Origin of the sequence: Viridibacillus sp. FSL R5-0888 (genome assembly GCF_038009105.1) — a bacterium.
Lineage (GTDB): Bacteria > Bacillota > Bacilli > Bacillales_A > Planococcaceae > Viridibacillus > Viridibacillus arenosi.
This window is the reverse complement of sequence record NZ_JBBPAU010000001.1, coordinates 1,787,818-1,903,160: the sequence shown is the minus strand read 5'-3', so window position 1 is coordinate 1,903,160 and position 115,343 is coordinate 1,787,818. Positions and strand designations below refer to the sequence as shown.

Annotated in this window: 115 protein-coding genes, 8 pseudogenes and 2 other annotated features (2 of these 125 only partly in view); of the genes and pseudogenes, 28 read left to right on the top strand and 95 right to left on the bottom strand. The window is 33.8% G+C overall.

Features of this window, described 5'->3' with window-relative positions:
* Both MKY02_RS09455 and MKY02_RS09450 read right to left on the bottom strand, forming a co-directional pair.
* A protein-coding gene (locus MKY02_RS09455; RefSeq protein WP_340711044.1) for a Ger(x)C family spore germination protein crosses the window boundary here: on the bottom strand, positions 1–826 show its 5' portion. The gene continues 362 nt to the left of window position 1, outside the view; the window shows 826 of its 1,188 coding nt (coding positions 1–826); the start codon lies at positions 824–826; the stop codon falls past the left edge of the window.
* A 3-nt stretch (positions 827–829) separates the two neighbouring features.
* A complete protein-coding gene (locus MKY02_RS09450; RefSeq protein WP_038182574.1) occupies positions 830–2,449 on the bottom strand; it encodes a spore germination protein in 1,620 nt (539 codons plus the stop codon).
* A gap of 566 nt (positions 2,450–3,015) precedes the next feature.
* Between MKY02_RS09450 and MKY02_RS09445 the strand changes: the two genes are divergently transcribed.
* From MKY02_RS09445 to MKY02_RS09435, 3 genes are read left to right on the top strand one after another with little or no spacing between them, the layout of a single operon-like run.
* Positions 3,016–3,381 (top strand): DUF2089 domain-containing protein, encoded by a 366-nt coding sequence (locus tag MKY02_RS09445; RefSeq protein ID WP_038182577.1) that lies wholly within the window; start codon positions 3,016–3,018, stop codon positions 3,379–3,381.
* A 13-nt stretch (positions 3,382–3,394) separates the two neighbouring features.
* A complete protein-coding gene (locus MKY02_RS09440; RefSeq protein WP_340711042.1) occupies positions 3,395–3,784 on the top strand; it encodes an SHOCT-like domain-containing protein in 390 nt (129 codons plus the stop codon).
* A gap of 10 nt (positions 3,785–3,794) precedes the next feature.
* Positions 3,795–4,076 (top strand): hypothetical protein, encoded by a 282-nt coding sequence (locus MKY02_RS09435; protein WP_340711041.1) that lies wholly within the window; start codon positions 3,795–3,797, stop codon positions 4,074–4,076.
* A gap of 516 nt (positions 4,077–4,592) precedes the next feature.
* On the opposite strand, the gene MKY02_RS09430 is transcribed toward MKY02_RS09435, so the two are convergent.
* From MKY02_RS09430 to MKY02_RS09410, 5 genes are all read right to left on the bottom strand, one after another.
* Positions 4,593–5,006: a YrvL family regulatory protein gene (locus tag MKY02_RS09430; RefSeq protein WP_235175699.1), complete on the bottom strand. Its 414-nt coding sequence runs from the start codon at positions 5,004–5,006 to the stop codon at positions 4,593–4,595.
* A gap of 368 nt (positions 5,007–5,374) precedes the next feature.
* The gene (locus tag MKY02_RS09425; RefSeq protein ID WP_076065356.1) at positions 5,375–6,067 is read right to left on the bottom strand and encodes an LrgB family protein; all 693 of its coding nucleotides are present in this window, start codon (positions 6,065–6,067) and stop codon (positions 5,375–5,377) included.
* Positions 6,043–6,447: a CidA/LrgA family protein gene (locus tag MKY02_RS09420; RefSeq protein ID WP_425318991.1), complete on the bottom strand. Its 405-nt coding sequence runs from the start codon at positions 6,445–6,447 to the stop codon at positions 6,043–6,045. Before MKY02_RS09420 ends, MKY02_RS09425 begins: the two co-directional genes overlap by 25 nt.
* A 99-nt stretch (positions 6,448–6,546) precedes the next feature.
* Positions 6,547–7,425 (bottom strand): LysR family transcriptional regulator, encoded by an 879-nt coding sequence (locus tag MKY02_RS09415; RefSeq protein ID WP_038182596.1) that lies wholly within the window; start codon positions 7,423–7,425, stop codon positions 6,547–6,549.
* 817 nt (positions 7,426–8,242) lie between these two features.
* Entirely contained in the window at positions 8,243–8,911 is a 669-nt protein-coding gene (locus MKY02_RS09410) for a DUF4097 family beta strand repeat-containing protein (protein ID WP_038182600.1), read from the bottom strand.
* A 183-nt stretch (positions 8,912–9,094) separates the two neighbouring features.
* Here MKY02_RS09410 and MKY02_RS09405 point away from each other — a divergent pair, with 183 nt between their 5' ends.
* The 3 genes from MKY02_RS09405 to MKY02_RS09395 all read left to right on the top strand — a co-directional run bounded on the left by MKY02_RS09405 (position 9,095) and on the right by MKY02_RS09395 (position 10,732).
* Positions 9,095–9,238: a hypothetical protein gene (locus tag MKY02_RS09405; protein ID WP_038182603.1), complete on the top strand. Its 144-nt coding sequence runs from the start codon at positions 9,095–9,097 to the stop codon at positions 9,236–9,238.
* Positions 9,239–9,303: 65 nt separating this feature from the next.
* Positions 9,304–10,062: a MerR family transcriptional regulator gene (locus MKY02_RS09400; RefSeq protein WP_038182607.1), complete on the top strand. Its 759-nt coding sequence runs from the start codon at positions 9,304–9,306 to the stop codon at positions 10,060–10,062.
* A gap of 10 nt (positions 10,063–10,072) precedes the next feature.
* Positions 10,073–10,732 (top strand): GAP family protein, encoded by a 660-nt coding sequence (locus tag MKY02_RS09395; protein WP_038182611.1) that lies wholly within the window; start codon positions 10,073–10,075, stop codon positions 10,730–10,732.
* Between the two features lie 624 nt (positions 10,733–11,356).
* Here the strand turns inward: MKY02_RS09395 and MKY02_RS09390 are convergent.
* The 6 genes from MKY02_RS09390 to MKY02_RS09365 all read right to left on the bottom strand — a co-directional run bounded on the left by MKY02_RS09390 (position 11,357) and on the right by MKY02_RS09365 (position 16,087).
* Complete coding sequence (locus tag MKY02_RS09390) at positions 11,357–11,980, bottom strand: DUF3267 domain-containing protein (RefSeq protein ID WP_340711036.1); 624 nt, start codon at positions 11,978–11,980, stop codon at positions 11,357–11,359.
* A gap of 166 nt (positions 11,981–12,146) precedes the next feature.
* Complete coding sequence (locus tag MKY02_RS09385; RefSeq protein WP_038182620.1) at positions 12,147–13,367, bottom strand: hypothetical protein; 1,221 nt, start codon at positions 13,365–13,367, stop codon at positions 12,147–12,149.
* A gap of 165 nt (positions 13,368–13,532) precedes the next feature.
* Complete coding sequence (locus MKY02_RS09380; protein WP_038182623.1) at positions 13,533–13,754, bottom strand: hypothetical protein; 222 nt, start codon at positions 13,752–13,754, stop codon at positions 13,533–13,535.
* Positions 13,755–13,919: 165 nt separating this feature from the next.
* Positions 13,920–14,546 carry a GyrI-like domain-containing protein gene (locus MKY02_RS09375; RefSeq protein ID WP_340711033.1) on the bottom strand — a complete coding sequence of 209 codons (627 nt, stop codon included), beginning with the start codon at positions 14,544–14,546 and terminating at the stop codon, positions 13,920–13,922.
* A 50-nt stretch (positions 14,547–14,596) separates the two neighbouring features.
* Positions 14,597–15,019 (bottom strand): GNAT family N-acetyltransferase, encoded by a 423-nt coding sequence (locus MKY02_RS09370; protein WP_038182627.1) that lies wholly within the window; start codon positions 15,017–15,019, stop codon positions 14,597–14,599.
* Positions 15,020–15,046: 27 nt separating this feature from the next.
* Positions 15,047–16,087, bottom strand: a complete 1,041-nt coding sequence (locus MKY02_RS09365) for a serine hydrolase domain-containing protein (protein WP_076035023.1) — start codon at positions 16,085–16,087, stop codon at positions 15,047–15,049.
* Positions 16,088–16,548: 461 nt separating this feature from the next.
* On the opposite strand from MKY02_RS09365, the gene MKY02_RS09360 reads away from it, so the two are divergent.
* Positions 16,549–17,739 carry an MFS transporter gene (locus MKY02_RS09360; RefSeq protein WP_340711031.1) on the top strand — a complete coding sequence of 397 codons (1,191 nt, stop codon included), beginning with the start codon at positions 16,549–16,551 and terminating at the stop codon, positions 17,737–17,739.
* 494 nt (positions 17,740–18,233) lie between these two features.
* Here MKY02_RS09360 and MKY02_RS09355 read toward each other — a convergent pair whose 3' ends face one another.
* Together MKY02_RS09355 and MKY02_RS09350 are read right to left on the bottom strand one after the other, a co-directional pair.
* The gene (locus tag MKY02_RS09355; RefSeq protein ID WP_340711029.1) at positions 18,234–18,863 is read right to left on the bottom strand and encodes a class I SAM-dependent methyltransferase; all 630 of its coding nucleotides are present in this window, start codon (positions 18,861–18,863) and stop codon (positions 18,234–18,236) included.
* Between the two features lie 556 nt (positions 18,864–19,419).
* A complete protein-coding gene (locus tag MKY02_RS09350) occupies positions 19,420–20,088 on the bottom strand; it encodes a hypothetical protein (RefSeq protein ID WP_076035021.1) in 669 nt (222 codons plus the stop codon).
* Between the two features lie 434 nt (positions 20,089–20,522).
* Here MKY02_RS09350 and MKY02_RS09345 point away from each other — a divergent pair, with 434 nt between their 5' ends.
* The gene (locus tag MKY02_RS09345) at positions 20,523–21,437 is read left to right on the top strand and encodes an EamA family transporter (RefSeq protein ID WP_038182639.1); all 915 of its coding nucleotides are present in this window, start codon (positions 20,523–20,525) and stop codon (positions 21,435–21,437) included.
* 349 nt (positions 21,438–21,786) lie between these two features.
* Here the strand turns inward: MKY02_RS09345 and MKY02_RS09340 are convergent, their stop codons facing one another.
* Both MKY02_RS09340 and MKY02_RS09335 read right to left on the bottom strand, forming a co-directional pair.
* Positions 21,787–22,281 (bottom strand): hypothetical protein, encoded by a 495-nt coding sequence (locus tag MKY02_RS09340; RefSeq protein ID WP_038182642.1) that lies wholly within the window; start codon positions 22,279–22,281, stop codon positions 21,787–21,789.
* Positions 22,282–22,894: 613 nt separating this feature from the next.
* Complete coding sequence (locus MKY02_RS09335) at positions 22,895–23,140, bottom strand: hypothetical protein (RefSeq protein WP_038182645.1); 246 nt, start codon at positions 23,138–23,140, stop codon at positions 22,895–22,897.
* A 339-nt stretch (positions 23,141–23,479) separates the two neighbouring features.
* On the opposite strand from MKY02_RS09335, the gene MKY02_RS09330 reads away from it, so the two are divergent.
* The gene (locus tag MKY02_RS09330) at positions 23,480–23,881 is read left to right on the top strand and encodes a hypothetical protein (RefSeq protein WP_076035020.1); all 402 of its coding nucleotides are present in this window, start codon (positions 23,480–23,482) and stop codon (positions 23,879–23,881) included.
* Positions 23,882–24,264: 383 nt separating this feature from the next.
* On the opposite strand, the gene MKY02_RS09325 is transcribed toward MKY02_RS09330, so the two are convergent.
* The 21 genes from MKY02_RS09325 to MKY02_RS09225 all read right to left on the bottom strand — a co-directional run bounded on the left by MKY02_RS09325 (position 24,265) and on the right by MKY02_RS09225 (position 44,974).
* Positions 24,265–25,410, bottom strand: coding sequence for a Ger(x)C family spore germination protein (locus tag MKY02_RS09325; protein WP_038182648.1), 1,146 nt, complete (start codon positions 25,408–25,410; stop codon positions 24,265–24,267).
* A complete protein-coding gene (locus MKY02_RS09320; protein WP_038182651.1) occupies positions 25,403–25,639 on the bottom strand; it encodes a hypothetical protein in 237 nt (78 codons plus the stop codon). Before MKY02_RS09320 ends, MKY02_RS09325 begins: the two co-directional genes overlap by 8 nt.
* A gap of 301 nt (positions 25,640–25,940) precedes the next feature.
* The gene (locus tag MKY02_RS09315) at positions 25,941–27,293 is read right to left on the bottom strand and encodes a PepSY-associated TM helix domain-containing protein (protein WP_038182654.1); all 1,353 of its coding nucleotides are present in this window, start codon (positions 27,291–27,293) and stop codon (positions 25,941–25,943) included.
* A 657-nt stretch (positions 27,294–27,950) separates the two neighbouring features.
* Positions 27,951–28,211: a hypothetical protein gene (locus tag MKY02_RS09310; RefSeq protein WP_340711027.1), complete on the bottom strand. Its 261-nt coding sequence runs from the start codon at positions 28,209–28,211 to the stop codon at positions 27,951–27,953.
* A 95-nt stretch (positions 28,212–28,306) separates the two neighbouring features.
* Positions 28,307–28,477 (bottom strand): hypothetical protein, encoded by a 171-nt coding sequence (locus tag MKY02_RS09305; RefSeq protein WP_168171831.1) that lies wholly within the window; start codon positions 28,475–28,477, stop codon positions 28,307–28,309.
* A gap of 52 nt (positions 28,478–28,529) precedes the next feature.
* Positions 28,530–29,051 (bottom strand): hypothetical protein, encoded by a 522-nt coding sequence (locus tag MKY02_RS09300; protein ID WP_340711026.1) that lies wholly within the window; start codon positions 29,049–29,051, stop codon positions 28,530–28,532.
* Between the two features lie 51 nt (positions 29,052–29,102).
* Complete coding sequence (locus tag MKY02_RS09295) at positions 29,103–29,243, bottom strand: hypothetical protein (protein WP_340711025.1); 141 nt, start codon at positions 29,241–29,243, stop codon at positions 29,103–29,105.
* Between the two features lie 496 nt (positions 29,244–29,739).
* Positions 29,740–31,308: a hydantoinase/oxoprolinase family protein gene (locus MKY02_RS09290; protein ID WP_340711024.1), complete on the bottom strand. Its 1,569-nt coding sequence runs from the start codon at positions 31,306–31,308 to the stop codon at positions 29,740–29,742.
* The gene (locus tag MKY02_RS09285) at positions 31,308–32,396 is read right to left on the bottom strand and encodes a DUF917 domain-containing protein (RefSeq protein ID WP_038182665.1); all 1,089 of its coding nucleotides are present in this window, start codon (positions 32,394–32,396) and stop codon (positions 31,308–31,310) included. Before MKY02_RS09285 ends, MKY02_RS09290 begins: the two co-directional genes overlap by 1 nt.
* A gap of 3 nt (positions 32,397–32,399) precedes the next feature.
* Positions 32,400–33,731 carry a cytosine permease gene (locus MKY02_RS09280; RefSeq protein WP_038182668.1) on the bottom strand — a complete coding sequence of 444 codons (1,332 nt, stop codon included), beginning with the start codon at positions 33,729–33,731 and terminating at the stop codon, positions 32,400–32,402.
* A gap of 28 nt (positions 33,732–33,759) precedes the next feature.
* Positions 33,760–34,341, bottom strand: coding sequence for a TetR/AcrR family transcriptional regulator (locus MKY02_RS09275; protein ID WP_038182670.1), 582 nt, complete (start codon positions 34,339–34,341; stop codon positions 33,760–33,762).
* Between the two features lie 293 nt (positions 34,342–34,634).
* On the bottom strand, positions 34,635–35,996 hold the full coding sequence (locus MKY02_RS09270) for a sodium-dependent transporter (protein ID WP_038183198.1): 1,362 nt from the start codon (positions 35,994–35,996) through the stop codon (positions 34,635–34,637).
* A gap of 86 nt (positions 35,997–36,082) precedes the next feature.
* Positions 36,083–36,314: a binding site (T-box leader), on the bottom strand.
* A gap of 297 nt (positions 36,315–36,611) precedes the next feature.
* Positions 36,612–37,298 carry an MBL fold metallo-hydrolase gene (locus MKY02_RS09265; RefSeq protein WP_038182673.1) on the bottom strand — a complete coding sequence of 229 codons (687 nt, stop codon included), beginning with the start codon at positions 37,296–37,298 and terminating at the stop codon, positions 36,612–36,614.
* A gap of 239 nt (positions 37,299–37,537) precedes the next feature.
* Entirely contained in the window at positions 37,538–38,407 is an 870-nt protein-coding gene (locus MKY02_RS09260) for a YitT family protein (protein WP_038183201.1), read from the bottom strand.
* Between the two features lie 189 nt (positions 38,408–38,596).
* On the bottom strand, positions 38,597–39,058 hold the full coding sequence (locus MKY02_RS09255) for a DinB family protein (protein ID WP_038182675.1): 462 nt from the start codon (positions 39,056–39,058) through the stop codon (positions 38,597–38,599).
* Between the two features lie 199 nt (positions 39,059–39,257).
* Positions 39,258–40,121, bottom strand: a complete 864-nt coding sequence (locus MKY02_RS09250; protein WP_038182678.1) for an AraC family transcriptional regulator — start codon at positions 40,119–40,121, stop codon at positions 39,258–39,260.
* A 113-nt stretch (positions 40,122–40,234) separates the two neighbouring features.
* The gene (locus tag MKY02_RS09245; protein ID WP_038183204.1) at positions 40,235–41,092 is read right to left on the bottom strand and encodes a hypothetical protein; all 858 of its coding nucleotides are present in this window, start codon (positions 41,090–41,092) and stop codon (positions 40,235–40,237) included.
* Between the two features lie 48 nt (positions 41,093–41,140).
* Positions 41,141–41,734 carry a hypothetical protein gene (locus MKY02_RS09240; protein ID WP_038182682.1) on the bottom strand — a complete coding sequence of 198 codons (594 nt, stop codon included), beginning with the start codon at positions 41,732–41,734 and terminating at the stop codon, positions 41,141–41,143.
* Between the two features lie 60 nt (positions 41,735–41,794).
* Positions 41,795–42,268 (bottom strand): NUDIX hydrolase, encoded by a 474-nt coding sequence (locus MKY02_RS09235; protein WP_076035015.1) that lies wholly within the window; start codon positions 42,266–42,268, stop codon positions 41,795–41,797.
* Between the two features lie 439 nt (positions 42,269–42,707).
* A complete protein-coding gene (locus MKY02_RS09230) occupies positions 42,708–43,925 on the bottom strand; it encodes an MFS transporter (RefSeq protein ID WP_340711023.1) in 1,218 nt (405 codons plus the stop codon).
* Positions 43,926–44,089: 164 nt separating this feature from the next.
* The gene (locus MKY02_RS09225) at positions 44,090–44,974 is read right to left on the bottom strand and encodes a phosphotransferase family protein (protein ID WP_076065348.1); all 885 of its coding nucleotides are present in this window, start codon (positions 44,972–44,974) and stop codon (positions 44,090–44,092) included.
* 651 nt (positions 44,975–45,625) lie between these two features.
* Here MKY02_RS09225 and MKY02_RS09220 point away from each other — a divergent pair.
* Complete coding sequence (locus MKY02_RS09220; RefSeq protein WP_038182689.1) at positions 45,626–45,904, top strand: hypothetical protein; 279 nt, start codon at positions 45,626–45,628, stop codon at positions 45,902–45,904.
* A gap of 78 nt (positions 45,905–45,982) precedes the next feature.
* On the opposite strand, the gene MKY02_RS09215 is transcribed toward MKY02_RS09220, so the two are convergent.
* Positions 45,983–46,495 (bottom strand): GrpB family protein, encoded by a 513-nt coding sequence (locus MKY02_RS09215; protein WP_038182690.1) that lies wholly within the window; start codon positions 46,493–46,495, stop codon positions 45,983–45,985.
* Between the two features lie 236 nt (positions 46,496–46,731).
* Between MKY02_RS09215 and MKY02_RS09210 the strand changes: the two genes are divergently transcribed.
* Positions 46,732–47,235 (top strand): hypothetical protein, encoded by a 504-nt coding sequence (locus tag MKY02_RS09210; protein ID WP_076035013.1) that lies wholly within the window; start codon positions 46,732–46,734, stop codon positions 47,233–47,235.
* Positions 47,236–47,302: 67 nt separating this feature from the next.
* Here MKY02_RS09210 and MKY02_RS09205 read toward each other — a convergent pair.
* A pseudogene (locus MKY02_RS09205) lies at positions 47,303–47,953 on the bottom strand (HAD family hydrolase).
* A gap of 30 nt (positions 47,954–47,983) precedes the next feature.
* Positions 47,984–49,666: an arginine--tRNA ligase gene (gene argS / locus MKY02_RS09200; protein WP_076035011.1), complete on the bottom strand. Its 1,683-nt coding sequence runs from the start codon at positions 49,664–49,666 to the stop codon at positions 47,984–47,986.
* Positions 49,667–49,773: 107 nt separating this feature from the next.
* Positions 49,774–49,990, bottom strand: a binding site (T-box leader).
* A gap of 1,034 nt (positions 49,991–51,024) precedes the next feature.
* Here argS and MKY02_RS09195 point away from each other — a divergent pair.
* Positions 51,025–52,302 (top strand): MFS transporter, encoded by a 1,278-nt coding sequence (locus tag MKY02_RS09195; protein WP_038182698.1) that lies wholly within the window; start codon positions 51,025–51,027, stop codon positions 52,300–52,302.
* A 286-nt stretch (positions 52,303–52,588) separates the two neighbouring features.
* Here MKY02_RS09195 and MKY02_RS09190 read toward each other — a convergent pair whose 3' ends face one another.
* The 6 genes from MKY02_RS09190 to MKY02_RS09165 all read right to left on the bottom strand — a co-directional run bounded on the left by MKY02_RS09190 (position 52,589) and on the right by MKY02_RS09165 (position 58,672).
* Positions 52,589–53,158: a GNAT family N-acetyltransferase gene (locus MKY02_RS09190; protein WP_340711022.1), complete on the bottom strand. Its 570-nt coding sequence runs from the start codon at positions 53,156–53,158 to the stop codon at positions 52,589–52,591.
* Positions 53,159–53,167: 9 nt separating this feature from the next.
* Positions 53,168–53,686: a GrpB family protein gene (locus MKY02_RS09185; RefSeq protein WP_038182703.1), complete on the bottom strand. Its 519-nt coding sequence runs from the start codon at positions 53,684–53,686 to the stop codon at positions 53,168–53,170.
* Positions 53,687–54,747: 1,061 nt separating this feature from the next.
* Complete coding sequence (locus tag MKY02_RS09180) at positions 54,748–54,936, bottom strand: DNA-directed RNA polymerase subunit alpha C-terminal domain-containing protein (protein WP_038182708.1); 189 nt, start codon at positions 54,934–54,936, stop codon at positions 54,748–54,750.
* A 198-nt stretch (positions 54,937–55,134) separates the two neighbouring features.
* Complete coding sequence (locus MKY02_RS09175) at positions 55,135–55,710, bottom strand: histidine phosphatase family protein (protein ID WP_038182714.1); 576 nt, start codon at positions 55,708–55,710, stop codon at positions 55,135–55,137.
* A gap of 181 nt (positions 55,711–55,891) precedes the next feature.
* On the bottom strand, positions 55,892–56,494 hold the full coding sequence (locus MKY02_RS09170) for a class I SAM-dependent methyltransferase (RefSeq protein WP_051448653.1): 603 nt from the start codon (positions 56,492–56,494) through the stop codon (positions 55,892–55,894).
* A gap of 237 nt (positions 56,495–56,731) precedes the next feature.
* Complete coding sequence (locus MKY02_RS09165) at positions 56,732–58,672, bottom strand: translation factor GTPase family protein (RefSeq protein WP_340708940.1); 1,941 nt, start codon at positions 58,670–58,672, stop codon at positions 56,732–56,734.
* 270 nt (positions 58,673–58,942) lie between these two features.
* Between MKY02_RS09165 and MKY02_RS09160 the strand changes: the two genes are divergently transcribed.
* A complete protein-coding gene (locus tag MKY02_RS09160) occupies positions 58,943–59,683 on the top strand; it encodes a GTP pyrophosphokinase (protein WP_038182718.1) in 741 nt (246 codons plus the stop codon).
* 377 nt (positions 59,684–60,060) lie between these two features.
* Here the strand turns inward: MKY02_RS09160 and MKY02_RS09155 are convergent, their stop codons facing one another.
* On the bottom strand, positions 60,061–60,912 hold the full coding sequence (locus MKY02_RS09155; RefSeq protein WP_340711021.1) for a leucine-rich repeat domain-containing protein: 852 nt from the start codon (positions 60,910–60,912) through the stop codon (positions 60,061–60,063).
* A 190-nt stretch (positions 60,913–61,102) separates the two neighbouring features.
* Between MKY02_RS09155 and MKY02_RS09150 the strand changes: the two are divergent.
* Positions 61,103–61,309: pseudogene (locus MKY02_RS09150) on the top strand (amidohydrolase family protein); the annotation flags it as partial.
* 118 nt (positions 61,310–61,427) lie between these two features.
* Here MKY02_RS09150 and MKY02_RS09145 read toward each other — a convergent pair.
* Together MKY02_RS09145 and MKY02_RS09140 are read right to left on the bottom strand one after the other, a co-directional pair.
* Positions 61,428–62,279, bottom strand: a complete 852-nt coding sequence (locus MKY02_RS09145) for a M15 family metallopeptidase (RefSeq protein ID WP_083671678.1) — start codon at positions 62,277–62,279, stop codon at positions 61,428–61,430.
* Between the two features lie 62 nt (positions 62,280–62,341).
* A complete protein-coding gene (locus MKY02_RS09140) occupies positions 62,342–62,764 on the bottom strand; it encodes a hypothetical protein (RefSeq protein WP_340711020.1) in 423 nt (140 codons plus the stop codon).
* A gap of 310 nt (positions 62,765–63,074) precedes the next feature.
* Between MKY02_RS09140 and MKY02_RS09135 the strand changes: the two genes are divergently transcribed.
* Entirely contained in the window at positions 63,075–63,452 is a 378-nt protein-coding gene (locus MKY02_RS09135; RefSeq protein WP_076035001.1) for a hypothetical protein, read from the top strand.
* Positions 63,453–63,506: 54 nt separating this feature from the next.
* Here the strand turns inward: MKY02_RS09135 and MKY02_RS09130 are convergent, their stop codons facing one another.
* Positions 63,507–64,289: a hypothetical protein gene (locus MKY02_RS09130; protein ID WP_076035000.1), complete on the bottom strand. Its 783-nt coding sequence runs from the start codon at positions 64,287–64,289 to the stop codon at positions 63,507–63,509.
* A 64-nt stretch (positions 64,290–64,353) separates the two neighbouring features.
* On the opposite strand from MKY02_RS09130, the gene MKY02_RS09125 reads away from it, so the two are divergent.
* Positions 64,354–64,563 (top strand): hypothetical protein, encoded by a 210-nt coding sequence (locus MKY02_RS09125; protein ID WP_340711019.1) that lies wholly within the window; start codon positions 64,354–64,356, stop codon positions 64,561–64,563.
* Positions 64,564–64,702: 139 nt separating this feature from the next.
* Here MKY02_RS09125 and MKY02_RS09120 read toward each other — a convergent pair whose 3' ends face one another.
* From MKY02_RS09120 to MKY02_RS09075, 10 genes are all read right to left on the bottom strand, one after another.
* Positions 64,703–66,175: an aldehyde dehydrogenase family protein gene (locus tag MKY02_RS09120; protein WP_340711018.1), complete on the bottom strand. Its 1,473-nt coding sequence runs from the start codon at positions 66,173–66,175 to the stop codon at positions 64,703–64,705.
* Between the two features lie 47 nt (positions 66,176–66,222).
* A complete protein-coding gene (locus MKY02_RS09115; RefSeq protein WP_340711017.1) occupies positions 66,223–67,344 on the bottom strand; it encodes an acyl-CoA dehydrogenase family protein in 1,122 nt (373 codons plus the stop codon).
* A gap of 24 nt (positions 67,345–67,368) precedes the next feature.
* Positions 67,369–68,565, bottom strand: coding sequence for an acyl-CoA dehydrogenase family protein (locus MKY02_RS09110; protein ID WP_340711016.1), 1,197 nt, complete (start codon positions 68,563–68,565; stop codon positions 67,369–67,371).
* Positions 68,566–68,598: 33 nt separating this feature from the next.
* Complete coding sequence (locus tag MKY02_RS09105; protein WP_340711015.1) at positions 68,599–69,033, bottom strand: Zn-ribbon domain-containing OB-fold protein; 435 nt, start codon at positions 69,031–69,033, stop codon at positions 68,599–68,601.
* 11 nt (positions 69,034–69,044) lie between these two features.
* Positions 69,045–70,208: a thiolase C-terminal domain-containing protein gene (locus tag MKY02_RS09100; protein ID WP_076034994.1), complete on the bottom strand. Its 1,164-nt coding sequence runs from the start codon at positions 70,206–70,208 to the stop codon at positions 69,045–69,047.
* Between the two features lie 41 nt (positions 70,209–70,249).
* The gene (locus tag MKY02_RS09095; RefSeq protein ID WP_076034993.1) at positions 70,250–70,663 is read right to left on the bottom strand and encodes a MaoC/PaaZ C-terminal domain-containing protein; all 414 of its coding nucleotides are present in this window, start codon (positions 70,661–70,663) and stop codon (positions 70,250–70,252) included.
* 68 nt (positions 70,664–70,731) lie between these two features.
* A complete protein-coding gene (locus MKY02_RS09090) occupies positions 70,732–71,190 on the bottom strand; it encodes a MaoC family dehydratase N-terminal domain-containing protein (RefSeq protein ID WP_340711014.1) in 459 nt (152 codons plus the stop codon).
* Positions 71,191–71,197: 7 nt separating this feature from the next.
* Positions 71,198–73,372 (bottom strand): acetate--CoA ligase family protein, encoded by a 2,175-nt coding sequence (locus MKY02_RS09085; protein WP_340711013.1) that lies wholly within the window; start codon positions 73,370–73,372, stop codon positions 71,198–71,200.
* A 366-nt stretch (positions 73,373–73,738) separates the two neighbouring features.
* On the bottom strand, positions 73,739–75,811 hold the full coding sequence (locus MKY02_RS09080) for a helix-turn-helix domain-containing protein (protein ID WP_340711012.1): 2,073 nt from the start codon (positions 75,809–75,811) through the stop codon (positions 73,739–73,741).
* Between the two features lie 228 nt (positions 75,812–76,039).
* Positions 76,040–76,183 carry a hypothetical protein gene (locus MKY02_RS09075; RefSeq protein ID WP_340711011.1) on the bottom strand — a complete coding sequence of 48 codons (144 nt, stop codon included), beginning with the start codon at positions 76,181–76,183 and terminating at the stop codon, positions 76,040–76,042.
* 183 nt (positions 76,184–76,366) lie between these two features.
* Here MKY02_RS09075 and MKY02_RS09070 point away from each other — a divergent pair, with 183 nt between their 5' ends.
* The gene (locus MKY02_RS09070) at positions 76,367–76,672 is read left to right on the top strand and encodes a hypothetical protein (RefSeq protein ID WP_038182728.1); all 306 of its coding nucleotides are present in this window, start codon (positions 76,367–76,369) and stop codon (positions 76,670–76,672) included.
* 124 nt (positions 76,673–76,796) lie between these two features.
* Here the strand turns inward: MKY02_RS09070 and MKY02_RS09065 are convergent, their stop codons facing one another.
* The 5 genes from MKY02_RS09065 to MKY02_RS09045 all read right to left on the bottom strand — a co-directional run bounded on the left by MKY02_RS09065 (position 76,797) and on the right by MKY02_RS09045 (position 81,226).
* Positions 76,797–78,035, bottom strand: coding sequence for a hypothetical protein (locus MKY02_RS09065; protein ID WP_340711010.1), 1,239 nt, complete (start codon positions 78,033–78,035; stop codon positions 76,797–76,799).
* Between the two features lie 164 nt (positions 78,036–78,199).
* Positions 78,200–78,838 carry a hypothetical protein gene (locus tag MKY02_RS09060; RefSeq protein ID WP_340711008.1) on the bottom strand — a complete coding sequence of 213 codons (639 nt, stop codon included), beginning with the start codon at positions 78,836–78,838 and terminating at the stop codon, positions 78,200–78,202.
* A gap of 151 nt (positions 78,839–78,989) precedes the next feature.
* On the bottom strand, positions 78,990–79,169 hold the full coding sequence (locus MKY02_RS09055) for a hypothetical protein (RefSeq protein ID WP_143691078.1): 180 nt from the start codon (positions 79,167–79,169) through the stop codon (positions 78,990–78,992).
* A 107-nt stretch (positions 79,170–79,276) separates the two neighbouring features.
* Positions 79,277–79,525, bottom strand: coding sequence for a hypothetical protein (locus MKY02_RS09050; RefSeq protein WP_038182732.1), 249 nt, complete (start codon positions 79,523–79,525; stop codon positions 79,277–79,279).
* Between the two features lie 126 nt (positions 79,526–79,651).
* Positions 79,652–81,226 carry a long-chain-fatty-acid--CoA ligase gene (locus tag MKY02_RS09045; RefSeq protein ID WP_038182734.1) on the bottom strand — a complete coding sequence of 525 codons (1,575 nt, stop codon included), beginning with the start codon at positions 81,224–81,226 and terminating at the stop codon, positions 79,652–79,654.
* Positions 81,227–81,504: 278 nt separating this feature from the next.
* Between MKY02_RS09045 and MKY02_RS09040 the strand changes: the two are divergent.
* Positions 81,505–81,803 (top strand): annotated as a pseudogene (locus tag MKY02_RS09040) (GNAT family N-acetyltransferase); the annotation flags it as partial.
* 112 nt (positions 81,804–81,915) lie between these two features.
* Here the strand turns inward: MKY02_RS09040 and MKY02_RS09035 are convergent.
* The 5 genes from MKY02_RS09035 to MKY02_RS09015 all read right to left on the bottom strand — a co-directional run bounded on the left by MKY02_RS09035 (position 81,916) and on the right by MKY02_RS09015 (position 84,819).
* The gene (locus tag MKY02_RS09035) at positions 81,916–82,455 is read right to left on the bottom strand and encodes an AAA family ATPase (protein WP_340711005.1); all 540 of its coding nucleotides are present in this window, start codon (positions 82,453–82,455) and stop codon (positions 81,916–81,918) included.
* Positions 82,456–82,595: 140 nt separating this feature from the next.
* Entirely contained in the window at positions 82,596–83,069 is a 474-nt protein-coding gene (locus MKY02_RS09030; RefSeq protein WP_340711003.1) for a DUF1189 family protein, read from the bottom strand.
* Between the two features lie 39 nt (positions 83,070–83,108).
* Positions 83,109–83,345: an indolepyruvate ferredoxin oxidoreductase subunit alpha gene (locus tag MKY02_RS09025; protein ID WP_038182741.1), complete on the bottom strand. Its 237-nt coding sequence runs from the start codon at positions 83,343–83,345 to the stop codon at positions 83,109–83,111.
* Between the two features lie 17 nt (positions 83,346–83,362).
* The gene (locus tag MKY02_RS09020; RefSeq protein WP_038183220.1) at positions 83,363–83,869 is read right to left on the bottom strand and encodes a YwhD family protein; all 507 of its coding nucleotides are present in this window, start codon (positions 83,867–83,869) and stop codon (positions 83,363–83,365) included.
* A 476-nt stretch (positions 83,870–84,345) separates the two neighbouring features.
* The gene (locus tag MKY02_RS09015; RefSeq protein WP_340711002.1) at positions 84,346–84,819 is read right to left on the bottom strand and encodes a MarR family winged helix-turn-helix transcriptional regulator; all 474 of its coding nucleotides are present in this window, start codon (positions 84,817–84,819) and stop codon (positions 84,346–84,348) included.
* Between the two features lie 154 nt (positions 84,820–84,973).
* Between MKY02_RS09015 and MKY02_RS09010 the strand changes: the two are divergent.
* The 5 genes and pseudogenes from MKY02_RS09010 to MKY02_RS22000 all read left to right on the top strand — a co-directional run.
* Positions 84,974–85,099 (top strand): annotated as a pseudogene (locus tag MKY02_RS09010) (DUF3238 domain-containing protein); the annotation flags it as partial.
* 163 nt (positions 85,100–85,262) lie between these two features.
* Entirely contained in the window at positions 85,263–85,847 is a 585-nt protein-coding gene (locus tag MKY02_RS09005; RefSeq protein WP_038183223.1) for a DUF3238 domain-containing protein, read from the top strand.
* A gap of 53 nt (positions 85,848–85,900) precedes the next feature.
* On the top strand, positions 85,901–86,527 hold the full coding sequence (locus MKY02_RS09000) for an FMN-dependent NADH-azoreductase (RefSeq protein ID WP_038182744.1): 627 nt from the start codon (positions 85,901–85,903) through the stop codon (positions 86,525–86,527).
* 246 nt (positions 86,528–86,773) lie between these two features.
* Positions 86,774–86,962: a hypothetical protein gene (locus MKY02_RS08995; RefSeq protein WP_143691532.1), complete on the top strand. Its 189-nt coding sequence runs from the start codon at positions 86,774–86,776 to the stop codon at positions 86,960–86,962.
* Between the two features lie 440 nt (positions 86,963–87,402).
* A pseudogene (locus tag MKY02_RS22000) lies at positions 87,403–87,474 on the top strand (YjcZ family sporulation protein); the annotation flags it as partial.
* Between the two features lie 216 nt (positions 87,475–87,690).
* On the opposite strand, the gene MKY02_RS08985 reads toward MKY02_RS22000, so the two are convergent.
* The 13 genes and pseudogenes from MKY02_RS08985 to MKY02_RS08925 all read right to left on the bottom strand — a co-directional run bounded on the left by MKY02_RS08985 (position 87,691) and on the right by MKY02_RS08925 (position 97,691).
* Positions 87,691–88,215 (bottom strand): GNAT family N-acetyltransferase, encoded by a 525-nt coding sequence (locus MKY02_RS08985; RefSeq protein WP_038183226.1) that lies wholly within the window; start codon positions 88,213–88,215, stop codon positions 87,691–87,693.
* A 380-nt stretch (positions 88,216–88,595) separates the two neighbouring features.
* Entirely contained in the window at positions 88,596–89,099 is a 504-nt protein-coding gene (locus MKY02_RS08980) for a GNAT family N-acetyltransferase (protein WP_340710999.1), read from the bottom strand.
* Between the two features lie 168 nt (positions 89,100–89,267).
* Positions 89,268–89,462: a DUF4177 domain-containing protein gene (locus MKY02_RS08975; protein WP_340710998.1), complete on the bottom strand. Its 195-nt coding sequence runs from the start codon at positions 89,460–89,462 to the stop codon at positions 89,268–89,270.
* Positions 89,463–89,721: 259 nt separating this feature from the next.
* A complete protein-coding gene (locus MKY02_RS08970; protein ID WP_340710997.1) occupies positions 89,722–90,096 on the bottom strand; it encodes a DUF4362 domain-containing protein in 375 nt (124 codons plus the stop codon).
* A 229-nt stretch (positions 90,097–90,325) separates the two neighbouring features.
* Positions 90,326–90,796, bottom strand: a complete 471-nt coding sequence (locus MKY02_RS08965; RefSeq protein WP_340710996.1) for a DUF2691 family protein — start codon at positions 90,794–90,796, stop codon at positions 90,326–90,328.
* Positions 90,797–91,426: 630 nt separating this feature from the next.
* The gene (locus tag MKY02_RS08960; protein WP_340710994.1) at positions 91,427–91,579 is read right to left on the bottom strand and encodes a hypothetical protein; all 153 of its coding nucleotides are present in this window, start codon (positions 91,577–91,579) and stop codon (positions 91,427–91,429) included.
* Positions 91,580–92,121: 542 nt separating this feature from the next.
* Positions 92,122–92,652: an SH3 domain-containing protein gene (locus MKY02_RS08955; protein ID WP_076034983.1), complete on the bottom strand. Its 531-nt coding sequence runs from the start codon at positions 92,650–92,652 to the stop codon at positions 92,122–92,124.
* An 82-nt stretch (positions 92,653–92,734) separates the two neighbouring features.
* A complete protein-coding gene (locus tag MKY02_RS08950; RefSeq protein ID WP_076065332.1) occupies positions 92,735–92,941 on the bottom strand; it encodes a hypothetical protein in 207 nt (68 codons plus the stop codon).
* A gap of 716 nt (positions 92,942–93,657) precedes the next feature.
* Positions 93,658–94,113 (bottom strand): GNAT family N-acetyltransferase, encoded by a 456-nt coding sequence (locus MKY02_RS08945; RefSeq protein WP_038182754.1) that lies wholly within the window; start codon positions 94,111–94,113, stop codon positions 93,658–93,660.
* Between the two features lie 791 nt (positions 94,114–94,904).
* Positions 94,905–95,612, bottom strand: coding sequence for an SF0329 family protein (locus tag MKY02_RS08940; RefSeq protein ID WP_340710993.1), 708 nt, complete (start codon positions 95,610–95,612; stop codon positions 94,905–94,907).
* Between the two features lie 312 nt (positions 95,613–95,924).
* Positions 95,925–96,041, bottom strand: a pseudogene (locus MKY02_RS08935) (HD domain-containing protein); the annotation flags it as partial.
* A gap of 147 nt (positions 96,042–96,188) precedes the next feature.
* Positions 96,189–96,578 carry a VOC family protein gene (locus tag MKY02_RS08930; protein WP_038182759.1) on the bottom strand — a complete coding sequence of 130 codons (390 nt, stop codon included), beginning with the start codon at positions 96,576–96,578 and terminating at the stop codon, positions 96,189–96,191.
* Positions 96,579–96,923: 345 nt separating this feature from the next.
* A complete protein-coding gene (locus MKY02_RS08925) occupies positions 96,924–97,691 on the bottom strand; it encodes a DUF2935 domain-containing protein (RefSeq protein WP_268746462.1) in 768 nt (255 codons plus the stop codon).
* A gap of 524 nt (positions 97,692–98,215) precedes the next feature.
* Here MKY02_RS08925 and helD point away from each other — a divergent pair.
* Complete coding sequence (helD, locus tag MKY02_RS08920; RefSeq protein ID WP_076035260.1) at positions 98,216–100,552, top strand: RNA polymerase recycling motor HelD; 2,337 nt, start codon at positions 98,216–98,218, stop codon at positions 100,550–100,552.
* A gap of 411 nt (positions 100,553–100,963) precedes the next feature.
* On the opposite strand, the gene MKY02_RS08915 is transcribed toward helD, so the two are convergent.
* Positions 100,964–101,239: a DUF4190 domain-containing protein gene (locus tag MKY02_RS08915; protein ID WP_038182766.1), complete on the bottom strand. Its 276-nt coding sequence runs from the start codon at positions 101,237–101,239 to the stop codon at positions 100,964–100,966.
* Positions 101,240–101,394: 155 nt separating this feature from the next.
* Positions 101,395–101,703: pseudogene (locus MKY02_RS08910) on the bottom strand (NUDIX domain-containing protein); the annotation flags it as partial.
* 599 nt (positions 101,704–102,302) lie between these two features.
* On the opposite strand from MKY02_RS08910, the gene MKY02_RS08905 reads away from it, so the two are divergent.
* Positions 102,303–103,151: a DegV family protein gene (locus MKY02_RS08905; protein ID WP_076035259.1), complete on the top strand. Its 849-nt coding sequence runs from the start codon at positions 102,303–102,305 to the stop codon at positions 103,149–103,151.
* A gap of 92 nt (positions 103,152–103,243) precedes the next feature.
* Here the strand turns inward: MKY02_RS08905 and MKY02_RS08900 are convergent, their stop codons facing one another.
* The 4 genes from MKY02_RS08900 to MKY02_RS08885 all read right to left on the bottom strand — a co-directional run bounded on the left by MKY02_RS08900 (position 103,244) and on the right by MKY02_RS08885 (position 107,703).
* A complete protein-coding gene (locus MKY02_RS08900) occupies positions 103,244–103,441 on the bottom strand; it encodes a hypothetical protein (RefSeq protein WP_038182771.1) in 198 nt (65 codons plus the stop codon).
* Positions 103,442–103,701: 260 nt separating this feature from the next.
* Positions 103,702–105,180: a sodium:solute symporter family protein gene (locus MKY02_RS08895; protein WP_235175712.1), complete on the bottom strand. Its 1,479-nt coding sequence runs from the start codon at positions 105,178–105,180 to the stop codon at positions 103,702–103,704.
* Positions 105,181–105,207: 27 nt separating this feature from the next.
* Entirely contained in the window at positions 105,208–105,963 is a 756-nt protein-coding gene (locus tag MKY02_RS08890; protein ID WP_235175704.1) for an SDR family NAD(P)-dependent oxidoreductase, read from the bottom strand.
* On the bottom strand, positions 105,964–107,703 hold the full coding sequence (locus tag MKY02_RS08885) for a methyl-accepting chemotaxis protein (protein WP_340710992.1): 1,740 nt from the start codon (positions 107,701–107,703) through the stop codon (positions 105,964–105,966). It abuts the gene before it with no gap.
* Positions 107,704–108,218: 515 nt separating this feature from the next.
* On the opposite strand from MKY02_RS08885, the gene MKY02_RS08880 reads away from it, so the two are divergent.
* Together MKY02_RS08880 and MKY02_RS08875 are read left to right on the top strand one after the other, a co-directional pair.
* Positions 108,219–108,695 carry a DUF2975 domain-containing protein gene (locus tag MKY02_RS08880; RefSeq protein WP_038182778.1) on the top strand — a complete coding sequence of 159 codons (477 nt, stop codon included), beginning with the start codon at positions 108,219–108,221 and terminating at the stop codon, positions 108,693–108,695.
* A 9-nt stretch (positions 108,696–108,704) separates the two neighbouring features.
* Complete coding sequence (locus tag MKY02_RS08875; protein ID WP_038182779.1) at positions 108,705–108,914, top strand: helix-turn-helix domain-containing protein; 210 nt, start codon at positions 108,705–108,707, stop codon at positions 108,912–108,914.
* Positions 108,915–109,059: 145 nt separating this feature from the next.
* On the opposite strand, the gene MKY02_RS08870 is transcribed toward MKY02_RS08875, so the two are convergent.
* The 5 genes and pseudogenes from MKY02_RS08870 to MKY02_RS08850 form a co-directional block, all read right to left on the bottom strand.
* Positions 109,060–109,878 (bottom strand): protein phosphatase 2C domain-containing protein, encoded by an 819-nt coding sequence (locus MKY02_RS08870; RefSeq protein WP_076065327.1) that lies wholly within the window; start codon positions 109,876–109,878, stop codon positions 109,060–109,062.
* A pseudogene (locus MKY02_RS08865) lies at positions 109,871–110,322 on the bottom strand (HIT family protein). Before MKY02_RS08865 ends, MKY02_RS08870 begins: the two are co-directional and overlap by 8 nt.
* 198 nt (positions 110,323–110,520) lie before the next feature.
* A complete protein-coding gene (locus tag MKY02_RS08860; RefSeq protein ID WP_412104681.1) occupies positions 110,521–111,516 on the bottom strand; it encodes a M23 family metallopeptidase in 996 nt (331 codons plus the stop codon).
* Positions 111,517–111,707: 191 nt separating this feature from the next.
* On the bottom strand, positions 111,708–112,409 hold the full coding sequence (locus tag MKY02_RS08855; protein WP_076035265.1) for a gamma-glutamyl-gamma-aminobutyrate hydrolase family protein: 702 nt from the start codon (positions 112,407–112,409) through the stop codon (positions 111,708–111,710).
* A 199-nt stretch (positions 112,410–112,608) separates the two neighbouring features.
* Entirely contained in the window at positions 112,609–114,309 is a 1,701-nt protein-coding gene (locus tag MKY02_RS08850) for an ABC transporter ATP-binding protein (RefSeq protein WP_281492119.1), read from the bottom strand.
* A 531-nt stretch (positions 114,310–114,840) separates the two neighbouring features.
* On the opposite strand from MKY02_RS08850, the gene MKY02_RS08845 reads away from it, so the two are divergent.
* Positions 114,841–115,343 carry the 5' portion of a 2,3-butanediol dehydrogenase gene (locus MKY02_RS08845; RefSeq protein WP_038182783.1) on the top strand. It continues 547 nt past the right edge of the window, so 503 of the gene's 1,050 nt are visible here — the first part of the coding sequence; it begins with the start codon at positions 114,841–114,843; its stop codon lies off the right edge, out of view.

The following is a 115,343-nucleotide window of genomic DNA, read 5'->3' as shown; positions in this document are numbered from 1 at the left end:
TGCCTTTTATTTTAGAATCGAATTGAATAATCTCTAAAGTGGCTTTCCCCTTTTCAGGACAAGATATAGCAGTTACAGTTTTTTGCACTTCGTTGACGATGCCATTATACCCTCTGCTTTGCCGTTCAGTTAACCAGCCTACCAGTTTATCTTTTTTAAACACCGCTAATTCATCATATTTAATTTGCGCAGAAGGAGTAATCGATTCCACATTCTGTTTGCTTGATCCCATTTTTTCCCCGGTTACTAGAATCCCTGTTAATACGGCTTCCTTTCCATCAATTGTAAGATTGGCTATCAACTCATCTAATAAAAAGCCGTTCGTTGCAGCCCAGAAAGCTTCTGACGTTTTAAGCGTGTTAAACATATGATTGGCGGGTATATTTTCAATCGTTGTTGTGACATTCAGTACTTCCCCTGCGGTCATATCCTTAGCAATAACAACAAAGAAATCAGATCGAAGTTCCCAATCTCTTGACAGAAAATCTAAGGATTCGGCTATACCTTCTTCAGCTAAATCCTCACCAAGCACAAGCGTTCGAAGATGTCCAGGATATATTTTCCGAGGCGAGTTCTTTGTGATTTTTCGAAGGGCTTCATATACCGTTTCTCCGTTTGCCTGAAACAGGGTGACTGGTGAACGCCCAGTACTTGTTTTCGCCGATATTTCCGAAGGAACAACCACTTGAGCAGTTACTTGGTATTCATCTTCTACTTTATCGATTCCTATTGCCAACGTAATGCCAAGCTCATTTAATTCCCTCCGGTCCCAACACCCCGTAAGAAAGAGACTGAGAATCAGAAGAACAAACATGCACTTTTTCATCTTTTAAACCCCTTCATGCTCCTTGTTTTTTGATGTTTCTGGTTTTGCAGCGGCTGAATCTTGTTGCCTAACGATATTTTGTTGATTGATTAGACGGGGTCGAGTAAACATTTTCCATATAGGAAAGCGAATAAACGTATCCTTTTGATCAGAAAGATTAAATGGAGCAAGTGGAGACATATATGGCACTCCAAAAGAACGCAAACTGCATAAATGCAGAAGTAGAGCAATTAAACCAATCGTTATTCCTAATAAACCAAAAGAAGCAGCTATTGCCATAAACCCAAAGCGTAGTATCCTGGCAGAGATAGCTAAGTCGTAAGTTGGAGAAACGAAACTAGCAATGGCTGTTATTGAAACCACGATTACCATCGCTGCAGAGATCATGCCTGCTTCAACCGCTGCTGTTCCAATTACAAATGCCCCTACAATAGACATGGCTGAACCGATGCTTCGTGGCATTCTTAATCCTGCTTCACGCAAGATTTCAAAGGTGATTTCCATTATAATTGCTTCAACAAATGCCGGAAATGGGACACCTTCTCGTTGGGCTGCCAGACTAATAAGGAGTGCCGGCGGTAGCATTACATGATTAAAAGTTGTGACCGCAATAAATAATGCAGGTGCAAGCAATGCAATCGTGAATGCAAAAAAGCGAAGGAGACGAATAAGACTCGCAATATCCGCACGCTGATAGTAGTCTTCCGAAGATTGAAAAAATTGAACGAATAATGCTGGAACAATTAGGACAAATGGTGTTCCATCTACAAAAATGGCTATGCGTCCTTCTAATAATGCTGCAGCTACTACATCCGAACGTTCCGTATTAAATATAGTTGGAAAAGGTGAGTATGGTGTATCCTGAATCAATTCCTCAATATTTCCACTTTCAAGAATTCCATCAATATCTATTTTATCTAAACGCAAACGGACTTCTTTCACTATTTTGTCGTTTGCAATTCCGTTAATATACATCATGGCAACATTCGTTTTCGTCCGTTTTCCAATAACTTTTGATTCCATCCAAAGATTTGGGTCTTTAAGTCTTCTACGAACTAAAGCTGTATTTACACGCAAATTTTCGGAGAATCCCTCTCGCGGTCCTCTTACTACCACCTGGGCTGTTGCTTCCGTTACTCCACGCTCAACCCAATACCTATTGGAAATGATTAAACCTTGGGCATATCCATCGATTAAAATAATCGTATCCCCCGATAAAAGTCCAGTAAAAAGCACTTCAAAATTAGTTAGTTCTTTAATTTCTCCTACTGTCATGGCAAAATCTTTTAATACGGTAATAAGATTTTGTTCAGGAGATAGCTTTTCCTGTAATTCGGTCTCTTTAAAATCGAGCATGAGCGTTTCCAAAATGAAATTTTGTAATGCGGTTGTATCAGTTAATCCATCTGTATAGATAATACCGGCTTTAATAGTTCCTTCTTCTCCAATTCGAATTTCTCGAATGATAATATCCGAGCTTTTTCCTATGGAATCTTTTATTATTTGTATATTTTCTTGAAGATTTGCTTTTAATTCGTTTGTTGAACTTGTCGTCATCATTTGGCTAGCTGAAATAGAATTGGAATGTATTTTAGAATTACTTTTCTTTTTGAAAAAGCCCATACACTACCTCATTTACTGTTTGTTTTTTTGCGTATTTATATTTAATTTTGTTTATTACTTTGCCAATTAGGAAAATATTGTTGATCCGTTAACTTTTCTATTAAACCTGTTGATGAGATATAGATTCTCATTTTCTTTAGCATAAGGAAACTCCTTTTAGCGAAAAAGTCTGAAAACACATATAATCAGTTCAGATTTTTTAAATCATACTACATTTAATAAATAGCAGGATTTTTTCGGCATATCTTCTAATTTATGGACAAAAATGAACGAAAAAATACACTTCCAAAATATACCTATTAAAAAGTTACTGCAATGATTAATAAAATTTACCTCTAAGTCTAAGTAATCGTGCTCATTATGTAACTGGGTATTTTCATCAAGAGAAATGTCTACAATCCATCATGGTAAATACTGAAATGAACAACGAAAACGAATAATTAATAATATTAAACATAAAATTAACATCATTATCTTTTTTCAACAAAAAAATTAATTTTATTATTTATATTTTTGATTTCTCGTTATATAATATAATCGAATCAACTAAAAGGAAGGGTTTCATTATGGCTTATAAAGTAATCACAAATTGTCCTGTCTGCAGTAAAACATTGAAAATTACAAAGTTGCAGTGCACTCATTGTCACACTACGATTGAAAATGAGTTTGAATTATCTAAGCTGGCATCCTTATCAAAGGATCAGCTTCATTTTGTGGAAGTATTTTTAACATGCAGAGGAAATATCAAAGAAGTTGAAAAGGATCTGGGGATTTCATATCCAACAGTTCGAGGTAAGCTAACGGACATCATTTCATCCCTTGGATATGTGCAGAAGAAGAAAAATGAAGTAGACGAGAAAAAGGTTGTCACCATGTTGGAAAATGGCGAAATCACACCAGAAGAAGCCATTAAGCTCTTAAAAGAGGAATAGGGAGGAATTTATCATGAAAGAGGAAATTACAAGAGTGTTAACAATGGTTCAAGAAGGGAAGATTGATGCAGATAAGGGATCAGAACTGATTCAAGTATTAAAAGAGAAAGAAGAAACAGGTAATAAGCTTCTTGAAAAACCGACTAAGTATTTAGATAAAACATTAAAAATTCGTGTTGTATCAGCCGAAAATGATAACGTCACTGTCAATTTGCCTATAAAACTTGTCAAGGTAGTATTAATGGCTGGACACAGCGTCGCAGCGAGTATTCCTCAATCGGAAAAATACGTTAAAGATATTGACATAAGCCTAATTATTGAAGCAATCGAAAACGAATTAGATGGCCAAATTGTTGATATTAAATCGGCAAACGGGGATACCGTTTCTGTCATCATTGATTAGTGATTTGCTTATGATGTATGTAAAAGTGAAAGCAAAAGACGTTCGGTTTACCATCCCAATTCCATATACTATTTTAAACATTGTTATTTCAATTTTGTCTTCAAAATTTTTTCAGCAAAATGCAAACAAATGGACAAAAGAACACTTCGAAAGAAAAAAACTGGAATTTACCTTTCCACTAATAGACAAAAAAACGCTAAAGCCTATCGTCAAGGAACTGAAAAATTATAAAGGGATCGTGCTAGTAGATGTCAAAGCTAAGGACGGTACTGAGGTTAAGGTTAGACTATAATTTATTATTGAATACACTGACCACTGACTGGTATTTTGAAAAAAAGCCTAGTTTCTTGCTTACAATACCGAGAAAATTAGGCTTTGACTACTTTATTATAGCCACTATTGCAGAAAAAAGAGAGTTCATCTTCAATAAAGGCGTCCCCTACAGTTTGATAAAAGAGTAGCTGAGAAGTTTGTCTTTGTCCTAACATCAATCTACCCCGCTGACTTTATGTACCACATCCCATCTACGTACTCTCTCTTGCTTGATAGTAAAGTAACTTCCCATACTTCTACATCTTTATTGACTTGCTCTGAATATTGATAGCATATTGTAGGCAACTCAATGTTCTTCAAGTAAAGCACAGGTTAGTTCAAGAACAATTACTCATCTCTTTCGTAAATGTGATAAAAATAAGGCCCTACCCCGTTAGTTGAATAAAAAAAAGAGCTGTTAAGACAGCTCAAAAATCTTCTACTAAAGCACCCGTTACTTTAAGTGTAATTTTTCACAAGCCTTGCGTTAGATAGCTTATTTCTTAGAATTATATCTATTTCCTATTCCCTTAAATTCTTCACTGTCAATCATCGGAGGTTCATCATCTTTCTCTTTTAATATCAAACCGAAAAGTCCAGAAATCAATGCAAATATGAGTGAACCCTGCCAAGTAATCGCAATATTCGCCATGAAGGTATCGAGTAATTGAATTAACTCAAAAGTAAGACCCGTATTCAAAATAAATGACAACCATCCCTTACTTGATTGAATTATACCGACAGATTTCAAAGCTTTTGGTATCGCATTTGTAATGAGTGAGAGAGGTATTTCAAGGAATACATACATAATAAAGAAAAATATTAAAGCACCAATTGAATCATAATGAAATCCAAGTAATCTTAAAAATATGTATTCAAAAAAAGTAATACCAAGCAGAATTATTAGCACAATAGACGTACAAATTACTATTGTTTTAATTTTATTTATTATAAACGTACCTCCTTACTATTCTGTCCGTTAGCTTAAGTCCATTCTTTCACGATTTTCATTTATCTTACTAAACATTATTAAATAATCTGACCCGATTATGGAATAATCTTATATCTTTTTACCATAAGAAACCCCTTTAGACAATTTACATCTAAAGGGGTAAAGCTTCGCAACTTTTTTATAAACCTCGCGACTTTATTTTCAATCCACAATTACTGTTGGTTTAGAATTAAGTTTGATTATAAATCACTCTAAATCCTTGATTTCAATGCATATAATATCAATTGTTTTGAATTATATTCATGTTAGAGGTTGAACCAATATTCCTACACGTTCAAAGTATGGATAAAAGGTGTTAGGATTAGTGCCCAGATGACTGTAAAGATGGCAGTCAGAATGTAGGATACACTGGAGGTTGTTCCCTCTTTTTCCCCGATTTTAAACGCTTTTGCAGTCCCAAGTGCCTGTGCACCCAAACCATACATCATGCCGATAGACAATGGATGCTTAATGGAAAAGTGCTTCATTATAGTTGGTCCTATGAAGACACCAACAAAGCATGTCAACATACTAAAAAGAACAGTTATGGCAGGAGTCCCTCCAATGGATTCAGACAAACTGACAGCAATTGGAATGGTGACAATGCGAGGAATAATACTAAGCATATAATCCTTTCCCATTGCAAGCAGGTAAGTACATAAAATTCCAGAAACAACAGCAATCAAGGAACCGGCTGCAAGACTACATACAATCACGCGCCAATTTTTCACCAGAAACGACCAGTTTCGATACAATGGAATGGCTAATGCAACGGTTACAACGTCTAACAATTTATTTAGTGGAAAAGTGCCATTTGCATATTCTTTGTATGGTATATCCATTATCAAAAGGAGAACAATGAGCATAACAGGTGTTAGAATGATTGGTGAAAATAACAATCCTGGTTTTTTCCGATTAATCTTTTTCGCCAAAAAATAAAATAGGACAGTGATAATTATATAGAAGATTTTGGTAACCATTTCCTTGCTTCACCGTCTTTTCTTTCTAAAATCCTATCGGAGATGACTCCTGTTGCTATCATCATAAGTGCTGTACCACTAACAACAATGAATAAAATAATTAGTCCTTTGATGCCAAATATCCATGAATATTCCATAAATCCAACGACTGCCGGTATGAAAAATAACATCATCTCGGAAATAATAAGCGTAGCCCCAGCTTGCACCCAATTTAATTTAATCAAGCCTAAATGAAGACCGAAGAATAATAAAATCATCCCGATAATACTTCCTGGAATAGGTACATGAAGAAGAGAGACAATATAGTCACCGATCCAGGTAAATGCAATAATAACCCCAATTTGCAATAAAATTGTTAAGCCCTTTTTCAAGAGCAACACCTCCGCAATAGAACAATATGTAATATAGATCATTCTACTTTGAGATTCCCGATTCGTAAAATATATAAAAGACATCAAAACTATTCCATGAAGTTATAGTTAGGTTTTTCCTTCTTGAAGATAAGTAATGAACTCCCGAACTGCATAGGAAAGATACTTATTCTTTTTATAAATCATTGCCAATTCCCAATCAATCTGAGGTGAAGTAATAGAAACAATAGAAACCTGATCCTTAAATCGGTTTGCTACCGACTTAGGAACAACAGATATCCCAAATTGTGCCGCTACCATCTCTCCAACGATATCCCATAAGGAACTTTTGTAGACTAAATTAGGTTCAAATCCCGATCGCAAACAGGCCTTCATTACTACATCATGCAGAACATATTCTTCGGTAAAGAGAATAAAGGCTTCTTCCTTTAATTCGGATAAAAGTACTGATTTTCTTTCCGACAGCCAATGATCCCTGTCAACAATGACAACTAGTACTTCTTTGAATAAGGGGATGGATTCAAACACTTCAGAGTCAACTGGTGATACGGTAATACCAACATCCACTTCCCCTTGTACTACTTTTCGTTCTAATTGTTTCCCGCTAAATTCGACCATTTGCATTTCAATTTGCGGATAACCCTTTTTAAAATCAGCCAGCACGTTCGGAAATAACATTACACCCAAAGTCGGCATTAATCCCATTTTAATGGTTCCCTTTTTTACATGAACGACTTCGTTTACAGAAGAATGGATATCTTCCATCATCTGCAAAATTTTCAATGCTTGATCATAAACAACCTTGCCCGCATCTGTCAGCTCCACTTTTCTCTCCGAACGATCTAGCAACGTCACTTGAAGCTCCACTTCCAGGCTTTTTATCATCTTACTAATGGAAGGCTGAGATACATGTAGGCTCTCAGATGCCTTCGTAAAATTCTTTTGTTTGGCTACTTCTACAAAATATTTAAGATGTTGAATATCCATTTTAAAACTCCCCCGGTACTATAATTATAATTCCTTCCCGTCATACTAAATGGTTCCATATTTTCATTTTGAACAACCTTCTAATTCATTATATTTTATTGTGTTCGATTCTACATAATTGAGAAGATGATTTTTGGACATCCTTTAACATATTCATGCATTCTTAAAAGTGGTAAATCTCGATATTCAATGAAAATTGTATATATCATTGTTTTTAAAGACCTTCATATTTTTATTGGTGGTCTTTTTATTCTTATTACATAAATGTTCAATTTACTTATAAAGGGTTATTCCACAAAATTACCCATTAACGGAACAACAAAAGGTTGTTCATAAAGGCCACTTTTATTTGTTCATCAAAAGTTAGAGGCTCAATAGTTGGAGGAAGTTCTTTAGATTTGATATCCAAAATCGGTATATGGTTATTACTCGTTTTCTTTTGGCTAACTTGAATAGAACTAACATATTTCCCCTCACAATCTCACAATGCTTAGTTGTTAAAGTTAAAAGAAATTCATGAACATCTTCTTGTTGAACAGTATCCAAAGATTCTATATGATTACAGTTATTTTGAAATCATCGGACTAACCTTATTAATACTTCCATGTCCGTCTTTCTTGCAAAATACCCCTCCTAAACCCTTTATTGAATACGAAATTATGAAGTTCATTATCTTCTTCCACTAAACTCCCCCGTTAGTTGAATAAAAAAAAGCTGTCTAAACAGCTCAAAGATCTTCTAAAGCATTACAAGTCAGTCCAAGTAGAGTTTACGCTTTCTTCTTGGAGTGGTATTAGCTTTGAAGTAGTACCTATATTTATTTCAATGATATATTTCCTGAAGAGGTTTCCAGCTGCACTTCATAATCTCCGGTCCCAGATGTTCCTTTTGTTTCTTTTTTGCTTTGTTGATTATCATTTAATACAATACCGACTGAACGTCTTCCGCTGTTAGATTTGAGAAGTAGCGTTGCATCAGGTTCATCCTCATTCAATGAAATGTCCACATTCCCACTTGTCGTAGTAACGTGAACCTCACTATGAAAGTGAAGGAAGTCAAGTTTTACACTTCCGCTTTTTCCATTAACTTGTAAATTATGAGTTTGAAGATCCTTACCAACGATGCTACCGGAGGAGCCATTAACAATGATTTCACCTTTGAATTCAGTAGGAATCCGAACTTCCAAATGGGGCATCCGATTGATTTTAAACAGACGGGTTATATCATTTTTTAATCGAATCGTTATTTTTTGCTCCCCCTCTTCCATTTCAATCCCTGGACCATTGTCGTACAAATGTAAGTACGATTCCAATTCATCAATATCCGCTGATACTACATCTATATCGATGCTTCCATTCTCTATATAAATGCTATCTATATCTTTAAGTGAGGCCATTTGAATGTCTTCACTTTCCCCACCCCCTGCACAGGAACTTAAAAATATTATAGTAAGAATAAGCAACATAACCTTACAGTATTTCTTCATTTTTACCATTCCTCTCTTTGGATACCATTATAGAAGGTGACCCCTCGTCAGTTTCAAGGTATATATAAATTAATTAATAAAGTTCTAATAAATACTTGAAGCTTACCTTGCGTCATTTTGTATACTGTTTAGTAACTACTTTTTTTGCAATATCTAGTTAGATTAGAAAAATAGGGGGATTAGATGAAACAAGACGATATTATTATTTATGGTTGTGTCATTATAGGCGCTGGTGTTGGACTGACTCTGGATAATGCATTTCCTGGTGTGCTGATTGGCTTGGGAACAGGGTACTTACTTAAAACTCTTTTTCGTAAAGAAGAATAAAAGTTGAATGAATAAAACAGTTGTTAACGATTAGGTCTTAACGTACAGGAAGGTAGGTTTATCAGTTGATACACATTAACAAAGTGGGAGAGCTGACAGGTGTTACAGTAAGAACACTGCGTCACTACGATAAAATCGGATTATTAAAACCAACGTCCAAAACAGAAGGTGGTCATCGTTTATATACGAATAAAGAAATACAAAAACTACAGCAGATTCAATTTTTAAAAAAAATTGGATTTCGCTTGAATGAGATTAAGAATATGCTCGCTTCCAGTGAGTGGGATTGGTCGGATAGTCTAAAGAGTCAATTATCATTTGTATTAAAAGAACAGGAAAACTTAAAGAAAATAGAACAGTCCTTACGGGAGTTGATACATGGAATTGCTATTGAAGGTGAAGAAAACTGGATTGCAATTCAGAAGATCATGCAATTATCCAGTAAAGATAAAGAAATACAGCAGGATTATAGAGAATCTGTATTTAAAGAAAGAGAAATAAAGCTATGGAAAAAGGTTCCCAATATGACAAGTGACAGTTCTGATTCACTAGAATGGATCGCTCTGATAGGTCAGTTAAAGCGTTATATCAAGGACGGTCCAAAAGCAACCAAAGTTCAAAATATCATTAGAAGAATGGATGAAAAGCGTTTAGAGGAATTTGATGGTGAGAATGAATTTTTAGATAAGCTGTGGGAAATAAGGATGTCGCAAGAGCAGTCAGAGAAACTGGGATTATATCCGATTGATCAGGATGTGCTTGAGTTGATGAACCAGGCATATGTATTTTTTATGGCTGAAAAGAATAATCCTCAACCGGAATAAGGGGGAAAGAATGGTGAGTACAGAAATACTTCTCCTGATAGGAGGTTTGGCGTTACTGGATACGTTAAGCCCTGCTACATTAGGGGTAACGGTGTATATACTTTTAACAGATAAAGAGAAACTTACCAAACGTTTATTGGTTTATTTATTGACGGTTGCCGGATTTTATTTTGCTGTTGGAGTTTCACTTATGTTAGGATTAGTTTTTTTGTTTGAGATTATTTCTGGCGTATTTCAAAATCGAATCGTAAGCTGGATAGTCTTTATTATTGGCACAATTTTGCTCATCGCAAGTTTTTATGTTCCAACAAAGAAAAATTCAGACCTGCCTTCTCCAAAATCAAAAAGCATTCTCTCAATTGTGGCTCTGGGATTCACTACTTCATTAATTGAAGTAGGTACTGCATTTCCTTATTTTGCAGCAATCGGAATAATGACTACTTCTAATCTATCATGGATGGAATGGTCTTCTATTTTAGCTGGATACAATGTTATCATGGTGATGCCTTCCCTCTTGCTGTTTCTCTTTTATCTCCTGTTTGGTCGGAGGATGCAAAAACCTCTTAAGAAACTTCGGGTGAAAATAGCTAATAATACAGGATCAGCTCTTTCTTGGATAATGTGTATTGTTGGAATTATCCTAATTTTTAATAGTCTGGATTACTTGTAGGGTGTTTGACCAAAGTATTAAATAAGGCAGAAAATGATTATCATATACATCTTTCTCTTTTAATATCAAACCGAAAAGTCCAGAAATCAATGCAATATGAGTGAACTCTGCCAAGTAATCATAATATTCTCCATGAAGGTATCGAATAATTGAATTAACGCAAAAGTAAGGCCCCTATTCAAAATAAATGATAACCATCCCTTACTTGATGGTTATGGAATAATCTTTTCTCATTTTTACCATTAGAAACCCCTTTAGACAATTTACATCCAAAGGGGTAAAGCTCTACTTTATTTTCAATCCACAATTACTATTGGTTTAGAATAAAGTTTGATTATAAATCACTCTAAATCCTTGATTTTACTGCATATAAAAAGCAATCATTTTGAATAATGATTGCTCAAAACGATTGCTTTCTTTATTTTTAAGAACTGTTTTTATAAAAAAGATTGATTATTTTAAATATGCTTAGTCCACTAAAGCACCCATTAGTTTAAGTACATCTATTCACAAACTTAAATGGTTTACTAAGAAAATTCAGTTCATTTATTACAAGAGTGCTGCCCCATTTATATATATTAAATTAAAGCATCGTGCTTAAATAATATGATTTTCGTTCTCTATTTACTTTTCGTTCATATATACACTTTTCCAATAAGTGTTTGGTCCATTACTTTTTAAAGTTGCGTTTTTCGGTACCTGTTTAATTATAAGAAATAGATTAAGTAAATCAACTGATGATGCCAATGAGTTTAGTATTATCAAGAATTTTAATGTCGTTGTTAATAGTCCAAATCCATTTAATATTAGTGGCATAATTATTGAAATAATCAAGAAAGGAGCAATTGTAATGAAGATATATCTTGATTTTGAAATTTCTTCTTCCGTTATCACAAAACCCCCTAACAGAGTAAATCCGACATATGTTTTTTCTGATTTAATAAATTTTGGAATGAAAATTAAATGAAATAATTCGTGAAGTATTAAAAGTAAAAATAGCCAAAATATAATACTTAAATTAATCGTTATTGATATTGCATCAGGTGTTAGTCCAAAATCTCTCAAAGAAATACTGGAAACTATATTTATTATAACTATAGAGATGATTGCAGCGACAATCATTAAAGGGACAGATAGCAAAATAGCACTTGTTAAATTCTTAGGTTCTTTCATTGGAATCCATCTATCTTTAATTAATTCTAAATGTAAATTTGGGTTACTTTTTGGCAATTTATTTAGTATTTTCATTTACCCACTCCATTTATTTTTTATTTAGAAGTTCAGAAAGAAAATGACGATTACCTCTATTTATGCAATCACCCCGTTTGATTATTCAACGAACCTACTGCGTTAGTTCAATAAAGAAAAAAAGAGCTGCCTATACGTCCTTGTTACTTAAAGAAGTAAATTAAGATTAATATTTATTAACAAATAAGTGGTAATTATTTTCCCTTTTTAAATATCTCCCTTTTATTTCCCCGACACCTTCTACTACAAGCGAATCAATATTTTCGATGGGTTTATCCTTTAAAATTAAATGTAATTTTTTTATGTCTTGAAGCCTACCTTTAAAATCAGTAATAACATGTTGTTGTATCAGATAGTCTTCATTGTTAATTCTTACCTTAATAAAGTTTTTATGTAAAAGCTTTTCTTCTAGGAAAATAATATTCATTGGGTCAAAAGATTTTGCAGTTATTTCTCCCTCTATACTTAGAAGGATTCCTTTTTGTTCATTAAACTTTTTAAATTCTTTCTTCCTATTTTCTAATGCAAAAATTATTACTTCCTCAGTTTCTGAGCTTATTTCGATTTCTCTGTAATCAATTAGATTACTTTTTATAAAGTTAGCTGAGAGTCGTTTGAAAAAATCATATAATGTTTCCTCTGTTCCAAAAAAATCTTCTTTCCAACCTGGCGATAACTCATCTAGTAATAAACACATAAACAAACCTGAACTATAACAGCTTCTTCTTATATTAGAAGTAGACTCATATTTATTTATTAAGGATTGTCCGTAGTTTTGTAAAACTGAACCATATTCTAGTGAGCTTTTCTCTTCGTAAGCTTTTAATTCCACATACCACGCAGGTCCCTCAACGGATTCAATTAAGTTTTCATATATTAGATAGTCATTAATTATTGCTGCTCTTTTTTCTTTTAGCTCAATGAAAGTATTAAGATATTCTTTCTTCTTAAGCGTATTTTTTTCTAACAACGCATTATATAGATTCATTCTTTCTAGATTTCTTAATTGCACATTTTCATTTGATAAAGGATATGTGACTCCTAGTAATTCATCAGGAAATCTATTTTCCCCCTTAATATATTGATAACCGTGAAATAATTCGTGTACGAGAATAGAAAACAAACTTTCATAGTCCCCATACAATTGAAGATCTACAATTGCTGTTGGATATTCTTCATAGAGGATTAGTGTACAACCATTAAACTGTTCATCTCGTTTTAAAATTTGATATGTATTTTGTTTATTTCCTTTAAATTTAGGATGATTGTATAAATAAACATTACAATTATCATATAAGGCATAAGCAACCATTTCAAAACCTGGCCAATAATTTTCCAAATTTTCTTCTACTAATTCTTGTATTATTCGATTTAAATAGTTCGTCATAGGTATTATTTCCCTCCCTTTAATGCAGTTACCATGATATAAATTCTATAAGAGAAGTTATTTATCCTTCTTTGAAAGGTGCCTTATTGAACTAACTTGTTGCTATAATAAAAAAGCGACTGTTCACGTTGAAACAAACGCTTTAGATTTCCCTTTTAATTGTCTTCATTTTTTCTTACTTATGAACCAAATTAATATCGTTAGAACAAATAGTATGACTGGAGTCAAACCAACATATTTCCAAGCATTATTTGCCCCTAAAAAATAATATGCTATCGGTATGAATGTAATCGTACTAATTAGTAAGAATACCCAGTATTTTTTAATAATACCTACCAATAAAGCTACAATTGAGATAGATAACGAAAGTTGCCATAATAACAACATTTCCCTACCTCCATTTAACTTATTCGTTCTTCTTATCCCGCCTCTTTAGTTGAATTTTCAACAAAGAAGAACGTTAATCCGTCTTGGATCATCGCTCCCGTTTGTTTAATTACAATCCTTCATATATTTCAATAATAAATGTTTATTATGAGTTAAGAGATTATGCTATTCTATTGACTTAACCTTGTATCTCAAAACTGTTTTTAACTTTGCAGGTTCAACTTTTCTAAAATCTGAAAGATATATTTCCCTATGTTGTAATGAAGTTCTTTCAAGATTATTATTTTTTATAAATTCATTCATTAATTCAAAACTTTTAGGCTCGTCATCATATGGACCAATATGAAGCATCTGAACAGATAAACCATCTTGAAATATATCGAACGTTACATCATTTAGGAATGGATGTGGTTTCTTTTTTTCTACGTTTTCAAATGCTCTCTCTACTATTTCAGTTGTTACAAAATCTGGTTGTTTTATCATAATAGTATATAATAATTCATCTTTATTTAATGTATCCAATTCCCTTCCCTTTTCTGTTAAATCCCAAATGCCTTCTAATGGATATACAGTATATTCATAATAACCATCTGGAGTGTATCCTTGCTTCGGCATCATTCTGACCGCATAAGCCAAAGAATAAAGTACACCTATCTTTTCAGCGAATTCGTGCTCATTTGGATTTCCTTTTCCCTTTATCAAAAAAAATTTCTGTTCTGGAATTGTTACAAGTTCAGGTTTTTGTTTTGGGATATATAAATTCTTCTCTTGTTTTCTCCATTCGTATTTCAATAGTTTTTGTTCCCCTCTATATATTATTTTCATTATGTTTGAGTACTACTTCAACGTCCTTCGTTACTAAAAACCCAGATTTTGAACACATCACTTTGTTCTTGTAATTTCCAACCTGATTTATAATAATACTCATTAAAATTGGAATCAGTCGGACATAGTGCAACAATTGGTAAATCATTAATCGTATTTAACATCTTTTTTAACAACCCTTGACCACGATAAACCTCGCTTATCGCAAATTGATACAAAGAAATTTTATTTTGTGTTTTTTTACGGTAAAACCGAAATGCTCCTACTACTTGACCTTCTACTGTTGCCACTATCATTTGCTTTCTTCTTATAGCTGCTTTAATTCCAAGAGGACAAAAAAACTCATCAGAAAAAACTGCACTGTTTTTACGATCTAAATTTACGTTAAAGAAATGCACAACTTCAAAGATATGAGTTGGATTCGCTAAAGCTATTTGCATCTTTCTCCCCCTGTAAATACCGTTTTTTTATAGCATAAGTGATTTATATATATTTCCTATAATTCCTTCCATTTGATGAACACCTAATTCTGCATTCGTCATGATAACCGCACCTTTTTCTAGGTTTGAAAATGCTACCATCATACATTGAAAGCCTACGCCCCAACCGAGTGATGTAATTTTTATTTCTCTTTCAGAGTCTTCAAGAAATACACCTAATCCAGTCCAACTCTTACCTTTTTGAGGTGATATCATTTCTTTTGCTAATCTTTCTGAAATGCTAATTTTACTTTCTCCTTTTAGCGCATTCAGTAGCTCAAGAACTAATCGAGCTAAATCTAAAGAAGTTGTCCATAATCCAGAAGCTGCTGGATAAGGATATATAGGATACTTACCATCTACCAATTCACCGTTTTTATTATGACCGCAAGAAAATTCTTTTTTATCCATCTCTAACATTGTTGTTGTATCTAGATGGCTATTTTTCATTCTTATTGGCTTAAATATTAACTCATTCACTACTTGATAAAATGGCTTCTCAGTAACATCTTCAATTAGTTGCTGAACAATACAAAAACCTGCATCTGAATAGTGAAATTCACTCTCTGGTTCACAATGTACTATAATAGGAGCTTTACAATAAGGCGTTTTCCCCTCTAATAATTCAACCATCGAAGGAATACCTATTTTTGAATTTAGTTCAGAAAAACTACCTTCTGGGTCCTTTATCCCAGATTGATGACTAAGTAAATTTCTCAATGTAACGCTTTTATTTTTAGTGAATTCATTTTCTGGTAATTTCCACGATACAAGTCTAGTATTTATGTCCTCATCTAAGTCAAAAAGTCCTTCCTCTATTAGCTTTATTGCAATCATTCCTGTTAAGAACTTGCTAATGGAACACGAACTAAAAATAGAATTTTCATTTACTTTTCTATCGCTTTCTACCTCTAGTAAACCGTAATTTTCGGTTCCGCTAATTTGACCGTTCTCAAGCAATGCAATACTAATACCTGGGACATTATAATATTTCATTTGTTCTTCGATGTTATAATTTTTTAATTTCATATTGATCCCCCCTACAATAGTTTTATCAATAAAATTGTAACACGAATGTACGTTCTGTTGTATGTATTTGGAAAAAATATTTAATTAACATACTGCTTAAGTGCAATAATAAAAATGTGCTTCCTAAGTAACTCAATGATTTTCCACAATAGCCCCCGTTGAGTTGATTCCTTCATAATCTCTCCTACGCAACAAGTGGACGCGTTCAAGTATATTCTTTATCTTTTTTTATAATGTATGAAATCTTTACCTAATACATAATGCTATCAATAGATTATCAAGAGAAATGTGCTTTCTTAAATAGTTTTCTGCTAACTCTCGTTGCGTTGTTGATTCCGGTAATTCATTAACCTCTATTTAATAAGTAAGTGTTTTTCTCGCAAAAATATTTTATGGTATGATGTTTAGGTCATTTATCTACAATGTGACAAATTTACATTCATCTAAGAGAAGAGGTACTTATGCACTCTACAAAATTATCCAAGCGACATTGGTTGCTCATCTTAACACTTTCTTTATTAACATTTGTTCTAGGGACAAGCGAATTTGTAATTGTCGGAATCTTAACCGATATTTCCTCGAGCCTTCTTATAACAAATGCAAAAGCAGGCACACTCGTATCTGCGTTTGCAATTACGTTTGCCATCGCCACACCACTAGTGATGTCAGCAACAAGTCATTTTCCAAAGCGTAAATGGATGTTGTTTTTGATAGGATCTTTCATCGTCCTGAATGCTTTGTGTGTATTCTCGACGAGCTACTTCACTCTCCTTGTACTTCGAATTATGACAGCGATTGTAACAGGAGTATTAATCTCTCTAGCCATGATTGTTGCAAGTGAAACCATGCCGGTTAAAAAACGAGGACTTGCTATATCATTCGTTTTCGGCGGTTTCACACTTGCAAATGTCGTTGGAGTGCCAATTGGTATTGTCATCGCCGAATCGTACGGTTGGAATGCCACTTTCATGTTAACTACTTTCCTAGGAGGATTGGCTTTTCTAGCATCCTTTTTTGTCCTGCCTAATAGACTCAGCCAAATACGCAGTTCTATACGGGATCAGTTTTCTTTAATGACAAATCCAAGAATTTTGATGGCTTTCTTCATTCCTGCTCTCGGATTTGGCGCAACTTATGCCGTCTTTACGTACCTTGTTCCTATCTTGAAGGGAATGGAAGTACCAAATCATTCAATTAGTTTAGTCTTATTTGGGTACGGATTTATCTCGATTTTCAGCAATATCCTTGCCGGTAAAATTGCTAGCCACAATGCCATTGGTCGCCTTCGGTTTGTTTTTCTTGTGCAGGCAGTTGTTCTGACAAGTTTATTTTGGACTACAAATCATTTTATTTTAGGACTGGTAAACATTGGATTGATGTCGTTAATGGCCATCCTCTTAACAACATCTACTCAGCTTTATTTAATAGACCTCGCAGGAATTTATCAGCCAAAAGCAACAGGACTCGCTGCTTCACTTATGCCAGTGGCAAGCAACGTAGGAATTGCCTTTGGTTCCGCATTAGGCGGAATTGTATACCATCAAGGGAATTTAATGAATGTTACTTGGGTCGGTGGGATAGTTGCAGTCTGTGCAAGTCTCTTAACTTTCCTTAGTCACCTTTTAGATCAAAAACAAAAGAAAACAGCTTAAAATGAAAGCAACAAACGCTTGACATGCTTCCTATGGTATCTCCAAAAGAACCAAAATCTTCCCATGCCATAATTAATGATATTACAGTAATTCTTTTATATAAAACTGAAAAAAAGAAGTATCAAAGACGTTTAGTTGTTCTTTGATACTTCTTTAACAAATACCCATTACTATGATTCGATTTCGCTTTTATATTAACAGTAACTATTCTATACAATTTTAACTAATATTCTTTATTACTTTGCAAAATTAGATTAAAAAACACCTTATTTAACTAACCTGCCCCTTTTGTTGAATATAAAAAGAGCTGTATGAACAGCTCAATGATCTTCTACTAAACTAGTATATTTAGTTAAAATCCCCCTCTATTCCTTCAATATCATTTTGTATTTCATATAATCTCTCTACCAATTGCAAGTCTCGGCGAATAGATGAGTATACTGACATCCTATCCGCTAACAAATTACTACTTTTGTTTTTTTGTCTGAATATATTTATAGTTCTTTCTTACATTTTACAATTATAAATTTTACTGGAGGTTTAATTTTCATGTTTTTATTTGGTTCATCAATTTCTGAAAACTCTACTAGTCCATATTTTTCAAATTCTTGTTTTATGGAATCAGAATCATAAAAAAACATTTTTACGCCTTCCATTATCTCGAAATAGTCTTTATCCAATTGCTTGCCCTTTCCAAACATTGGGGCTTTTTTTGAAACAGTTGTAAAAATCATATATCCATTTGGCTTTAACTGATTATAGCAATCTTTAATAAACTTATCTCTCTCACGATTATTCAATAAGTGAAGAAGTGCATGGCAAAATATACCGTCATAACGTTTTTTATCAAAAGGCATGTCAATTACTGAACCATGAAAAATACTAATATCAAGTCCGTTTTTCCTCGCCAAATCAATTGCAGTTTTTGAAATCTCAATACCTGTTACATTAATTCCATTGTCAATAAAAACCTTTGCATTTCTTCCATATCCAATACCTGGTACCAGTATGTCCTTAACATTCCTTTCAAGGAAAAAGTCCTTTGTCACGATTGCAGAGTCTGTAGGTTCAAATCCCCACATCGTTTGTTTTTCTATAAAACTTGATTCCCAAAATCCCGTCATATCTCTATCTCCTTTATGTTTTATTTTAATTGGGATGCAATTTTGCTTGACGCTCATGTTAATTTCAAGTAATGTCTATATGCCTAAACTCCAATAAATGAGGATTCCCCCAATCCAGTTCTTTTATATTAAAATAGGGCAACTAATACATAGTCTTTTTAATTCAAACAAGTATATTACAGATTCTTTATATCTGCAATTAATATAAATCGATCTCTTAAGTAAAAAAAATATAGCTAGCTATTTTGAAGCTCTTGATAGCTGAATACTACGCTTAATCTGAGACTGTAAATTCTTCATCCTCAATGGGAATTATCAACTTTCAACTGTCCGAGGTCCTTTGTTATGGCTTGTCTATCTTGTAAGTAGCTGTAAATAAAAATTTGCAAATCGTTAGGTTTTTGATGTTTTATTGTTAACTATATAGTTCGGTTAAAATTGACAGAGTTAGATGTTGATTTTTAAGTGATAGACTGCCTCCCTTCTTGTTGTTTTGATGAAAATAAAAAATACCCTCCAAGAATATCTTTGGAGAGCATCCTAATCTGAGTAAACTCTAAAATCGATAAGGAAATTGCATGATAATAGCTTTTGAAATCATATCTGACATTTCCAATGCTTCTGCTACGATTTTATCAAAAACTTCAATATTTAATTTATAGTTTTTCTGAATCATAGTAACTGCTTCATTTTTAGTTAAGGCTAAATGTGAATAAAACATTTTTCGTAATTCTTCTTTATTTATATATGGATTTATACTACTTAAAAAAGATGTGATCTCATCTGCATTACGATACCATTCTTTCTCTTTAGCATCTACTGTTTTTGTATCACCTTTTACAGCAGCAGTAACTAATTGTGCGGCTATTACTAAATGTTCTTTCATTAGCTCAGTATAATGATCTGCGATTTTGTCACCATAATAAGGACGGAGGCAATTCCCTAAATCGGTAGCATTTTGTAAAAGTCGATCTTGTACAAATGGTAAATCTGGCAAACCAAAAACAATGCTTATAATAGTCATCCTGGTCCAGTTGACATGCTCCATCCAAAGTAACCGATTCATACTTATATAATCAGCTGCTGCTTTACTGATGCAACGAGAGGCATTATAGTTTGAATTTTGGTTCAAAAAATGTCTAAGGGATGCGGTATATTGTGAGTATGGAGGGTTATAATTCGCTATTCCAGGATACGAGTAGAACCCATTTGAATAAGGGTACACTGTACATTCACTCCTTTAATTTATGGAACCCTAAATTAGGTTCTTTCATTAGGATACTCAGAAACAACAAAAAATGTGAAATGACTGTACAACGTAACCATTCATCATTATCTAGTGATTCAAGACAGATGATATTAAATCAAACTTTTATTAACACTCTCCTAAAAGCCTATCAAATCGGATAAAATTAAAAAAATTCAACTCTTATTATCTAGGAAAATGTAACATAAACTAGTGCCAAATAACTTCACCCTATTTTATCATGCCAAAATAGTTGTTGACACCTAGCAAACTTTTATATACAATTTTCATAATTTGATACGCAAACTCACACGAATTCGTGAGTGGCGGAATTTTGTAGAGTTTTAACTCTGTTTCATTCGCCCGTCGTCTATAAATAGACGACGGGATTTTTTATTTTTTGGAGGGATTTTTTGAATAAATTGAAGTTTTCTTTAGTGGTTTTATTAGGTGCCTGTAGCTATGGAGTCCTATCTTCCATTCTTAAAATTGGATTTTTAAATGGATTTTCTTTTCCTGAACTTTTAGGTGGACAATATGTATTTGGCTGGTTTGGACTATTATTACTTGTTATTACCTTTTCTCGTTACAAAGTATCCTCAAAAAATATATTATCGTTGTTAGCAGTTGGGACAACAATGAGTTTAACAAGTATTTTTTACGGGCTTTCTGTAAAAGAACTACCTGCATCCATTGCTATTGTGTTGTTATTTCAATTCACATGGATGGGCGTTCTAATTGAAGCAATTGCTAATAAAACTTTTCCAAGTCGTGAAAAGGTATTGTCCATTCTCATCTTATTTGTAGGAACGGTGTTTGCTGGGGGGGTATTTGATGGTTTAGGACAACAATTATCTATAAAAGGAATCATCTTTGGTTTACTAGCAGCTATAACTTTTTCCTTATATATATTTGCAAGTGGACGTGTTTCTACAGAAGTTCCAATCTATTCAAAAAGCTTTCTTATGACAACGAGTGCAACACTCTTTGTGTGCTTAGTATTTCCTCCGACATACTTGATTGATGGTACACTGCAGGCTGGATTATGGAAATATGCATTAATCCTTGGTTTCTTTGGTGTTGTTATACCAGTCATTTGTTTTTCCATTGGTGTACCAAAAGTAGGGACAGGCCTTGGAACAATTTTAGGAGCTGTCGAACTACCAACAGCAGTTATTGCTTCTATTACACTTGTTCATGAAGTCGTATCGCCTTTACAATGGATTGGAATCATTTGTATTTTATCCGGAATTTTCATACCTCAAATGTTACAAGTACAAAAAGAGAAGAAACAAATCCGTTTTCGTGAAGAAACTACAGAACTTTAGGTAGGTATCTATAAAGTTATACAAACTAAAATCAACTTTTGATTTTTTCAAAAAAGAATCCATTTTGATCAAACCTTTTCAAAATGGATTCTTTTTATTTGATGTAAAATATATTAAACAATAGTTATCATGATTTCAGTTTCTCTACAGAAACAATCAAACATAAAGCCTCATATGTATTCCCCGAAAATTCTCTGGGCACTGTACCAGTTCAATCAAATCATCCGTATTGTTGGTAAGACCAACCATTTTCAGATAGCCCTTCTAATCCATTAACGAACTAATTCAAAATAATAAACTCAAAGAATAGATTATAGGACAAATGCATTTTATGTATTTTACTCTTCCTTTATAAAACTTCAAATTCCATTTTCCTCATACGTTCTTTTCTAAATATCGCTTTGGCATCTTTATAATTAACAGGTACAATAGGACGCATTATCGCACTTAACTTAATATTCGATTCTATAACATCAACACCCGTATATTCTAACAATCTATAAAAGTATCTATTTTGGTTTATAGTTACAGGTAATATATTCCCTAACTTAAAATCGTATATACGCGGATCATTAAACTCACACTGAATACTTACTTCTATTTCATCTCTAGCCCTAGTTTTTTTAAACTCTGTATCGTGTGGTATAAATTGATTTTTACTTAGATCTTGAACTATATAAACTATCTCTATCATTTTTTCTTGCGTAATCTCAAAACACTCAATACCTATAATCAAATAGTATTTCTCGTCGATTTCACTTACTTCACCAATTTTCTTTGTACTCTCAAAAGGATAAAAACTAACTTTCATTTTTCTGATTACACCTAAATCTATATCAAGCAATATTCCCACCTCACTAATGATTATTTATTTATGATAAGCTTGTTTTTTTATTTTAATAACATATGTAAATATTATTTAGTCATCAGATTTTGTATTATAAAGAAATGTTTCGCAATCAAATTTATCACCCTCTCTTCAATTACCTATACCCGTTATCTTCTTTCTCGAATCATCTGAGAGCGTTTTAAATTTATAAAATTACTCGGACTTAATTTTAAAACGTATTTTAATTATCAATATACACTCGAAAAAAGTATCTATTCTGATAATTTTATCTAATAAAAGTAAATTAGTATATACAAATATTGTAAAGACATAAAAAATCTTTAACAACTCCAATATAAAGAGAGGAATTGATCTTCTTTCAACAATTCTTCATTTGGGTAAAGTACTTATTCGTATTTATTCCCTTTTAACAGATCTTCGTAGAATCCAACCTTACAAATCAAAACGTCCATGTTTTTTTCAAAGCTTTCATCTCCAATTCCACTAGACATCTATGACTTTCATGGAAATCCATCCTTTCAGATATAATTATTCCAACAATATTAGTAAAGGAAAAGCTGAGATAAATGTATATAAAATACTAGTATCTCAGCCTCCATTCTCTTATTTAAAATTCATTTTTTCTACCCTCTGCTTCTGCTTCAGCTTTGTCTTGCATTTCCTTTTTCTTGACATATAGTTCTTGTTTACGACGTTGGTTTTTTTCTTGTAGATTTACTAATTCTTCTTCACCAGCAAATTCCATACTGATTTCAGCTTCACGAATATTTTTTTCCGTATTTTCAATCATGCTCTGTACTCTTGCCGCACTGTTTGATTTGTCATTAGACTTTGGGACATTTTGATCTGCCATTAATTGACCTCCTCATTCATTTAATTATTACTGTATTAGTTTGTTTTTCTTTGTACACTTTATACTGTAATAAAAAAAGAAAGCCCGCCTTTGATAGACCTATAAAAACTCCAGACGTGCAAAATTCTATATTAATGGAAAAAAGCCGCTATCGAAACTTCCATAGATAGCGGTTTTTTCATACCATTTCTTTTTACGAAACTGTTCCCAGCAGGCCTTCTTCTCTTTAATTTCATTGGAATATTTTACATTTTGAATCCGATGAAATTTTACAACTTACACCTAACATCGTTCTAATTCATAAGATAAGATACACACTTTTAGTTAGGAGGAATCCAATTGTATTACAGTCCTTACCCATATGTTCTCTATGCAAATCAGTATCCACAGTGGGTCATGGCAAATCATTCTTCATCTACTCAAATCCCTAGACAATTAGCAATGCCAACAAACACCAGCCCATTTCCCCCTGTAAATACACATAAGTTTAAGACTTCAGCAAAAGAGATACAAAACATTATGCAACAAGCTCATCTGCTTGTAGATAAGATATCAGTTTCAGAGAAATTTGCACATGATCTAATAAACGCTGCACAACTTTCAAATAAAACTGAAGTCGACAGATTAATCTCTTCAACAGGAATTACCATTACATTCGATACTAAATATACACCAGACAGTATTCGAATTAATTTGACTGAGAATGGTTGTTGCGGGCTAACGGTCATTTTAAATTGGTGATTTAAGAATTTACAAACCTAAGACCTCTTTTATTATTGTCTTAGAATATCAGCATTTCGTATATTCGCTACTTGAAAGAACGCATGAAATTGAATCTGTATACGGTCATAAAGCAGGAATAGCAAACATATTTAGATAGACTGTATCGTTTGTTTCAGTCCATGCAACTGTTGCAATTCGTTCACTTTCAACCTCTAGCTGAAGTAGTCCCCTAAATAACATGTTTCCTTCAATTTGCTGAACATAATCAAGATAAAATCGGTTATTCTTGATTCATTCTATGAACAACCAATGTGGCTCTTGCCACATTAAAAGTTATGGACAAACCCATTTTAAGTATACGAGCTTTATTACAAAGATGACATCAAATTTCAATTTTTCTGTTATTTATCGATTGTTTCTTTAAATGATTTTCTCTGTGCTTTTATTTTATTAATTTCAACTTTGATATTGATCGAATCTTCATTTAACTCAACTTTCCCGTTCTTCTGTAACTTTTTCCATTCCTTTATATTTTTACGATATAAGTACTCTGATAATCGATAGATGTCTACATCATTTTCTAATCCCTCTTCATAAGTATCTTTAACTTCTTTTTTAACTCCCTTTATTACCGCCTTTTTAATTTCATCGATTGATACTTTGTCCTTAAACTCACTAATATTAAAATTCAATTTTATACGAACATTAAACTTCACTTTATCTTTAATAATTGGTTTCACTGTTACTTTTACTTTGTCTACTACAACTGTGAAGTGTAGTTCTTCGTTTGAACCTACGTTGGCCGTAACTTCCCCCCTCTTAGTATCATTTGTCATCCATTGTAATCCTCGTGACTTTTCAGCTGGTATAAAACCTTTAAACTCTTTAGGAGAGAGTATTCCAACTCCCAATAAATCAGCTTCGTTTTTGGTTTCTTTTTCTGTTTCCCAGTCTTTGATAGTAACGAAGGGTATACCTATTTCATGATTTGGTTCATTTAGTCCGATTATCAATGTTCGAAAATTAATAGGTTTAATAAAGGATTCTTGTTCATATGAGTTTTCAGGATTTCCTAATTTTGATAAAATTATCGATTTGTTAATATTTGGAGTAGTTAAAAGTATATCGTTCACTGGATCCTTAGTACCGTAAACCCATATTTGATATCTCGTTTCTCTATATCGAATAAAAGCGTCAATAATTTGATTAGATCTTCCGTTTTTTAATACTTCTTCAGATAATATAACATATGAAAAAAAACCCCAAAAAACCTGTTCATCCATTGAATGATATAAATTAAAAACCGCTTCATTAATGGTTTTACCTGAAGCATGCCCTACTTCAGCCTGTGGAACATTAGTGACTGGTTGTTCATTTTTCGCAGTATTAGTGAAATCAACTATTTGGGCATATACCTCATACTTCCCGTCCTTATAATCCAAGCCCATACCATGAATATATAACATTCTCTCTGGTGCGTTTACATCCCAACAACCTGTGAGGAGAGTCGTAAGCATAATAACTAATATTAATATTCCTTTATTCATTTGCGGCTTCTTTTGGACGTAATTTTTCTTGAGGGACTAACATAGCTGAACGTCTATAATAGAATTTTACTCTACTCGATATATCATCAATGAAGCTATTCATTGGTCTTTTTAAATTGAGTGTAAACCAAAGAAAATAAGCATCTTCAGACTTCGAAAATGACTGTCTCAAGTCATTAAAATCTATTGAATCTTTGGCATGCTCCATCCCACTCACTACTTTCTGCATTATTATTTTCCTGCAATAAAGAATTGTTCATTATTTGTTAGTTATCACCAACAACAAGGAATATTATAAGTAGGAAATTATAATGTTTCATTTGCTGATTTTTTTTACTACTAATTGTATCCTGGTAGATCAATTAAAAATCTTCGTAAAATAGAAAAAACCTTCAAGTTATTAACTTTGAAGGTTTTCTATATCTATATTAATAATTCTTTCGGTTACTATGTTATCCATAAATCGAAAATAGTTAGTAAATGTACATCAATTTTTTTCACTTCAATGTTCAGGAATTGATATTCGTATTTTATATCTTCTGTTTTACTAACATGAACGTTTCTACTAGTAATACTAGAAGTAGTGAGATACCGAATAGTGGCATAGCAATTCCCAGCAAAATCATGATGATTATAAATCCAATAGAAGTACCTTTTGATGTACTAGGTGGTGCAGAAAATTCACCTTTCTTTTTACGAGAAAGCCAAGTTTTAATACCCCAAAAAATAACGAAAACAAAGGCAAGACATACAATCAAATTGATAATCTTATTTGGCCATCCAAATAAATGTCCTTCATGTAAAGGAATTCCCCAAGTAAACCACTTAGCTAAGATACCATAGTCTTCATAGCCCGCTTTAGAAATTAACTTCCCGCTATATTGATCAAAATATGATGTCATTTCATCGTATGGACTAACATCTAATCCAGTTACACCAGTGTTACTACTTTTAGCAACAGTATATACCCCCTCTTCATCAGAAGGGTAAATAATAGAATATGGCTTAGAAATATTGGCATCTTCTACTTTTAGCATCAGTTGATGGACATTTAGCATATTTTCATTATCAGACATATCCATACCAGACATATTCATACCTTTGTGAAGTGCATGTGGATCATCATTAGAAGAAGCCGGTGCTGCATTTTTTCGAGTAGCCCAAGGTATTTCACTCATATCAGAAGTAGGTGGGTTTACTTGTTTTTCTGGATTACCAATAGATGGGTGCTCTTGTGAGGCTATATAAATGAAATTCCCCATAAAAGCCGACCAAGGTAATCCAGTAAGGATGATAACAAGCATCGGAATAGTAATAATTGTTCCTACAAGTGCATGCCATTTCTTATTTTTTTGACGAGTGGAAGCATTTTGTTTTTTCTTCAATACCTTCCCTTTAAAAGTCATGTATACACCTGTAATTAGTAGGAATATAGCCCAACAAGCAGCTAATTCAACAAGATAATTGACAACTGTTCCTCCAACAAATAATGAACTATGAACATTTCGCATGATATTTGCAAATGTATATTTCGCATTTTGGGTTCCTACGATTTGATTGTGTTCATCTAAGAAAACATATTTTTCATCGCCTTCTTTATTTCCCATCGTTAAACGTGTATTATATGGGTCGTCAAGAACTATGATTTTAGATACTGAATATCCTTCATTTTGTTCTTTAGCTTTAGCTATTCCCTCATCAATCGTTAACTGTTCAGAATATGTACTATCACCAAAGAAGTAATCATCATATACATTATTTTCAACATTCGTATAGAACAAAAAGCCAATTCCACTAAGTGTTAAAGTAAGTAGTAGTGGTGTAATAAATAACGCAGCATAAAAATGCCATCGCCAAAAGCGATTATATAAACCCTTATTCATTTCTTTCCTCCTAGAAATAATCCCTTTTTATAGAACAATTCTATTCTATAAAAAAAAAGTGAAATTTGAATGAAGTTATTCAACTTTTTTTATTTATTGTCTCTAGTAATTTATGGATAATATTTCAATAGTCTTGACAAAAATAGTTTGTGAATCAAGGCTAGAAAAATTACTAACTACTCTCTAATCATCTTTCAGGTTATTTTTCATATACTTGGCTGCTTTTAGTACGTAACTTTAAGTCTGATCGATTTTAAGCGTAAAAAATATTATACTAACTATAAGTATGTCCATTTTTGGACGATCGCTCATCTTCATAAACTTATCATCTTAGAGGAGAAAAGTTGGACCGGCCCTTTTAAATCGACCAATTAGCAAACATATTTCAACTCAAAAAATAAAATAATGAATACCTAGCTGTCTAAATGTCACTGATAGAAAGGAAAATAAACGAATAATACAGTAACAGGCAGTGACACACAAATAGCAATACCCTGATAATATTACGGAACTCATGATGGTTCTACAAGTATCATTGGATAAAAACAAAAAAAGCGATCCACTCTCAAATTGAGTAGAATGCCTTTTTTTTCTTATTTTCTCTGAAATCGTATTTTTAATATTACTAACAAATTTGATAAAACAATAAGAATTAGCCTATAGAAAAAACAAAACTAACTTCTCTTTGATAAGTTCTATTTGTTTAAGTTCATAAACGTATTTTTTTAGACCTAATTCATTAACTAGTATTTTAAAAAATGACTCTGAATTAGATAAAATCATGTTTAATAATAAATCTGTACTTACGAGTAATTCCTGATTATCAATTGAAATTTTCGTTTTACCATTTGTATTTTTTTCTAAACGAACCTCTATTGGCTGACTTGGATAATAAAAATTAGCTACTTCTTCATCCAAGAATTCTTCTATTGCATTCACATAATAAGCATATAGAGTAGCTAAATCATCAAAAATTGGGATTCCCCCAATTTCTTTATATCCTACTTTAAAAATTATCCCCCCTCTAGATTTAACATGCCAGCTTCTACATATTTCTTTTTATTTTTTTTAACAACTTCCACCATAAATTCATTGTTAACTCCGCCTATGTAAGATAATGGACTATTTGTTAAATCACCTAAATCAAAAACTTCTTTTTTTAAGAAAAAATTTCTAATCTCCATTTTTCTACCTACCTAACTCCATTATTTTGGATAAAGTTGTTTAACATGTCCTTTAGGTAATTCCAAGAACATATTTAACTCCTCCTACACTTCCTTCAACTTGGAATGTAGAATTTGTTCCTTTTTTCGCTAAAGTTTTCGAGTTATCTTTAGCAATCGTCATAGCAATATTTTTAACTTCGGTTACTGATAGATTGGGATTATAAAATGTTTGTGATTTCTTAACAGTCCCATTCCAATACTTTGGATGATGTCTTTCCAACATATGTTTCATATCAGTTTTTGTTAATTTAAATGAGTGACTTCCTGTTTTATACGTTGCAGTTTTAAAAGATGATAAAGCATTAGTCACTTTAGATTTAGGTGCTATTTTAAATACTTTAGAACCCCATTTAATTACATACTTACCGCCACTAATAACAAGTCTTGCAACAGTTCCCCAAATAAAGGGTTGAACTGTATTATGCTCTGCCAATTCGATAGGAATCGAATCCCAATCAATATCATGAACACCATCAGCATTTTCTATAAATGTAATATTTTCCTGATTAATCTCTTCAAGAGTTGAAAACAATTCAGGATTTTCATCATAAGAAACAGCATTATTTTCTTCTTCAATATCTACCTAAAGAACTTCTTCTTTATTCGCTCCATTTACTACTGGTTTCTCTATTGTTTTTGCTTCCATACCAAATGTTATTGATGGTACAAAAAGCGAAAATAATAAAGAGAATGAAGTAACAATATTAATTAATTTAAGCTTCATTTTATTCACTCCAACTATTATTTATATTAATATAATAATATTTATAATAAAAAATGAAAATTAAACCATTAATGTATATGATGTTTTAGACGCTATTAATATAATTTCTGATATTAAAGAGTTAGAATTCCATTCATATATTATGCCTCGTCTTGACCATTCCTGGTATTAATTTAATCGACAGTGTTATACGTAAAAGTATCAGCTATTACATGTGAATACGATTCAATTGGAGTAAAAACCATTTTTTAGTACGAAAAAAGCCATTCATCTAAGTTAAGGCTTGATAAATGGCAGTTAATTTTTAAATGCGATTCAATATATCTTATTTCCTAATAAATATTGTTTTTTTGGATGTCTCTTAATTAAGTGAAGCTCAACTAAATCACTTGATATCTTTTAACTCTCAAAGTTTTCTAGAACCACCTTACACTTTTAATTCATTAAATAGAAAAACTAGACCTTATTTAGATATATATTTTAATGTCCTTATATACTAAATAATCACAGATTCACTAGAATATTGTAAGTCTCCTACAGCCTTCACACGTATTAACAATGCATTGCCTGGTAAGTATGCGAGAGGGATATCTTCAATCGAAATGATTGATATTGTTTTTTCATCTGCACCTGCTTTTATTGCTTCATGAGTCGCTAGTTTCTTTGCATCTGTTAATGCTTCTTCACGATTCATTTTGTCTAAACTATATATTCTTTCAACATCACCGCTCACTTGACCAAGGGCAGCTCCTATAGCATTTGCCGCACCATAGTGCTCTGGCATAATGACTTCTGAAACCCCTTTTAATGATTTAGAAACGATGATACTTCCTCCACCTGATAAAATAAGTGGTACTTCTTTTGAACTTGTCTTCATTTGATCAATAGCATCTTCTAACATCTCCGTCATTTGATCATTTACTTTTTCACAGAATTCAAAGGAGAGATGTTCTACTTCTTTTGCTCTATCTTCAAAGGAATAGCCTAAGCGCGTCACTATATCCGAAGTGGTTAGTACATCTCCACCAAAAAGTAGTGCCTTTTTCGTAATTTCGTAACCTACGCTCTCTGGTCCAACAATGATTTTTTCGTTATTTTCAAGAATTCGAGTGCCCCCACCTAACCCAATAGATAAAATATCTGGCATTCTGAAATTCGTATTTACTCCACCAATGATAACTGCCAATGAAGATTCTCTAGGAAACCCTTTTGATAGTACACCAATGTCACTCGTTGTTCCTCCAACATCCAGTACAATCGCATTATCTAGCCCTGTTAAGTGAGCTGAACCTCGAATGGAGTTTGTAGGCCCACATCCCATCGTAAGAATTGGATAGCGTTCTGCATATGCTGCGTTCATTAAAGTCCCATCGTTTTGACTGAAGAACATTTCAGCTTCGATATTTAGGCTACTTAAAGCTTTAGAGAAGCCATTAATAACGGTTTGACCTGTAGTCATCAATGCTGCATTTAATATCGTCGCATTTTCACGTTCAAGTAAGCCAATACTGCCAATCGCATGTGATAGAGAAATAGGAATATCTCCAAGCTCTTCTCTTACCCAGGTTGCTACGATTTCTTCTTGTTCTTTATTTACTGGAGCATATACACCTGAGATTGCGATACTTTCTGCTTTGCCTCTGATTTCTCTACAAAACTTAGACACTTCTTCTTTGTCCAACTCAGCTATTAAACGTCCATCAAATTCATATCCACCAGAAACAATAATGGATGCTACTTCAATTTTTGCTCTTATGTCTTTTGGCCAATTAGTAAACGGCGGAATGGCTGTTGTAGCTGGCCTGCCAATTCTTATAACACCAACTTTATCTAAACGTTTACGCTCTACGATGGCATTCGTACAATGGGTAGTGCCAAGCATGGCATATTTAATATCGCTACTATCCACCTTACTCTCTTTCACCACTTTTGCGATTGCTTCGATTATTCCACTTTCCACCTCTTTAGTAGTTGGTACTTTTACCGTATGAAAAACCTTTAAATCTCCATCTATTAATGCAGCATCCGTATTAGTTCCACCAACATCCAATCCTAAGCGATACATTATACTCTCTCCTTTTGTAACTCTTCAACTGGCTGATACTCAAAATCATATCCAAAATAATAAGGTCCTACTGTTTCAATACCCTTTTTTGTTCTCCATTTACTATGACATGGAAAGGCTACAACCACTACACGGGCTCCGTATTTCATCCTCTCTGTTGTAATAGGAAAACCAGTCTCTGCATCTAATACTGCAATTAAATCTGGTGTTGAACATAATAAATGCTCGGCTTCTTTGGCCACTAGATGCTCATTTTGAAAATCGATGCTAAACGATCTTCCTTGTTCATTACGTATGCCTTCAAATATTGCCTTTCCTCTTGTAAAGCCTCCAATCAATCTACGTTCTATGTCTGTAATTTTTGCTTCAAACAATTGATATCCATTTAATTCCTCTAACATTTTATTAATACCTTGGCGTTCCTTACCTTTGTTATCAAGTAGATACCCACCAATTGTTTCAGCTAATGTAAGGGTGCCAGGAATAGCACTGCTCTTTACCTCTTTTCCTAATAAACCATAATCACAGACAGAAGCACTTCCTCCCATTTCTATCGTAATGACACGTGCTAGTCTTTCGTGCCAAACTCCATCTCGGGGATATAATACGACTACATTTCCTTTTTCATCAGACATTGTAACAGGTGAAGATTCTAAACCATCTAGATGAAAAGTAACCATTTGCGCTTCAGGGAAGGCACGTCCCATAGCATCTGCATCTAATAATGGTAAACCCTTTTTGGCAGCAGCAATAATAGGGAACAAGGAGTTAATACCCCCTATCTCAATAGGCATCACTACGTCAACCTTTTTTCCTATTACCTCTTCAAACTTATCAAGTGGTGCAGTGAATTCAATTTCTGACGGTATTTTCTCAATCGTTACAGAGGGTGCCCCCATCCCAGATATAGGAACCACTATCTGATTATCTCTTAACTCTTCTAATGAGATTAGTGCAACTGGTCCGTATTTGCGTATCGCTTCTTTTGCGATCAATTTCCCAATATAAGGATCCCCGCCTCCACCAGTACCTAATACAGCAGCTCCTAACGCTATCTTTTCAATAGCTTCTTCATCAATGTATCTCATTTTCTAAAGTTCCCCTCTTTCTATATGCTTATTGACGTTCATTTGATGTATAGATGCCTTTTGACTTGATAACTTCCCTATTACAGTTTGTACAACAAACCCTGTTATAAAGCCATCTAAAGAAGGAATCGTTGTAAGAGAAAATAATTCTAAACCCGAGGGCTGTGCTGTTGTCATAAAAGTAACCACCATTCCTATAATCCAGGCAATGTTGGAACGAACAACAATTGTCTGCTCTTCTAATTGATTCTTGTAGCGGTTAAATTCAGTTTTTACGATAAAGAATTCAGAAATATAGATTCCACCTATAGGAGCAATAACAACGGCTAAAATATTTAGGAAAGAGATAAATTGTTCAAAAATACCGAGAACTGCCAGGCTCGTTGCTATTAATCCTAAAATAATGGTTAACAACTTTTTTGATATCTTCGGAAATACTATTGAAAATCCAAGAGACGAGGAATATAGATTACTAGTATTTGTTGTCCATTGTGCCAGTGTTAATACTAAAATTCCTGGTATGGCCATTCCCAATATTATAAAAATTCGCATCATATCATCTGTTCCGATATATCTTGTCAACAGAATGGCTATGATGATCATAAAACTATTACCTATGAAAATCCCGAAAAACGTGGAGATAATAGCATCCTTTTTACTTTTAGCCCATCTAGAAATATCAGGTGAAATAGTTGCACCTACAATAAAAATACTGATAACAAGGGAAACTGCGCTACCAAATGTAAAAGCCCCAGTATTTTGAATTTCAACAGGTAATGAGTAATCTTTTAGAGTTAAAAATAAAGTTAGTAACATGATGCCCAATAAAAGCGGTACTGACCACATACTTAATTTTTCAATAGCACGGAATCCGTAAATGGCAGTTGTCATCATCAAAATACCACCTATAAAAGATAGCACTTTCACATTTATTGATACGTCAAACGAATCTAATAAAATAATGTGGGCATTTTCAGCAAAAAAACCTACTTGGACACCAAACCAACCTAATAAAGAGATACCAATAACAAGGGAAAATGCCAGCGCTCCATACTTTCCAAATACATACTTTGTAATCATAGAAGTGGACAAATTGGTTGAAGCACCTACGATTGCACAAATAGAACATAAAATAGCTAGAAGAAATGATCCTACACATACCGAAATAATCGCTTGATTCATTGCCATTCCGTTTGCTAATTCAGCGCCTAATAAAACAGAAGCTAAATCGACTCCTATGGCAACTAATACAGAGAACATGGAAAACCACGATCTACGCAAATGTTCCGGTACAGCTTCTCGTTCGTAATCTAATACCTTTTTACCTTCGTCCATTCATGTACCCCCTTGTTTTTTCACTCTGTTATTCTTTACAAATACCATTCCAATAAATGTTCCACGTCTGCTCAAAACGCCTTTTGAATTTATCTTCTTCGTAATAGTACAATTCCAAAAAGATACCATCCATTAAACAAAGAAACGAGGCAATTAAGTCTTCTATAGGTTGTCTTTTGATTTCACCTTGCTCTATTCCTCTAGTGAAAATTCCCAATAGAATTTCATAATAGAATTCCTCCTTTTCGTTAAAGGTTTTTTTTATGTCATCGTTTAATTCATGAGGTAGGAAAAAAGCAAGCCTCATATATGCCGCTGTTTTTTCAGGTTTACTCAAATGATAATCACTAACATCCTTTACCATTTGATAAAGCATTTGCTTTACAGTCGCATTCTTCAAATTTGCCATCGACAGTTTAATATATTGGAATTGATCATCCAACAAATCATTATATACAGCCATAAACAAATCTTCTTTCCCCTTATAAAACGCATAAATGGATGGTGTTTTTATACCTACTTCTGTAGCAATACTTGCAAGTGTGGCTCGTTCATACCCTTTTTCAGCTAATTGTTTACAAGCAACTTCTTTAATTTTGTTTTTCGTCATGTTTTCATCACCTAACTAATTTAGTTAGGTAAATTATAATTAAAGTTTTCTAAATATTCAATATTTTTTTGAAATAGAATTATCTATAATATTATTTAAAAAGTGTTTTAATTAATATATCTCTTTAATCTGCTTTTTAAGGCAAATTAAAAGAATCCATTTTGATAATATTAATCAATAATGGATTCCTTAATTGTAACTAGATATTAAGCTCTACTAAAAAAGTGCTGAAGTTAAGCAAAATTACTGCTAACTTCAACACTTTCTGTTGCTTTCATTAATAAAGTTTCTTATTAAAAGATAGCAATAATTTTATCGAGTATTCCAGTAATATCAAGGAATACGATGATAATTACTAATGGAATAATATATCTCATGATAAAGAACCATATGTTAAATGCAGTAGCACCTAAACTAGAATGCTGTAATACTTCTTCTCGCAATTTACTTTTCTTAATCTTAAGTGGAACGAAAATAGAGATTAAAAATACACCAAGTGGCATTAAAATATTACTAACTAAATAATCTGCGGAATCAAATATATTCTTAGAGAAGATTAAAATATTATCAAAAACACTATATGATAATGCAGATGGAACTCCTACAGCGAATATTAAAACTCCAATAATATATGCATATTTTGTTCTCTTCTCTTCTTTTCCTTTAACTATAGAAGCTACAATAATTTCTAACATAGAAAATGCCGATGTTAATGTGGCAAATAAAAATAAGGCTAAAAACCCTAATAAGAAAGCTTCTCCAAAAATGATTTGATCAAACACAGCAGGTAATACAACAAACAACAAACCAGGTCCTTCAGCAGGTTCTAAACCGAGTGAAAATACAGCTGGGAAGATTGCTAAACCTGCTAATAAAGCGATGAATAAATTCATTGTAACGATTGAAATAGCGGGTTGAATTAAGCTTTCTTTCTTTGAAAGATATGAACTATAAGTAACCATTACTGATACACCGACACTTAGGGAGAAGAAAGCTTGACCCATTGCATATAGAATACTTTGAGATGTGATACTTGCGAAATCCGGTGCTAAGAAGAATTTTACACCTTCCATAGCGTTATCAAGTGTAAGTGAACGAATGATTAGAACAAAAAATAGGATAAATAAAGCGGGCATTAAAATTTTGCTTACTTTTTCAATTCCATTTTGAATGCCTTTTGCTACAACTAAAACTGTGAAAGCTAAAAATGCAAATTGAGCTCCGATAACTAACATTGGATTTCCAATCGTGTCGTTAAAGACAGATCCATAATCTGCGCCTTCACTAATAATTCCACCAAATAAACCTTTTGTAAAATATATAACAATCCAGCCACCAATTACGCTATAAAAAGACAATAGGAGGAAACATGTGAATACTCCTAACTTGCCGATCCAATGCCAATTAGTATTTGGAGCTAAAGTACGATATGCACTAACTGCTTCTTTTTGCGTGCTTCTACCAATGACAAACTCTGCTAATAACAGCGGAAAACCTATGAATAATGAAAATAGGATAAACAGTAGAAAGAATGCTCCCCCTCCACTGATACCAGTCACATAAGGCAGCTTCCATATTGCGCCTACTCCTATAGCTGATCCTGCTGCAGATAAAATAAAACCAATCTTAGATGACCATTGCTCTGATGTTTTAATACATACCAATCCAATCTATATTTATTACGTCCTATCCTCATTAAAAACTAAGGAAAAGACAAAAAAGCCACGTCTCTATCTTTAACGATAGGGACGTGGCTGTTCACGCGGTACCACCCTAATTGGAAACAAATCTAGTTTCCCACTTACTTGGTAAAATAACGGTTTAATCCGTTTTTATACTACTATCACTAAGATGTAATATAAAAAAAGCTCTAAGAATGAAATTCACCAAAGTCTATGTATCAGTTTCCACCAACCACTGATTCTCTGTCAACAGGGAGACCCGGCTTAATATGTTCTTGTCATCGCTCATTTGCTATTTAGAATATTAAACGAAATTATAGTATGAGAAAACATTAAGGTCAAGACTTTTTTTCAGACTTTTAATATTATTCAACTTAATTAGTTCGCTATGCCTCTTTTATATACTCCCGCTCACAGGTATTTTCTAAGTTCAAAATCTGTGATTTAATCGCATTAATAAAAGGAAGTTTTATATGTATAGAGATAATAAATCCGTTTAATTTTTAAATAATAAATCCAATATCCTTACAACGATGAAATGACTTATAAGGGTATTGAAGTTATGTAATTCCATTTTTCAATGTATTCTTATACAGTAAATTTCCCACCATGATAACAATAGTAAGTTTCAGCCTTAAGATTTTTAATCTTTCTTAAAGACTGCTGCGCATTATCGACATCTAGACAAAAGTTAGGATTAGCAATGACGAATTCCTGTTTTTCATTAACAGCTGCATCACCTGTAATTACGCTATTCAAACAGGGGAAATACAATGAAATATGCCCTGAAGTATGCCCCGGTGTTGCTATTACCCTACATTTGTTATCTAAAATCATATCACCATCATGTACTTTTTCATCAATTGAAATATGCTTCAAATTCTTTAATTGCTGTATAAACCATTTACCAAAATCGACTTCGTTATTCGACATAGTCTTTAGCATCTCTTCAGCTTGAATCAATCTCTCTGACTTCATTTCACCACTAATGTATTTTGATTCAGTTTCACTAGCTATTATGTTAATCCAAGGATACTTTTCTTTGAAATCATAAAGGGAACCTATATGGTCATCATCATAGTGAGTAATAATTATATTCTTTAAATTCTTCACTTCATATCCATTTTTTAAAATTTCATTTTCAATTAAAGGTAAGAAATTCGTATACCCTGTATCGACCAAAGTTAGTTCATCATTTAATATAATTAAGCTAGGATAAATGTAATTTTTTTGTCCATTAAATTCAAATTCAATTGGTAGCTCTATTATCTTCATTTTCTTTCCCCCATTACTGCATGTTTGTGAAATTCGCTAACCGAATATGCTATACATTTATTATATTAGATATAGAAAAAAGAGGATATAAAACCTTTCATATCAACTAATTTTAAACAAACATTTTATTTTAGCTGTTTATGTGAGTTTCATTAAGATGAAAAAAACCACCCCTTTTGACGTAAAAAGCAACGACAGTAAGAGGTGGAAATTTAATCTATTTTAAAATATGTTTTAATTTATTTTACATCATCTTCATCAAATCTTGCTTTTGAAAATCCTCTTCCAAGTATTTCAGATGCATTTAAGAAAATGACAAATGAATTGGGTTCTCTATCTAATAAAAGCTTCTTAAAATAAACAGCTTCTGATTGTTCCACTACACATAAAATCATTGTTTTTTCTTGGTTAGAATAACCACCGAGCGTCTTAATTTTCGTTAAGCCTCTATTAATTTCATTCTTGATAATGGTTTGGATTTCTTCTTCTTTATCGGTAATAATCAGTACTAATTTGGTTGGTGATGTTTGTAGTTGCACAAAATCGATTACTTTACTTGTTACATAGATGGCAATCATGGCGTAAAGTGCTAACTCAAAGTCAAATACTAGTGCTGAAGTAATAACCACTAATCCGTCAACAAGTAGCTGTGCAAAGCCACTTGAAATCCCCGTGAATTTCTTCAATATTTGAGCTATTAGAGCTGTACCACCCGTTGATCCATTTCCTCTATAAACAATTCCAAGACCAACACCTAACATAATTCCTCCATAAATAGCACTTAACAACGGATTATCGATAGGCAAATGGATATCAGATGTTAACCATATTACAAGTGGAACAAACGTAGTGCCGACAAGCGTTTTCCAGCTAAAATCTTTCCCCACTACTAAAATCCCTAAAATAAACAAAGGAATATTAATCATCCATTGTACATAAGCGGGATTAAATTGAAACAGTTCGTATAGAATAGTACTTATTCCTGAAACTCCTCCAGCTGCAAGCCTAGCTGGCAACAGAAACATATTGAATGCAAGACCAACAAGCGCTGCTCCCAACATGATTTGAATATATTCAATGATAACTATCTTCTTCTGATTTTTTTTCATCATATAGCCTATACTCCCTCTTTGTTATAAATCCTTACTCATTCTAACAGAAAAGGGCCGTTATAACATAATTTTTTAATCTATTACGTCTTTTAAAATGGGTTTTAAGAACTAAAAAACACCCACTGCTATAAACTAACATCTAGAAACGCCAACCATACTAAAGTTAATAGAATTCAGCTGCAACTATTATTCAAATAACATCACAGCTTGTTCTTTCCCTAATAATGTTATGTACAAATGCAATTGCGCTCGGTGATGATTTAGATGAGCTAAAATCTCTAGTAACCACTCAAAATAGCTATAAGTTGTTCCCCAATACGATGTTACTGTATTAATAACATCAGGAATACTTTCATAATAACAAACTAATTCTTCATACCCCTCATTCAATTGCTCCAGCATTTCCTTTTTACTATTGACCGTATTAAGTTCATAAAATGCATTCATTTCCTCCATTGATGCTTGGCCAATTATTCGAAGATCTGCCTTGCATATAATGGCTAAATGGCTCACTAACTCCCCCACTGTACGCTTTTTTTCTATCGGCGCAATTTGAAAATCAGATTCATCAACTATTTCAATTAATGCTTTAATACTATTAATCGTAAATTGTATTTGATGGAATGTATTTCGTAAATATGTATTCATTTTATTCACTTCCATGATGAAATTATTTAATGCAGTCCAACTATTCCAACAAGTTTACCTTTATATCGAATCCCTGTATCCCATTATTACTAGCAGAATTGGTTATCCAAATTGGTATGATTCTCATCCTCATTAATAACAAAAACAGCAGAAATTTCACAGTTTCTGCTGTTAAATATTATTGTTGAAACTAACTTAATTACTTTAACGGAATCCAAATCTCAGAATACAAATCCGGACTGAATGGGTCATCGTCAGTGTATACTTCTAATTCTGGTGTACCTGCATGTTTATAATTATTTGATGGGAACCATTCTGAGAATATTTGTTTCCATGCTTTTGACATTGCATCAGGCATAGGTCCACGAACTTCGAATACACCCCATTTTGATGCAGGAATTTCTAACTTTGAATATCCTTCAGGTGTAGTACCCTCATGTTCTGTCGCTATCCAATAGTCGATTTTTTCTGCAGATTGAGTCTCTCTTTTATCTACACATACACCTAGAACACCTGTAATTTCTCCGTTGTTCAACTTAAATAGTTCCTGATCAGTTCCTTTTGCATTGATTTCATCCCAAAATACAGGGATGCCTTTAAGATTCTCATCATTCTTTAATGAAAATTCACGATTAATCCCTACAACTTGAAAGCTTTCTCGTTCAACAATTTTATATTCCATCGGTGTTGCTCCCTTCAGATTTACCTGGATAGCCAGGCGATTATAAGATTTCAGCTTTCCAATGTTCTTTCGTACATCACTAGGCGTTACACCGTGCTGTCTACGAAATGCTTTTGAAAAAGCCTCGGGAGTGTCATAGCCATATTTGTAGGCGACATCAATAATTTTGCAGTTAGAATTTGCTAACTCATGCGCAGCAAGAGTTAAACGCCTTCCTCGAAGATACTCTCCTATAGACGTATCGGTTAATATCGCAAAGGTTCTTTGAAAATGAAATTCCGATACATTCGCTTGCCTCGCAATATCCTCAATAGATATATTCTCCGTTAAATGATCTTCCATATAGTTGATTGCCTTCTGTAATGATTCAACCCACCCCATATCGCTCACTCCTTAATTGAATAATAACAATCTCAAATAACTAAATCCTGTCATTTTATGCTGAGATTAGACCGTATTCTATGTATTGTTTTACAAAACGTAACCTGGCACCCTCACCCCTGAAACGTAATCCACGTTGGACACGACTCATTAGGAAATAGCTCTAAAATTTCTAAAGCATATGGGCTTGTCGTATCGAATTCACCTATTAAAGCTTCATAACCATTTGTCTTTGCATATGTAATTTGGTTGTAGGTTAGTAGTTGAAGTAGAGGTAGATGCACTATTCGATCAACGCCACTCCACCCAATTTCCAATTCCGTTTCAACTTCTGTTTCGTGTAAAAATGAATAAGCGATAATGTTTTGATTTTCAGGATAACACATCAAAAAGCTACCTTCTAAAATGGCATCTTCATATAGTAGTTGCCATTCTTTTAGAGACAAATCTGCTACAGGATTTGCAAGATGCGTTTCTTCATAATTGCGCTTTACAAGTACTGTTAGTTGCTCCATCAGATGCTGATTATCTTTAATGTCTTTTAAAGTTTTCAATTCGTAATTGCTCTGATTCAATGTTTGAAAATGTTGGTCTAAATGTAATTTAGGCATGTATGTTTTTCTAATGATTTTCATATTAAATTGTTCAAACGTGTCCATTAATTTTCTTGACGTTTCCCATAAAGATGTTTGCAAAGGAAGCTCCAACACCTCTTTTTGTTTCACATATTGCAACAATTGATGCGCTACATTTTGAGAAGATGACGGGTTACTATAGACTCGAAAATACAAGCAATACGGATGCATTTTACTTTTCCAAGTAATTATTAGTCCTACTAATTTCTCTCCTTCATATGCCATATAAGCAAACTCATATTTTAGTTGTTCTAATATATGAACAAAGGGCTCTTCATAGTTATATTTCATCAAATCTTTCACTTCGTCTAACTGATTACCAGTGTACTTTTTCATGTTGAATTCCAAATGAATCCGCTCATTTCAATTTATTGTTTAGTGTAACTACTGCTTCCCACAAGCATAACAACGTTTATCTTTATCTGCTTGGCCATACATGCGTAGTTCCTTTTCAATCCCACAAGCTCGGCATTTCTCAAAATAGATTTGCGGTAGCTCTCCTGCTTCAGCCAATGGTACCCATTCCATTTCGTACAAACTTTTTGTCATACCAAAATCAATTAATACTAGATTCCTTTCAGCGTTTAAACCAAAGTTACTGCTATCTTTTAAATCAAAACTATCAAACCTTTGATCGAGTTCTCTTAAGAGTCCTCTCAATCTTGGGGACATTCTATTATCTTCAACTACGTTTAACTCATATGTCTGATTGTCTCTTAACTCTAAATTTTCGTAATAACGTTGTATACAAATATCCTCATTGACATAAACCATCTCCGCCAATAAATCTTCATTGTTTCGAGCTTTCATATATTCATATATTTCAATCTCATTCAATGATTGTTTGTACCCTATCGGATGTAAATGTACTTTTATGACAAACTCGTCCACACGGTATACCTTCCTTGATGACCCGATGCCGATACAGTTTTCTTCAATACAATAGGGTTGCCAATTTGAAATTATTCTGTTTACCATTTAATCATTCCTCACTGTCCGTTGAAATTCGAGAAAACTAGTACTCAACATATAAGTCTATTATTCGCTATATAACCTTGATAATAAGTTATATTCCGGATTTACTTCCCATGTTTCATACGGGACAAAAGATTTCGCTCTCATTGCATCGAGAGTGCGAGTTTTTTGTTGTGGGCGGGTTATATATTGATCAATATTAGATTCGTTTAGCTGAATATATTTGGCTTCTTTAATTTCTTCTGGTTGAATTTTTATTTCCCCGCTTACATACTCTGCTTTAAAAACAACAGATAAAACATGCTTTGTAGCATTAAAATAGACACCTGTTATGCCAACAGGACGTATTTCAATGCCAGTCTCTTCTAAAAATTCTCTATAAACTGCCCTATCTAATGGCTCTCCTACTTCAACATTTCCACCTGGCATTTCCCACGTATCCGAACGCCAGTGAGTTCTAAGCAATAAAACCTCATTTCTCTCGTTCCTTACTAAAGCTGAAACCGAAATAGTCTGTTTTGGCGGTTCATACTCCAATTGAAATCACCTCAATGTATAGATAATCTAAACTCTTTTTTAATCTTCATAATAACTACTAATTCAATAGTTCATTGTTTTAGCCAGCTATTTCTTTATTTGACCTATAAGTCCTTTATTTTTTCGTAATCACTTTTATATATACATAGTTTATTTTAACCTAATATTTAGTTATTTAGATAGATATATGTAAAAATTTAAATAATAATTTTTGTTACTATAGAAATAGTGAAAAAGTAACAATGCTATGAGAAATAGTGATTGCATGATGTTTAGATGCAAGTTAATAGTTTTTAATGTTGGTGTAATCCCTACTATGTCTTATAAAATCAGTTTCCGTTAAAACAAAAAAACAGTTGTAAAATTAGCAACTGTTTTTGAACTACAATATGAAAAATAAAGTAAAATAACTCCCCTTATTAAGTTGTTTCTTCCTTTTTCAAAATATCTCCCGATCCACTTTTAATTCAAAGCCCTTTTTCCAAGAAAGAATCACGAATCCAGAAGCTACAATCAATAACCCACTAAGTATAATAAAACAATATATGATTAAATCTGAGGATATCATTTGGGTAAAGAGAGCAAGTAAGACGATCCTAAATAATAATCCAATTGAGCGGAATAAACTATCCACTCTTCCAATGATTTCATTAGGAATTTGGTCCATCAAGAAAGAGTTTCTAGCAACTCGAGCTCCACTATTTCCTACTGCTATAAAAAACATAAGCGATAAATATAAGGGTAGGTTCACAAGAACAATCAATGATATAGCAATGGTGTACGTAATAACACTGAGGATGATTGTCTTCTCATTTCCTATCTTTCTCGCGAGTACGGGTATGAACATCCCAGCAATAATTGCACCAATAGCATAAATCATACTTTCGATCCCATAAGCACTTGCTGATGCCTTTAATACATCTCTTAAATAAACAGGAAACAAATAGTTTGTGACCATCACACCAATAAAGGGCATTATAGAGAATAGTAAAAACAAGAACATAGTAGGACGAATCATCATATATCTTAATCCTTCACTAACTCTTTTTTTATCCGTTTTCTCCGTTTTATCAATTGGTTTCCCCATATAAGGAAGTTTCATATAAAAGTAGATAGCTGCCGCATATGAAAGGACATCAAGTAACAAAATATAGTGCAAATCCCATTTCAATAATAAAACGCTCGCTAAAGCTCCCGCTATCATACTTGAAAGCTGACTCTGAACTTCCATCGTACCATTTAAAGCATTGTATTGATCCTTATTAAAAATCTCTTGATTTAAAGCAAACATAGTAGGAAAAAAGATTGTATAATATAAACTACCTATCATATAAATAATCGTGTAATGCCATACCTCATAAGTTAAACCGATAAATCCTATTAATGTGAAGAGCGTTAGTAATAGAAAGCATACGAATTCACTGATTAACAGTATTTTCTTTCGATTCATCTTGTCGACTAGGTTCCCTATAAACGGCGTAATAAGAAAGTTAATAATTGTCATACATATCGATATGTAACCAAATACTGTATTGCCATTTTCACTAGTCACCAACATCCAAGGTATAGCGATCATCGTAATACCTGAACCAATTGAAGAAGCGATATTGGCAAAAATAATCAAACGAAAACGAGAATCATTATATAAATCCCTCATATTAAAGTACCCCTTTTATCTAGTGAGTTAAATCTAATACTCCCCAGCTATATAGTACTTTTACTATAATGAAAAATTCCAATTTCAAATTCAATCATAAGTTCGAACTTCACCTCATCTAATTGACTGAAAATATAGAAATTACCGTAATGGTTTTGAAATAATTACACCATCGAATTCTTTAATATATTGACACTTTCATCATAAAAATCTTTATGTTTCACTATCCCTCTCCTACTACACCAAGCAATTGATCCAATAGCATCTAATAAGGAATAGAACGGAAGTATTCTGTCTAAATCAATGATTGGACGGATACTCTCATAACCCTGCATATAAGCATCACGAGTTCCAAGGTGATTACTCCAAATATCTCTATTTATTTTAGTAAAATCTATTTCCGTAGAACCTGCTCTTGCACTTTCGAAATCAATGATGCCGGCTACTCCGGTATCGTTGATTAATATATTGCCTGGACGAAAATCTAGATGAACTAAGCATGGCCCATCCGGCTTAGGTAATGACTTGAATAGCTCGTTGAATTTATTTTCACTTTTATCAATTAGCTCAATAGGTAAGATTGCTCCACATTGAACCAAATACTGATTAAATAAATTTTTTATATATAATCTCCAGTCATTTTTCTCAAGATATCGAAAGCCATTTTGTTCTTCATACCCATAGCTTTGGAAACTCACTTCATGAAGCTTTGCATGATTTAGGCCGATTTGATAAGCAAGCCGTGTGTCAACTTTGCTTGTACAAGGTACACCGTTTATCTCTGAAAGTAGTATAGCTCCACAATCCGTTTCATCACCTACCCAATAATCTAAAACACGAGGAACAGGTAAATCTGATTCTAGCTTTTTTAGAATTGTATATTCACGGAACAGTTTATCTTTTGTAAAAGGAATTTTAATATATACATTTTCATTATTTGACAGACCAAGCTTATACACCTCTGAACTAAAAGACTCCGGGACATTTTCTATAGATTTGACATTTAATTTGAAATGATCCATTACAGTTTGTAATTGTGTGCTCTGCATAAAATCCTCCTTTTGAATGTAGTACAGTTAAGATATATACAAATTTAAACAATATTTTAGTTCATATACATTATATCTTAATTTGTTAATGTATTGGTATGGATCGTTTTTGAGTGGCAATATTGTATGAAGTGAGATATGGGGTATTGGAGAGATTATTGGCGCTGCTTGCGGGCTCTTTGGCGCTTCTCGGGCTTTCTTTAGCTCTACTCGCGGGCTTTGGCGCTGCTCACTATCTTTTTAGCGCTGCTCGCAGACTCTTTGGCGCTACTCACGCTTTCTTTAGCGTTACTCGCGGGCTTTGGCGCTACTCGCGGGCTTTTTGGCGCTTCTCGGACTCCCTTTAGCGCTACTTCCAGACTTTGGCGCTACTCAGGCTATTTTTAGCGCTGCTCGCGGGCTTTTTGGCGCTTCTCGGACTCCCTTTAGCGCTACCCGCGGGCTTTGGCGCTAATCGGTCTCTTTTAGCGTTACTCGCGTGCTCTTTGGCGCTGCTCGAACTCTTTTTAGCTCTGCTCAAGCTTCCTTTAAATCTACTCGAGAACCTCCCACAATGATATCTTTTCAACTTTGACTTTCTTATTTAAGATATGATAATTTTAAATAAGGTTAATTTTTCCATTAAAATGAATTTAGGGGGTCTCATCATATATGTCAACCGCTCAATTTTACGCTCTCATTATATTTGCCATAAGTTTAATTGGCGTATTTTTCATAAAACGAATGGGGAAGTACATTTATGCGTTTATACTATTCGAAATTGGAATAGTCCTTATTGTAGTAACTGGATTTCTTCCTATAGATAATTGGGGTAAGATGGGATATGGAATAATTGGTCTTTCTGTAATGGTTTTGGCAATCGTAGTGGTAATACTAATTGGAGTATTCACTTTGATACTTAGTTATTTCAAAAAAGGAACCTCATATTAATTGTGAAGAGATTTATTGCATAAAAATTTGGTGATTTTTATTTTCCGTTTTAGAACTAATTTCTTTAATTCTATAAAATTAGTTTTTTAGCTTGTTTAATATTGAACTAACGAAAGCTGTTTTATCTTCAGCGTACTTGTGCTTGTTACTTTTATTTGTTGTAGATAATTTTTGCTTAAGCCGCTCATATTGTATTCTTGTATTTTCATTGTTTCTTAAATAATCTCTAAAACCAATTTGTTCTAATAAATATTTATTTCCACTTTCATACATATGGATTTGATGGGTTCTCGGTTCACCTTTATTAAAGTAATGTCTATTGGGTAAAATATTTATCCCTTTATATGAGTACCCCAATGATTCTAAGGGAGGAACACAGATCTCACCATCTTGAAAATTTTTTATTTCAATCGCAATATCAATAATTGGCTTTGCACTTAAATGTTTAACCGCTGTACTCCCTATATGATGAACAGCTACAATTTGCTCACCAATTACCTCTTCAATCTTGCTTTTCTCCAATAAAAACTCCACTTCCCACACACTCGTCCAAGGAACTAAAAATACCACTCCCTTTGGTAATCCAAGCATTATAATACCTCCCTATATCATTTAAGTAAAACAGGTCATCAATCAATCTTATAACTATTTCTATAATTATGGAATTTTTTTGTATCTCTAATCTGTCTGTTTTCCCCTTTATAAAACAGACATTAATAATAGAATCCCCTTTTCTACAGGTATTCTTGAATATCTGTAGAATCTAATTATTAGATTTATTAATACTCTTATTTCAAAGAATCAAAAGTTCGATGAGGAGGGATTGGGTGAAGCAAGTAACGTTTTTGCTATTTATTTTTACATTATTCTTATCAGGATGTGGATTAAAGAATAATACAAAAGATGTTATGCCTGAAGAAATGCCAAGTGACTTTGGTTTTTCAGTTAAGTTCGGTGTTGGTAAAAAGAATGAAGTCAATACTTTTGAAGGGATAGTTACAAAGGATTTAGTAGCTGATGGAACTGCAACAATAAATCTGCCGCTTACAATAGAAGAAAAGGCCAATATTTATAAAAAAATGAAAGACATCAATATAATAAACATGAAAGAATTAGTCCCTAAAACTGAGTGTATGACAGAGCCTTATAGTGAAGATGAATGGAAAATCACTATAAACGGTGTAACGATAAAGCCATATATTTCTGGAGCATATTGTGAAAAAGCCAATGATGAAAATAAACTGATTGATTTACGAAATTACATACGTAATATAGTTCAAAGCAAAGTTGAATATAAAAAACTCCCAGAAGCTACTGGTGGATATGAATAGTTAGTTGTCTTATAAACACACGAAAACGCTTGGAAGACTATCCAAGCGTTTTTACGTGTTAAATATGTTAATTATTTAATATAGAGTCTAGTTCTTCTATATTATTTACAATATAAGTTGGTTCCTCTAATGCCAATTCCTCTTTACTACCGTACCCATAAAGGACACCAATATTGGCTATGCCTTCCTTCTTCGCCCCGATTAAATCATGCTTACGGTCACCAATCATAATGACTTCACTTTTATCTGGAGAAGATAGTTGTAAAAGTACTTCATGAATTACATCAGCCTATGCAATTCTAGTACCATCTAAATTACTTCCTACTATTACTTCAAAATATTGATCCAGTTTAAAATGCTGCAAAATTTTCTCAGCAAAGATAGTTGGCTTAGATGTGGCAACAGCTAGTGTTTTTTCTTTTTTCTTTAAAGTTTCAAGAAGTGTTTCGATTCCTGGATAGACTTCATTTTCATATAAGCCGTGCTGTTGAAATCTTTCACGATAATAACCGATTGCCTCATTTACTTGTTGTTCAGTTAAATCGTAATAAGCCTGAAAAGACTCTTGCAAAGGTGGTCCTATGAAAAAATCTAATTTTGAATAATCGACTATTTCTATATTCAGCTTTTCTAATGCGTATGCGACACTTTTTGTAATTCCGACTTTTGGATCCGTTAATGTGCCATCTAAATCAAATAATATATATTGGTAATTCATTCGTTCCTCACCTCTGAATATTAGTATTAGCTACATCTCTTTCGGTGCCTGAATTCCTAATAAACGCAAACCTTCTTCAATCACGATAGCAACACAAGCACATAATGTTAGTTTCACCTGCATTGTAGCTTTGTCTTCTAGTATTCTTGTGTGGGCATAATACTTATTAAATGCTCTTGAAAGTTCGATTAAATACTTGGCAATTTGCGAAGGGTCCGCAAGTTCAAGTGCTTTTGCCACAACTTCAGGGAAACCTTTTAGTGAGATGACAACTGGCCAAGCCTCATCAGATAACCCCTCAAATTGGCTGACCTCAGTACTATACTGACCTTTTCGTAGAAGTGAGCAAATCCGTGCATACGTATATTGAACATAAGGACCTGTCTCCCCTTCAAAATTCAACATTTCTTCAAGCGAAAACTCAATATCATTCATACGATGATTTTTTAAATCGTGGAAGATTACTGCTCCTGTTCCTACCACTTTCGCTATCTCTTCTTTTTGCTTTAGGTTTGGATTTTTTTCCTCAATATTCTTGCCTGCTAATTGGATAGCCTCATTTAATACTTCTTCAAGTAATACAACTTTCCCCTTACGAGTAGACATTTTTTTGCCGTCTTTTAACATCATGCCAAACGGAATATGCTGTAACTCTTTTGCCCACTCATACCCCATTCTCTCTAGTACGTTAAATAACTGTTTAAAATGTAGAGATTGTTCATTTCCCACTACGTAAAATGATCTTGTTGAATTATAAGTTTCATTTCTATATAGGGCAGCAGCTAAATCACGGGTCGCATATAAAGTTGTGCCATCCGTTTTCTTAATCAAACATGGTGGCATATCTTCTAAATTTACAACCATTGCACCGTCCGATACTTCAAGAAGTCCCTGTTCAGCTAATAATTCAACAACTCTCTCCATTTTATCATTATAAAATGCTTCGCCCGCAAACGAATCGAAACGTATGCCAAGTAATGCATAGACCTGTTCAAATTCCTTTAGCGATGCTTCTCTAAACCATTGCCATAATTGCAGTGCTTCTTCATCACCCTGCTCTAACTTTTTAAATGCTGCACGTGCTTGATCATTCAATGAGTCATCTTGATCTGCTACTTCATGAAATTTGACATATATCTTCAGTAATTCACGTACTGGAGACTGCTCAATCAGCTCTTTATTCCCCCATAAATGATAAGCGACAATCAGCTTGCCAAATTGAGTACCCCAATCTCCTAAATGATTGATGCGTACTACTTCATAACCATTTTTCTCTGCAATATTAGCTACTGCATTACCGATAACTGTTGACCGTAAATGCCCCATTGAAAAAGGCTTTGCAATATTAGGGGATGAAAAATCAATCGTAATCGTTTGACCTTCTCCAAATTTTTGTTGTCCGTATGCAGATTGAGAGGAAACTATGCTAGATAATACACCTTTCGAGATTTCCGATTGCTTTAGAAAAATATTCACATATCCACCAACAGCTTCAACCTTTTCAATAATGTCATTGTTAACTTTTTCACTTATTTCTTTAGCTATTATATTTGGTGATTTGCGGAAAATTTTCGCTAATGCAAAGCAAGGAAAAGCATAATCACCTAAATGTGCATACTTTGGCTTTTCAATTGTTTGTTCAATATCACTCTTTGCTAATTGACCTTCTACTGCTTCAAATAATGTATTGATTATCAATTGTTTGTCTTCCATTCTATTTCCCCCTCAAATAATAAAAACATTGTTCGTTCCAAACAAAATTTCCGTTGATACTCTGCCGTAATGGTACAGAAAGCCATAAAAAAAGCCCCCGTCTCAAAACAAGAGACGAGAGCATAGATCCCGTGGTACCACTCTGGTTGCCACAATATGTGACCACTTTCAATTGTTAACGAGGTGACTCCCCGATCTTTTCTACTGCTATTTCAAAAAGTTTCTCCAAAGTGCGCTTCATTCATGTTCCATGTATTAGGCTCCCACCATCCCTAACTCGCTTGACATATCCTCATAAACTACTCTCTTTATCAAAGAATTTTTTTATTAAATTGTAACTATGGTATATTTAATTTGTAAATAAGTCAATGTTTGAGAAAAAAATATAACTAGAAATTTATTTTCACATAAAAATTTCAAACCAATTTTTGGTATAAATCAAAATTTTAATAAAAAATTCAACTGTTTGTCATAGAAATTTCAATTAGTACTTAGTCATAACACTTTGTTGTAAAATCACAAAAAACACACTCGAATTCCTCGAATTTCTCCACTTTAATATTCTTTCATTTTAGATGAGTATTTCCAAAAAATTTCCCTTCATGTTTGGCAATAGTCAAATCAATTACAACTATTTGATAAACTTTTTGTATAATACCTTCCTATTTATTAAATCTACAAAACTCCTATTTATTACGTTCTTTCCTATATATAATAACAAGTCTTCATACGTTAATAATTCAAGTTGAACTGACCATCAACTTAAAGCAGATTAAACCTCTCTATCTTTTACTTTAGAAAAATTACATTCTTCCATTTTTCACATACCCATTAATTTAGCCAGCTAATATATAACCTAGTCATAATATCAACCATTAATTAACTAACTACAAATTCTATGAATTAAATGATGGTCTCATACAAACTCCTAAAAAATACAAGTCTGTTTTTCTTCAAAACTAAGAAATTCATATTATTGACACAAATATTTTAATCGTATACTATTGAGACGTAAAGTAATCTTGAAGTCAAAAAGTTACCATGTTTAAACGGTTCAGGAGGTAGAACTAATTATTTAAGTTCATGAGTAATAGAGTTTCAAATCAAAGTAAAAATTAATTGGTCAAGAAGTACTCAAAATTACATAATCATTTTGGGTCCTTATAAATTATTTTACGAAGACAATTAGATCATGAAAATATTTAAAGGGTATTTTATTTTAACGCTTTCTATAAATCTCATTAAAGAGATTTTGGGGAATAGAGAGTAAAATTAGACAAGCTCAGGTATTTTTCCGAATAAGCAGTCTGATAAGGTAAGTATATAGGTTAAAAAAACAAGAAAAAGAGGTACAATACGTGAGCACAAATAAGAAAAAAATCCACTACGCATGGTGGTTATTATTAGGTTTATCTATTATGGTCGGTTTGGCTAAAGGCGGAATCATGACTGCAGGTGGATTATTTTTAACTCCAGTAACAGAAGATTTAGGTATTGGAATGGGAAGTCTAACACTTTACTTTAGTATTTCCTCTATAGTAACAATGATTTTCTTACCATTGGCTGGTAAGATCATTGCTAAGTATGATATTAGAACAGTTTTAGTAACAGCAATTATTTTACAAGCGGGTTCGTTCGCAATGTTTGGTTTAATGAATTCTGTTTGGGGTTGGTACTTATTCTGTATCCCTATGTCAATCGGTTCAATTTTTGTCACTCAAATCGCAGGCCCAGTATTAATCAACAACTGGTTTAAAAAACATAACGGTTTAGCAATTGGTATCATGGTTGCATCTGGTGGTATTTTCGGTGCTATCCTACAACCTATGGCTGGTAACTTAATCGCAAGTGAAGGTTGGAGAACGACTTACTTCATCTTAGGTGGAATTGTTATAGCAATCGTTGTGCCTATCGTATTATTAACAATTAGAATGTCTCCTAAACAAAAAGGTTTACAACCATTAGGTTTAGAAGTTGAAATTAATAAAAATGAAGATCCTTCTTCAGTTAAAGTTGAATCTAATACAAACACAGGTATTTCAGCTGCAATCGCTAAAAAATCAAGTGCATTTTATGCATTATTATTATTCTTCTTCTTTATTACTGCTATTAGTAGTTTTGGTCAACACGTTGCTCCTTTTGCAATGGGCTTAGGCTATGACGTTAAATTTGCTGGTGGTGCAATGGGCTTCTGGCAAGTGGGTGTACTGATCGGTGCATTAGCATTCGGTATTTTAAGTGATAAAATTGGTGCAAAAAACACAGCTATCTTCGCGATGTTATTAGGTTTAGTTCCAATCGCAATTCTATTAACTGTTCCTGACAATTCTACTATGTTCTCTTTAGCAATTGGAATTTATGGATTTGTTGTTGCATCACTTGGAACATTAGGACCGCTATTAACTACAGCTATCTTTGGTAACAAAGAATACGGTCAAATTTACGCTTCTGCAGTTATCGGTTTAGCAGTTGCTGGTATCGTTGCATTACCAGGTTATGGATATGTATTCCAATTAACTGGTAGCTATACTTTTGTACTTTACGCAATTGCCTTCATGCTAGTTATTAATGTAGTATTAATCATTATGGCATTTATCGGTAAAAAGAAACTAGTACAAGCTGGTCATTGGAAATAATCACTATGTATCTCCCTTAAAACATAAGTGAAATCTTCCCTTTAAATTAATTTTTCTTGATGAATTGTTTACTTCACCATTTCATCAATCTTACTAACGAATTTGAAAACAATAACTCACATTCTATTCACTCCGTTTCAAACACTTCTGAAACAAATAGAGAGAATAAATAGACCTTATTGAGCAATGTAAATTGAACACTTTTAAGTTGATACAAACAACTTAGAAGTGTTTTATTATATTACAATTAAGTTTAACTTTTAAATATAGGTAGATAAAATGGTTTTCAAATCATCTGTTCAAACTCTTCTCTCAAAATAGAATACATTTTTAAATCACGATGGGTGTCTTTAACTAATAGCCCTTTTCGAATTAGTCCTTCATAAGACATACCGACTTTCTCCATAACCCGAGCAGAACCTACATTCTCAATCAAACATTTCGCTTGAATTCGAACTAAATCCATTTCTTCGAAACCATATGCAATTACTGCTTTTGATGCTTCAGTAACAATGCCTCTACCCCAATATGCCTGTGAAATTGCATAACCGATTTCAGCTATTTGTTGTTTTGGCTGCCAAGATACAAAATCTATTGTTCCAATTAATGTACCTGTCTCTTTTTCTTCAATGCCCCAAAGAGCATATTGATCCAACTCGTATTTGTTTAATATCAATCGTATAAACTCTTCTGTATCCTCTAAACTTTCATGCTTAGTCCAAGTACAGTACCGTGCAACTTCCTCATTCGAACAATATGTATGCATATCGTATAAGTCATCAAGTGAGATTTTCCTTAAACTTAATCGATCTGTTTCTAAAATAGGTAGCTTGCTGTAGACATCCTCCATTTTCATTACATCACCTCATTTCAAGTTTTCATACCAACGTAACGCTTTTTGTTCTATTTCAATAGCAATAGTCGATTTCCCTTGTATATATGCCTCCATATTAAATGGATATTGTGATGCATTTGCTTGCTTTATTCGGCCATATTTTGTCGCTTCAGCAGGATGGTTTCTTAAATAATCTCGAAAAGCTAGATGTCTATTAATTCCTGCATGTCCTATTTCATAAAAGTGGATATGATGTGTGCGATTGTCATCACCTTTTGTAAAATATCGTCGTCCTTGGAGACCATTCTCCCCTTTAGCTACATAACCGATTTCTTCTAACTTCTCATTAAATTGATCAACTAGTTCAATATGATAAACTACTGGCATTATATCAATAATAGGTTTCGCAGGAAGGTTTTCAACGGACGTACTACCAATATGAAAGATATCATGAATCTCATCACGTAAAATATCTCTTATCATCTTTTGTTCTTTGTTGAATAATGCCACCCATTCTCGATCGTATTCTACCACTTCAACCTTTCTCATTTTTCACCTCTATTTTGTCAGTCTTTTAAATTCAGTATATTCAGTCTACTATAATCATAGCATATTTATTTAAACTATCTATCAAATTGCATTAACTTATGAACACCAGTATAAATGAATAAAATTAAAATCCCCAATACAATAAAAATAAATGTAATTCCGTTTTCCGGAATAAACTGCATACCCCAAATAAATAAACTAGCTATCATCCCACCAATTACACTCATCAAACCTAATATAGATAAATGCGTTCCCCTTAACTCCTCTGGAATCGATTTAGCTACTATGGATTGGGGAGTAGGCAAATACAGTAGTGTGACAAATGACAGTACCATTAATCATTTACAGACTACAATAATATGTAACTACCTAATGATACTCTAAAGGAATCATTACTAATAAAAATTGATTCTAAAGAATCGTTAAATCGCATAAACCTAGTATTATTACGATTTTACATGAATTAAATATCAGAAAATTATAATCATTAATACCTTTTTATATAGGAATTATTTATCGCAATTATTATAGTATTCTGTTAACGAGTCTTATTACTATGCCATCTTAGACTTTTTTGTATATAATGGAGAGACACCCACTTTTAGGTGTAAATAAAAAGATAAAGGAAGTGAAGGTTTATGATTACTTTACGCATTCACAAGGAGAATTCAGATTACGTGGTGAAACGGATCAGTAACCAAAATGCCGATCAATATTCTGTGCACTCTGCTGAGTCACTCTATGAAAGTTTGTTTCATTTAGGTCGCAAAATGCATATTAGTAACATCCATTTCAACATTCCACATGATTTAAAATCCAAATTAATATCTTTTCTATCCGTCGAATTTCCTGCCGAGCTTTACGATTATCATATTAAGATTATTGACTAAACCGTTACCTCATTGATTATATCCTCTAGAAGCGACAGTCAGTAACCATCTAGGTGCGATTTTAAATCGTTCCTGATGGTTCAATTATACATATTGTATCATCTTACCAAAATACCGACACAAGCCTTCTAGCGCCATGTCGGTATTATTTCTTATTAGCATTAGCTATCATTAATCTTTAAATTGCAGCCCCTTTTCTTGTAGAGCTCCTTTTAAGACTTCTATAGATTTAGGTCCCATACCATGAAGCACATTTAAAGTCTTTTCATCAACTGTTGTTAATTGCTCCAATGTCGTGATTCCTACGCTATTAAGTGCTCTTACCGCTGGCTTTGATACACCTTTTGGCCAGATCTGCATGTCTTCACCCCATCCGTTTATTTTAAGTTGCAGAAAATATTATTTACCACTCATATACTTCGACATCATTTGTCTTCACTTTACGATATCTATTTTTACACAGATGGTTATTATTAAAAAGTCACGATACGCTTTCCTGTATATCTTCATATCTAATCCCCTACACATAAAAATCCCTTACTTTTATCGGATAGTGCTTTAACAAATAACTGAAAACCAACCAGTTTCTTTTGGGAAATCATTTCGGGTAAGCATTTGCCCAGAAAGCATTTGTCGATAAGAAGTAATCGTACCGTCGTGTGACACTATATAAATTTTTTCTTTATGTAACTTTTTACAATCACTAATAAACTTTTCAGCAAGGTTTGTGAATTGCTGTTCTGTAAGGGTATTGATACCATCCGACCAGAGTTCGATTGGCGCCTTACTATCTACTTCAAAAGTTGGGTAATCCTGTTCAATAATTTCTAAATCCATTATCTTATCACAAGGCAATGTTTTCATACTTGAGTGAATGGGAAAGATTCTTGGAGATACTAATGGACTTACAATCTTACGAACATTTTTATTTTCACTCCAAATGAATACTGTTTCAAGCGTTCTTCTAAGCGGACTAATAATTATTACATCTTCATCTGTTAGCGGAAATTGATTTCTTAATAACATTGCCTGCTCTACTCCTGTAGAAGTTAGTGCTGGGTCTTCTATTTGCAAACTTTTAGGTACATCCAATGTATGTTCACCTTGGCCGTGACGAATAAATACCAACTCCATTTAACTCCTCCTATTCTATTGTTTAAACTTGTGATCAATCTTTTGATTTTACAATACCGAAAACTTTATTATCCAATTATTCAAAAATAATAGAAAGGCTTTTTTCTAAAATGGATTGGGGTATTCGCTTAGCCATTTAATACTTTTCTCTACTAGTAAATATTTCAAACGAAAAGCGATTTTAAATAGTTTTGAAACCTTCAGCACAAAGCCATTTAGCATTATTCTGCTCATAAAATTTTATTGAATTGAACCCCGTTTTAATAAACAATTGCTCCAATTCTTCTCTCGTTTTATAAGTTTGCATATGATAATTTATTTTGTATAATTCTGCAATAATTAGGAAGTGACCATCTTTTTTCAATACTCTAAATGCCTCTTTTACTCCCTTTTCTAGATCTGGCCAGAAGTAATGTGTTTGAAAAGCTGTTATTATATCAAATGTATTATTTGAAAATGGCATGTCAGTAACACTTGCTTGGAGGATATTTACTTTACCCTTTTCCACATCTTGTTTATTTGCTCTAATTGAATCTTTTACTGCTTGTTCGGAATAATCTATACCGACAATTTTTCCGGACGTATTCCGCTTAGACAATAATTGTATTGTTTTACCCCCTCCACATCCTATGTCCAATATTACTGCTGATTCTTTTACTTTTACCTTTTCTAAAGCCCATTGGTTCATGCTAGTGTGTGCAGAGTTCATAATTCTCAACATTATTGAACCTATGATTCCTCTTGGGTTCTTAGCTTGTTCTATCAATTGGTTTAGTAAGTTCATTTTTCTCCCCCATAATCTATTCATTTAAGAAAGAATAATTACTACAAATCGCCCTTGCTTGTAAATTCACTATTACTTATATTTGAATATTTTTTACTCCCAATTTTTAACTCGATAAATATTTTAACATATTTTACCTAACAATAAATAAAAAGCAGTGGGATTCCTATTAGAAACCCACTGCTTATATATATTTCTTCATACGTGGAAACCTTAAAAAAAGTATCCCTTAGCACTCTACAAACAATGCATCGCTGCCTTGGCTTCTTTCCAAGGAACAGAATACCCCTTCCCTTTGGCACAGAAAATCGAAGTAGAAGTATACTCTGGATCTGCATTCTTATCATAACCAATTTCTTCAATCACTTGTTCAGTATTATGGCATTGATCATAGCCAGCAAAGTTAAGTGTGAGTGCGCCTTTACCGTTTGTAAAAGCAGCAAAGCTTGTACTGTAGTTCATAAAAGTGGCAACTGGAACACGTCCTTTAATGACAACCTTGTCCCCTATGTTTTCAGGCGGATTAAAACGACCATGAGCCTGTTGAACATCAGACATTACACGTCCAATATGATCCATGTCTACTTTAATCTTAAAATCATAATACGGTTCAAGTAGAATATTTTCCGCTTGTTCCAAACCTTGTCGTAACGCTCTATGAGTGGCTTCTCTGAAATCACCACCGGATGTATGCTCGTTACTTCCACGCCCTGTTAGTAGGGTTATTAACACGTCTGTAACTGCAGAACCTGTTAGTAAGCCGTGATGGTTTCTTTCAAGTACATGTTGATGGATTAAATTTTGATTGCCGATAGATAAATGATCTGCATGACATTTATTCTTGAATGTAACACCTGAACCTCTTTCAGCTGGTTCGATTTGTAGATGCACCTCTGCATAATGTCGTAGAGGCTCGAAATGTCCATACCCAGTTACAGTTGCCCCAATCGTTTCTTTATACAAAATCTTCGGTTCACCAAATGACACTTTATATGAAAAACGCTCTCTAACAATCTGTTCTAGCACTTCAAGTTGAATAACCCCCATTACATGAACATGAATTTCTTGAAAATGCTCGTCCCAAAAGATATGGAGAGATGGATCTTCAGCATCCAAAATCTTAAAACAACGGAACATTTCTTTCACATGAATATTAGAGTCGAAAATGACTTTCGATTTTAATGTAGGAATGAGTTCAAAAACAGCTTTTTCTCTAAGCACACCAAGACCTTCTCCTATTTCTACACCACTTAGGCCCGTAACCGCGAAAAGTTCACCTGCTCGAACTTCATTGACTGTTGTGAATTTATTGCCATTGTACAAGCGGATTTGTGTGATCTTTTCTGAAGTTTCTCCGTACTTCACTTCGTCCCTTACTTGCAAATAACCACTTAAACATTTCATAAACGTCACTCGTTGATCATTATCATCATGTCGTATTTTATAAACCCGTGCAGCAAAATCAATGTCTTTACTATAAGAAGTCACCGTTAATTGGTCTAATTTTAAGAAAAATTCCAGCACTCCGATATCCTTTAATGCCGAACCACTTGCTGAAGGGAAGATTTCGCCAGATGCAATAAGTTTTTTGAATGCTTCAAGCCATTTCGCATTGTCATAACCTGAATCCATATACTGTTCCAGCAGCTCTTCATCCCGCTCTGCTATAAATTCAATGAGCTCCTCTTGCATTTGTCCATCTTGGAAAACAGTTGTTATATCACAAACATTTTCTGTCAGATTCGATCGGATTTCATTCAATACTAATTCCGTATTGACCCCCTCTCTATCTGTTTTATTTAAAAAGAAAAAGGTAGGGATGTTGTGTTTACGTAATAATTGCCACACCGTTTCCGTATGTCCTTCCACACCATCAATTGCACTGATAATTAAAATTGCATAATCCATCACTTGAATAGCGCGTTCCATTTCAGGTGAAAAATCGACATGCCCTGGTGTGTCAATAATGGTATACGTATGATCGTTGTATGTAATAATGCCTTGCTCAGCAAAAACGGTAATGCCACGCTCTCGTTCAATGGTATGATTGTCTAAAAAGGCATCCTTGTGATCGACACGCCCCCTCTGGCGGATACTATTCGTATGAAACAGTAACTGCTCAGAAAAAGTAGTCTTGCCAGCATCTACATGGGCAAGTATCCCAATTGTTTTATACATATATGTTCCTCATTTCGTGTAGTACAGATGACTATATTATAGCATCGAATTGGGGAGTTTAAGCTAGATTAGAAGTGTTGATTGATTTATACGAAATACAATAGACACATAGAAGCTTTACTGTGCCTTTTTCGTTGAATACTTTTGAACTTCTATTACAATATTTACCTTTAAACGGTTTTTCTTAGGGATTCAACTGAAGCTAGTGTATGATATATACGGAAATAGATTGAACCATTTTATTTAATTTTGAAAGGTGTAGATTTTACAATGACACATTTAATAGAGCAACAAAATATGAAAGAACTTCGAGTAGAGCTAACTCGTTTTATGATGGCCTATAAATTTGCATTAGATGAAATCGGGACTAAGGTTCGTATTTTAAGAGAAGAATTCCGGTTAATACATGAATATAATCCAATCGAACATGTCAATACACGTATAAAATCACCAGAAAGTATTTTGAAAAAGATGCATAAAAAGAATATCCCTACAACATTGGAAGGTATCCGTGAAAACATGAGGGATATTGCGGGTATCCGAATTACATGCTCTTTTGTTTCTGATATTTACATCATTAGTGAAATGATTCAGGCTCAATCAGACATCGAAGTCATCGATGTAAAGGATTATATTCAAAATCCAAAGCCAAATGGCTATCAAAGTCTTCATGTCATTTTGAAGATTCCTGTTTTTATGTCCGATCGTGAAGAGCATGTGTACGTAGAAATGCAAATCCGTACGATTGCTATGGATTTCTGGGCAAGTTTGGAACATAAAATCTATTACAAGTACAACAAACAAGTTCCTGAACGACTAACAAATGAGTTAAGAGAAGCCGCTTTTACTGCAGCTGAACTAGATCGTAAAATGGAACGACTAAACAAAGAGATCAACATCCTAAAAGAAATCGAGCATGATGATCAGGATATTTTATCCTTAGACGATACAGTATCAACGAAAGCTATCATTCAAATGATGAAAAAGATTGCTTTGGATAGGCTAATATAATAAATTAAACAAAAAAAGCTGTTCCCAAAAGTCAGTTTTCACCTACTTTGGGACAGCCCTAAAGAAATAGTACATTGACACAATAATTGTATCAATAACCGTCATACCTATGTTTGGTATAGTAGCATTCCTTAGAATGAACTACCAATCTCTTTAAACACGCACACACGTTTACCTATGATATGAGCTAAAGCTTGTTTACTCTTCCGCATTGGCCTATTTAAGAGAAATTGTTTAACCCTGCTTGTTAGTTCAATTAAAATAACCCGAAATCATGGAGTGATTTCGGGTTATTAATAAGAAAGTGCATTTTATAAAAAACTTAAGTTTTTTATACCTTCTTCGTGTTAATCATAAAAATGGTTATGTAAGTCAGTTTACAAATAAACAATACAACCATTTTCTTCTAATTTCCCTAACCATTTCGGTATTTCTAAGTCATGATTCCATCTTAGATCTAAACGTTCTAACCCTTTAATGCCCATCAAAGATTCCGGTAATTTAATTAATTGATTACTTCTTAAATCTAATTCTAATAATTTTTCTAGCTTTCCAATTTCATCGGGTAAAGTAGTCAATTGATTATGTCTCAAATTCAAGCGTCTTAACTTCTTACAATACTCAAGTGATTTCGGTACTTGTTTTAATTGATTTTCTTCCATATCTAGTACTCGTAATAACATCAAACTCTCAAAAATTTCTGGGAGAGTACTGAGTTGATTATTTCTCATATGAAGCTCTCTAATATTCGTTAACATACTAAAGCTTTCAGGAATGCTTTGAAGTTTGTTATTCATTATGCGTAACTCAACTAGATTGGTTAGTTTACCAATTTCTGATGGTAATTCACTGAAATTATTATCACTTAAATTTAAATATTTTAGCTTTTTAAGATTCTTAATTTCAGTCGGGAGCGTTTCGAATTTATTATTGTGAAGATATAAATAACCCTCTAGATTCGTAAGATTCCCTATTTCTGTAGGAATTATTTCAATCTGATTGTGTCCTAAATCTATCATCGTAAGTTCTTTTAAATTTTTTATATTGGGAGAAATTTCTTTAAGCTTATTAGCAGAAATATTTAACACCTTTAAATTATTCATTTTATAGATTTCTTCTGGAATTGTACTTAAACTATTATCAAATAGGTTTATATCTGTAATTTCAGGTGATGGTAATTCTATTTTTGGCAAAGCATTAAGCTCGGCATGAGGTAAGTTGATTTTCATGTAATTTCCTCCTACTAATTGTACTATTCTCCAATTTAGGTTCAGTTATCTCGTCAATAAATTACATTCAGATTGCCCAATAACACCTATTTCAACACTATTCTCTGTATGGGCCGCTGTAAATCGACTTACAATTGATGATATCGTTCTTGGCCCACATCAAAGAATTGATGTTTAAACTGCGTTAAAAGCAATGACAATCTATGGAGCGAAACTCATTTTTGAAGAAGATAAAATAGGAACTATTGAAGTCGATAAATATTCAAATTTTGTTGTTTTAGATCAAGACCTAACATCAGTCGAACCAATTCTAATTAAAGATATTCAGATTTTAAACACCATTATTTATGGCGAAGATGTATATGAAAACAAAGAAGTAGATTTTGTACTTAATTAGTTATTTTAAAAGAAAAGGCACTATGCAATCGAAATTGCGTAGTGCTTTTTAATGCTCTTTTATCTTTATAGCTTCTTTCAATTCTACAGGAACTTCTTAAAGTCTGCTATCAATATAATCACTTCGTAGGTACATCTAAAGTTGGATGCGTATTACTCAAATCGTTATAGTGCCACCATTCTGAATTGATTGTTTTAAAGCCAGATTGTGTCATAATCTTTGTTAAATAGTCCATGTTTCTTTGTGCTGTTTTAGAGTTCCCTTTATATGAACGCCCTGCTTTAGTAGAAAAAGAGTCAAATTTGGTAGGCATTTTTAGCTCTTTACCTTTAGAATCCACTAATGTTACATCGACACTAACACCTTTACTATGGTTGGAATCTAACGCAGGATTAGCTACATAGTTGTGGTTTTGAATCTTGTTGTACATTTCCCATTGCACAGATAAAGGTCTATATACGTCCCAAATCTTAATCTTATAACCTTTTTTATGTGCTAATTGATTGGCTTTTTTTAGTTTTGCTGCTGTTGATTTTGCCACTAATGCTTTACTGTCTTTTGGGTATAATGCATATCCCATGAAGTTTTTCTTTGTCGCATATTTTAAGTCAATGATAAAGCCCTCTTTTTCGGATAATTCAACAAGACCTGCTTCCTTATAGTTTGCCGGTGCAGATGCTAGGTATTTACCAGAGACCCATCCTGTTTTACCGTTAGCACTTACTTTGTACCAACCTTTCGAGTACTTACTCGCAGTCACAAACAACCCTTTTTCAACTGTCATGATTTTTTTATATTTTGTGCCGACCCCTTTTCTCATATTCACAGCTGTTGTTGCTTTTAATGTTTTATTTAGGGACTTTTCAGCTGGTGAGGCTTGGGCAGCTGCTGTCTTTGACATCCCAGTGATACCAATCGTAAATAGTATGCCCAGCACCGAGCTAGCTATAAAAATTTTTTTGATATTCAATTTTAAGTTCAACTCCTTATGTACCTTGCAGCTTTGGGGGATTCACTACCAATCTATAACCTTTATTTAAGCAATACATTGATTGATGAATCATTTGTATGTGCTTGAATATACCAATTAATAGAAAGCATTTGCTCTAGAATAGGTTGCTCTTCTTTTGAAAGATTTAAATCCATTATTCCTGAATCACAAAGCTGATAGTCTTCCCCTTCTATTTTATGAAAACGGAATTTCAATAAGCTTTTCAGACCATTGAAAGTTAAAAATTTCACGGAATAACCTTGAGTTAGTGCACTTTCAAGAGTGTTTTTATCATCTTGATATAAAGCTACTAAATCATCTAAGTTAAGCGTTGGATCATTTTCTTTCCAGTTTTCCATTTGTTGTTTTTCTAGTCCCTCAAGAATTTGTTCATTTGAAATGGCATTATCACGTAATTTTTCGATTGTAAAAGCATTCATCATATTTATTGCTACTACTGCCATTGTCATACACCCTCTACTAAAATATTTTTAACAGTAAAATCCTCACAGAGAATTTTTCAGAATATAAAAACAATAACATTAGGAGTACATTTCTTCAATATGACGCATGATAAAAATATTTTGAAGATAAATTTATTTGACTTCGCAGAATCGTCTTCAACTAAGATGGATTACTATATTTGCGCCTTTACCTCCTCACTTTTTGAAATACAATTTTATACAAAATTATATTTCAAATCCTCGAATTATCAGTAATGATATCGAATTTCGCGAATATACTTGTATTAATACTAAAAAGGAGATGGATCGATTGGGTGCTAAATGGATTAAGATTGCTGTCCTGTACTTCGCGTTAGGAATTGGTTATGGTCTGTTTATGCATTACACTATTCAGTTGAAGTGGGCTGCAACACACGCTCATATTAACCTTGTCGGATGGGTTTCCGCTGCCATTATTGGACTTATTTATTCTGTTTATAAAGATGCAGGCGAGACGACTTTGGCTAAGGCTCAATTTTGGTTATTTAATATCGGTTTACCGTTCTTATTATTGGGCATGATCTTTATTTATGTCGATGTTCCACGCGTTATTATGGAGCTATGTGTATCGGGTGGTGGCTCAGCATTCGCTTTATCTGTTGTCCTCTTTATTGTAAACGTCTACAAAAATGTAAAACCTAAAACTTAACTTCTCCTCAAAACAGATTCCTATCAATATTGGGAGTCTGCTTTTTTGTTGAAATTATATTTGGCTAACCACCTTGTCATACCAAACCTCATTTGCTAATGCTTGGGTTTGAATACTCCTTGTCAGACGCTTAATTGTTGTATAAATTGCTCCATGTAAATGCAGGATTCTTCCCCGCTTAAATGCATGAATAATTGAAAGTAAAGCGTTTCGATATAAGTCTTCATGCTCCTCAAGAGAAATATTTCTGTCGACTGATGCTTTTGCTTTGTAAACAGTACCCGCTATGCAGTAAAGCTCCTCCATCTGGAAAAATGGTGCAATTGCTTTGATGGCAGAAGGTAATTTTGTTATCAAGCCTTCTTTTAATGCAATACTTTCATTTACTTGATCAGTTATTTCACGTTTTTCTGTATCATATGTATTTTTAGTATTGCTAGTTTTTATAGGGGCTTCTTTGGGCGGACATTGCGGTAGGACATCTGCTTTTGGCGCTTGAATGACAATAGCATTTGACGATTGCCTACGATCCCCATTATGTCGCTTTAATGGATATTGCTTAATGATGCTAAGAGATTCTAATGTATTACAAGCACGACGCACGGTTCGAATATTCACCTCCAACATATCAGCAATTTTCGATTTCGCTAAATAACAAACTCCAATATATTTACACGCAAAACGTGCAAGTAAATCTAAAGTGGCTTGTTCTGATTTAGTTAGCTGATTGCTGAAATTCTGACGATGCATCTTAACTGCTTCGTTCAATTTACTAATTGACTTAAATGATTGAAGTTTTGAATATGTTTCTGTAGTGTTTAGTAATTTGGATGTCATTAGTTTGTCCCCCTCTCCCTTTATTAGTTATATAGAGGCTTTTGGGTGATATGGGGACAGGTTGGTGGAAATTAGATATAAGATTTGGAATTTGATTGTTGCACTAACTTGGATGTTTGTTGCACTAACTTGGATGTTTGTTGCGCTAACTTGGATGTTTGTTGCGCTAACTTGGATGTTTGTTGCGCTAACTTGGATGTTTGTTGCGCTAACTTGGATGTTTGTTGCGTTATCTCTATTGTTTGTTGCGCTAACTCACCTCTTTGTTATTTAGCAGAATATTCACGTCTTCTGAGCATGCTATATCCTTGTTATCGTGTGGGCGAAAGATCCCCAAATCTCTAGTTAGTAATCAACAAAAAAACCACCTCCGTAGAAAAGAACTCCTACTAAGGTGGCGAGTTTATCTTTCATTATTCACTTTCGATATAACAAGTTTTCTCACGTGTGTATTCTAAAATAGAATCTGTGCCATAGCCGCTTTCTTTTACACCTCCAAATGGTAGTTCTGGACCTACTCTTCGGTAAGTATTAACCCAAACATTTCCTGATTCTATTTGTCGGATTAATCTTTGTGTTCTATTCAGATTAGATGTCCAAATGCCTGCTCCTAAACCGTAGGATGTGTCATTTGCTATGGAAATGGCTTCCTCTTCTGTATCAAATGGAATAACAGTAGCTACTGGGCCGAAGATTTCCTCTTGGCAAATGCGAAGCGAATTATTGTCTACTTGTATTAATGTAGGTTCTACCCAGTAACCGTCAACTAACTCGGGATGTTCAGGCAATAGTGTTTTCCCTCCCTGTCGGCCACCGTAGATAATTTCGCCACCTTCTTCTTTGCCTATCGCGATATATGAGCAAACTTTCTCATACTGAGCCGCATTTGCAATCGGTCCCATAGTGCTTTCAGGATTCATTGTATGGCCAAACTGTATTTGTTCAGCCAATAGAGCTTTCATTTTCATGATCATTTTATCAAAGATAGATCTTTGAATTAAGATTCTTGAACCACCTACACAGAATTGACCTGCATTGCCACTGAATATGCCATTAAGAGTTACACCGTATGCAGCTTTATCTAGGTCTGCATCCTCAAATACGATGTTCGGTGATTTACCTCCTAATTCCAAAATCATTGGTTTAGGGTTTTCAGCTGTGGAGTTCGCAATAGCCTTTGCTGTTCCACCAGAGCCTGTTAGACTGACTTTCTTAACTTTTGGATGACGTACTAATGTCTCCCCTACTTTATTTCCTAAACCTGAAACAACATTCAGAACGCCAGGTGGGAGAATTTCATTGATAAGTTCCCCATATCGTAAAGAGGCGACAGATGCCAATTCAGAAGGTTTGATAATGACTGTATTCCCGGCGGCAAGTGCATAAGCAGCTTTTACGGTAAATGTAAATAATGGTGCATTCCAAGGAATGATTCCAACGACCACACCAAAAGGTTCTCGTAATGTATACCCTGCACATGTAGGGCTTAATTGGACTGTTTCCCCCTTACTAGCTATTGCAGTAGCCCCTGCTGCATTATACCAATAGCTCGCTAAGCTAGGAATTAGCCCATATTGCGTTTCCCGAAACACCCAGCCGTTATCTTGAGTTTCTAAAGCAGCTAATTCTTCACCATGCTGAACAATGTAATCACCTATCTTACGCAAGTAAGTTGCTCGTTCAGTAGGAGCTAATGAAGACCACGCTATAAAAGCATCACTAGCAGTAACTACAGCTAATTCGGCATCTTCTTTTGTACCACTAGGAATTGTTGCCCAAACCTTTCCTGTTGATGGATCAATACTATCTAAATGGCCACCTGATGAAGAAAGCAAATTACCATTAATGATATTTTGATATTCTCGAATTTCATTTGCTATTTTCATAGTCCATCTCCACCTTTTTAAAGATTTATGTTCAGAAACGCTATCGTTTACCAGCCAAGTGCAACTGCTGCTTGCTGGTAATGCTGTTCTGTATTCCCTAAATAATTTTCATAGTATCTTGCACGCTTAACAAATAAATGACAATCGATTTCTTCAGTGAAACCTATTCCACCATGGATCTGTATATTATGAGCAGCAATATTATTAAATGCTTCCGTTGCAAAAAGTCGAGCACAAGAAATAGCTTGAACACGATCAGCTGCATCACTTTCTAATGCCCAATTAGCATAATGTGCTAAAGAACGAGCTGTCTCAAGATCCATCTTCATATCTACAATTCTATGTTTAATCGCTTGGAATCTGCCAATTGGCTGGCCAAATTGCTCGCGGATATTAGCATACTCCGTAGCCATCTCAACAATCTTTTCCATACTACCTACGATTACAACTGATAAAGCTGCATTAAATGATAGTAATCCTTCTTGCAGTGTTTCCCCCCCTTGATTGATTGGTCCCAACAATTGATCTTTTGGAATTCTGACGTTATCAAATGTTAATTCTGCCACTCGTCTTGTTTCATCAATATTTTTTTGTGGTTTGAGCGTTAAGTTCGCTGACGTTTTATCCACGATAACGAGTGAAATTCCTTCACCAGTACGTACTAGTGCGATAAAATAATCAGCTATTTCAGCATCTGGTACTAATGTTTTGACACCACTTAGGATAAAGTCTTCATTATCATTAGTAGCTGTCATATTAATGCCTGATGGATTATAGCTACCCCCTGGCTCTAGCCAAGCTATAGAAAATAGCGTCTCTCCGCTTGCAATAGTAGGTAAGTACTTTGCTTTTTGCGCATCTGTTCCGAACTTCTCTATTAACGGTACTGCTAGAGCATTCGTTTCTACAAATAATCCTGGTAAAATTACACGGCCTATTTCTTCTAAAACAGGTACAAGATCAAGTGCACCTAATCCCATTCCATCGAATTCTTCTGGAATATTAATACTCGGACAACCTAATTCAGCCATGCCTACTATAGTTGACTGTAGTAATTCTGTGTTTCCTTTACTATATTCACGCGCAATTCTCGTTTGCTCCACTTCATCTAAATACTTTCTTACATACTCTCGAAACATTTCTTGCTCTTGGCTTAAAGAAAAGTCCATTTGACTCACCCACCTTTTTTTAGATTAACGTCCCATATCCTTTGGCAACCCTAGAATGCGTTCCGCAATTGTATTTTTTTGAATTTCACTCGTTCCCCCGCCAATCGTTTGACCAAAGGAGTATAGGTAATTATCCTGCCAATAAGAATTACCGGATACTGCATCTTCTTTCCATAAAATCCCTTGATGTCCTTGAATGGATATCGACTGGGAAAGTAGCTCTTTTGTTAGCTCACTAACCATCAATTTATCCATTGAGCCTTCTGCACCAGGTCGTCCTGTTTTTATAGTTTTTGTTAAATTTCGATAGTAATTTAATAAAGAACCACGGGAACGTGTATATAAATCAACCATTGATTTCCGAATAAGTGGTTTCGAAATTAATGGTTCACCATCTTCTTTTAAATCTTTTGCTAATGCAGCTAGCTCATTAAATTGCTGCTCCAATGTGAAAACTTGTGCACCAATACCTGTTCTTTCATGCATCAAGAGTGCAATGATTACATGCCATCCTTCATCCACTTTACCGATAATTTCTGCATCATACGCGACTGCATCGTTCAAATAAACTTCATTAAAATCATGCTGTCCATCCATTTGGATAATCGGTCTTGTTTCTACACCTGGTTGATTCATATCTAAAAGGAATACAGTAATTCCGTGATGTTTCTTTTCAAAACGGTTAGTGCGCGCTACTAAGAAACAACGGTCAGCAATATGACCAAAACTAGTCCATACTTTCTGCCCATTAATAATCCAGCGGTCGCCGTCCTTAACTGCCGTTGTTTGAATAGCCGCTACATCAGAACCTGCATTTGGCTCTGAATACCCTTGGCACCAAACCTCTTCACCAGTGAGAATCTTTTGAATGAACTTTTCTTGTTGTTCCTCTGTTCCAATTTGAATTAGTGTTGGACCGACCATGTGAATACCGACATAGTTAACAAGTGGTGGTGCCTTCACTCGAACCATCTCTTGATGATAAATAATTTCTTCCATTAGTGACGCTTTTCGACCACCGTATTTTTCTGGCCAGGCAATTGCAGCCCAGCCCCCATCATATAACTTTCTTTGCCAGTTTCTTAAAAACTTCGCATACTCACCTTCATCGGTAGGCAATTTACTTGTACCCTCTATCCAACCTTCTGGTAAGTTCTCCTCCAACCATGTTCTTAGCTCTTGTCGAAACTCTTCTTCCTTTTTAGTAAATGAAAAGTCCATAGTCTCTATCCCTCCTTTTTTAAACAATCAGATTCAAGCTTGAACCCACTGTGGAATCGCTCTATCTTCTGTAATATATTGCCATATCATTTTGACGGGTAATCCTACTTGAATGTCATCTGGTGAACAGTTCAAGACATTGCCGATTATTTTCAGTTGTGGTAAATGTTCTAATTCCACTACAGCTATGATGAGTGGACAATCATTTTGGAAGCCTGGCAAAAATGGACGGTAGGAAACGACATATGAGTAGACCTTACCTAAAACCGTGCTACCTTGACTCTCCCAATACAGGTCAGTACTGCCGCATTTAGTACAGCTAGGACCGGGTGGATGTGCATATTCATTGCAACTCTTACATTTTTGTAATACTAACTCATGTTGATCTGCTCCGTCCCAATATGGATGATTGTCTTGAGTTTTTAATGGAATCGGCTTTTCATATCCCACTTTTGTTGTCTCTCCCATTGTCATTCCTCCTATTTTCTTAGAATCATTGCACCAGCAATATCCGGACCTGCCCATCCAGTACAAATGCCGATTTCACAGTTTTCTACTTGACGCTCGGTTCCTTCATATTCATGACGGACTTGTCGTACGATTTCGAGGACGTTATTCATGCCATGCGTATAACCTTCCGATAACATTCCTCCAGCTGTATTTGTAGGTAATTTACCATTCATTCGTAAGTTTCCAGCTGCTACAAAATCTCCTACTTCTCCGCGGGGTGCTAATCCGTATGCTTCTAACTGACGCAAAACTACCCAGCTATAACAGTCATAAATTGAAGCAACTTGAATATCTTCTGGCTTTACTCCTGCCATTTTATAAACCTCAGGTGCAACATAATCCGCAGCTACTTCATCCAAGTTTCTCCAGTAATGTGCATGTGATACACATTGTCTTGCAGCCATTCCCATAATGTAAACAGGCTTTGATTTGCAATCTTTTGCTCTCTCTGCAGAAGTGACAATGATTGCATTCGCTTCGTCAGATTCCAAACAGAAATCATGCTTATTAAACGGATAGCTTAGTGGAGCTGTTTGTAAATACTCTTCCATAGATACAGGTTTGCCATAAAAGAATGCTTTAGGGTTTCGTTGCGCATGCTCGTATGCGCTGACACATACGTGCCCAAGATGTTCTTTTGTTAAACCTGTTTCATGCATATGCCTTGTCGCAAATAATCCAAACCATTGCGAAGGGCTTCCTGCACCATAAGGTATAATGAAGCTTCCGCCTTCAATTGCTGTTTGAAGAAGATCGACATCCCAACCACCGCCCCCCATACGTACGCCTGATCGGCCATTCATAGAGCGGTAAATTAACACGGTATTAACTTGACCTGTTTCAATCAAACCAATTGCATCCGCAATTAACATCTCCGTACTACTACCACCACCCATAATATCCTTGACATATTTTGGGCGAACACCAAGATAAGTTGCTACTTGATGAGCTGTACATGAATCATTCTCTGAATAACTCATAAAACCATCGATATCTTTTGCCTCTAGTCCAGCATCATTTAGTGCGGCTCTTGCAGCATCTAATGCCATATGTAATGGCGTTGTGCCAGAATTTTTGGAACGTTCACTTTCTCCAACACCTACAATTGCATAGCGATCTTTTATACTTGCCATTTTTACTATCTCCCCTTTCCATTTCACTCCGTTAAAAATGATTAAAATTGCAATATAACTTGACCTGTACCGACTACATGTGATGCTTCTTTCTCTGCAGTGAGATCTAGTACGACAAATTGCTTCCCATTTTCTTCATACATCCGATTAACTAGTGCCTTACACGTTATTTGATCTCCAGGAACTGTAATAGCACCAAATCTCATTTTAAAATTAGTAGGAATTGCTGTAGTACCTGCTAGTTTCATTACATATTCACTAAGAAAGCCCATTACCAACATGCCATGTGCAATTACACCAGGCATACCTACTTTCTGCGCAAATGCGTCATCCGTATGTAACGGATTAAAATCTCCTGAAGCACCTGCATATTTAACCAATTGAACTTTTGTGACAGCTAGTTTCGTAAGAGTTTCAAGCTGTTGTCCTTCGTGTAAATCTACGTAACTCACCATATTCATCTGCCTCCTTACTTGGGGGCTTTAAGTTGCTCTTTAGCCCCCAAATATTTTCTTAATACTAGTTATTTATTAACTGTTACGCTCGCTAAAGGTCGATAAATAATATTCGTACGACTGATGACAACGAGTTCACCAGAGGGAACCTTTATTTCTGTATCAAGCACTAAAAATTCCATTAGTTCCTTTTTTCCTTGCCTTTCATACACATCAGACACCTTCAGTTGGCAATGTAATTTATCCCCTGGACGAATCGGGCGGTGATAGATAAATTCCTGTTCGCCATGTAGCATTCTTTTGTGATCTAGTCCTAGATCAAAATTTTCCCCACTCTCCTGACCAATAGCGATTGGGAAAGTTAGCGGTGCAATAATGCCTCCATATATCGTTGTAGCCGCATACGCTTCATCAACATATAAAGGATTCGGATCTCCAATTGCCTCAGCAAATTGTCGAATATGTCTTTTTTCCACTTCAAAAGTGAATTCTGCTCCTGTTAAACCTTTTAAATGCGCCAATTCCATACACTTTCTACCCCCTAATTGTCGCTATCAAATCTGTTTTATTTTTGACAACAAGCATGGCATCAGCCGCTTTTACTCCATTTTCATATACGATCAACGGATTTATATCTAACTCTTCAATTGAATCCTTGTAATCTGTTACTAAGGCTGATACCTTCAATAGCACATCAACAATCGCATCCACATCAAGCGCGGCTTTACCTCTTGCACCTTTTAATATGTCTTTTCCTTTTAATTCATCAATCATTTCTAGTGCATCTTTTCTTAAGATAGGAGCAACTCTAAATGAAATATCTTTATATATTTCAACGAAAATACCACCTAGTCCAACCATGACAACTGGCCCAAATACTGCGTCATTGTGGGCACCTATAATTAGTTCAACTCCATCAGCTAACATTTCCTGAATTGAAACACCATTGATACTTGCGTTCTGTTTATAGTGACTAGCATTAGCAATAATTTGATGGAATGCTTGTTTTACTTCTGCATCGTTCGTTAAATTTAATCGAATGGCATCCGCTTCTGTCTTATGTGGAATATCTGGTGAATCGACTTTTAAGACAACTGGATAACCGATATTATTTGCGTACTCTACAGCTTCTTCCGCTGTTTTTGCAATCATACGAGTCGTCGTTGGAATTTGATAACGTTCTAACACATCACTCGCTTGCGCTTCACTTAAAGTTGCACCTGGTGTTAATAAACTCTCAACATCATATTTTTTGTCACTTTCTACATCAGTCGTTTCATTATTTTTCTGATTCTCACGGTAGTACTGACCATACTCTACTAATTTCGATAGCCCTCTGATTGGATTCAGATGACTTGGTACAACGGGTATACCATTTTTCACAAGTTCCTCCGTTGCTGGTGGGTAGCTCATTCCGTCTAATGTAAACGTCGTAATGCAGACATACTTAGCAGAACAATTACAGATTTTAATGAACTCTTGTAAGAGTGGCGATTCAGCTTTCCAACTATGTGAGAACTCTGTGAAAACGATATTATCCACTTCCGGATCTTCAACAAGGGCTTTTAATGGTGCTAAAAATAACTCTGGATTCGTAACAGATGCTGCAGCTGTGAGATCAATCGGATTGGAAACGCTTGCAAAACTAGGTACATTGCGTTTAATCTCAGATGTTGTCTTACTACTAAGAGGTATAATATTTAATCCATAAGCTTCACATCGATCAGCTTCATTTATCCCTCTACCACCCGAGCTTGTAATGATTACTGTATTTTTCCCTGTTGGTAGTTTATCTTTTTGAAAAAGCTTAGAAAAAGAGATGATATCTTCATAGTCGTCTGCTCGAACAATACCCGCTTGTTTGAAAAATGCATCATAAATTTTATCTGAACCGGCAAGGGATCCTGTATGAGAAACAGCCGCTCTACTACCTGCTGTGCTACGTCCTGTTTTCATAATAATGATAGGCTTATTTCGATCCAGCGCTTCTTTTGCTAGGCTTTTAAGTTTTTCGGGATTTTTGGCACCTTCTAAATAACCGCTTATAATGTTTGTGTTGGGATCGTGAATCATATATTCCGCAAAATCGGCGAATTCCGATTCCATTTCATTCCCCGTACTCACGAAGTAATTGAAACTGACTCCATTTTGCGCGGCTGCCATATAAGTTAACACGCCAAATGCGCCGCTTTGAGAGACATAACCTACGCCCTTTTGACCATCTGTTGGAACTGTTAAAATAGCGGGAGAAAAAGTACCGATTAAACCGTTCGAAACGTTCACTAACCCAACGCAGTTAGGTCCAACAATTCGAATACCATTTTCTTTAGCAATTTCAGTTAACCGAACTTGCAGTTCTATCCCCTCTTCACTCGTTTCAGAGAAACCAGCTGCAAAAATAATTGCTGCCTTAACTTTCTTATCTACACATGCCTCAATACCTGCTTCTACTCGATTTGCAGATACACAAAAAATTACTAAGTCGATATCATAAGGAACATCTTGTAAAGTTGGGTAACATGTTAATCCAACGATTTCGCTAGCAGAAGGATGTATCGGATAAATATCACCAGTAAATTTACCATCTAACAACGCTTTAACTTGTAAATAACCGATTTTGTACTGGTTCTCAGAAACACCAAGAACTGCAATTGACTGTGGCTTAAACAAAGCTTCAAGATCCTCATACTTCTTCTTAACTTCTGTCATCTATATCCCCCCATCTGCTGAATAGTTGAACAGATACGTATCTGTTCAATCAGTGTACCGCTAACCGTTTATAATTCTAGAAATTATAATTCACTAAACTTATATAATTATTAGGGTGTGAAAAAAATTGACACGCCCTCAAAAGTGAGGAATGATAATAGGTTGTCAAATGATGAAAAAATCATCTATTCTCGATAACCCCGACATCACTTCATGCCAGCCCCGACAATGATGCAACATAAACGCAGAAAGTAGGTAAATGATTTCTCTGGTAGGTTAAAACTGCTCCTCAGTAGGTTAAATCGATAAAAATTTTTAAGAACAATAAAAAAACCTCTGCAATTATGCCAAAGGTTCTGATTAAAATTAAGTTTCATATATATCAAGCCAATTGATTATTTTTTTTCGTATTTTTGCTGAAGGGGTTATGATGGTTCTTTCAATATTGCTGACGTAAGAAGGTGATATTTCTAGTGCCTCTGCAACTTGGAACAGGGTGAGCTGTAAACTTTTGCGACATTTTTTTAATCTTTCACCTAGTGATTGTTGAGAATTTGGACCATTTGGAATAAGCGGAAGTTGCTGTTCCTTATTTCGACCTTTTTGTTTTTTTTCAATTGAACGGTAATGGTCCTTAATAATTTCAGGTGGCTCGATTAAAACCGATGCATTTAACCACATTCGCGACCATCCTTTATAATCGGCAATTGCTTCGTCCCATTTTTCATAGTGCCATGAAGCAATTACACCATCCTCAAGTAACGTATCCAAAGCTTTTTCGAAACGCTCTCTTGTTCGGGAAGGCGTTTTAACGTTCACTTTTTCCCCTATTGATTCCAGCAATGTATGGATTTTATTTGGCTGCAGAAATGAACCTTTCCTTGCTTGTGTTCTCCAACGCCAGCTAAAATATCTAGATAACCTTTTTTCCCATAGTTGTTTATATGGGTGATATTGCAGAGCCTTCATAGAGAGCAAAGCCACTTGCCTGCTAGAACCATTTAAGTATTTTGCAAACACTTGATCAATTGTAAAAGTAATCTTTCTTGCACAATTCTTTTCTGAAATCGAGTATTCTTCACCATGTTCATCTTTAAAAATAAAGGTACGTCCTTGCATTTTTATTTGTACAGGCTTACCTTTTTCATAAATCGTCGCTTTATCAATGCTAAGCCATATGCTTTGAATATTTGTAAGCGATTTCAAAATTTGCTCTTTTTGTTTCGCTTCAAATCCACCACGGCGACCTTCACCACCTAACTTAGGCTTCAAACCTCTCAAAGCTAATAAATCATTCAATTCAATTTCAATCATTTCCTCATTATGCTTTGCTCTTGATAAAAAGATTCCACAAAGCGCATCAAAGACATCAACATCAACGTCTGTCAATGAATCAGCAACATGCCAAGCTTCTTGGAGAGTTGTTACGTTCGGATTAGGGAATTGATTGTCTGTTTCTGTTTTAGGAATAATTTGAATAACACCTTCTGTATTACCTTTATTAATCTTCGTTGTTGGCCACGGTGATTGCTCCATATTTCTAAAGACTTTTTTGAAAATAGCCTCTCTTACAGCTTGATACGGAGCAGAATTCATCACAAATAGATGATTATGAATCATAAAATTATAAGCAAAATCTCTACGTTTGGAGATTAATAAACCCTTTGCTTCCAGTGCGCCTTTATGTTGATGAATACTACTTTCTATTTCTGGAATTTCAATTTCCCCTAACCTTATCTCATTTATGATGTTTTGAGCCCATTGCTGTACATAGACATTTACTATTTGTGCTGTCCTTTCAACAAATTCAGTATTTTCAGAAAAATTAGTGCTCAAATAGCTGTAAAACATTTCGTTTAGTTCTCTATCATCTAATTTAGAAAATTCCTCTACCTGACTAAAAAGTTCAATTTCTTCAAGCATCCATTCAATTAATTGAAGTCTAAACCAGCTATAAAAATTCTCCCAAGTAGATGACTCTGCTAAAAATGAATTTGCTTTCAGTGAATTTTGTAATTGGAGAAGCTTTTCTTCAATGAAGCTAGAATTAGTTAAAATAGGATGACTTTTTATATGTGATGGATCGTTCTCTGCTAATAAATAAAACATAATGTTTTTTGCGATTTCTGCAACCATTTCATCTCTAGCTTTTAGCCTTAGGTTCAAAAATACCTCTTCATTTTTTTGATATACTGCTTCCTTTATGATAAAGGTCTTTGCGAGTAATGCATCGCCTTCAGCTTGTATTTTAAATATTTGCCCATGCATTTGATGATGATTGAATAAAGATTCATAATCAATTGATTGCTCGTTTTGTTCAGGTATATACAATACAAAAAAGTTATCAATTTTGCTTGCAAATTGTTTTGTTAATTTTTCTATATAACTATTATCTGATGCATCCTTCTTAAAATGGGGTTGAATATCATTTATTTGCATAGGTACCTCCTCCATCAAGATCCAAATTCATTCACAATAATCCTAAATTTCAACGGATGAGTCAAAAGTCGCTTAGCTCTATAAAAATATTTACAAAAATACTTTAACTCTATATATTCTACAACTAAACTGTAAACCCTTTCATTTTACATTTGTAAGCTTGTAAAAACGATATTTTTCTATTTGTTTCGTTTGAAACTCTCTATTGCTACATTGCCTTCAAGGATTTTAATTAATCTTACAGCCGATCGAGGCAATATAAATAGATGATGATATTGTCTGTTGCACTAACTTGACTGTTTGTTGTGTTAACTCTATTGTTTGTTGCACTAAGTCGGCTGTTTGTTGCATTAACTTCATCGTTTGTTGCATTAACTTCATCGTTTGTTGCGCTAACTCGATCCTTTGTTATTTAGCAGAATATTCACGTCCTATAGATGGTGTTTCTTATTAGAAAGGTATTTTGGAATATAAGGGGAATACTATAGATAAGACAATTCAAATTTATAATTACTCATAATAAATAATTTGAAGATTCGTTTTGGGGGATAGATGATGCTATTTATGTTCATTTTTCAGATTGTTTTTGCGCTGCTCATTGTTACTTTAGGTATAGTAGTTTGGCGGTATAACATGATTGAATTTATTGGTTTTTATAATAAATCTGAAAGAAGTAATGGCAAACCAGAAAAAGTCACAAGAAAAGTCGGATTATATTGCATATTATCAGGAATAGGTCTTCTTATTACTGCATACTTTGCATCTATTGCAGACTTTGGTGGAGTAGCATATGTCCCTCTTCTTACATTAATGATTACGGGTGCAATTTTCTTGAGACTAGGTTTGTGGCTTGATCAATAAAATAGCCAGCTAATCGCAGTGTTGAAATGCAATTAGCTGGCTATTGTTTATATAGTAGAAAAAAACTTATGTAGTAGTAATTATTGCCCTATTAGCAAAATAGTTATTTTTTTAATAACTTTATTTATTGAATGACAGCGAAGGTCATCGTTAAGTAGGTGGATAAAGGCATTTTAACGACCGTTCTTGATAGGTGCTCACCATTTGCTAAATTAAAAGCATTTATTTCACCACGTTCAATAGCATCATCACTATCATTATTGCGAAGATTATACATAGTGAAAATGTACGCTTTATTTCCTTTAACGGTTATTTGTTCTGTAAATGTACTTTTTTGTTCTAGAGCTGAACGTTGATCCTGTGGTATTTTGAAAGTAAGTTTTTTCATCTGTTCTTGATCATTCATCACATACGCTTCTGAATAGTCACTTAAAATAACAATTTGATCATCGACAACCGCTAGTGAGCCTGGATTAAAATTTTCATCACCAATCGAAATTTTTTTGACGATTTTTAAAGTTTTAGGGTCAATTTTCACAAGCTTCCCTGTATTTATAATTGTATCATCAGTATCCGATACAGTCTTCATTTGATTGACTGTATAATACAAATATCCTTTGTAATATACTAGTGTCGGATTGCTTGGTAAACCAGTTTGTGAATACTCCTCATCCTCTAAATCTAATTTTTTTGAGGAAATGACCTTATTGTTTTTTAAGTCGACGTGATGGATATACGTAATCGCATCCGAATCAGCCGTCGTAATGTATGCCTCATCCTTTTCAACATGCATGGAATGAGCAAAACCGTGTGGAATAACGATTGATTTCTTATCATTCGGTTTATTTTGTCGCCAATATACAAGCTTTTGACCGTTATTTAGACTCCCTGCAATATCATAAATAACATAATCATTATTCGAATAAAGTGAAAAGGAATTACTTGATTGTTTATTCATATTAATTGACTCAATCTTACCTGTTTTCAAGTCAATTGATGAACGCTGTAGAGAGCGGTTATTAACGACATACGCTTTATTGTTGGCTGTCGTCATACCGATTGGCTCTGATAGATCTTGCTTGACGCTTTGCGATAAAAAACGGCCTGTTTCATCAATAACGTAAAAAGCTCCTGTATCAGAATCACTTTGACTTTTTAATTCCGAAAAGGCTAATAAGTATTTTCCATTTTTCATCTCTAATGTGTCAGTTGCTTTGGGTAAGTTTTCTACGAGTGGCACTTCTTTCTCCCCTAATTGAGGGGAATACGCAATGTTAAGAAGAAGGCGTGGTAAAAAATAGCCTGCTGCTACAATCACAATTAAAATACCACTGATAATGTAAAACCATTTATTTTTCTTCATCTTTATCTCCTATTTTATTTCTGTAGTTATTAATACTATTTTAACCTCTCTATTTAATATAATATTTAACTTCATTATAACGATAAAATATATTCCCATTAAAGTATAGAGAGATATTTTTAAAGAAAATTCAATTAGCTACTGATAATTTAATTCTTCATCTTTTATTTTAATCTCATCTCTTCTAAAATTTGACGAATCCAATCTTTTACATATACCTCTTTTTGAATTTTTGTAAAATTTATCGGTAGATTAAGTGACTGTATATTCTTAGGCAATAGATGCATTTTATTTCTCATTTCTTCATTGTCGGTCGATTCAGTATCGATTAAAAATAAGTACTGACCTTTTATCGCTTCTCGATATACAGCTGAACAATCCAATGTTTTATATACAAGTGTAGAATAAAGCTTGTTATTAAGTTTCACCTCGAAATGTCCTCGTACATTGATATCACATCGAATATGCTTACCGGAATGTTGAGATACCTCATTTTCAAATTCAATCAATCTTTTTTCTTCAATATTAAATTTTCGAATTGTATACTTTCTTTTTATTTGATTACTTAAATTTGAATCGTAGCAATCAAATTCAACTTCTATAAAATCCTCGTTTCTTTTAACATCCTCTGATAAAAAATATTCTTCTATTAGCCGATGAATCGAATTATTATCCAAGTTACAGCCATAACTAAAAAATGTCAGTTGCTCCCGACCCTTGTTTGCAAATTTAAGCATTGCTTTATAATCATTTATATCCCACCCGTAATTACGGTGATAATGAATATATTCATTCTGAAGCATTTTACATTTCTCCTTTTTAAGTAATTTGCTATTTTACTCTATAAAATTATTAGTTCTATTTTAGATTACAGTATTTCTTTGGTAAGGTACTCACATGAAAAGTAACAATAATCTATATAGTATGACCTTTCCACATGGTCGATATTTCCATTTACCATACTATCACTAAACTAATTTGGAAGTTGCTTTTTGAAGGGGTATTAATATTTTGTGAGATTGGATCGAGTGAAAAAGCTGTTTGTTGCGCTATGTCAGCTGTTTGTTGCGCTAGGTACATTGATTGTTGCACTATCCAGGGCGTTTGTTGCACTAACTCCATCGTTTGTTGCACTAACTCGGTCCTTTGTTATTTAGCAAAATATTCACGTCCTAACTACCTCCCATATTCCGTCTCACAATCAAAAAACCTCCACAGAAAAAATCTGTGAAGGCCAATTTTTACATATTCAATTGTTTTTGTTTACATAGTGTTATTACCATACCACCTACGCCAATTATGCCGAATATTAAAGAGATGATGCTATAACTTAAAGCTTCTAATCCTCCTATATCAATGAAACTTACAAATGTGTAGATGACGCTTACTAATGAAATAAAATAAAATACGTTGAAGATTTTCGAGCTTTTCAAGTATTCAGAAAGTATGAGTATAAAAGCTAGCACGCTGCTGGCTAATATAAAGATCAACTAGACCACCTCTTTACTTTTTTTCATTATATGCAATTTTATATAAATATATTTGCTTTTAATAGCGCCAATTATGAGTCCATTTCATTGAAAGTACAGCCTAATCTAGGTGGCTGTTTGGAGAGCTTAAACTTTCATACTCTCAATATGCTCATTTCGTAAATGAACTTTTTGGATTTTACCCGATGCTGTTTTTGGTAATTCGTCTGTGAATGTCACACTTTTAATCGCTTTAAAATGAGCTAATTTTGAACGGGAGAAGTCGATGATTTCCTGTTCTGTTACTTCTGCATTTTCCCGTAGAACAACATACGCATGTGGTGTTTCTCCCCATTTCTCATGAGGAATAGCAATAACTGCTGCTTCTAAAATAGCGGGATGATCATATAGTACGCCTTCTACTTCAATAGAAGAAATGTTCTCACCGCCACTGATAATAATGTCCTTTTTGCGGTCTGTAATCTCGAAATAGCCCCTTTCATCAATGGTTCCCACATCACCCGTGTGGAGCCATCCATTTTGAATTGTTTCTAATGTTGCTTTCTCATTTTTCCAATAGCCTTTCATTACGCCATTACTGCGAACGACTATTTCTCCTGTTGCTGTACCATCATGAGGCACTTCTTCCCCGAACTCGTCCACTACTTTTACTTCGGCACCAATCATCTGATATCCTGCTTTTACTTTTAAACGTGATTTTTCGTCATCTGATAGGTCACTGAACTGTGGCAGAATTCTAGAAACGAGACTTAGTGGTGAAGATTCCGTCATACCGTAAACCTGGATAAATTCCCAGCCAAGTTCTTGTTCCACTTTTTTGATAAAAGCATGTGGTGGCGCAGACCCTGCAAGGACAACACGTACCTTTTGGTCAACGACAGGCTTGTGCTCATCATAATATTGTAATAGTGAATTAAGTACAGTTGGAGCCATATGGACAATTGTTACTTTTTGCGCTTCGATTTCACGGAAAATTGCCTCTGGTGTGGCCTTCTTCAAGCAAATATGAGTCGCGCCATTCGCTGTATAATAAAACGGAGCACCCCAGCCGTTTACATGGAACATCGGTAAAACATGCAAGTAAATGTCCTCATCTGTTACTCGCAAATGATGCATCGAACTTAATGCATGTAAATAATTGTTGCGATGCGTCAGCATAACTCCTTTTGGATCCCCAGTTGTACCACTTGTATAAAGTAAACTGCAGACATCATTTTCATCCAATTCAGCACGTTTAACTGGTTCTGGAGAAAATGTTGCTAACCACTCATCATAACCAATTTCCTCCGTAGCTTCTTCTTTATAATGCACAATAATATGCTCGATTGTTTGTAACAGGTCTTTAATTGGCAAGATTAATTCGTATAAATCTTGATCTACTAATAGCACCTTCGATTCACTATGATTTAAGATAAATAAATAGTCTTCTGGTTTTAATCGGATATTTAGAGGTACCATTATCGCGCCTAATTGGTATATGCCATAAAAGCCTTCAAGCATTTCTACTGTGTTAGAAGCTAGATATGCTACTCGGTCTCCCTTTACAACTCCAATTGATTGTAATCCTCTTGAAAGTTGATTTACACGCCCTTCCAACTGGCGGTATGTAAATACTCTCCCTTCGCATTGCACAGCTTCCTTATCACCGTATAGTGTTACAGCACGATCAAGGAACTCCGATAAAACTAGTGGTACATTCATTCCTAAACACCCCTTCTATTTTATGTAATTATTACCATTTTACATTTGTTAGATAATTCTGTCATCTCCTATTTATCAAAATGACATTTTATAAGTTAAACTCTCTACTTATAACCTACTAAACAAATGGAATATAATAGTGATATGCTGTGCTAGTACAGGAAATGACAAAAATGTTTAGTGCTTTAAAACAACGAAGTAATTAACGTTATAATTTATTGAATATAAATTTATTTTTGGAACTAACGTAAAAACGAATACATCAATGAAACAGCGCTTGGGAACACGAGCCTTCACACTGGCTGGAATTAGGAATAGTTTTCCATGAAGTAAATACCTAGAGAAAAGGACTCGGTACACGTACTTTGAAGTTATGGATTAACCACTTATTTAATACATTACCATTGGTTCGTGTTGCATTTAGTACATGGTCAGGGAATGAACGTATGATTCGTGTTGGTGAAAAGTTAGGTATGCAAATAGAAGCGAAAATTCACAAAGCACTTTATTACAATGGTCAGTATTATGATTCTATTCGTATGGTTTATTAAGAGAAGAATGGGAAAATACTAAATAAGTTAAATTAGAGAGCGTTTTTTTATTACCCTCCCGTAAAAAGCGTATTCGATTTTCATCTCGAATACGCTTTTTTATTTGAAGAAAATCAATATTCAATTTAAACAGGTACATTACATAAAGGGTTCCTTTCTAACATGTTCAAAATAGCGCTTTATACCTTTACAATTCGATACAATCAGAACCTTATCCCGACAATCATCATATCGCGTAAAGAAATTTGGTTTTCCCACATCTTCAAAATATTTATTCCACTTAAACATCTTCAAGAATATTTCAAATGTCGGTTTGTAATGAGATTGCTCCACTTTCAACTTTTGCAAAATGAACCTTTTAATAATTCGATATGTTCTCACCTTATAATTTATATCTAAGAAAATGATTACTTCAGCATGTTTGAAACTATTAGCAACCCATTCTTCGTTATGTACGCCTTCTATAATCCAGGAATCAGACTTTATAATTCCATTTAATACATCTTTCCTCTCGTCAACCGTTCTCCTAATTTCATCTGTTTCACTTCGTTTCCAAACTACATTGTCTAGCTCATAATAAGGTATTTCCAATTTACGAGAAAGCTCTTTCGCCAAAGTAGTTTTACCACTACCTACTGAACCTATAATATGTATTTTCTTCGGAAGAGTTTTGTCCAATATGTTCACCCCCTACTACATATTCTATTTTGTAATTCCATTCCCTTTAAAAAGTTAATGTGAATGATAAAAAATAAGCCAAGAGTAGATCATCTCCTGACTCATTTCATTTATTCTTAAATTCATGTTTCACTATATAGTCATCTCTTCTTTTTCGGATAAGCTAAAATCATTTTTGTGAAAATATATAAAAACAGCACGACTAATGTTATATGAATCATCGAGTTTGTTTTGTAAAAGAGATTAATTGTCGTATATAGTAAAACCGGGTATGTACATGCATACATGGCCATTTTCCAAAGAAGCTGATATACTAGCTTCCTCTTTGCAATGGTTCTTATTAGTAATCCTGTCGTTGCAAGAACTGAAATACTTGTAATACCTGTCAAGATGACTAATAAAGGGTATAAAGTGCAGACTATTAGAAAGGTTTTATCAATGTCACCTTTTGCTATAAACTCACTCGCCATCTGTATGCCATTTGGTAACGCCATTACAGAGTGCATTAGTAGAATATACAATAAGTAATCTTTCGTTTTGATACGGTTTAATTGATAAACTGCCTTCTTTTTTGGTAATGATAAACTTACTTTAAATGTAGTAACAATGCTCATTCGACTGATTTAACTCCCAATTTTATTAACTTTAAAATACTATGCTCTAAAGTGATTTATAGCCATTATTCTCGCAGGTTGATCTGCTTCTAGTAAATCATCTTCATGATAGATAGCTTCAACCGGACATACTGTTTCACAAGCACCGCAATCAATACATAGTCTAGGGTCTATCAGATACTGGTTACCTACAGGTTTTATACAATCTACCGGACATACATCTAAACAAGATGCTGCTTTTTCATCCTGACACGCCTCTGTTATAACAAAAGCCATTTTGTGTTCCCCCTCGTCTATATGAGTTTTTCCTTCAATATTTGCGGACTTTTCTCCCAGTACTCCTCATTGAAGCTTTTCAAAAAGTGACAGAGTAATTGTTTCGACTTCGAATCTAGATGATCTATAATCACATTACCCTTCATCGCCTTATCTAGCATATTAACTTGCTCAGGAAGGGATTTATAACCTAATTTGATGCGCCTTTCTTCTTTCGAAACTAATACTTCACTTGCCGTACAGCCTGCATAATATGCACCACTACTTGAGATTTGCATAGCAATCCAGACAATCCAATATTTAAAATAATCTTGCCCTGCATGCTCACGGTTTGGTGCAAAACGTACTTTTTTCTCTATTCTACTTCGCCCATGTAATGCTTCCATATCTATAAAAACGTCTTCACACTCTACATCTATAATGACTGGTGTAATATTATTTAAATCGAGTGTTCCTACTCCAAAACCACCATCGCCATTCGTTGAATCACTACTGAGAATGTTAAATTGTATCTTTTTCTTAATTGGTTCCATATCCCTGCCCCTCTCTTATATACGATTGAAATCATTAAGAGCTACTACTTCTATTCATTACTTGATTGATACGTTTAATATAAAGATTCTAAAGTCAACTAGCAATACAATTTAGCAAAGTTCATTCAATAGTCTGAATGTTGGTTTGGAATAATGTTTGATTAAATTTAACTATAAAAATAACTTTTTACAGTAAATAAAAAGAAAGCATTAATTGATCAAATGCTTTCTTTTCTGGTAATTTAATATACGGTTTGATAAAAAAGTTTGATTTTTTATAGCTCTTCATCAATGAAAGCCCCGTTAGTTGAAACTAGAAAATTACGATTTTATATCTTATTGAACAAATCTGCTCCGTTACTTGAAGTAGAAAAAGGCTTTGCTGCTAATTTATATAATCACAGGAATGTTACACTGTTAGTATGAATTTAAACATGCTAAAAAAGTTCCCTTTTATAGGCTCAATTTTACCAAATAGGTCTTGAGAATGATGATAATTTACCTTCATTTTCTTTGAAAATTAATTTTGATAAATCTCCTTTAAGCATTTGCATTCGTTCACTACCTATATTTTCACTCCACCGTCCCTCAACCTCAGTTAGTATCTTCTCTTTTGCTTTCACTACTAACCAACCTCGTTCAGTCAAAACAATAATTTTCCCTCTTTTATCAGTGGGATGAGTTTGACGCATAACATAACCATTCTTTTCGAGATAATCTACCATTTTACTTACAGCCTGTTTGGTAATTCCTAAATACTCAGATAGTTCTATACCAGTTGCTCCATTAGGTATGATACATTTAAACATAAAACCATGTGCAGGTCTTATATCTCCAAATCCCAATTCGCTTAATCTTTCATGTAGTTCATTAATCGTTGCACTATAGGATAATGATAAAAGTGATGTAAGATCCAATTCACTAAATTCACTATGATTCATACATAAACCTCCTTATAAAAAGTCAAACTGGTTGACTATATGTAAATTCCATTGTACTATCAGAAATAAAGTCAATCAAGTTGACTATATTTTAGAATAACAGAAATAAAATTCACCGAAACAAAAATAAAGAAATTATGGGGGTTTCTCATGCCTAACATCGTTAAAATTGGAGGGAGAGTATATGCTCCATATATATACACATAATTTCAGAGAAACTGGTGACACTCCAAAAGCGCTAGATGGAGATATGGAATACAGTTTTAAAAAGGCAATCTAGATATAAATATGAATTAGAAGAGTATCATTATTTGAATAAGAAGCAGCAAATATTAAAGGAAAAGCAATTGACTATTATGCGAAAGAAATTGCGACTTGTTTTGCTGAATGAATCAATGCTATGGATTACTCAATATAAAATTAAAATTACAGAGGTGTTTCTTATTACTAGCATTATTAAAATTAGAGCAAGTGTATTTATTCCTACGTCTTGGACTGAACCTAAGAAGGATATTAAAACAGGAAACTTGATTCAATTCGAAGGTGACTCACGTGAATTTACACCTAATGCTGTAAACGCTATGCGTTCTAGAATAGAACAAGAAGTGGTTGTAGATTTTTATAAAAAAGAAATTTTCACACATGCAAATACTGGTATAACAACGGAAAGAATCACAACTCCAAATGGTTCCGTTAATAAAAGATCAGGGCAAGCTAGTACAAAAGATATTTTGTGCACTGATATTGTATGGAGTTCTGATGACGTCAGATTTCAAATGAGTGCAAGTGCTAGCAACCCATTAAATTCATTTGCACCTCCTGTTGACTACCTATTAACTGTACAGATCAAAATAGATGGTACTGTCGATATTCAAGGTGAACATGATGGATTCCCATGTTATGAATTTTATAAGCAAGTAAATTTTGGTCCGTTTGAAGAAATTCATACACACGATTTCAGGGAAACTGGTGATACAGCCGAGGCTCTAGGCGGAGATATGGAATATAGTTTCAAACAGATATTGTAAAGAAAAATAATACGCTAATCATAACTTAAGAGAAGCAACAGGAGAATAAGAGAATGACAAAAATTTTATTTGTAAAAGCAAACAATCGACCAGCAGACCAATCAGTGAGTGTGAAATTATATAACGCTTTTTTAGCGAGCTATAAAGAATCACATCCAAATGATACCGTGGTAGAGCTTGATTTGTATAATGAAGAATTGCCATATGTAGGCGTTGATATGATTAACGGTACATTTAAAGCTAGTAGAGGACTTGATTTAACAGAGGAGGAAGCAAAAGCAGTAGCTGTTGCTGATAAATATTTAGAACAATTCCTTGAAGCTGATAAAGTTGTATTTGGTTTCCCATTATGGAACTTAACAATTCCAGCTGTACTACACACATATATTGATTACTTAAATCGCGCAGGCAAAACATTTAAATATACGGCAGAAGGACCGGTAGGCCTTCTTAGTAATAAGAAAATTGTATTATTAAATGCAAGTGGCGGTGTGTACTCAAATGGAGCAGCGGCTGAATTAGAAATGGCTGTTAAATATGTAGCAAGTATGATGGGCTTTTTCGGTGTTAAAGATATAATGAAAGTAGTTATTGAAGGTCACAACCAATTCCCAGATAAAGCAGAAGAAATTATTTCCGCAGGGCTTGAAAAAGCTGATAATTTAGCAAGTACGTTCTAAATAACTAACCACTTATCGTTAAATTTAGCAGTACCAACACTTTTATAGTGGTGGTGCTGTTTTTCATTTGCTTATCTCGCTATATTTGAGAAGTAATAGTCCTATTGAGATTTTTTAATATCCTTTTTCAACAATACTGCCCTTTTTTATAAAATTAATTACCTAATCACCAAGATCAGCGAACTTCCAATACGGCCAAAAGCAATTTGATTAGTTAATTTAATTACAGCAAGTCTACCTAGTGAAATGGTACGTATGCAGATAAAAGATTTTGATTTAGATGATTTGTCGGTGAATGTTTATTTGAAGAAACAAAAGGTCAATGAAGAAAATAGACTAACACTAGATACTGTGATGGCCATTCTGGAATATGTAAAAAAATATAACTTGCAGGATGAAGATTATTTAATTGGTAGTATCCCTTTCGAATGGTAATCACGAGAAGTATATAAGTAGAGAAATTTCAACTAGAGCTTACCTTAATGATTTTAAAAAATGGACTGGTTTAACAAAAGACACTCGTTACAGATATGCATGAGCGTGGAGCTGATTTAGCGACAATAGCAAAGCAAACAGGACATAAGTCTATAAAGACAATCAATGACCACTATCTGAAATTCTCAAATCGTACCGTAGATAAATTTTCACCTTAACTTGTTAAGTGATAATATTGGTATTTAATTTTGAAATGGAAATATAAAAGCTTTGCTACATTTTATTTAGTAACGCTCTTTAAAGTTGTTCAAAAGGAATGATTTTATAATTGATTAGATGAATATCATCTCTCCTTTCTATAACAATACATATTATATATTATAGAAAGGAGGGAATTTATTATGGGAAATCAAAACTATAATGACTATGGCAGACGTAACAATTCATCATTCGTTTTAATCGTTGTCCTATTCATTCTTCTAATTATTGTCGGCGCTAGCTTCCTACATTAATCTACAGCCTCTTTTGATAGCTAACCCATAATAATAATTGTATTGTTAAGGTAATTTAGCCTTACACACCCACACCCATTTTCTACTCACCGAGGGTCACTTGCCACCGAGTGACCCTTTTAATAGTTTCTTTCCTCATTTACTGTTGATAAAATTCTACTTTAAATCAAATAAAGAGAGTGAGGAATAGATAACACTCCCTCACTCTCTTTATAATTATTCACACTTTTCGAGAACTTTATCAATCGAATCCCATTCATATATTGATTCGTTTAATACTTTTCCGCCAATCTTTATTTGAACTGTCTTAACCAACTTGGCGCCATAATACTCATAAAAATAGCGCGTTTTATTTTCTTCTAATACCTCTACAAATACTTTTTTATAGCCTAATTTGTTGTAATGGAGAAATAACTCCTTAAATAATTTTTTACCTATGCCCATTCCCTGATATTCTTCTAGTAAATAAATAGACGTTAAATCACCGGTATTTTCTTCGAGATTCGTTTCTCTTTTCCAAGCATCCGCAAAGCCAATAATTTGTCCCATTTCATTTTCAGCTACAATAACATAGTTATCTTCTTTTGCAATGTTTTGTTTCCAAGCTTCTGTTCGTTTATCATAAGATAAATTCGTTAAAAATTCATCAGGTATAATCCCTTTATATGTCGTTCTCCAACTATCAACAGAAACTTTCGCAATTCCTTGTGCATCTTCTTCTTTTGCTTTTCTGACATGCATTTTATTCTTTATCACACTTTCAACTCCTTTAAATTTAGTCCGTTACTTATATGAATCTCATATTTTATATTCTTCTACAACCTTCTTAAAAAACCTGCTTATTCCATTAACCTGTCCCTTTAGTTGAGTAAGAAGAAAAAAAGAGCTGTCTAGACAGTTCAAAGATCTTCAACTAAAGCCCCCGTTAGTTTAAGTGAAATTCTTCACAAACTTTAATTGTTATATTAAATCACATCTAGTATATAAATTAACGCTCACCTGAAGCTTTTAACTAGAACTATTCCAACTATTAGAAGCCTCCACTTTAGAAGGGTATTATCTGTAATAAATATTAGGAGAACTACACTAATGATTGGGACAGCTAGTTCAATAAGACATTGTTATGATATTGAAAATACGTTTACGCTTTTCCCTCCTAATATTATTTTCTTCTCCATTACCATTCCTATATTTTTAGCTACTTTTTGCGAAACGACATTCTCAGGCTGAATTAAAGCGATAAATCTTTGTTTATTTAGATGTTCTTTTCCATATTTCCAAAGTGCAATCGCAGCTTCTGTTGCATATCCTTGTCCCCAATAATCTCGAGCGATCCAATACCCTATTTCTATTTCCTCTTCATTTTCAATTACTTGTGGAACGAGACCAGCGTGCCCAATAAGAACATTGTCTTCTTTTCGAACTAACAGCAATAATCCCAAATTATCACCAAATTTGTATGTACTATATATCCAGCTTAAAAAATTCTTCCCACCGTATATGTTTCTTGTCTCTCCATTTCCAATAAATCGAACCATTTCAGGGTCAGTTAATAAGGACATAAGGAAATCAAAATCATCATCCGTATACGGACGAAATAACAGTCTTTCAGATTCAACAGGCAATAAAAACATCCTTTCTATCAGTAAATTAAGGGAATATTATTCAACTAACTTCCCCTTTAGTACAATCGATTCAACAAAAAGAGCGTTAATCCTTCTTGGATCAACGCACCCGTTAGTTTAAGTGTAATATTTCACAAACTTTCATAACGAATAATTTCTGTTCTTTTATTATTTTATAGGTCTTTCAAAAATCAATTCATAGTATGATCCTACTGCAACTCCTGAAGTTGCAAAGTCAGGAGAGAAAATTTGAACAAAACGCCAGCCTTGATTTGCGTGATTTTTAATTACTTCTCGATAGTCTTCATTAGGTTTGCCAGATAACCTTTTAAACTCTATTTTAATAAACTTGTATTCATACATTTATTTCTCCTCCTTTTGATTATGCGTCGTAAAACAGAATAAGGATGTGTTTAATTTAACTATTTTTACGATTTGAATTGGGGAAAGTTTCAATTTGGAACAATTTTGTTTAACTAAATGCCCCTTTAGTTGAACAAGAAAAAAGAGCTGTATGGACAGCTCAATGATCTTCTACTAAAGCACCCGTTAGTTGAAGAAGGATGCACTCAAATCAAGGTGTGATAGAAGGTCGATGAGGATTACACAGTCGAAAATCACATTAATTACCTTCTGCTAAGTAATAAGGTGTTTCGTAACCTTGGCAACCAATAATAGAGTATTTGTTTCCTTCAACTAAAATTTCCTCGCATCCAAATGTGTTTCTTTCTCCACTACCGTACTCATCTCTAGTGGTATCCTCAGTAATTTCAAGCTGCTTTCCGTTATATGTTAAATCAGTTAGTATTGGGTCTCCTTCTTTCGTGTAAGCAACAACGCGAATACTATCCTTTAGCCCTGTTTCTGTATTTTTGATAAATTCTTTTAACCTGGTTTCGTTTTCAATTTCACCATTATTTCTATTCACAATATCAGTATCAGAAGGAACAAATTTTTTTGAATCCGTCTCTATATTGGCACAACCAACTATAAGCAAAAACATTACGCTGAGAGTTATAAAGCTTAAATATCTTATTATAGACTCCCCCCTTTATTTATATGACCTTATAAATTGTTTTACGGTTTCACTTATTCAACTATCCTGCCCCGTTAGTTCAAAAAAGAAAAAAGAGCTGCATATGCAACTCAATGATCTTCAAGTAAAGCGCCGATAGTTTAAATACAACTCTACTCAATATATTACAAATTGCTTCTACAATAGGGTATTAGAAAGCAATCAACGTTGTTCTGCTATCATTCTCATCTGTAATATATTTCGCATTTTTGTAACCAGCATTTACTCCCTTAGAAAACAATTGTTTAATTATGTCTTGTTTTTTTGAATAAATCGTTATATATGAGGAATCCACTACTAAGAGTACAAACTGACATTCACTTTCAACAAATTCTTGATAAGTTGCAATTTCTTTTACATCTAACTTATTCGCAAATGCCTTTAAATCGACAAATATAAGATAATATTCTTCTTTTGAAATTAACTCAGATAATGTTTCCCCATTTACTGTACACAGAGAAGGAAATAAAGGCTCCCCTAATGTGTTATTTTCTATAATATAAGATTCTCCTCCTCCAATTCGCCAATTTAATCCATTAAGTTCTAGATCACTTAAAATTTCAAACAAATATTTTCCATAACCATTTGGAATTTCAAAAGTTAAACCTCTAATTCTAATCACCTCATTTAAAATGAAAAATCTCTTTGACTATTTCAACTAAACTGCCCGTTAGTTCAATAAAGAAAAAAGAGTTGCATATGCAACTCAATGATCTTCAAGTAAAGCACCCGTTAGCTGAATAAGGTTGCAAACAATTTAAGTAACGATTTTGGTTGTCTATTAACTGGTAACTAAAGTCGAATGGTAAAAAATAAGGGCCCACCTTTTGTTAAAGTTAACTCAAAGAGGATTCCTCATTATTTTTAAGTATGGTCTTTTCTACCATCTCTATTTCCCTTATTCTTCATGCTAAATACTATAACACCTTGCATTAAGAATACAATTAATAGGACAACTATATTAGAAACACCATCTTCTAATAATGAAATGATAAAAAAGACTGGGACTGATGATAATATTGAAATGTTTTGACTCTTAGTTAAAATGAATATTATAGTTGAAATGCATGAAGTAACAAATAAAAGCTCAATAATGTTCCAAATCATATTAGCATTTAGTAAATAATTTAAATCAATGTATGGTATTGTAAACACCTCCAAAATCAAAAATATTAAAATACATATTTCCCCTTTAACTATTAATTCTACGAAATAGGGTATAACTCCTTCTTGAAGTAAACTGCCCGTTAGCTTAATAAGAAACTTCCTTCTTTGCATTTTTGATTAGAAACATAACCCACCAAACAAGTAGATATAAGAAAGCGATGATTACATAAATAGACCAGAATGAACCTTGTTGTAATTGAGTTACTAAATGCTCAAACTCGTTCCATTCGAATAACATTAAATAGTGCAGTTCCCAATGTCGCTATTAAAAATAAATAGTAAATTATCCAAAACCACTTTGGTAGACTATCCCAATACATTTTTTCACCCCAGTTCAATGTTCAATTAATTTCCTTCTATACTTCAAGAAAATGGCTATCAATATGACAATCTTAAGCTTACAATTAATATAATACCACTATTTATGTGTAGTTTTACACTTTCGTGGGTTTTGTTTTCAATGTTCATAATATTTATTTAGGGTAATTATTTTCGAATTCTTCTTAAACTAACCTGCCCCGTTAGTTCAATAAGGAACTCAAATATTCAAAATATAATAAACAAATTTAACTTCTGACCATTCATTTCGAATTTTTCGCTTTTTAAATCGTTAAGTAATACAAACACACCCGAAAACCTTAAAACTTTGTAAAACCCAACTAAAAAAGAGCAAGCAATTTTATGCCTACTCTGCTTAGTTCAATCTTCATATTATTAAATAAACGTATTAACCATTTGACTTTTTTAAAAAGAAAAAACGTGCGCCTGAATGGCACACGTTTATAAATCAACTGGCTGTAAATCCCATCGACTTACAAAACCAATTTGATTTTTGTAAATAATTATTGAGAAATAACCATCATAAGCAAGTGCATTGACAAATTCCCCAGGTGGTACTGTACCAATCACCTTAGATGAGTTACTTGCTAATGCATATACTTTCGCCTTACGATCTACCGCAACTGTTGGGTCTTGACCAATTGCATATTTATATACAGTAACGTTCTTTAACTTTTTCAATTTCGACGGAACTTCTATTGTCTGCAAATACTTACGAGACACATATACCGTCTTCTTATTGAAAATTGTTTTTGCCCAATATTTATCGTAATTTGTATATTTCACAACATCGCCTTTTACGAAATGAGCAACAATTTCAGCAGAATTACTTGCCCCAGTTCTAATATTCAAGCCATCCACATTTACTTGTGCAGTTTGATAATTACTTGCTGCAGATATCTTCCCGGGAATAACACTTACAAATAAAAATACTACTAATGATAAAATAATTGTTTTTAATAACTTTTGCATGTTAGTATCTCCTTTTTCAAAATAGTATAATACTATCTCAAGTATAAATTATTAATATTTACTCTAAATTTCTTGTTTATAACTACTTCACAATAAATGCGATAACCCCTACTATAATACACAGAATTCCACTTAAAAATTGTCCTAAACCCGAAGCTTGTCCCGTTAACAGTAAATTGAATAAGATTTTGTTTCTTTGATTTTTTCCAAATAAGCCATCATCTGTTCTCATACGATAAATACCCCAAACCGTTAAAACTATCCCAAAAATAAATAATATTAAAATCATTCATAACTTTAATAACTTTATTACACAGCTACATTCCACTTGATTAAAAATTAATACTTATAAACATTGTAACTAACTACTTTTGGATTTTTATCATTTGTATCATTGTATATACTAAGGAATTCAAACTTTAATTCATAGTTTCCAGCTTATATGTAACAAGATGTGATCCCTTATATTCAATTTCTTTTGCAGGTTTTCCTAAAAAACTTACATCACTTACTCCATTTAACAGTGTGCTACAGAAACTGTAGTAACGATTAACAGATTTTTTGTTATACTTAAATAATTCATTGAAATTCCACCTTAATTTTAAAATTTTTAAAATTTAATAAAGAGTCCTCTTACTTATATTACGGATGTTTCATATTGTAAACAATAAAGTTAAAAATAGGATTAAATTGTAATTCTATTCCTACCTATATTAAACAAATATCTATAACACTATAAAATATCAACTACTTTCATAATAAATTTAATAGTTAGTATTTATTAAACGTTTTAAAAAGAAAAAAAGTTTTTGTTTTATCAATTTTTTTTAACTTTATTTGTAATTTTGGATTTAAGTCTGGAATTGGCTAATTTCCATTACAATGGCCCAATTATTGAACAAAGATCAAACAGCACTCTCTCTTGAACTAACCTGCCCCGTTAGTTCAATAAGAAAAAGGCTCTACTCCTTATTGAAGTAAAGCCCACGTTAATTTGGTAACACTTTAGCTTTTAAACTCCATAAAGTGGCTTGAATTTGGATAAAGAGTTTCCTTTGAAAATCCTATAGAAGAATAAAATTTATCAGCTTGTTCCGTATCTGTATGAAGCACTATAATTTTATAATATTTTTTTGCTTCGTCAATTATCCTTTTTACCAAAAGGCTTCCTATACCATTTCTCCTATACGCTTTACTAACATAAAACCTTCTCAGCCTACCAATAGACTGTTCATTCGAAAATGGATCTTTATTTAATCCACCAATAGCAACAAGGACACCTTCTTGATTAAACACGCCAAATAAACCTTCTCCAAAATGGTTAAAAGTATTACTGCCATTTCTATAGTCATTTACTAATCTTTCTACAAAACGAAAACCGTCTTCTTTACTTTGCTTTACTAAACTATCAAAATCAAAATTTAACAGATTATTTATTTGTTTTACCTCATATTTCTCCATGTGTATCCCCTCCGAATTACGTAATTCTTGTTAAACTATTCTGCCCTGTTAGTTTAAGTAAAATTCTACACAATCTTTATATTGATATTAACATAAATATCCAACAAAAAAATCAACTCACATCTTGGAAATCAATAGAGGTGGGTTGATTTAATCAAACTTTACAAATTATCAATCTATATAATAAATAATCAATCTTTTTTTACAAAGCTACAGCTATTTATCTTTCCTTTTTATTATTTTTAATACAGATTTTCCTATTAAAACCGCTAATATAAAGCTCCATACATAAAAGCTTAATTTATCAGGTAAAAATTTCAATACCCATATAGACATCATAATCGTTGCAATCGTAAGGTAACTAATTCTTTCCTCATACTTAAATTTCTTTAAATTACTAACGAGAATTATATAACCGATTGGAGGAGTTATTATACAGAAAAAATATAACGATCCTTTATTTAAATACCACGGTAATTTGTTTCGCAAAAATCTTCCTTCTTCCAAACCTACTTTTTTGAGTCCCTATTGATTCGATTTCTCTTATATATTAACTGTAACTATTCTATATAATTAATATTAAACTGTATTACTTCTTTTTCTTCGTCCATGTAACTCTATTGTTAAATGATAAAATAAACACCTTATTTATCTAACCTGCCCAGTTAGTTAAATAAAAAAGAGCTGCCTGAACAGCTCCAAGATATTCTACTAAAGCCCCGTGGTTAGTTGAATAAGAAATGAGACGCTTCTTCAAGAATCGCGCACTTATATGGAAATACCGAGATTTATTAACTAAATCTTATCCCCTCAGCATCACACCTTAATTTTAAAAAATATCTAATACCCTCATGTTCAGTTTCAAAAGATTCATTGAGTTTTTTTAATGTTCTTTTTCCTACTCGTCTATCTATTAAGGATAGAACTTTTATAATAATGTCAGTAGATTTTATAGAAGTATCTATTGGGGAACTAAGGTATTCTTCTACTGCATCAAAAAAGTCATACTGCGCCAAGATCCCCTCTTCTTTAATCATTTCATGAGCTTGTAATCCCATTTCTAAGTTATGTTTATGATCATAAATATCGTATTTAACATTTTGCTCTTCTCTAATATTCCATTCTTTTCTATTCATTTCTCTTTCAGCTATGATTGTACACATACTAAAAATTTCTTTTTTATCCACTGTAATAACTGCTCTACCTAATTGATCATGGGCTTTTCGGTAGTTAATAATATGAAAATCGATTCGGTCTTTTAATGAGTCGCACGTAAAACTTTTTAATTGTTTTTTTACTTTACTCCATTTTGGACTATACATTTTTAACCCCTTTATCTCATAAATGAATACAACCTCTAATTTCAGAGAGGTTTTGTAATTCCAAAAAACAGCTGTCCCTTTTATTTTACGATAGTACTTATCTAATTGCTTATAAAACTCATATACATCACCAGTTGTAAACCACAGTTCACCTAAAACATAATAATTTCTACTCAATTTTTAATTCTTATAGTAATAAACATAAATATCCAATAAAAAATTATCTCACCTTGGATTTAGTATAGATTTATGGACACATTGAAGTTAAGTCCTTAACCTAAAAATTAAGAGAGGACGTGTCCGTAATGAAACAAAAACGTTACAACCAAGAATTCAAAGAATCAATCGTATAACTTTCGTGCTGGTACACCCGTCAATCAGCTTGCAAGCGAATATGGTGTTACAGAAGTAACTATTTATTAATGGATTAAATTGCACTCCCCAATTGAATCTGAAGAATCACTTACACCAGCTGATATACCAGCCATACAAGTAAACTGCCCCGTGATGAACCCCCTTTAATCTTTGCACTGGTTTACTTAATATTAATTCTTCTAATACTTTGTCTACCTCGAATTCTCCGTAAATGTCATCTGATAAAACCAATCTATATCCCCCTTAATGCCAGTCTACATGCTAACTACCAAGGTACCCACACGGTTATTGTTGAACTAAACTGCCCCTTTAGTTAAATAAAAAAAGAGCTGCCTGAACAGCTCCAAGATATTCTACTAAAGCCCCCGTTAATAATATTTAAACTCCTAAAATTGTTTTTATACGGTCATTTTCTTCTTTCTTATCCAAATACTCAAATAGTCCAAGTCGATTTCCCCAAGGGTCAGTGAAAGTTCCCCATTTTGCAGAAACTTCTTCACGGGAGTAAATCTCAAATTCGTCAATTTTCAACTCATTTACTAGTCTATCTCTTTCAGCTATTATATCAGTTACCCCTAAACGTAAAGGTCCACTTTCTTCTGATGGTGTTCCTTCAGCAACTTGCAACCAGCAACCAGGAATTATTTCCCATTCAGCGAATCCGTCGTGTGGTATGAAATCAGCTTTTTTGTTTAGTAGTGCTTCATACCACTTATGTCCTTCTTTAAAATCAGTTACACGAACTTGATTGGTTATTTCAAAAATCATCTATTTACCTCCTAAAATAGTACATTGTATATGTATTCTATAAAGTAAGAAGCAACCCTTCTTATTCTACTAAACTGCCCATTTAGCTTTTAAAAAAAGAGCTGTCTGGACAGCTCAACGATCTTCTGCTAAGCCTTCCAGTTGTTGAAGAAAGGCTTTAACACTTCAATTCATTTAAAGGGTCAACATCGCATTTCAGTATTGGCCCTATCATTTTTCAGTGTTCCCTAAGTTGTCTATATATTGACATAATTAAAAGAGGCACTCCAGTAAGTCGATTAGTGGATGCCTCTTAATTAATATTGAACTTCCTGGCTCTCATAGAGTTCTATTCATACAGAGTAGTTAAGATTTTTGCGCTGTAAGATGCGCATCGAATGCATCAATAATGTGTAGAAAATGATCTGCTTCACGGTATACGTGGTCAGCAAGAAGAGCAGGAATATTGCTTTTTATTCTACACGCTTCTATTAAATCTCTTGCTGTTTTCTTGAAATCACGTAACGCCACGACAGATACTCGATTTTGGTCAAGAAACTGATCTAAGAGCGGTGTTGTTTCTGATTGAGGGCGCATATGATCTAAATCTTGTGCCTGGAAAAGAAGTTGATCGAAATCATGACTGAACTCACGTGCCTGGTCCACTAATTTTCTTTCAGAAGGGTCTAGCAGGTGGCCAATGAATTTTGAATGGTCTGCCATAATTTTCAGGAAGAATACATTTTCTTTAATTATGGCTTCAGGTAACGGTATCAGTATACCTTCATTTAATTCTTTTAATCGCTTCGCAAAATAATATGCTTCACGACTAGTATGGTCTACTAATAATGGAATGTTGTTAGATATTATTTTGCAACTTAAAATTAATCCTAGTACCTTTCGCTTATAAGCCCAAATATAAGAGGTAGATTGGTACACTTGAATGTTTAACTGCCTAATTACTTCCGGATCTGTATTTTCATTATAACTACTAATTTGTTCTTCAATCCGTTCAAAAACTGTAATAAAATTCTGTGCTTCTTGAATAAGTTCTGTCTGATCAGCTGTAAATCCAAGACTTAAAAAGAAAGCGTGTTCTTTCATTATCCGTGACCAAAATCGTATCTCCTCCAACGATTGCGTTACAAATGTAGGAACTTGATATTCCTCCTCTAATTGTATTAACGATATCTAATTTATTCAAAGCAATTTGAATAAATGACTTTTTGATATCTAAGTTGAACAAAAGACCATTAGAACGGAAGTCTGTTACTAATTGATATCACGGTTGCAATTAATCCAAATTTAAATGTAAGACTATCACACGACATTACAGAAGTTATTGAATCAATAGTACAACAAAAAGAACTAGATATTATTTATGATTTATATACTTTGTATTAAAATTGTGGTCAAAAAAACACCCTCTTATCTAGAGGGTGTGTGCTTCTTACATTTAATTAGTGTATGTTATGGCAATTAGCCATTTAGAATCGGCACGCAAAGAAATCATGTCAAATACATTGAAAAAAATGAGAACCTATGGTAAATTTATATAGATATACGCTAATAATTATTGTGAACATTATATCCCTATTTTAAATTATACAACATACTTTTTCGTTTGTCAATCCCAATTTTTTTAAGGAGTGGTTGCTATGAATTCAGAATTTAAGCAGGAGCAAAAACGTGTGGACAGTGTAATAGAGACAATAACGGAGCGCATCTGCAAATTAGAGGAAGAAACTTCTCGGCGTCAAAACGAACTGGTTAATATACGCAAACACTTCTTTGATGAAGTCAAGGTGAATCTTGATACTTTTGACGATTATCTTGAGACCATCATCGGCTTGAGACAAGAGGCTCAAGCTCTAACTGTAAGTCAAAGCACCGATAGACATGTATCTAAGCAATTGTCTACACTTCGACGTATGCAAGATGTTCCCTACTTCGGCCGAATCGATTTCATTGAAGAAGGAGAATCTGCTCAAGAACAAATCTATATTGGAATTTCCACACTTACAGATGCGAGTGGCGAAGAATTTCTTATCTATGACTGGAGGGCACCTATCTCAAGTATCTACTATGAGTACCAGACTGGACCGGCTAAGTATGCAACACTTGAGGGTGAAATCAAAGGCATTTTGGAGAAAAAGGGGCAATATCTTATCCGTGACGGTGTTCTTCAATCCATGTTCGATACGAGTCTTACCATTGGAGACGAGATTTTACAACAGGTACTGGGCAAAGGCACAGATAAACATATGCACAATATAGTAGCTACGATTCAACAGGAGCAAAATCGAATCATTCGTCATGATTGTGGGAAACTGCTTATTGTACACGGTGCAGCTGGCAGTGGCAAGACATCGGCCGCCCTGCAACGGATTGCTTTTTTGCTCTACAAAAATCGAGATAGTATGAATGCCGATCAAATAATTCTATTTTCACCTAATTCGATGTTTAACAGTTATGTGTCTAATGTGCTGCCAGAACTTGGAGAAGAGAATATGCAGCAGGTTACATTCCAGGAATACTTAGACCATCGGCTAAGTAAAGAATTTCAAGTTGAAAATCCCTTCGAGCAATTGGAATATGTTTTAACTGCTACGAATACCCCTTCATACAAGGCAAGGGTTGCAAGCATTCGATTCAAAGCATCACCTCTTTTTTTCAATGCGATCGAATTATATATGAAATCGTTAGAGTTCTCTGGAATGAAATTCAAGGACATGATTTTCAGAGGAGAACCGATTGTTACTGCGGGGCAAATAGCAGAAAGGTTTTATAGTAACGACACTTCACTCCGCTTCCATAATAGACTTGAAAAGTTACAGGATTGGCTAGTTAAGAAAATCAACGCAACTCAAAAGGCTGAACTGACTAAGCCATGGGTACAGGAAAAAATCGAGCTACTTAGTGACGAGGAATACCACAAGGCCCATACCTACTTAGCAAAAAAACGAGGCTTTACAGGAGAATCTATTGCCGATTATGAGATTGAGCCTGAAGTACTTGCTCGATTGATTGTTCAACAGAACTTAAAGCCGTTACGTAAACGAGTTCGAACATTTGGTTTCATCGACATTAAAGGGATATATAAGCAGCTTTTTGCTGAACCCCTGCAGATCAAAAAGTGGATAGAAGAGGAAACACCCGCGGAGTGGGTGGAGATTTGTCAAGCGACGTCGGAAATGCTAGATGATGGCAAATTATCTTATGAAGATGCTACTCCGTTCTTATTTATGAAAGAGATGATTCAAGGCTTTCAGACGAACGGCTCGATAAAGCACGTACTTGTTGATGAGGCGCAGGATTATTCACCGTTTCAATTCGAGTTTCTAAAGCGTTTATTTCCTTCGGCAAGAATGACTGTGCTAGGTGACTTTAATCAGGCGATATTCGCCCATGCAAGCGAAATGGATGATTTTAACACACTTATGAGCTTATACGGTCAGGATGAAACGGAAGTGATCAACATGACACGCAGCTATCGATCCACAAAACCGATAATCGAATTTACACGGAGACTAGTACCTAACGGTGAACGAATTATTCCTTTCGAACGCGACGGCGATCGACCCGTGCTAACACAATTGCTCGATCACGCTGAACTGCACCGCTGCATCGCATCTAAAGTCGCAAATTTAAGAAGTCTTCGTTATAACAGTATTGCTATAATATGTAAATCCGCTAAGGAAAGTAAGAGTGCATACGAAGCCCTGTCCCACATCGATGATATTAAGCTCGTGAAGAACGGCTCGATTGAATATGAACAAGGAGTTGTTGTCATACCGTCGTATTTGGCCAAAGGAATCGAATTCGACGCTGTTATCATTTATAACGCATCAGAGCAAGTATACGGCGATGAGAGCCTTCGCAGAGCATTCTACACTGCTTGCACCCGAGCTATGCATTATTTGCAACTTTACAGTGTAGGTGAACCGACCCCATTATTGCGAAACATCTTGCTGGAAAGTTACATCCAAGCTTGACTTAGTTGAAATTTAAACGATAAACACATGAGGTTATTCCTAGTTAAGAATAATATTAATCAGCCGAAAATATGTAAGTCTTTATTTACCGCTTACATTTTTCGGCTTTTTTGCATTAAAAAAGACAGCCATAAAACTTAATTACAGTAATAAAACTCACTCTTAAAACAAATTAATATAATTTAAAAATGGAATATTCAACATCCTTTCTAGAATAAACTTTTGGATGGATAGCTCATCTGAAATTTTACTAACTACCCAATAATAACTAGTATATATTATTTATTTTTTCACTCTCTTCCTTTTTCTCTATTGTCCAAATAACCTGACCAAGTACTTGAATAAGAAAAAGGCTTCACCCCATATTGAGATAAAGCCCTCGTTACTTGAAGAAAAAAACATTATAATTTCTTAATTACTTCCTGAATTAGTAAAAAAAGAAAATGATGCAATTGATAAAACGATAAGTAAAACTAAAAGAATCTGAACACAGATGCCTACGATACTACAAATCTTACCTGAAATAGCGAGCCCTTTTCCTTTTTCACTTGTTTGGTCAATCTCTTTCATACTTTTAGATGACAAAATAATTCCAATAATGCCGAGGATTAAGCCAACAAAAGGTATAAATATGGATAAAATACCCAAAGCGAGTGATGCAATCGATTTACTATTTGTTTCCTCCATTTTATCCCCCTATAAATGTAAGTGTTCTTTTATTTAACTTATTACAAAAATCATAATCCTATTCCAAACACACGAACTGCCCCGTTACTTAATTACTCTAACGTCCATACCAACAGCTCAACGGTCTTCTACTAAAGCGTCTGTTAGTAAAAAAGTTAATTTATATCACCAAGATAAACTGGGGAATTTTCAGCATATAAATATCCGATTATATATTTTTTCAACTCCTTTGGGTATAACCTGTAATTTAATAAATCCTCAATACGAACCCACTCAATACCTACCTGATGGCTATCAGGATTTGTTGGCTCTATTGGCTTTTCAGTGCTATTTATTTGACACAAAAAATAATATTCTACTTGATGAACATCAAAATCAATTTCAGCATATTCATGATTTTTTCCTATATACTCCCTGATATGTAATAACTCTTGGATATCAATATTGAATCCAATTTCTTCATTACACTCTCTTTTTAAAGTGGTATGAAATGTTTCACCGTGATCTTGACCCCCGCCAGGACAAAGAAAAAATAACCATCATCATCTTGATTTTTAGTTAATAATATTTTTTCCCCATCCAAAATAATTGCCTTTACTGAGTTTCTAACTTTTATACCATCCCCTCCTCAAAACATCCTATATTATTAAACTAAATTGCTACGTTAGTTAGTGTAAGTATGTTTCTTCATAATCTCAATATTTACATTAACATAATTATCCAACAAAAAAATCACCTAAACTCTAAGAAATCTATAGAGAAAAGATATCTTCACTCAAAATTTTTTCAAAATAACCAATCTCATTCACAAAGCTACACTAAGACACATTATTAGTCACACCCTATCCATATACGAATATAATTTTTATTAATAAATTATTTTCCCATCAAGCAATTTATGTTCAAATTATGTCTCAATTCCCGAAATTTCGACTCTATATGACAATTATCACTATCAACTTATTCCTAACCTGTTGTACATTAACGTTAATAGATGGTTTGTTCCACCTTTTCTTGCGAACGTACACGCCACTACATTACATCTAAAGGGGAAAATATTATAATGACTAAGAAGATTGCTTGGGTTACTGATACAGCTGCACTGCTAAACGAGACTTTCATAAAAAAGTATAATGTTCATGTTTTGCCATTAAATATAGTTTTCTCTGAAGGCGCTTTCAGAGAAACAGTCGATATGACACATGATGAATTTTATGACAAACTCCGTTCTGCTAAAGTACATCCAAAAACATCGCAGCCAGCTATTGGCGAAATGGTCGAGCTTTACAAAAAATTAAAGGCTGAAGGCTATGACTGTGCGGTGGCCGTGCATACTTCTAGCGATTTATCTGGAACTTACCAAAGTTCACAAACTGCTGCACAATTGGCAAATTTTCAAGTTTACTCAATTGATTCGAAGATTGGCTCATATCCAATGGGTAAAATGATTAAAGACGGAATTGCACTGGTTGATAAGGGGCACGACATAGAGGAAGTTGTTGCTCATATTGAAAAAATGACAGAAAATGCTGAGCTATCTTTCATTCCATCTAGCTTAGATCAACTGCATAAAAGCGGTCGTGTATCTGGTACTAAAGCATTCTTAAGTAATCTATTAAATATTAAAGTGGTTATTTCATTTGATAACGGGAAAGTGGTTATGAAAGAAAAGGTTCGAGCTGATAAGAGAGCGAAAAAGTATGTGACTGATTTACTTCGGAATGATATAAAGAACGCAGATATCAAAGAAGTCGCCGTCATCAATTGTAACAATGACAAGGATGCTCAAACCTGGAGAGATGAACTATTACAAGAATTCCCCGAGCTTAAAGTGCTAGTCCTACCACTTAGTGCATGTGTTGGCGTACATGCCGGTGAAGGTACGACTGGACTTAGCTGGGTGAAATGCTAAAAATAAATGTATTAGACCTGTGATTAGCATTACAGTTTAGATGCTAACAAAGGTCTTTTTTTACTTATTTCTAGAAAAATAGTTATCCTCGATTATTTTTCACTATTTGCTAGTTTTTTCTCTTTTTTATTATCAAGAATTTTCAACAATAGACTATAAGAAAAAATAAACGACATTACACCAGTAATAGTACGCAATACAAAGGTATCATTAGGAAAGTCAAATAAAATATACCCTAAACAATATATATATGATAAAACTATAATCGATTTTAATATTGTTTTTTTCATGGAATACACCCTCTTTAAACTGTACTTCTTACACTACGAATATCGAAATACTTTTTCTTTTATTATACAGAGAAATCAAAAAGATAGTATGAAAATCCAATTTCACACCATCTTCTTTAACAACTATATTATTTTTTAATCGACTTTATTGTAAATTAAACTTCTTTATTTGAATTCAACAAATTAATTATAGACAGGACATGCTCATATACATGCCCTGCTATCGACTCTGATCTTTAGTTATTTGTTGAATTAAAACCTTATAATTCTTCTTTACTCCCTACTTCATCAAGTGATTTATCTTTCTCGATTTTGTGCATATCAAGAACGTGTTGTGTAGGCGGGATTATGAGACTGATGACGACAATGGTAATACCAGAAATCACTACCCCAGAGAAACCAGGCATGAACCATAGCTCATTCAATAAACCAATAAAGCCATCCGATTCAATTTTTGGTCCAGGTACATGAGTAAGTGAAGTAACAATATAATATATAAGACCAATAGAAATACTAGCCCATACGGCAGGCGTACTCACACGTTTCCAGAATGGTCCTAAGACAATTGGCCAGAATATCGTTACAAACACAATATCCCAAGCTAGATATGCTAAATCAATTACTTTTTGTGCACTAATAGCTAGTACTAAACCTAATACCGCACTTACTAGAATCATAATTCTTGAGAAAACTAATAATTTCTTTGGGTCTGGATTTTTATTAATGAAATCTAAATAAACGTTCTTTGTAATAATACCTGATGTTGCTACGTAACATGCCGCTACTGTTGACATCCCCATCGCTGCCATTGCTGTTAAGAATATTGCTGATAACAGTGGAGGGAAATAACCTTGTGCAAATGCTAACATCAGGGTTTCAGGATTAGAACTGTTTGGATAAATTGTTTTAAATGCTTCTCCTAACATGCCCGGAATCCAGCTAATAGCAATAATAACGGAACCTGCAATAATCATACTTAGCTGAGCTACACGTGGACTTTTTGCCGCTGCAACTCGTTGCCCTAAGTCTACCGCTGGGATATCACCAAGTGCCAATACTAAATAGAGAGTCCAAAATTCAACTCCGCCTCTATTAAACAATTCATTTACATTCCACCATTCAGGGTTGAATGTAATATCAGGGTAGTAGAATATGATAAATACAGTTATTCCTAAAATACCTGCAATTGCTAATGCGCCCTGAACGATTTCTGTATAGGCTACAGCCCATAAACCACCAATTACAGAATATAGAGCTGTTAAAGAAACAAACAATAAAGCTGCTGGTAAGAAATCAATTTGTAAAAGGGTTTGAATAATATAAGTACCCCCTACAGTTAAGGCACCTGCATTGAAAACACCAAATGCTACGGCCATTACTATACCAGTGTACGCACCTAATTTTTTGCTACCATATCTTAACCCGTAGTAATCTGCTAATGTCCATCCTCTTAATCTTCTAAGAGGTTTAGTCCAGATTAAAGCTCCTAAAATCATACATGTTCCTAAACCACCCATTGTTGCAGATCCTTCAAAGCCACCACTTGTATATCCTGAACCAACCGCTGCAAAGAAGAATGGTGCTGCTAATAATGCAGCTATTAAACTACCTGTTACAACAGATAATGGCATGCTCCAGCTTGCTACAATTAAATCTTCTGCTGTTTTGACACGTTTGTAGCCTTTAAAACCAATATAATAAATAAAAACTAAATATAAACAAAATACGACAATATTCATCAATTCCAATACTCCTCAACTAGTTCATTATCCGTTCATGACACCGCCACCATTTGGCCCCAGTATTTGCCCCGTATAAAAATCTGCATTTTCTGAAGCTAAAAATAAGACACTTTTGGCGATTTCTTCTGGTTGCGCTAATCTCTTTAACGGATATTTTGCTGATTCCTCTTCGATATAATTGTCACCGAAGGCTAGTAGAATATCTGTATGTGTTCCACCAGGAGCTACAGCATTGACTGTAATATTTGGCGCTAGTTCTCTTGCCAATGATTTCGTAAAAGCATTAATGCCGCCTTTTGCTGCTGAATAATGTGTATATTCTTCACAGCCTAAACTTCCTAAATCAGAAGAAATATTAATAATTTTACCTTTATTTTTTACCTTCATTCTCTTAGCTGCTTCACGACAATTGTAAAAGTTACCGTAGAGATGAACTTTTATCATCTTGTCCCATTGCTCATCTGTCATCTCTGTAATGGGAGCATTTTGCGCAATCCCTGCATTGTTAACAAGAATATCAATTTCACCTAGTTGAGTATCCATGTATTGAAACATATCGCTTACTTGGCTAGAATCTGATACGTCCGCATTGTATTTTAATGCTTTTGCACCGTTTTCCTCTGCCTGCAAACGAACTGTCTCTGCGATATGATCGTCTCCGACATAGTTTATTAATACATTTGCACCTTGTTCAGCAAAGGCTAGTGCGATTGCTCGCCCTATACCCATGCTTGAACCTGTAACTAGAACATTTTTACCTGTAAGTTTTAAGTCCATCATTTATTTGTCACCCTCTAATTCAAATTTAGTAATAAGTGCTTGCAATTCCTCAGCTGTTTGTCCTAATGAGGCAGATGCTTCCCGTACTTCCTGCATAGCTAATAGTTGCTCATCCGTTAACTTGGAAACACTTAAAGAAAATTCAGCCGATTGTTGTGATGATACTTTCAAATTATTGACTGTCGCTGCCACTTCTTCCGACGAAGCAGATATTTGTTGCGATGCTGCAGATATTTCCTGAATTTGTTCTGCTACATGCTTTGCAGAATTGAGTATTTCCTTAAATATTGCTCCTGCTTGCGTCGTATAATCCAATCCAACTTTTACATTTTCTTTTCCTTTTTCCATTACTGTTACAGATGCATTCGAATCTACTTGAATCTCATTAATAATCTTATAAATTTCTCCCGCAAAGTGAGATGATTGTTCCGCTAATTTCTTAACCTCACCAGCAACTACCGCAAATCCTTTACCGTGCTCACCTGCTCTAGCCGCTTCAATAGCAGCGTTTAATGCTAATAAGTTTGTTTGATCGGCTATATCAGTTATAAAGTTAACTATTCCGCTGATTTTAGTAGAGTTACTATTCAAACCTTTAATTGTTTGATCCATTTGATTAACAGATTCATTAATTAAATTCATTTGACCAATTACTTGTTGAATGACTTCATTTCCTTGCTTAGCTGCATCTGAAGTTAGGTTAGAAGATTCCGAAACGGTATATGCCGATTCTGCAATTCGTTGTATCCCTTCAGCTGATTCTTCCATCGCTGTGGCTGTTTCTTCTGTCATTATCAATGCCGTTTCAGCATTTCGAGCCATTCTCTCCATCTCGTTAGAAACATTACTAGAGTTTTTGTATGATTCTGTTGCATTAGCAGTTAGTTGCGTTGCAGATGATGCAACTTGATTTGACGTATTTTTGATATTCAATATGACGTGCTGTAAATTTGAAACCATCGTTTTTATAGACTGAGACAGTTTCCCAACTTCATCATTTGTAGTCTCAAGTTCTACATTTTTTAAGTCACCATTCGCTACTTTATCTGCAACAGTAACTGCTTTGTTTAATGGTTTAAGTAGGCGATCAATAGTGAAATATAATACAAATAATAAAATGACAAGTCCGATGATTGCCGTGATTATTTGTTTTGTTACACTTTTAGTAATAATCGTCTGAATATAATCCGCAGAATAATCGATACCTATTACTGCAATCGTCTTTCCATTTCCGTCTTTCAATGGACTAAAAACAGTTCTCCATGTACCAAACGAATCTTCGAAAATTTCCGTTACCTCAGGTTGATCATTTTTAATTGCAAGCTTTGCAGTTTTCAAATGAATTGGAGCAATATCAGTAAACAATTCACCGGCATTATACACTTCTTCTAAATTTTCAGTATAGCCGATAGTAGTAACACCTTCAGGCTCCATCTTCCATATATAGCTCCAATACATAACACCTTGTTTATCCTTTATATCATCCAAGTTGCTTTGAATTTCTTTAAACTGTGGATCATCATTTCCCTTAATGGTAAGTAAGCTTTCCACTTTATTAGGAGCAAGATTTTTTGATGTCAACAATCCTACACTTTTTAATTCCTGTTCGAGATTTTTTTCTAACTGAGTATGTAATTGCGTAATACTTTGTATCGTTATAACAGTGAAAAGAGTTAAAACAATAATCGAAACTGTTAATAGTAACTTGTTCTTTAAAGAAAAGTTTTTAAAATAACGCATAATAAGTAATTCCCTCCTCTTATATTTTTATATTTCTATAATAACGAAAAAACCTATCCCTTAACGAAATAGGCAAAATAAAAAACTAGAATAGAGACTAATCTAGCATTTTTTTAGCAACTTGGTCACCATAACAACATCACTTTAGACCCATATCTATTGCAATCTCAATTTTCCAGTTGCCTATTATCCTTAAAAAATATATCACTAATTCTAATAATTGGCAATGTAATATGTTAATATAATCACATATTTTTATATTTTTTACACTAAATTAACTAATTATTCGTAAAGCAAATATGCATATAGTCTCGATTTGTAAATATTGATTATATACAACTAATTTCATGATTAACGTATCGTTTAGAATGATACAATTATGCGGTTAATTAGTAAAATTAATTTTTCTTACGATTCGGAATACTTTATTATTTTATTGATATTTAGTAAAATAACATTGATAATCGATAAATAACTACATATTATATAAATAACAATAAAGAGTGAGGTGCTTTATGAAAAAAGCAACAAAACTTGGTTTAAAGGTAACAATATGTACTATTGGGTTAACAATCCTTGCGCTGTGCTTATTTTTGTTACCTGACTTGGCAAGAAGTGCAGCAGAGATGAATCCAGAATTTTCATATCTTAGATTCCCTGTTCTATTAGGTTTGTACATCACTGCTATTCCTTTTTTTCTAGCTTTGTATCAAGCGTTAAAGCTTTTAGACTACATTGAATGTGAAAATGCTTTTTCACATCTAGCTGTTAGTTCTTTAGGAAATATTAAAACTTGTGCATTCACAATAATTGCCTTGTATGTAATCGGTATAATCTTCCTTGTTTCACAGAATGCTTTACACCCAGGAATCGCACTTATAGGATTTGTAATTATTTTTGCAACAATTGTTATTTCATTATTTACGGCAGTTCTTCAGGAACTACTTAAAAGTGCAATAGAGATAAAATCAGAGAATGATTTGACCGTTTGAGGTGATTTAATGTCGATTATAATCAATATAGATGTGTTGTTAGCAAAAAGGAAGATGAGTGTAACTGAACTTTCGGAGAGAGTCGGAATAACGATGGCAAATCTTTCTATTCTTAAAAATGGTAAGGCAAAAGCAATCAGATTCTCAACTTTAGAAGGTATTTGTAAAGCTTTGGACTGCCAGCCCGGGGATATTATAGAATATAGAAATGAAGATTAGATTTTAATTTCATTTTATGGACAATTAAAAATAGAGTAGTTTCTACTAAGCAGTAGAAACAGCTCTATTTTGGGATTTCCTATACTGAACTCTTTAGATTATATAACTTCTTACGTTTATAGATTATTTCCAATGATAACTGGTTCTACCTTTTCATATTGCTTGGTAAACTAGCCTGCTTGTGAACATCAATTTTCCAAGTAATAATAGTTGTACTATCCCTAACTTGGTGTTGTTCTATTTCTTTTAATAACTTCCATACACCTGCTTCAATTGATGTATTTTCAAATTGCTTGTTAATTATTAGTGGATCTTGAAAATCTACACCCGGGCATTCGGTTAATCCATCAGTTGTTAGAAATAGATGATTGACGCCTCGTCTCAGTTCTTTTTTACCCAAGCTGTAACATGGGACATCCAATTCAAATGTATTCACTTGCCCTATCCATTCATAAAAGCTGCGTTGATTTAACTGACTTTCTCCCATTTCAAGAAGTTCTTCATTAAACAAATGTACGATGCAATCACCAACAGAGAACCACCATAGAAATTTGTCTTTTCGAATAACAATGAGGCAGGCTGTTTCCCCTCGTACTTTGCGACAATCTGATAAGAAATTAGGTTGTTGAAATATGTCTAAAATGAGTGCATCCATCTTCTTCAAAGCGATACTAACAGTTAAATTTAAGACATTTTGAATTCGTAACTTTTCTTGCTCGAACTGTTTTATAATTAGCTCTGCGCTCTCCGCTGAATTATGGGCATCCAATATCATAACAAATTCCCAGTCCATATCATCACTTATCCAAATTAAGCAACCATCTTCGTTTTTATATTGACCAGCAGATGAATTTCCACCGAATCTTCCAATTACAATTTTGTTTATCTTTTCAATACTTGCTTCGTCAACATAGTTTTTTTGACTACCTACCCAGCTTATTTCTGAATTATCATGGTTAATCATAAGGCGTCACCACTAAGTATTCTTTAATACGTAAACAAACTTCAGTTATTTCATTTCCTATACCTTTTGGAGCTTCTGCCCATTCGTTTAACTCCATTGGACTCCAATATTTTCTAGGTGTGTTCGGATAACGCGGAACGATATGCATATGTAGATGTGAAACTGAGTTGCCAGAAACCATTGAATAGACATGTTCTGCTCCTTCAACTTCAGTTAAAGCTCTACTAACTCTAGCCATCATTAAACAAAATGCTTTCGCTTCTTCAGCAGTCATATCCCCAAGTTCTGGAGCATGTCTTTTTAAATCAATCATAATATGACCAAGATACGTTGGGCTCCTTTATCTATATGTCCTACATAAATAAAATCATCTTCATAGATAGTAGTCCCAGCAGTCAGAAACTCACCTTTATGATTACTACAGATAAAACAATCTTGACTCATGAAAATCACCTTTCTTTCAATTTGTAAAATAACCCATATTATAGAGATTATTTAATACTATAATTCATTTCCAAAATTATGTATAGATTGTTTTTTCCATTTAATTTTAAAAGCTTTTAGTTCTAGAATTTATTTAACAAATAAAAAAGTACCGGATTATGGAGTTACTTATTCCATAATTCAGTACTTTCTTTTTTTCTATATTTTTTTCGTACCTTTTTCTACTTGCTCCCAAAGTCTTAGTGAAGGAAACGGATCAAATGCCCATTCATTTCTTCCGTTGTATTTATACATGCCGTAGTGTAAATGCGGAGGGAATTTTCCTGAAGTTCCTTTCTTACCATATCCGGAACTTCCTACATAACCAACTACTGTTCCTGGCTCAACGATGTCTCCCAATTTTATCCCTTTTTCATAACTGGATAAATGGGCATAATAATGATAAGTATTATTATTATCGCGTATGCCGATTCTCCAGCCTCCAAACTCGTTCCAGCCCATGACCTCAACGAGACCATATGTAGCAGATTTCACTGGAACACCATATGAGGCAAACAAATCAGTTCCTTCATGCATCCTACGTCCGCCCCAACCCCTCGAGGCTCCCCAAGTACTCCTATAACTGTAATCATGATTAATGGAAAGTGGGAATGCTCGCTTATCTAAATTCAACGTTTTAAATTTCTCATAAATTTTTGCATTCGTAATGATTTGGTTTACCGTATCATCAACCTTATAATATTCCTTTAAAGCATGTTTAAAACCTTTTTCATCAGTTCCATGTACACTTAAGTACTCAGCAAGTGTGTACATGACATCATCATCATTTTGACGATCTGCAATACCATCATTGTTTCCATCAACACCATTCCCATTAAAGAAACCAATGGACTTTAAGTTTGTATCATCCTTTTTAGGATTCAGTATCCCTGTCCAAAAGTCATCTGCAAACTGAATGGCAAGTATGCCTTCTCTTTTAGGTATGTCATTACGTACTTGTTCAATATTTCGTTCAAATTGGTCAACAGCAGCTAAGTAATACCACGGCAATGTGTCATTTGAATATTTTATATAGAATTCCATGCGTTGTTCTAGAATTTGCTCTCTCGTTGGTTCTTCTGCAGCTGAAACATTGGTTGAAATAACAAAGAAAAATGTACTTAAGAAAAGCATTAATCGAAGCCGTTGACTCAAGCTAAGATACCTCCTTTTTTGGACTTACGATAGTTTTCCCATAAAAAAAGGATTCATGAATCTAAAATAATTCACTTTAGCGTATTTATCTGTATAAAAAGATCAACACTGTAATCGCAAGCATTTAGCTTATCCAAATGAGATATTTTTCAAACAAAAACGACTGTTTAAATACAGTCGCTTTGTACATATTATTTTTTACAAGCATTGATAAATGCCTTCATTATTTCTGCTGATATTTCATCATTATTTAACAACAAACACTCTGGATGCCATTGTACGCCCATGACAAAGTGATGATTTTTGCTTTCAAAAGCTTCAATAACGCCATCACTTGCTACCGCTGATACTACAAATTCTCCGGCTATCTTTCTATTTGCTTGATGATGGAAACTATTTACTTTAAATTTTCCCTTTTGAGCAATTGACTTTAACAGCGTATTTTCCTCTACGTGTACAAAATGGGACGCATGCCAACGAGGTGCATGCTGTTGATGTTGTAAAAGATTTTCTTCGGTTTGAGTATAAATGTCCTGAAACATGTCACCACCTACAGCTATATTTAGAATTTGAGCACCCCTACAAATTCCGAAAATCGGTTTATTCTGGAGTAACATTTCCTTGACGATAGCAACTTCAAATGCGTCTCGCTCGGGCGTTATAGATCCAAGCTTTTGATGCGGCTCTTCTCCAAAAAGTATTGGATCAATATCTCCTCCACCCGTTAACAGTAACCCATCAATCATTTCTACAATTAAATCAGCTTCAGTTTCCTTATAATTAGGAAGGACAATAGGTAAACCACCATATTTTGAAATAGCATGAATATTATCAGTTGGAAGTGTAAGTAATTGTTCATTTAGGCTTGAAGAAATACCGATAACTGGTTTCACATTAAACCCCATTTCTCCTTTTTATTAAAAGGAATATTATTTTATATATTATGACTACGTATTAGTTTAATGAAGAAATTGCTCACAGACATCAATAGTAGATATTAAAAAAATCAATTGTTACTGTTTTATTAATCGAACAAGTACTATATGGGATTCCATAAATCGAATTAATTTAATTATAGTTTTACCTTAGGAGTTAATTTGTTGAAACTTGTTTTGATAATAAGTCATAATAAGCTCCTTTATTATTTAACAGTTCTAAAGGTGTACCAAACTCAATTATTTCGCCATTATCTAACACTAAAATCTTAGAAGCTTTTCGTATTGTAGCTAGTCTGTGTGCTACTAAAATGATGGTTTTACCTTTAAATACTTCTTCCATTTTAGATTGTAATAAAAACTCAGTATTTGCATCTAATGCAGATGTCGGTTCATCTAAAAGGATTATGGGTGAATCTTTTAAAATAGCTCTAGCAATAGCTAATCGTTGTTTTTCTCCTCCCGAGATACGAACACCACGCTCTCCAACCACTGTTTCAAATCCTTCTGGTAAACTGTCTATAAATTCTTCTAGTTGAGCTACTTTGATCGCGTGTAATATTTGTTCTTCAGTCGCTTGAGGAACTCCATAAATTAGATTTTCTTTTATTGTTCTGTTCCAAAGAAAAGGATCTTGTGTTACTAATCCTATAGCATTTCTAAAATCAATAAGATTGTATTTTGAAATATCAACCCCATCAATACATACTGCCCCTTTAGTTGGGTCATAAAAACGCATTAATAATTCTAATATTGTAGTTTTACCTCCTCCTGAACCTCCAACTATTCCTATGGTTTCTCCAGGCTGTACTTTAAAAGAGACATTTTCTAAACCTGCGCGATTGTTTTCATATGTAAACGACACATTTCGAAACTCTATTTCACCCCTGACATTTTTTAGAGGAATTGCATTTGGGATTTCAATAATTGGTTCATGAGTATCTAAAAAGTTATTTAATTGCTTTATAATTGGCCTAACATTAGTAGTACCTATATAAGCAGTTTGTATTTCATTTACTAAAGTGTATAGCTGAGGTACATATACTGTAAAAGCGACAAGTGATCCAATAGTTAATTGATTATTGCTAATATCCCAAGCTCCTACAGCAAATACTATTCCTAATGCCAAGGACTTTACCAATTGATTGAATATATCTGAATATGATCTTCGATAAATACTCGTATTTAAATGCAGTTCGCTATGTTTTTTCAACAAACTCTTTACTTTTTTCATTTCACTTTGTTGTTGGGAGAAGATTTGGACGTTTTTTATGCCACTGATTAGTTCCGTAAAAAAAGTCATTTCATTATTTGTATATTTCATATAACGCTTTGTTTTAGTTTCAGATATTCTCCCTAACATATAAGTTATGATGAATACAAGCGGAATAACTAAAAATGCGATTAATGTTAATTTCCAACTAATTGTTAGCATAAATACAGTCATTCCTATAAACATGAATAGGCTTGTAATACCATTCAATAATTCATTTGCTATATAAACTTCACCTATCATACCCGAAGTGCGCGTTACGCGGTCAACTATATCTCCAAGTTTCAACTGGTTTAAGTTTATAGATGATAGTGTAAATGCCTTCTCAAACGCCATTGTTCTTAACTTTTCGGTTACATTGCCACCAATTTTAACGTTTATTATCATTCTTACAGTTCTTAAAATAGTTGAAAGAATAGGTAATATGGTTAAAATCACTATAAAAATAAACAATGCTTTGAAATTCTTTTCAGGAATTGCTGAGTCAATTATTTGCTTCATAACTAAAGGAGATAATAAATCAATAAAAGTTGCGATGATCATTAACAATATACCCGTCACGATCAAACGCTTTTTTTCAAACATTAGTGAAACAAAAAAATAAAGATCTCTTGTCTTCTTATCCGCCATTTACATACCCCGCTTTCGAAATTACAACACTTACCCATATTTTTTTGACCGAACCAATATAAATTAGACAAATATTCCAAAAAACCTTTATTTTAGTGAGTTTAAATTTATTCAGTTTTTAATATTTATTAAAAAGGTGAACCTCTTTGTGTAACTCACCATTACTCTGAATTTAATGAAACCGGAAAAGCTTATAAGTTTAAAAAGAATTGAATATATTTCTAAAAGAACAGATTATTAGTAGTTCGTGAGTATATGTTCTTGTTTTCAGTAAAGGTGTAGCGTTACTATATTCCCGATTTAATGCGAAGCAACTAAGAGTTTTTTAGTATTCAATATATTTTCAATAGACTTCTTTATGTACAATTTGTTCTAACTTTAGTCCATTCTAGCTTTTTCCAAGGGTTATTAGTTGTACCATTTTTTTAGAGTGCTAGAATGGGGGTGTAACTCAAAGACATCAATTCTACTGGAGGTCAATATATTATGAAAGCTGCAGTATGGTATGGAGAAAAAGATATTCGCATTGAGGAAAGAGAATTAAAAGCTCTTAAAGATAATGAGGTAACAGTTCGTGTAGCATGGGCTGGTATTTGTGGTAGTGATTTGCATGAGTATCAAGAAGGCCCTGTATTTGTTCCAACAAAAGAAAAAGACGGTTTAACTGGTGAAATCGCTCCTCTAATTATGGGTCATGAATTCGCTGGCGTTATTGAAAAAGTTGGTCCTAATGTAACTAAATTTAAAGTTGGTGATCGTGTAGCGATTAACCCAACAATTACTCATGGTAACAAACCTGAAGATGTAGATGCTTACGATGGCTTTAGCTTTATCGGTTTACATGGTGATGGTGGATTTACAACATTTGCAAACGCTCCTGAAAACAATGTTTACTTACTTCCAGAAACAATGACACTTGAAGATGGTGCTCTTGTTGAACCTACTGCTGTAGCAGTACAAGCTGTTAAAGAGGGTAATTTACGCTTCGG

What these genes read in the sequence shown, in the direction of transcription:
- MKY02_RS09450 (WP_038182574.1), bottom strand. Translation starts at nt 2,449, where the DNA reads ATGGGCTTTTTCAAAAAGAAAAGTAATTCTAAAATACATTCCAATTCT.
- MKY02_RS09445 (WP_038182577.1), top strand. Translation starts at nt 3,016, where the DNA reads ATGGCTTATAAAGTAATCACAAATTGTCCTGTCTGCAGTAAAACATTG.
- MKY02_RS09440 (WP_340711042.1), top strand. Translation starts at nt 3,395, where the DNA reads ATGAAAGAGGAAATTACAAGAGTGTTAACAATGGTTCAAGAAGGGAAG.
- MKY02_RS09435 (WP_340711041.1), top strand. Translation starts at nt 3,795, where the DNA reads ATGATGTATGTAAAAGTGAAAGCAAAAGACGTTCGGTTTACCATCCCA.
- MKY02_RS09425 (WP_076065356.1), bottom strand. Translation starts at nt 6,067, where the DNA reads ATGGTTACCAAAATCTTCTATATAATTATCACTGTCCTATTTTATTTT.
- MKY02_RS09415 (WP_038182596.1), bottom strand. Translation starts at nt 7,425, where the DNA reads ATGGATATTCAACATCTTAAATATTTTGTAGAAGTAGCCAAACAAAAG.
- MKY02_RS09410 (WP_038182600.1), bottom strand. Translation starts at nt 8,911, where the DNA reads ATGAAGAAATACTGTAAGGTTATGTTGCTTATTCTTACTATAATATTT.
- MKY02_RS09405 (WP_038182603.1), top strand. Translation starts at nt 9,095, where the DNA reads ATGAAACAAGACGATATTATTATTTATGGTTGTGTCATTATAGGCGCT.
- MKY02_RS09395 (WP_038182611.1), top strand. Translation starts at nt 10,073, where the DNA reads ATGGTGAGTACAGAAATACTTCTCCTGATAGGAGGTTTGGCGTTACTG.
- MKY02_RS09390 (WP_340711036.1), bottom strand. Translation starts at nt 11,980, where the DNA reads ATGAAAATACTAAATAAATTGCCAAAAAGTAACCCAAATTTACATTTA.
- MKY02_RS09385 (WP_038182620.1), bottom strand. Translation starts at nt 13,367, where the DNA reads ATGACGAACTATTTAAATCGAATAATACAAGAATTAGTAGAAGAAAAT.
- MKY02_RS09380 (WP_038182623.1), bottom strand. Translation starts at nt 13,754, where the DNA reads ATGTTGTTATTATGGCAACTTTCGTTATCTATCTCAATTGTAGCTTTA.
- MKY02_RS09370 (WP_038182627.1), bottom strand. Translation starts at nt 15,019, where the DNA reads ATGCAAATAGCTTTAGCGAATCCAACTCATATCTTTGAAGTTGTGCAT.
- MKY02_RS09365 (WP_076035023.1), bottom strand. Translation starts at nt 16,087, where the DNA reads ATGAAATTAAAAAATTATAACATCGAAGAACAAATGAAATATTATAAT.
- MKY02_RS09360 (WP_340711031.1), top strand. Translation starts at nt 16,549, where the DNA reads ATGCACTCTACAAAATTATCCAAGCGACATTGGTTGCTCATCTTAACA.
- MKY02_RS09355 (WP_340711029.1), bottom strand. Translation starts at nt 18,863, where the DNA reads ATGACGGGATTTTGGGAATCAAGTTTTATAGAAAAACAAACGATGTGG.
- MKY02_RS09335 (WP_038182645.1), bottom strand. Translation starts at nt 23,140, where the DNA reads ATGGCAGATCAAAATGTCCCAAAGTCTAATGACAAATCAAACAGTGCG.
- MKY02_RS09325 (WP_038182648.1), bottom strand. Translation starts at nt 25,410, where the DNA reads ATGAATAAAGGAATATTAATATTAGTTATTATGCTTACGACTCTCCTC.
- MKY02_RS09320 (WP_038182651.1), bottom strand. Translation starts at nt 25,639, where the DNA reads ATGCAGAAAGTAGTGAGTGGGATGGAGCATGCCAAAGATTCAATAGAT.
- MKY02_RS09315 (WP_038182654.1), bottom strand. Translation starts at nt 27,293, where the DNA reads ATGAATAAGGGTTTATATAATCGCTTTTGGCGATGGCATTTTTATGCT.
- MKY02_RS09305 (WP_168171831.1), bottom strand. Translation starts at nt 28,477, where the DNA reads ATGGAGATTAGAAATTTTTTCTTAAAAAAAGAAGTTTTTGATTTAGGT.
- MKY02_RS09295 (WP_340711025.1), bottom strand. Translation starts at nt 29,243, where the DNA reads ATGAAGCTTAAATTAATTAATATTGTTACTTCATTCTCTTTATTATTT.
- MKY02_RS09290 (WP_340711024.1), bottom strand. Translation starts at nt 31,308, where the DNA reads ATGTATCGCTTAGGATTGGATGTTGGTGGAACTAATACGGATGCTGCA.
- MKY02_RS09285 (WP_038182665.1), bottom strand. Translation starts at nt 32,396, where the DNA reads ATGAGATACATTGATGAAGAAGCTATTGAAAAGATAGCGTTAGGAGCT.
- MKY02_RS09280 (WP_038182668.1), bottom strand. Translation starts at nt 33,731, where the DNA reads ATGGACGAAGGTAAAAAGGTATTAGATTACGAACGAGAAGCTGTACCG.
- MKY02_RS09275 (WP_038182670.1), bottom strand. Translation starts at nt 34,341, where the DNA reads ATGACGAAAAACAAAATTAAAGAAGTTGCTTGTAAACAATTAGCTGAA.
- MKY02_RS09265 (WP_038182673.1), bottom strand. Translation starts at nt 37,298, where the DNA reads ATGAAGATAATAGAGCTACCAATTGAATTTGAATTTAATGGACAAAAA.
- MKY02_RS09260 (WP_038183201.1), bottom strand. Translation starts at nt 38,407, where the DNA reads ATGAAAAAAAATCAGAAGAAGATAGTTATCATTGAATATATTCAAATC.
- MKY02_RS09255 (WP_038182675.1), bottom strand. Translation starts at nt 39,058, where the DNA reads ATGAATACATATTTACGAAATACATTCCATCAAATACAATTTACGATT.
- MKY02_RS09250 (WP_038182678.1), bottom strand. Translation starts at nt 40,121, where the DNA reads ATGGGGTGGGTTGAATCATTACAGAAGGCAATCAACTATATGGAAGAT.
- MKY02_RS09245 (WP_038183204.1), bottom strand. Translation starts at nt 41,092, where the DNA reads ATGAAAAAGTACACTGGTAATCAGTTAGACGAAGTGAAAGATTTGATG.
- MKY02_RS09240 (WP_038182682.1), bottom strand. Translation starts at nt 41,734, where the DNA reads ATGGTAAACAGAATAATTTCAAATTGGCAACCCTATTGTATTGAAGAA.
- MKY02_RS09230 (WP_340711023.1), bottom strand. Translation starts at nt 43,925, where the DNA reads ATGAGGGATTTATATAATGATTCTCGTTTTCGTTTGATTATTTTTGCC.
- MKY02_RS09225 (WP_076065348.1), bottom strand. Translation starts at nt 44,974, where the DNA reads ATGCAGAGCACACAATTACAAACTGTAATGGATCATTTCAAATTAAAT.
- MKY02_RS09220 (WP_038182689.1), top strand. Translation starts at nt 45,626, where the DNA reads ATGTCAACCGCTCAATTTTACGCTCTCATTATATTTGCCATAAGTTTA.
- MKY02_RS09215 (WP_038182690.1), bottom strand. Translation starts at nt 46,495, where the DNA reads ATGCTTGGATTACCAAAGGGAGTGGTATTTTTAGTTCCTTGGACGAGT.
- argS (WP_076035011.1), bottom strand. Translation starts at nt 49,666, where the DNA reads ATGGAAGACAAACAATTGATAATCAATACATTATTTGAAGCAGTAGAA.
- MKY02_RS09190 (WP_340711022.1), bottom strand. Translation starts at nt 53,158, where the DNA reads ATGAAAATGGAGGATGTCTACAGCAAGCTACCTATTTTAGAAACAGAT.
- MKY02_RS09185 (WP_038182703.1), bottom strand. Translation starts at nt 53,686, where the DNA reads ATGAGAAAGGTTGAAGTGGTAGAATACGATCGAGAATGGGTGGCATTA.
- MKY02_RS09180 (WP_038182708.1), bottom strand. Translation starts at nt 54,936, where the DNA reads ATGCAGATCTGGCCAAAAGGTGTATCAAAGCCAGCGGTAAGAGCACTT.
- MKY02_RS09175 (WP_038182714.1), bottom strand. Translation starts at nt 55,710, where the DNA reads ATGGAGTTGGTATTTATTCGTCACGGCCAAGGTGAACATACATTGGAT.
- MKY02_RS09170 (WP_051448653.1), bottom strand. Translation starts at nt 56,494, where the DNA reads ATGAACTTACTAAACCAATTGATAGAACAAGCTAAGAACCCAAGAGGA.
- MKY02_RS09165 (WP_340708940.1), bottom strand. Translation starts at nt 58,672, where the DNA reads ATGTATAAAACAATTGGGATACTTGCCCATGTAGATGCTGGCAAGACT.
- MKY02_RS09160 (WP_038182718.1), top strand. Translation starts at nt 58,943, where the DNA reads ATGACACATTTAATAGAGCAACAAAATATGAAAGAACTTCGAGTAGAG.
- MKY02_RS09155 (WP_340711021.1), bottom strand. Translation starts at nt 60,912, where the DNA reads ATGAAAATCAACTTACCTCATGCCGAGCTTAATGCTTTGCCAAAAATA.
- MKY02_RS09140 (WP_340711020.1), bottom strand. Translation starts at nt 62,764, where the DNA reads ATGGCAGTAGTAGCAATAAATATGATGAATGCTTTTACAATCGAAAAA.
- MKY02_RS09130 (WP_076035000.1), bottom strand. Translation starts at nt 64,289, where the DNA reads ATGACATCCAAATTACTAAACACTACAGAAACATATTCAAAACTTCAA.
- MKY02_RS09120 (WP_340711018.1), bottom strand. Translation starts at nt 66,175, where the DNA reads ATGAAAATAGCAAATGAAATTCGAGAATATCAAAATATCATTAATGGT.
- MKY02_RS09115 (WP_340711017.1), bottom strand. Translation starts at nt 67,344, where the DNA reads ATGGACTTTTCTTTAAGCCAAGAGCAAGAAATGTTTCGAGAGTATGTA.
- MKY02_RS09110 (WP_340711016.1), bottom strand. Translation starts at nt 68,565, where the DNA reads ATGGACTTTTCATTTACTAAAAAGGAAGAAGAGTTTCGACAAGAGCTA.
- MKY02_RS09105 (WP_340711015.1), bottom strand. Translation starts at nt 69,033, where the DNA reads ATGGGAGAGACAACAAAAGTGGGATATGAAAAGCCGATTCCATTAAAA.
- MKY02_RS09100 (WP_076034994.1), bottom strand. Translation starts at nt 70,208, where the DNA reads ATGGCAAGTATAAAAGATCGCTATGCAATTGTAGGTGTTGGAGAAAGT.
- MKY02_RS09095 (WP_076034993.1), bottom strand. Translation starts at nt 70,663, where the DNA reads ATGGTGAGTTACGTAGATTTACACGAAGGACAACAGCTTGAAACTCTT.
- MKY02_RS09090 (WP_340711014.1), bottom strand. Translation starts at nt 71,190, where the DNA reads ATGGAATTGGCGCATTTAAAAGGTTTAACAGGAGCAGAATTCACTTTT.
- MKY02_RS09085 (WP_340711013.1), bottom strand. Translation starts at nt 73,372, where the DNA reads ATGACAGAAGTTAAGAAGAAGTATGAGGATCTTGAAGCTTTGTTTAAG.
- MKY02_RS09080 (WP_340711012.1), bottom strand. Translation starts at nt 75,811, where the DNA reads ATGCAAATAAATGATATTCAACCCCATTTTAAGAAGGATGCATCAGAT.
- MKY02_RS09075 (WP_340711011.1), bottom strand. Translation starts at nt 76,183, where the DNA reads ATGCAACAAACGATGAAGTTAATGCAACAAACAGCCGACTTAGTGCAA.
- MKY02_RS09070 (WP_038182728.1), top strand. Translation starts at nt 76,367, where the DNA reads ATGCTATTTATGTTCATTTTTCAGATTGTTTTTGCGCTGCTCATTGTT.
- MKY02_RS09065 (WP_340711010.1), bottom strand. Translation starts at nt 78,035, where the DNA reads ATGAAGAAAAATAAATGGTTTTACATTATCAGTGGTATTTTAATTGTG.
- MKY02_RS09060 (WP_340711008.1), bottom strand. Translation starts at nt 78,838, where the DNA reads ATGCTTCAGAATGAATATATTCATTATCACCGTAATTACGGGTGGGAT.
- MKY02_RS09045 (WP_038182734.1), bottom strand. Translation starts at nt 81,226, where the DNA reads ATGAATGTACCACTAGTTTTATCGGAGTTCCTTGATCGTGCTGTAACA.
- MKY02_RS09030 (WP_340711003.1), bottom strand. Translation starts at nt 83,069, where the DNA reads ATGAGCATTGTTACTACATTTAAAGTAAGTTTATCATTACCAAAAAAG.
- MKY02_RS09025 (WP_038182741.1), bottom strand. Translation starts at nt 83,345, where the DNA reads ATGGCTTTTGTTATAACAGAGGCGTGTCAGGATGAAAAAGCAGCATCT.
- MKY02_RS09015 (WP_340711002.1), bottom strand. Translation starts at nt 84,819, where the DNA reads ATGAATCATAGTGAATTTAGTGAATTGGATCTTACATCACTTTTATCA.
- MKY02_RS09000 (WP_038182744.1), top strand. Translation starts at nt 85,901, where the DNA reads ATGACAAAAATTTTATTTGTAAAAGCAAACAATCGACCAGCAGACCAA.
- MKY02_RS08995 (WP_143691532.1), top strand. Translation starts at nt 86,774, where the DNA reads ATGGTACGTATGCAGATAAAAGATTTTGATTTAGATGATTTGTCGGTG.
- MKY02_RS08985 (WP_038183226.1), bottom strand. Translation starts at nt 88,215, where the DNA reads ATGCATGTCAGAAAAGCAAAAGAAGAAGATGCACAAGGAATTGCGAAA.
- MKY02_RS08975 (WP_340710998.1), bottom strand. Translation starts at nt 89,462, where the DNA reads ATGTATGAATACAAGTTTATTAAAATAGAGTTTAAAAGGTTATCTGGC.
- MKY02_RS08960 (WP_340710994.1), bottom strand. Translation starts at nt 91,579, where the DNA reads ATGTTATTCGAATGGAACGAGTTTGAGCATTTAGTAACTCAATTACAA.
- MKY02_RS08955 (WP_076034983.1), bottom strand. Translation starts at nt 92,652, where the DNA reads ATGCAAAAGTTATTAAAAACAATTATTTTATCATTAGTAGTATTTTTA.
- MKY02_RS08950 (WP_076065332.1), bottom strand. Translation starts at nt 92,941, where the DNA reads ATGATTTTAATATTATTTATTTTTGGGATAGTTTTAACGGTTTGGGGT.
- MKY02_RS08945 (WP_038182754.1), bottom strand. Translation starts at nt 94,113, where the DNA reads ATGGAGAAATATGAGGTAAAACAAATAAATAATCTGTTAAATTTTGAT.
- MKY02_RS08930 (WP_038182759.1), bottom strand. Translation starts at nt 96,578, where the DNA reads ATGATTTTTGAAATAACCAATCAAGTTCGTGTAACTGATTTTAAAGAA.
- helD (WP_076035260.1), top strand. Translation starts at nt 98,216, where the DNA reads ATGAATTCAGAATTTAAGCAGGAGCAAAAACGTGTGGACAGTGTAATA.
- MKY02_RS08915 (WP_038182766.1), bottom strand. Translation starts at nt 101,239, where the DNA reads ATGGAGGAAACAAATAGTAAATCGATTGCATCACTCGCTTTGGGTATT.
- MKY02_RS08905 (WP_076035259.1), top strand. Translation starts at nt 102,303, where the DNA reads ATGACTAAGAAGATTGCTTGGGTTACTGATACAGCTGCACTGCTAAAC.
- MKY02_RS08900 (WP_038182771.1), bottom strand. Translation starts at nt 103,441, where the DNA reads ATGAAAAAAACAATATTAAAATCGATTATAGTTTTATCATATATATAT.
- MKY02_RS08895 (WP_235175712.1), bottom strand. Translation starts at nt 105,180, where the DNA reads ATGAATATTGTCGTATTTTGTTTATATTTAGTTTTTATTTATTATATT.
- MKY02_RS08890 (WP_235175704.1), bottom strand. Translation starts at nt 105,963, where the DNA reads ATGATGGACTTAAAACTTACAGGTAAAAATGTTCTAGTTACAGGTTCA.
- MKY02_RS08885 (WP_340710992.1), bottom strand. Translation starts at nt 107,703, where the DNA reads ATGCGTTATTTTAAAAACTTTTCTTTAAAGAACAAGTTACTATTAACA.
- MKY02_RS08880 (WP_038182778.1), top strand. Translation starts at nt 108,219, where the DNA reads ATGAAAAAAGCAACAAAACTTGGTTTAAAGGTAACAATATGTACTATT.
- MKY02_RS08875 (WP_038182779.1), top strand. Translation starts at nt 108,705, where the DNA reads ATGTCGATTATAATCAATATAGATGTGTTGTTAGCAAAAAGGAAGATG.
- MKY02_RS08870 (WP_076065327.1), bottom strand. Translation starts at nt 109,878, where the DNA reads ATGATTAACCATGATAATTCAGAAATAAGCTGGGTAGGTAGTCAAAAA.
- MKY02_RS08850 (WP_281492119.1), bottom strand. Translation starts at nt 114,309, where the DNA reads ATGTTTGAAAAAAAGCGTTTGATCGTGACGGGTATATTGTTAATGATC.